Genomic DNA, 113308 nt, shown 5'->3' on the forward strand with positions numbered 1-113308 from the left:
TCCTCGCCGCCGCGTCCTCATGGCTGGGTGACCTTCTCGTCTTCCAGCTGTTCAAGCGCCGGCTCAGCCACGTGCTCGACCGCTGGAAATGGGGCCTGGGGTTCCACGCGGCGGTGCATTCGGCGATCGCGAAAGCCGGCCGGTCCTCCACCTACGGCGCGATCATCGGCCTCCGCTTCATCCCCGGCGGGCGGCTGGCCACGACGGCCGCGGCGGGCATCGCCAACGTCTCCACCCGCGGGTTCAGCCTCTGCGCGGCCCTCGGCGGCCTGCTCTGGGCAACCTGGTCCGTGGCACTGGGCTATTTCATGGGCTCCGCCACCGGGCTGCCCTTCTGGGCGAGCTCCCTGATCGGCGTCGGGGTCGGGCTGCTGGTCGGAGCGGTCGTGGGCGTGATCGTGACGCGGCGCCGGGGCAACCCCTCCCCCGTGGAGTCCGCCGTGGTCGACCCGGACGAGGAACTGGACTTTTAGACGGGCGCCCAGCGGCCGCGGCTGCGGCGCAGCACGGTCAGCGCGCCGGTGAGCGCAACGCGTTCGACGGCGTCGCGCATCATGGCTGCCGACTCCAACGCCTGGCTGTTTTCGGCGCTGTAGGCGGTGGCATCGACCAGGAAGCGCAGGTTCAGCTGCGGTACGCCGCCGGCGAGCTCAAGCTGGTGCGATTCGACGTGGTGCCGCGTCCCAAGCGCCTCGATGGCCGCGGCCATGACGGTTTCGGGAGCGGTGCCCGGCTTGAGCCCGGTGATCTTCAGTCTGGTCTGGAACGACGGCATGGAACAACCCTAGCCGCGCCGCCACGCTCCCTCACCTTCCGCACCCAAAACCCCAACGCTCCCTCACCGGGAGAGGGAGCGTCCGGGGAAGAACCGCAGGACCTGAGGGAGCATCGCGGGAAGGGCGCAGGACGTGCGGGAGCGTTTGGACCGGGGTGCAGGCTACCCGGTGTTGCGCAGCCCGGCGGCGACTCCGTTGACCGTGATCAGCATGGCCCGCTGGAGCCGTTCGTCGATCTCGGCCCCCGTCATGCCCGCCGCGGCCTCGGCCCGGACGCGGCGCAGCAGTTCCACCTGCAGGTAGCTGATGGGGTCGAGGTACTGGTCCCGGATCTCGAGGGAGCGCTTCAAGGTGGGCTGGGCATCGAGGATCACGTGCTCGCCGGTGAGGTTCTGGATCTCCTCGACCGTGAGATCATATTCGGCCCGGATGGCACGGAACAGGTGGTGCAGTTCCGCCGGCACCAGGGTGGAGACGTAGTAGCCGGCAATGTCCATGTCCGTCTTCGCCAGGGTCATCTCAACATTGGAGAGCACCGAGCGGAAGAAGTGCCAGCCCTCGATCATCTCCTTCAGCTGGGCCGAGTTACCGGCCTCGCGGGCGGCTTTGAGGCCGGAGCCCACGCCGAACCAGCCCGGCACGATCTGCCGCGACTGTGTCCAGCCGAACACCCACGGGATGGCGCGGAGCCCTTCGAGCCCGGCGCCGGAGTCGGGGCGCTTGGACGGACGGGATCCGATGTTGAGGGAACCCAGCTGCTCCACCGGGGTGGAAGCCATGAAGTAGGCGGGCAGATCCGGGTCATCAATCAGCGTGCGGTAGCGCGCAAACGCGGCGTCGGAGACGGTTTCCATGACGTGGCCGTAGCGCACGCGCTGGTCCTCCGAGGTGCGCGGGGTGCGGTGCAGGGCCGAGCCCTGCAGTACCGCGGCCAGGGAGAGTTCGAGGTTTTCGCGGGCCAGCTCCGGCAGGGAGTACTTGTCCGAGATGACCTCGCCCTGCTCGGTGAACTTGATCTCGCCCTCGAGCACGCCGTTGGGCTGGGCCATGATGGCATCGTAGGTCGGCCCGCCGCCGCGGCCCACCGAGCCGCCGCGGCCGTGGAAGAGGCGCACACGGACGCCGTGCTTGGCGGCCACGTCGCGGAGCTTGCGCTGGGTCTTGTAGATTTCCCACTGGCTCGTCATGACGCCGGATTCCTTGTTGGAGTCCGAGTAGCCGAGCATGATTTCCTGCACGTCGCCACGGAGCCGGACGAGCTCGCGGTAGGAGGCATCGGAGAGCAGCCGGTCCACGATCTCGGCCGAGGCGCGGAGTTCGTCGACTGTCTCCAGCAGCGGCGCGAAGCCGATCTTGGCGTAGGGCGCCTCGCCGAACAGGCTGACCAGGCCGGCCTCGCGGGCCAGCACGGCCGCGGCCAGGACGTCGTCCGCGCCGCGGGTCATGGAGATGATGTAGGTCTCGATCACGTCGGGGCCGTAGGTGCGCAGGGCCCGCCGGATCTCCCGGAAGACGTCGTATGTGCCGTCGGCGACGCCGTCGAGCTTGATCGGGTGGCCGGAGAGCGGACGCCGGGACGCAAGTTCGGAGCCCAGCACCTCGAGCCGCTCGGCGCGGCTGAGTTCCGCGTACCGGACACCGGGCCCGCCAAGGCGGTCCATGAGCTGCCCGACGGCGTCGTGGTGGTGGTCGGCGTGCTCGCGGATGTCGAGGGTGGCCAGGTGCAGGCCGAAGGAGGCGATGGCGCGGCGGACCCGGGACAGGGCGCCGTCGGCGGCGAGGGCCGCGTGGTGGTTCCGCAGCGACCGTTCGAGCAGGCCGAGCTCGGCGAGGAGCTCCGCGGTGGCGGTGTAGTCGCGGCCGGGCTCGTGCGCGGATCCGGCCGCGACCCGGCGGCCGGTGTTGATCAGCTTGGCCTTGATGCAGGTGAGTTTGAGCCGGTAGGGCTCCTGAGCGTTCAGCTCGAGGACGCGGCGGTCCAGGCCAGGCAGGTTCCCCAGGTCGACGTCGATCGAGTCCAGGAGCTCCTGGTCCGCCCCGGCCAGCGCGGTCGAGTTGGACAGGATGGAGATGAGCCCGTCGATCAGGCCGATGCTGATCCGCACGGCGTGCTGGTTCTGGATCTGGAGGATTTCGCGGGTGACGGCGGCGGTGACGTTGGGGTTGCCGTCGCGGTCCCCGCCGATCCAGGAGCCGAAGCGGATCGGGGCCTTCTGTGGCGGCAGCGTGACGCCGTGCTCGGCAAGCAGCTCGGAGAGGTCCGAGAGCATTTCCGGCATGGCGTCGCTAAGGATGCCGGTGAGGTAATAGATGGCGTTCCGGGCCTCGTCCACGGGGGTGGGGCGGACCTGGCGGAGCTCGTCCGTCTGCCACATCTGGTCGATCACTTCGGACAGGTGGCGGTCCTGGCGGCGGCGCGCGGAGGTGCCCTCCGCCGTGGATTCGGACAGGATGTCCGAGAGCCGGCGGATTTTGTCCAGCACGGAGCGGCGGGAGGCCTCGGTGGGGTGTGCGGTGAAGATGGGGCGGACGTCGAGTTCGTTGACGACTTCCTGCAGCACGGAGTTGCCGGCCTGGTCCGCGATCTCCTCCACGGCTTTGGCGAGCCAGCCGTCCTTCTCCTGCCGGGTGCGCAGCCCGCGGACCCGGTGGACCTGCTCGGCGGCGTTCGCCAGGTGGAAGTAGAACGCGAAGGCGCGGACCAGGTCGGTGGCCTGCTCCAGCGGCAGGGAACCGAGCAGTTCGCGGACCTGGGCGACGACGTCGTACGAGCTCCACGGCCCTGTAGCGTCGGCGCCGCCGCGGGCGGCTTCCTTGGATTCCTTGGTCAGCAGGCGCACCTGCTCCACCAGGTYCAGGAGCTCGGGGCCGTGCTGGCGGACCAGGGATTCGCCGAGGAGGGTGGAGACCCGGCGGACATCAGCCCGGAGTTCGGCGGCAAGATCGGTGTCGGAATGCATTGCAGTGTCAGCCATGGAAACTATCTTTCGAGGGGTCGACTTGGCTCGTACACTGCGCTGGATACTGTGAGCCCGATTACTTCTTCCCATGGGATGTTACCCGCAGGCACTCCCTGCTGGAATTCCGTCTCAGATAGTGTCAGGCCCCGCCGCGCCGCGCCGGCGCCCCTCCCCCGGGACCCCAACCAGTTCGCAGCCGGGGCCGTTCTGGGCGCCCAGAACGGCCCCTGCTGCGGGCTTGGCGGGTGAAGGGGTTAGCGCGCGATCTTGAAGTTGAACTCGCCGGTTCCCAGCGCGCCCCAGATCCGCAGCCAGATCGGCAGGATCATTTCCGCCCCGCGGGCACTCGTGATGTCGCCGAGATCGATCACGTCGCGGTGGCCGAAGCCCTTGAGGAGTTCCGTCACGGCCGCCTTGGCGCCGGCGTCATCCCCGGAGACGAACACCGTGTGGTCACCGCCGGCCACCCGGGCCGGATCGACCATCACGGACGCGGTCATGGTGTTCAGCGTCTTCACCACCTTGGCCTCCGGGAAGGACCGCTGGATCTCTTCGCCGAGGCTGTCCGTGTTCACCGGGTTCAGCGACGGCGGCATGCCCTGCGAGAAGTCCAGCGGGTTGGCGATGTCCATGATGATCTTGCCGGCGAGGTTCGGGGTCCCCGCTGCGGCCAGCGCGGCCAGCGAGCCGGCACCGTTGGTGGCATTGACGATCAGCTCGGCGCCGGATGCCGCGTCAGCAAAGGCGGCGACGTCGACTCCGGCGTTTGCGGCGTGCCACTCGGCGAACGGCGCGGTGCCCATCATGTCCGGCTCGGTCCGGGCGAGCGTCGCCTGCGGGTCGCGGGTGCCGATCACGACGTCGTGCCCCAGCCCTGCCAGTGCGCCGGCAATCGTGCGCCCCACCATGCCGGTTCCCAGTACTGCAATCTTCATGGCGTCCTCATTCTGAAGTCGTGTAGTAGACAGGTTCGTCTACGTGTGGGCATGACGCTATCAGACAGACCTGTCTACGGCAATAAGAGCATGCCGACGCCCCGTCCACCCCATCTCAGGCTGACAAAGATTGAAATCTGTCAGCTGATTGTTGTATGGTCATCGCATGACAACTTCCACTCTCGGCACCCCCCGCACCCTGGGCTCCACCGGCCCCAGCACCGCCGCCATCGGCCTCGGCCTGATGGGCATGTCAGATCTTTACGGCCCCGCCGACGACGCCGAGAGCGACGCCACGATCCAGGCCGCCCTCGACGCCGGAGTGACCCTGCTGGACACCGGCGACTTCTACGGCATGGGCCACAACGAAATGCTGCTGCGCGAGGCGATCCGCGGCCGCCGGCGCGAGAACGCCCAGATCAGCGTGAAGTTCGGCGTCCTGCGCGATGCCCGGGGCGGATGGAACGGCGTGGACACCCGTCCGGTGGCCATCAAGAACTTCCTGGCCTACACCCTCCGGCGCCTCGGCACCGACTACGTGGACATCTACCGGCCGGCCCGCCTGGATCCGTCCGTTCCGGTGGAAGAAACCGTGGGAGCACTGGCCGAGCTCGTGCAGCAGGGCCTGATCCGCCACATCGGCCTCTCGGAGGTCGGCGCCGACACCCTGCGCCGCGCCAACGCCGTCCACCCGGTCTCCGACCTCCAGATCGAGTACTCCCTCCTCTCCCGTGGCATCGAGCAGGACATCCTGCCGGTGGCGCGGGAGCTGGGCATCGGCATCACGGCATACGGCGTGCTGTCCCGCGGCCTGGTTTCCGGCCACTGGCCGGCCGCCGGAACTGGGAACCGGCGCGACTTCCGGGCCCACCTGCCCCGGTTCTCCGGCGAGAACCTGCAGCGGAACCTCGAGCTCGTCGAACGGCTCCGCGAAATCGCGGACCGCAAGGGCGCGACCGTCGCCCAGCTCGCCATCGCCTGGGTCCTCTCCCGCGGCGAGGACATCGTGCCCCTCGTCGGCGCGCGCCACCGCGAGCGGCTCACCGAATCGCTGGGAGCAGCCGAACTGGTCCTCTCCGGCGCGGACCTCGCGGAGATCGAGGCCGCCGTCCCGGCCGACGCCGCCGCGGGCACCCGCTACGACGCAGGCCAGATGGCCATGCTCGACAGCGAACGCCGGTGACCCCTGCCGCCGTCGTCCTGACGGAAGAGCGCATCCTCGACGCCGCGGAAGACGTGCTGCGGCGCTTTGGGCCGGCCAAGGCCACGGTGGTTGACGTCGCGAAGGCCCTGGGCGTCAGCCACGGCAGCGTGTACCGGCACTTCCCCACAAAGGTGGCGCTGCGGGACGCGGTGGCCCGGCGCTGGCTGGACCGCCTCGCGGAGCCGCTGGATCCCGCCCGCGATACGGACGGCCCTGCCGCGGAACGCCTGCTCCGCTGGCTCGAACGCCTCGCGGCCATCAAGCAGGGCATGGCGCTGAACGATCCGGAGCTGTTTGCCACGTTCGGCCAGCTGACCGCCGAGGCGCGGGAAGTGGTGGCGGCCCACGTTGACCACCTGGCCGCAGCGCTCACCGAGATCATTGCCGACGGCGTAAGCAGCGGCGAATTCGCCGTCCCGGATCCGGTGCCGGCCGGCCGCGCCGTCCTGCACGCCACGGCGCGGTTCCACCACCCGCTGCACGCTTCGGAATGGTCGGACCCCGCCATCGGGGCCGAGCTGCGCGAGGTCTGGCGGCTGCTCGTGCGGGGTCTGGCCGCCCGCCCGTAGCCGCCGGATCAGGCGGGGGCGGGCCGGCGGTACGTCATTGACGAGGTACAACGCGAATGACATTGCGGCGTAGACAGACTTGTCTGTGTACGATTGAGCCATGACCTCGCCAGCAGCCACTGCCGCCCCGGCTGCCCGCACCCCCGCCGGGCATGCCAGGGAGAAGATCCTGGCCACTGCCTTCCGGCTCTTCTACGCGCAGGGTTTCCGGGCCGCCGGCATCGACACCATCATCGCCGAGTCCGGCGTCGCGAAAGCCACGTTCTATAAGTACTTTCCGGCCAAGGACGACCTCATGCTGGCCTACCTGGAGAAGGTGGACAGCGTCTGGACCGGGCAGCTGCACGCCGCCGCCGAGGCCGCCGGCGAGGACCCGGCCGCGCAGCTCGTGGGCCTGTTCGATGCCCTGACAGCCGCCTGCCGGCGCGACGGCTACCGCGGTTGCGCTTTCATCAACGCGGCCGCCGAGTCGGCCGCCGGTACCCGGGTCCACGACCGGACCGTGGCCCACAAGCGGCAGATCCGCGCCTGGATCCGGGACCTCGCCGCGCGCGCGGGCGCCCGGGACCCGGACCAGCTCGCCCGCAGCCTGACCCTGGTACTCGACGGCGGCCTGGCAAGCGGGGTGCTCGACGGCGACCCGGCCGCGGCCGCCGCAGCCGGAACTACTGCCGCCCAGCTCGTTGCGGCCAGCCTTAAAACCCCACCTGCCACCAGCTGAAACCCCTTGGAGGTGCCCATGACCGCCCCTGAACCCGGGACTGGCTCGAAGCCCACGCCTGATGCAGTGCAGAACCCGCAGCTGGCCCGCTGGCAACGCTTCCGGAACAGCCGCAACACGGCCCTCGCCAGCGAGCACGGCTGGCTCACGCTGACCTCCTTCCAGTGGCTGGAAGGCGAGCCGGCCGCCGTCGAGCTCGCCCCCGGCCTCTGGTCCACGGACGGCACCGCGGCGTTCCTCACGGCCGCCGCGTCCGACGGCCTGACCCTCGTCGAAACCGGCGAACCCGTGGACGGGACCATCAGCGCTGTGCTCGCCGACGAGGAATCACTGATGTGGGTCCGGTACGGCGGCGACGACGGCCGCCAGGTGGTGGTGGAGCTCGCCATGCGGGCGGACAAGTACGCCATCCGCACCCGCGACTCCCAGTCGCCGGTGTTCACGGAGTTCGATGGCGTGCCCACCTTCGGCTTCCGCCCGGACCTGGTCATCGAGGCCCGGTTCATGCCCTACCCCGAGCCTGTGGATGTCCCGATCGGCACGGCCAACCCGCTCGTGGACGGGGTCCACCGCTCGGTCGGCGAGCTGGTCTTCCGGCTTCCCGGCGCGGACCACGAGATCCACCTGCAGGCCGAGGAGGAGAAGCTCGGCGCCCTGACGGTGACGTTCCACGACGAGACCAACGGGGAAAGTACGGACGAGTGGCGGAAGGTGTCCACCGCAAAACCCCGCCCGGACAATACCGTGGTCCTGGACTTCAACCGGGCCATCAACTACCCCAGCGCCTTCACCCCGTACGGCACCTGCCCCATGCCGGTGCGGAACAACAGCCTGGACGTGAAGATCGAGGCCGGCGAGAAGGAACCCGGCCTCTTCTAAACGGCTCGAAACGGTCTAAACGGTCAAAGCCGTCTTCTAGACGATCGCGGACACCCCGGTGACGGCGCGGCCCGTGATCAGGGTGTTGATCTCGAACGAGCCCTCGTAGGTGTAGATCGCCTCGGCGTCGGAGAAGATCTTGGCCATCCGGTAGTCGGTGACGATCCCGTTGCCGCCCAGCAGGGACCGGCCCATCGCGACGGTTTCGCGCATCCGGGCGCTGACATAGGACTTGGCGAGGGCCACCTGCGGCATGTCCGCGGCGCCGGCGTCCTGCAGCTGGGCGATCCGGACCATCATGCCCATGCTGGCCACGGCGTTGCCGAGCATGGTGACCAGCTGCTGCTGGACCAGTTGGAACTTTGCCAGCGGGCGGCCGAACTGCTGGCGTTCGACGGCGTACTGCCGGGCGACGTCGAACGCCGCGAGCTGCTGCCCCACACCTTGCCAGGCCACCATGATCCGGGAACCGCGCAGGAGTTCGTTGGTGTCCTCGAAGCTGCTGATCCCGGCGAAGCGGTCCGTTTCGGCCACCCGGACGTCGGTTAAGACGATGTCCGCGTTCTGCACCGTGCGCAGGGCAATCTTGTTCTCGATCCGGCTCCGGCTCACGCCCGGCAAGGTGGCGTCGACGATGAAGCCGCGGATGCCGCCGTCGGCCTCGTCCCGGGCCCAGACCAGCATGTAGTCGCAAAACGTGCCGTTGCCGATCCAGCGCTTGGCGCCGTTGAGCACCCAGATGTCGCCGCCGCCGGCCGCGCCGCCGGGGACCCGGCGGGCCCGGGTTTCCATGCCGCCGGCAACGTCCGATCCGTGGTCCGGTTCGGTGAGGGCAAAGGCACCGGTGGTGCGCAGGCTTGCCGCGTCCTCGAGCAGGCGCGCCTTCTGCTCCTCGGAGCCGAAGCCGTAGAGAGACTCCACGAAGAGGTCATGGTGGACCAGGAAGAAGGTGGCGAGCGAGGTGTCCACCCGGGTCATCTCGGCGATGACGATCCCGGCGAACAGGTTGCTGTAGCCGCGCTGGGCCGGGGCGCTGAGCTCCAAGGCGGCCAGCTTGGGCAGGATGTGGGCCGGGAATTCGGCCTTGTTCCACCAGTCCGTGGCGAACGGGGCAACCTCGACGGCCAGGAACTCGCGCAGCTGCGCCAGCTTGGCCCGCTCCGCCGTGCTGAGCAGGGCTTCGTAGTCGAAGAAGTCCGCCGTGGGCAGCCCCGCCACAGAGGGTGCGGCCACTGTCGGTGCGGCCAGGGCCGCCGTGGCGGCCGGCCCTGTCTCGGTCACTTCGGCAGCGGCCATCTCAGACCCGGTCATTTCGGGCCCATGCGGATGGCACCGTCGAGGCGGATTGTCTCGCCGTTGAGCATGGCGTTCTCCACAATGTGCGCGGCGAGGTTCGCGTATTCGGCCGGCCGGCCCAGCCGTGAGGGGTGCGGCACCTGCTGGCCCAGGGAGTCCTGCGCCTCCTGGGGCAGGCCGGCCATCATGGGAGTCTCGAAGATGCCCGGCGCGATGGTGACCACCCGGATCAGCGAGCGCGCGAGTTCGCGGGCAATCGGCAGCGTCATGGCGGCGACGGCGCCCTTGGAGGCGGCGTAGGCGGGCTGGCCGATCTGCCCGTCGAACGCGGCAACGGAGGCGGTGTTGATGATGACGCCACGTTCGGGGCCGCCGAGTTCCGTGGCGGCGGGCTCGGTGGCTGCCATGGCGGCCGCGGCGAGGCGGATCACGTTGAAGGTGCCCACGAGGTTGATCTGGATGACGCGGTTGAAGGCCTCCAGCGGGAGGACGCCGCCGCGGCCCAGGACCTTGCCGGGGGTGGCGATCCCCGCGCAGTTGACCACGATGCGCAGCGGGCCCAATGCTGAGGCGGCGTCGACGGCGGCCTGCACCTGCGCCTCGTCCGTGACGTCGGCCGGGACAAAGACGGCCCTGCGGCCGCCTCCGGCAGCAGCTTCTCCGGCGCCGGCAGCGGCGGATGCGGTCAGTTCGGCGGCAAAGGCGTCCCCGGCGGAACCCGGCAGGTCCACGAGGACCACCGACGCGCCGGCGTCGAACAGGCGCCTGGCCGTGGCCGCTCCGAGACCGGAGGCCCCGCCCGTGATCAGCGCGACAGTACCCTTGATGTCCATCCATCCTCCTTGATGTGGAACCGAACCCCGGCGGCGAAGCCCCGACGCGGCGGCGCCTGCAGAGGCGGCCCGCGGGGAACATTAGTTAGTGAATGTTAACTGGAATGCGGCCAATGCGCACCTTTGGGCCGCACACGCCGAGGGCGCAGTCACAGTCGCGGGCCGGACGGGCTCCCGCGATTACGCTTGAGCCATGACCCGAGCCGACGCCTCCGCCCCCAACTGGTCCTTCCGTGCGGACGAGGCCGCCCGCTCAGTGACCAGGCTCTTCGGGCAGCGGCTCTTTTTCCTCCCCGGGACCCACATCGCCGCGATCCTCCGGCCCTCGGGCCGGCTGAAGAACCTGTCCCGGCCCTGGCACTACTGGTGGCAGGCACACTACCTGGACTGCCTCGTGGACGCCGGCCGCCGGGAACTGGGGCCCCCCGGGCATCCGGGAGCCAAGTTCGACGGCGAGAACCGGCCCAGCGCCGGCCGGCTCGCCTCCCGGCTCGTCACAGGCATCCGGCTGCGCAATTTCCTCACGGTGGTCAACAACTACTACGACGACATGGCCTGGCTGGCCCTTGCCACGCTCCGGCTGGACAAGCTCGCCGAGGACACCCGCAAACACACCGGCCGGGAGCGCAACGCCAAGGTCCTGCAAAGCCTGACCCTGCAGTTCGACTCCGCTTCCACGGACGACCTCGGCGGCGGTACATTCTGGAGCACGAAGCGCGACTTCAAGAACACCCCCGCCACCGCACCCGTGGCCCTCTACTACGCGCGGACCGGCAACCGGACCAAGGCGCAGTCCCTGCTGGACTGGCTGGACGCCAGACTCTACGAGCCCAGACAGGGCCTGTACCGCGACGGCCTCCGGATTTCGGGAACGGGCGAGGCGGTGCTGGAAGAGACCATCTACACCTACAACCAGGGGCCCGTCCTCGGCGCCCTGCTGGAACTCGGGGGCGAGCCCAACCTCGGGCGTGCGGCCGCACTGGTGGACGCCGTGGCGGCCAACCTCACGCAGCCGGCCCCGCTGCTGGGCCGCACCGCCGCGGTGCTGCGCTGCGAGGGAACGGGCGACGGCGGGCTCTTCACGGGGATCCTCGTCCGCTACCTGGCCCTCGCCGCCGTCGACGAACGCCTCCCAGCCGAAACCCGGGCCACGGCGGCGGCGCTCGTGAACGATACGGCGGAGGCCCTCTGGGAGGGCCGCCGGATCCTCCCTCCGAACGACCGCCTCGCGCGCCGCGGCAGCCATCTGGTCTTCTCCGACCGCACCGACGCGCCGGCACGCCGCAGTTACCCGGAAGGCGCCGCCGTCGAGCTCTCCACGCAGCTGCAGGCCTGGATGGTGCTGGAGGCGGCCGCCTCGATCGCGCAGGCGCCCGCCCGATAACCCGGCGACAATTACGTCACGCAATAGTATCGTAATTGATGTGATCCTCATCACTTAAACCAGCCTCAGGTTGGTCGCTTAGGTTTGGCTAACCTACAGTCTTTCTTAGTGAGCATGCCCTAACTTCCCCGCTCACGGGGGGCAGGGCACTACGACGACTTCCTTGTAGAAAGTAGCCCCATGAAGATCCGCACCAACGCGCTGGCGGGCATCGCCCTGGCCGCCACTGCCGCCCTGGGCCTGGCCGCCTGCGGCTCTGGTTCCTCCGCCACGGCCGGCAGCAGCGCAGCCGCCAACGGCTCCGCCGCCGGCGAGATCACGGTCTATAACGCCCAGCACGAATCCCTGACCAAAGAGTGGATCGACGCCTTCACCGCCGAGACCGGCATCAAGGTGACCGTGCGCCAGGGCGACGACACCGAGATGTCCAACCAGATCGTGCAGGAAGGCCAGGCCTCACCGGCGGACGTCTTCCTCACCGAGAACTCCCCCGCCATGGCCCAGGTGGAAAACGCCGGCCTCTTCGCGGATGTGGACAAGGCCACCGTGGACCAGGTTCCCGCCGAATTCCGCCCCTCCACCAACAAGTGGACCGGCATCGCGGCCCGCTCCACCGTGCTGGTCTACGACAAGAACAAGATCAGCGCCGACAAGCTGCCCAAGTCCATGCTGGACCTGGCCAACCCCGAGTGGAAGGGCAAGTGGGCTGCCTCGCCGTCGGGCGCCGACTTCCAGGCGATCGTCTCGGCCCTGCTGGAACTCAAGGGCGAAGCCGCCACTGAGGCCTGGCTCAAGGGCATGAAGGAAAACTCCAAGCCGTACAAGGGCAACAGCACGGCCATGAAGGCCGTCAACGCCGGTGAAGTCGACGCCGCCCTGATCTACCACTACTACTACTACGGCGACCAGGCCAAGACCGGCGAGAACTCCAACAACGTCACGCCGTTCTACTTCAAGAACCAGGACCCGGGCGCCTTCGTCTCCATCTCCGGCGGCGGCGTGCTGAAGTCTGCCAAGAACGCCGCAGCGGCCCAGTCCTTCCTGAAGTTCATCACCGGCAAGAAGGGCCAGGAAGTGCTCCAGAAGGGCACCTCCTTCGAATACGCTGTCGGCTCGGACGTCCCGTCCAACGACAAGCTGGTTCCGCTCAAGGAGTTGCAGGCCCCCACCGTGGATCCCGCCAAACTCAATTCCGCCAAGGTCACCGAGCTGATGACCCAGGCAGGACTGCTGTAGCCGCAGTGACTAACAAGCTGGCGGTCCCAGGTCCCTCTGGGGATTTGACGACTGACACGACGACGGCGGGCAGGGGTAAACGCCCCCGCCCGCCTTTCGGCGTCTCTGTCGTGTCCATCATCGCGGTCCTGATCGCCCTGTTTTCCCTGGTGCCCCTGGCCTACGTGGTCTTCATGACAGCCTCCACCGGCTGGGACACCGCAATGGCCCTGATCTTCCGCCCGCGCGTGGGCGAACTCCTGCTCAACACGGTGCTGCTGACCGTGGTGACGGTGCCGCTGTGCCTCGTCCTGGGCGTCGGCGGCGCGTGGCTCGTCGAACGCACCAGCCTTGTGGGCCGCAAGTGGTGGGCCGTGCTGCTCGCCGCCCCGCTGGCCATCCCCGCCTTCGTCAACAGCTACGCGTGGGTTTCCGCGGTGCCGTCCCTTGGCGGGCTGTGGTCCGGGGTCCTGATCGCCACCCTGTCCTATTTCCCGCTCGTGTACATCCCGGCCGCCGCGACGCTCAGCCGCCTGGACCCGGCGATCGAACAGTCCGCCGCCTCGCTCGGCCTCGGCGCCTGGCGCGCGTTCTTCCGTGTGGTGCTCCCCCAGCTGCGCATCGCCATGACCGGAGGCGGGCTGCTGGTCGCGCTGCACCTGCTGGCCGAATACGGGGCCTTCGCGATGATCCGCTTCGACACCTTCACCACCGCGATCATGGTCCAGTACCAGTCCACGTTCAACGGCACCGCCGGGAACATGCTGGCCAGCGTGCTGGTGTTCCTCTGCCTGATCCTGCTGCTCGTGGAGGTCCGCAGCCGCGGCAGCGCCCGGTACGCCAGGATCGGCTCCGGGGCCCAGGCACGCGCCTTGCGGCTGCCCCTGCACGCCTACCAGCTCCCCGCCCAGCTGTCCCTGATCGCCCTCACCGGGCTGGCGTTCGGGCTGCCGCTGACGTTTGTGCTGCGCTGGATCGTCGCCGGCGGCCCGGAAATCTGGGCTGCCGAGGAATTCATGCCGGCCCTCCTGCAGACCTTGGCCTACGGCCTCGCGGCGGCCGTCGCCACCACCGTGGTCGCGTTCCCCATGGCTTACCTGGCCGTGCGGCGTCCCGGCTGGTTCAGCAAGTCCCTGGAGCTGTCCAACTACATCACCAGCTCCATGCCCGGGATCGTGGTGGGCCTGGCCTTCGTGACCGTGAGCATCCGGATGGTGCCCAGCATGTACCAGACGTCAGCGCTGCTCATCGCGGCCTACGTGCTGCTGTTCCTCCCCCGGGCCCTCGTGAACATCCGCTCGGGGCTGTCCCAGGCACCGAAGGAACTCGACGAGGCCGCCCAGGTGCTCGGCAAGCCGCCGCTGCTGGCCTTCCTGCGCGTGACGCTGCGGCTCACGGCCCCCGCCGCGGCTGGCGGCGCGGCCCTGGTGTTCCTGGGGATTGTCAACGAGCTCACCGCCACCCTCCTGCTCTCGCCCAACGGAACCCGCACCCTCGCCACCGAGTTCTGGAGCAAGAGCAGCGAGATCGACTACGCTGGCGCCGCCCCCTATGCGCTGCTGATGATCCTGATCTCGGCGCCCATGACCTATCTCCTCTTCCAGCAGTCCAAGAAAGTAGCCGGACAGTGACCGATGTTTACCCGTCGCGTGAGGCCCCCTCGCGCCTCCCCGGGCCGCGGGTCGCGGCTTCCGTGGCCACCAGCACCAACAGCCACCTGGAAATCGACGCGGTCACCAAGAACTTTGGGCCCCAGGCCGTCCTCAAGGGAGTCAACCTCTCCGTTGCCAAGGGCGGAACGACGGCGATCGTGGGACCCTCCGGCTCCGGCAAGACCACGCTCCTGCGCCTGATTGCCGGCTTCGAGCACCCGGACACCGGCAGCATCTCGCTCAACGGAAGCAAGGTGGCCGGGGAGAACGCCTGGGTCCCCGCCCACAAGCGGCACGTCGGCTACGTCGCCCAGGACGGCGCCCTGTTCCCGCACCTGACGGTCGGGCAGAACATCTCCTTCGGCCTGGACGCCACCCAACTGCCCGGCGGGCGCCGCGGCGTCAAGGCGCGGGTGGGCGAGCTGCTGGAAATGGTCTCACTGGACCCGGCCATGGCCAAGCGCCGCCCGCACCAGCTCTCCGGCGGCCAACAGCAGCGGGTTGCCCTCGCCCGGGCGCTGGCCCGCAAGCCCGCGCTCATGCTGCTGGACGAGCCCTTCTCCGCCCTGGACGCCGGCCTGCGGGTGGCCACCCGCCGCGCCGTGGCCCAGGTCCTGAAGGACGCCGGCGTCACCACGATCCTCGTCACGCATGACCAGGCCGAGGCGCTGTCCTTCGCCGACCAGGTGGCCGTGATGCGCGGCGGCAAGCTGGCCCAGATCGGCAACCCGTTCGTCGTCTACACGCGCCCGGCTGACCGCGCCACCGCCGAGTTCCTGGGCGACGCCGTGATCCTGGATGCCTGGATGGAAGGCTCCCTGGCCACGTGTTCGCTCGGCGGGATCCCCGTGCGCCGCCCGCCGGCCCAGGGCCGGGTCCAGCTGATGCTGCGGCCCGAGCAGATCCGCATTTCCGAGGACGGCCCCATCCGCGGCACGGTGGTGGACACGGACTACTTCGGCCCCGAAACCACGGTGCGGCTCCAACTCCCCGTCCCGCCGGTCCTTGCCGCCGGCGCCATCCCGGACCACCGCTACCCCGGCGGCGGGGAAATCATCACGATCCGGCACTGGAACGCCTCGATCGCCCGCCCCGGCACGGAGCTGCGGCTTCGCGTGGTGGGCGAAGCTGTCGCCTTTCCGATGGATGAGCAGCCGTAACGTCGGGATTCGGCATCCTGAAGCGTCTGTGCCCGAAGGCTCACCCGCGACGGGTGATTCCAGAGTGACTGGAGCGGTTGTCCGGGCGATGGGTTGACCGGTGATGCCCCGCGCACGAGAATGCGAACCATGAGTGATCATCGCGGCCTTTCCGAGCCGGCTCCGTTCACCGCCGGTGACTTCGCCGATCGGTTGCGGCGAGCAGCCCACGCCGCCCAGGATGCCGGGCTCGACGGCATCCTGGTCACTCCCGGACCGGACCTGCTGTACCTCACCGGGTATGCACCCGTGGCCATCACTGAACGCATCACCATGCTCGTGATCCCCGTCGACGCGGAGCCCGCCATGATCGTTCCGAGGCTCGAGAGGCCCGACGCGGAAGCGGCCGCCGGCGCCTCGAATCTGCGGATCACCGACTGGACCGACGGGAGCGACCCCTACACGGAATCTGCCACGCTGATGGCCGGCACCGGACGTTATGCCGTCTCTGACTCGGCCTGGGCCATGCACCTCCTCGGCCTGCAGCATCGACTGCCCAAGTCGTCCTACGTCTCGATGACGACCGCCCTGCCGATGCTTCGGGCGATCAAGGATGACGACGAGATCGAGCGGCTGGCGGCGGCCGGCGCGGCCGCAGACCAGGCGTATGAGGAGATCGTCACCGTGCGGTTCGCTGGGCGCAGCGAGACCGACGTCGGTTCTGATCTCGCCGACCTGCTTCGCCAGTTCGGTCATTCGCAGGTGGACTTCACCGTCGTCGGTTCGGGTCCGAATGGAGCCAACCCTCACCACGAGATCGGCCCGCGGATCATCGAGGACGGGGACATGGTGGTGCTCGACTTCGGCGGCCTCAAACACGGCTACGGATCAGACACGACGCGGACCGTGCACGTCGGCGAGCCCACCGCCGAGGAGCGCGAGGTTCACGACATCGTCAGACTCGCGCAGCAGGCCGGGTTCGAGGCCGTGCGTCCAGGCGTCGAGTGCCAGGAGATCGATCGCGTGTCCCGGGCGGTGATCACTGAAGCCGGCTACGGCGACTACTTCATTCACCGCGTCGGGCACGGAATCGGGCTGACGACTCACGAGCCGCCGTACATGGTCGAGGGCGAAACCCAGATCCTCCACCCCGGCATGTGCTTCTCGATCGAACCCGGAATCTACCTGCCGGGCAGGTTCGGCGTACGGATCGAGGACATTGTGACGGTCGTTCCCGACGGCGGACGGCGACTCAATCAGACCTCGCACGAGATGAGAATCGTCCACTAGTCAGCCGACCTGGTCCACGATCTGGCGTGGCCTCGGAACGAGACCGCTTCTGAGAGTCCTCAGGAGCGATCTCGTATTGGCCAGGCTGAGCGCCAGTCAGAACCCATGCGACCACCGATGCCGCCGTCAGGCGCGGTTCAGTGTCCATCGGGCAACCTTGATCTAAGTTCTTCTGCATGGGAAGCGATGGCCTGACGCTGGTCTCGGGTGAATCTTCTGGCCTGCATGTCGAGGACTGCCCGGCTGGGCACTTCTCCCACGCCCAACAGTTGACCCACGCGACGGATTGCTTCGTCCAAGTCCTCTGAATCCTCAATCACCTGGAAGACCTCGTCCCGCCGATCCATCGCCTGCACCAGAGCCTCGACGATCATCAACTGCTGTTCCCTCATCTGCCGGTCATGCTCATCCATGCCGCGATTCTTGCACGACCGCAGTCTTGGAGCATTTCCGTCCAGTTTGGGGATCGGCTTACGGGCGCTAGTGCGACACCGAGCGAGTTGTTGAGCTGGCCCCTCAGGTCAGGCCACGGCGGGGACTGGGGGGATGTCGTGTGTCCGGTTGGCGCGGCCCTTGACGAGGAAGATGGCAAGGAGCGCCAGGAGTATATAGGCCCAGTTGAAGAGCCCCGCGAGTGATATCAGTTCTTCCGCCCCAGCTGTGGCTGAGGTGGCGTCGATCCCACCGGTGGCGAGGAACGTTGTGGGGTCTGTGGCGGCATGCAGCAGGATGGCCCACGTGATCCGGCCCGTCGCGCGCATGGAGAGGTACATCATGGCACCGAATCCAAAGGTGTAGACGACGGTAACGGCAACAACCAGGGGGGCCATTCCGGTGAGGAGGTTTCCGCTGTGCAGCAGCGCGAAATACAGGGATGACAAGACAAAGACCAGTCGTTCGCCATAGCCGCCGTTTCGGAGCATGTTCACTACTATTCCTCGCGTGGCGAGTTCTTCAGTGAACCCCACACACAATCCGAAGAACGCCATAACCAGAACAAGCCCGATGGAGTAGGCGGACCAGTTGGTTGCCATCAGCCGTAGGAAGATTGGGATGACGACGAGGAGGACTGCGACCCACATCCAGGCCTTCCCGCGGACGGGTTGGGGACCGAAGATTTCCTTGACCCAGCCGAGAGAGCGAGCGAAGAGAAAGAGGAGTATTCCCGAGAGCAAGATAGGGAGTGCTAAACCTAGGAATGCGCTGAGCGGATCGCTCAGGGGGCTTCCCAGGTCGATGGAGCCCCCAACCAGTGCACCTATTCCCAGCCCGATCAGTTCGTACACGCCCCAATACACGGCGACGATCAGGAGCGCTTTCCACCACGTCCCCCGGTTCCAAAACCGGACCCACGTAGAACTGTTATTTTCCATGATTAGAACTTCCCTCCCCGTTCGTTCCCCCACTTAGTCGGGCCACCACGCTAAGAATAAGCGATCGAGCGGAAGCGAAAAGTTCTCTCTGATGTTCGGCAAATCATCTTTGGCCACCATGGCAACGTGACGAAGAGCGACCGCCAAGATGGTTCTGATGAACCCGATGGAAGCGTCCCGTAGGTCGGACACACGACGAAGCTAATCGGCTACGCACGCGTTTCGACGCGGCCGCAGTCCACAGCCCGGCAGCCCGGCAGCCGGCGGCCGACGCCATGACCTCCTAGGCGGTCGGCAGCGGGCTGTGGCGCATTGAGACCGCCCAGTGCCCGGCATAGGGTAGGCGGATGACTGTTCAGCCCGGCCTGCACCGCCAACTCTGCTCCGTTGCCGCCCCCACCCAGCTGTGGCTCGATCCTGACGGCCGCCTGGCCGGCGAGGTCAAACCGCCCGGAGCCGGTGACTCCGCTGATCCGGCCGGGTTCACCGGGCTGCTCCACGGCGACACCCGGATGCTCTGCCGGGCGCTCGTGCGCGTCAACGGACTGGAACCCGAACCGGCCACCGTCGAGGCCGAGCCCGGCGGCGTCCTGCGCGTCCGGGGCCTGGTCCGGGGCATCCCGGGACCCACGGAGGATCCCGCCGTCGAGCTCCTCCAGACCTGGACAGTGACGCCGGGCGTGGTGCGGCACACCCTGCAGCTGCGCACCTCGCTGGATTCCCTCGACGTCGAAATCGACGTAGCCCTCGCGGCCGACTTCACCGACATGGCCCAGATCCGCCTCAGCCGCTTCCGTGACCCGTCCGCGCCGGTCTCTGCCGATGAGTCCACGCTGCGCTGGCAGGAGGGTGGCAAGACCCTGGCGGTCGCGGCCCCCGGCGCCGTCACCCCGGAAGGCCACCTCGCCTGGCGCGGAACCCTGGGCCGGGGCCGGCCGTTCGAGGCCGAATGGCAGGCCGTCCTCACCGATGACGATGACGCCGTGGTGGCTGCCCGCCCGCCCGCGGCCCGGCATCCGCGGACCGGACCGGCCGGGGCCCTGGGCCTGCTCCTGGATAACTCCCTCGATGACGTGGCCGGGCTCCGCCTGGCCACCCGCCAGCTGCCGGACGCCCCGTTCATCGCCGCCGGGGCGCCCTGGTACTTCACGCTGTTCGGACGGGATTCGCTGTGGGCTGCGCGGCTGCTGCTGCCTCTGGACACCGGCGCGGACAACGGGCTGGCGGCGGGCACCCTGCGCGCGCTGGCTGCTTTCCAGGGCACCCGGACGGACGCGGCGGCCGCCGAGGAACCCGGCAAGATCCTGCACGAACTGCGGTCCAAAGAACTGGTTCTTGAAAGCCAGAACCTGCGCCTGCCGCCGGTGTACTTCGGGGCGGTGGATTCCACCCCGTTGTGGCTTTGCCTGCTCGGGGAACTCTGGCGCACCGGCCGGGACGAGGACGCCGTGCGGTCGCTGCTGCCGAACGCGGCACGCGCCGCGGAGTGGCTGCTCGCCGCCGGCTCCCCGGTAGACGGCGCAGCGGACGGCGCAGCCGGCAACGGCGGGTTCCTCAGCTACCGTGACTCCACGGGCCACGGCCTGAGCAACCAGGGCTGGAAGGATTCCCGGGACGCCATGCAGTTCCGCGACGGCCGGCAGGCCGAGGGGCCCATCGCCCTGTCCGAGGTGCAGGGCTACGCGTACCAGGCAGCCATGGGGACGGCGGAACTGTTCGACGCGTTCGGGGAACCGGGCGCTCAGGCGCTGCGCGACTTCGCCGCGGCCCTGCGGCTCAGGTTCCGGGAGCGCTTCTGGGTTGAGGACGACGGTGGGCCGTTCCCGGCAATGGCCCTGGACGGGCACGGGGTCCCCCTGGACATCCCGGGCTCGAACATGGGACATCTGCTGGGCACGGGCATCCTGGACGCGGCCGAAGCCCGGATCGTCGCGGACCGGCTGGTGAGCCCCGAGCTGTTCTCCGGCTACGGCGTGCACACGATTTCGCGGCGGGCCGCAGGGTTTTGGCCCTTCAGCTACCACTGCGGCTCGGTCTGGAGCCACGACACCGCCATCGCGATCCGCGGCCTCCTGGCCGACGGTTTCGTCGCAGAGGCACGCACCCTCGCCGACGGCCTGATCGCGGCGGCGGCCTCCTTCGGGCACCGGTTGCCGGAGGTGTTCGCCGGGGTGCGGGCCGAGGACTCGAGCGTCGCGGTACCGTATCCGGCGTCGTGCCACCCGCAGGCGTGGTCCTCAGCCTCGGCGGTGGTGATCGCCCAGGCGATGGGCGTCGGACTCTGACGGTCCCGCCTCCACTGGGTGTTGCCCGGACGGGGCCGCGGCGGCGCGCAGCCCGTCGGCCAGGATAACGATCCCGGTAACGGCGAGCGCCAGGCCCATGGAGGCGAGCACGTCCGTCAGCCAGTGGTACCCCAGGTACAGGCGGCTGAAGGCAACCACCAGTGTCCCGGCAGCCGCTGCCGCGAAGCCGAGCACCGACGTCGTCCGTTTGCCCGTCCGCGTGCCGCGGGCCGCCAGCAGCAGGTAGCTGAGGACGCACAGGAAGACGCCGGCCCCGAAGGTATGGCCGGAGGGAAAGGACAGGGCGTCGTCCGGTCCCAGCATGAAGCCGCTGGCGGCGGGCCGGCTCCGGCCGACGTCGTGCTTCACCAGCGTGGACACCGCGAAGGTCGCCGCCATGGCGCCGACCAGCAGGGCGGGACGCCAGACTTCACGCTTGAAGACCGCCCAGGCCAGAGCCACGGCGCAGCCGATCACCGTCATCCACAGCGGCGACGTCACCGTGGTCACGGCCGCCAGGATGGCGGTGGCCAGTGGGGTCCGGGACGCCACGATTCCGTCGTGCACGGGCCCGTCCAGGTCAGCCACGCCGCTGTTCGACTGCACGGCGGCGAGCACGGTCCAGAAGATCGTCTCGCCCGCAATTAACAGGCCCGCAGCCACGAAGAAGAGCCGCTGCTGGGACGGCAGCGGCAGGCGGGCAGGGGGTCGCGGGGCACGCTGGGCAAGGAGCATTCGCCCAATCCTGCCAGAGGCAACTCCCCGCAGCCAGCAAGGGCGCTGGGAATTCTCTGGGATGCGCGGCGGGCGAGCGCTACGGTTCCGGGGGACGCCTGGTCTGCGGGTAGGGCGTGTCGAACCTGGCCAGCATCTCCACGAACCCGGCGATCTTCCGCTCCCGGGTCGAGGCCTGCTTGACCGAGTTGGTGCGGTAGATCAGGGCATACCGGTTCACGGACGTCAGGACCTCGAACATCGCCTGCGCCCGCGGCTCCGCCGCGATGGCGGCGGCGAGGTCATCCGGGACCTCCGCCGTCGCCGCGCCCGAATAGGCGGCCTCCCAGCGCCCGTCCGCCTTGGCGGCGGCGACGGCCGCCTGCCCGGCGGGGGCCATCCGCCCCGCCGCCTCCAGGCGGTCAATCCGCTCCACGTTCCGGGCCGACCACACGCTCTTGGGTCCCCGCCGGGTCATCCGCTGGAACGAGCTTTCCTCGTCCCGGCGCCGCCCCTGCCCGTCGATCCAGCCGAAACACAGTGCCTCCTGCAGCGCTGCTTCGTAGTCCAGCTCCGTCACCGATCCGCCCTTCTTGTGCAGCACGAGCCACACCCCGGGACTCTGCGCGTGGTGCTGCTCCAGCCAGGCGCGCCACTCGGCGGCGTCCTTCACCAGCAGTTCCTCCAGTTCAACAGCCATGGCCCCATTGTGCCCTGCCGTGCTGACCGGAGGGGTGCTTTGGTGGCACCATGTCAGGAGGAGCCAAAAACCGTCCCTCGCAAGGAGATCCCATGCTGCGCGTCCGCCCGATCCACTACACCTCCCGCATGGACCAGTGGGAGGGCCTGCTGTCCGCCCTCGGCATGGTGCGCACAGTCGACGACGGCGACTGGCAGGAGTTCGACGCCGGCTCGGGCCGCCTCGCGCTGCACCGGGTCCCGGCGGGTGCAGCGCTGGACGGAACCGTGCCGGACTCAGGCCCGCTGGACGGCAGGACGGACTTCGGCGTCGAGGTCGGAGACCTGGCAGAATTCGCGCGCCGCACCAATCTGGCCGGCGCGGAGGACGGGACCACCCCGGCCGAGCTGGTCAGCGCCCGCCACGGCGATACCTGCCGCATCACGGGCGCGGACGGGTTCGCTTTCTTCGCGGACAAGGCAGCCCACGGCGCACAGTGCGCGGACGCCGACCCGGCCCTCGCCGTCGTCGAAGTCTGGTTCACGCCGGACGCGGCCGCCGCCGAGCAAACCCTGCGGAACATGGGCGCCCGGCTGCGGCCTGCCCCGGACGACGACGAAACCGCGGATTTCACGGCGAAGAACGGCGGCGTGCTGATGGTCCGGCCCGCCAGCGGCGCGGCCCGGACCGGCCTGGGGTTTGAATACACCGGCGACCTCGCCGGCCTGCGGGACCGTCTGGCGGCCGCCGGCCACCGGGTCAGCCTGACGGAAGAGGCCTTCGGGCGGACCCTGCACGTGGCCAACCCGGACGCCGCCGACCTGCCGGAGAACCCCCACGGGGCGATGCTCTGGATCTCGCAGAAGCCCGAAGGCGCCTGAGACGGTCCCCGCTGCGTCCGCGGCGGACCTGTGGAATCCAGCGCTTCGTGGCCGCGTTCTGTGATCGCTTGGTTTCGCACAACCGGGCTGTCTTGCATCGCATAGGTTATGAGGCGCTGGGGTTGCTAGACACTTCCGACGAAGCAACTGCGAATCCGGTTTGTCCGACAGAACGTCAACGTAGCGCTTGGTGCCTGAGGTGACAGTCTTTTAGATCGGGAGGTGATCCACAATGACCCCCACCAGAACTTTTCCGTTGGATACCGCGAAATAGATGCGATTGACGTCCGGTCGTAGTTTGGTGTGCCATTCGCAGCGCACTTGGCCACCGTCGAACTGAAAATCCCTACTGCGCATTGCTTTCTTATCTTTATGAGTCTTCGGACCCTCGGGCGAGCTCGTGACACCTCTTGCTCCTAAGGCTGCTTGACGGCCGTCCGTAGACAGGGTGTGCGCCCAAGTGACGGCCGCAAAGTCATTGAGCACAGCCAGGTGATCGATAATGGAGGTCGTAATTTCCTCTGGTGCCCCAACTAGTGTCCTCAATCGCTTCCAAGCATCTGAAGAGAACTCAATGGCCGGGAACATTTTTGACGCGAAGGCCTCCAGCTGCGTCGGGTCCGCTGAGTGTTCGTCTCTATATGCTTGGCGCCACACCCTTGCCAGCTCGTCTGACTTCGATTCCGACTCGACTGGGGTGTACAAGTGCGACAGCCTCGCCGCATCGCATGCTGAACAATTGCCGAGCTCATTGCCGGGCCAGCAGGCTTCGATCGTGCTCATCGCGACGCGACCATCTGGGCCAACCGCTCGCAGGTCGTCGACGAGCCTCTGCAGGTTGTCTGAGGCTCCCGACTGCGGTTCATAGTGCGCGCTCAAATGCTCCTCGCATACTTCCCGCGGTGTGGGGGAAGGGGTGAATCCTCGCGAGGTGTATTTGCTCAGAATCGTCCAGAAATCACCGGTTGGAAGGTGATCGACTTTGGGCGGGGTATGTGCAAGCTCGCTGAGCGCTTGCAGTGTGGACGGACCTACTCGAGGCCCCCTGTCACCCGCCCACTCGTGCATGCGTTGCCAAAACTGCAGCTGCACTGCACTAGCAGCCGAGGGAACCACAAGTTCGGGATCGAATAGGCGGATTGGACTACTGGGCACTTGTGGTTCCCGTAGACCGTTGAATGTTGGCTTTCAAGATGGCGCGGATATCTTCTTCCGCGGCAGATAGGAAGCCCTCAGGCCACTCGCTTAGATCCCCAAATTCGCTAATCTCGAGGATTCGAGCGCTGGATCCACCGTTGCTGGGCTCAACGAACGTGATGTCGATGTCAGCTACATTGAACTTTCCCTCGGCGGCCCGCCTGCGAATTCGGGTAATGAATGATTCGCTGTGCGTTTCGATGATCAATGTCAGATCGGGACGGGCGTTAAGCATGAAGTCTGCCAGCCTGGCTTGCACTGAGGGGTGCAAATGAAGCTCGGGTTGTTCCACGATGAAAATTGCGCCGTGCGGAGAAGTCAGCAATCCCACGAGTAGGGGAAGTGCCTGGCTCACGCCAACGCCTACAGACGTCAAATCCCTTACCTGACCGTTGACGCGAAGATCCAGTCCGACCCCGAGCTTGCCGTGGCCGCGGGCAGCTACTGCATCACCGATGTCCAAGTACGTCAGCCATTCGTTGACAGCCTGTGACAGCGGGGCGATTTTCGTTGCCGAACCCGGGGGCGCATATTGTACGAAGGACGAGTTCGATCGTGACAGGACTGCGGCGCTGTATTCGCCTCTAGTCCCCACCGGCAGGCCGCGCGCCAGCTCGTTCCAGTGGTTCCAGACAACGCGAGGTTCATCTCTGAGAGGTCCAAGGTACTGGACACGATCCGCGACCGTATCGAGCGTCGCGCTCAGAGAGTTGAGTGCTTCGTACGTGGTGCCGAGCACGTCTGCGAGTTGGCTTTCAAGCAGTCCTAGCATAGGACCGTAGGCTCGCGTCGAACGCCTTAGAGGCAGCACAACATACGGACGCTGTCGCCTGGCGTCCACGGCACGTTCGATCAAAGCCTGGCGCTCGTCTCCGTCCAATTTGTCCCACGCGATTTCGAAAGCAAAGGGGTTGCCTGAGCGCGCCTCGGAAAATTGCCCACGACGCGATCCGTTTCGCTCGTCTCGCTCTGAGATTAAATGAACGAACTCTCTAATGAAGGCTGCTCCACCGATGCGAGCGGTGGCTGCCGATGCCGCATTAGTAGAAGCATTTTCCCGCCCATGTAGGAGAGCCTCAAGGAGAGCGCGATAACGAGTCGCGACATCGTCAGGCTTTATCAATTGCACAACCGCGACTGGGCGTAGACCCTTGACCACGACGTAGGTGCGAAGCTGTCGCCGCTCGCTATGAAGGAGAGATTTCACATGAAGGACGTCTCGGGGACCCATCTCACTAGTAACCTGCATGGCGAGAGCGACATCACTTGCGCGGGAGTTCTCTCGTCCCATCTCGAACCAGGGCTTGTCGTGGCTGGGAGAACCAATCTTCACGCGCCGCGTTCGCAGCGATGAACGATCTTCGGCCGGAACTAGATCAAAAACCGCTTGGGCCGCCTCCCCATCTGCCCCCTCCTCCGAAGTGCCACTTTCCAACCCGATAGCCAGCTCGATAGCACCGCTTTCAGCGCCCTCCCTTACGAGATCTTGTGCATCACCGAGCCGCACTAATGGTCCGTTCAGCACCACCTGATTCTCACCCTGAAGACTTTGCGCAGTAAGCAGCAACGACTGGATGACGGAAGATTTCCCGCTGCTATTTATTCCAGTGAGGACTGTGGCCTTGCCCTTCCGAATATCAAGCTCAGCAGTTTTTAGGCCTTTGAAATCTCTAACTCTCCACAACATGCGTTGATCATCTCAGATATCGGCCTTTCGCCGTACTCAAACCACATGCGTAATTTGCTCGGATAGCGCTTCGGCCACTTCGAGACGTCTCGTCGGCCCGGCCATTAATGCGGCGGCAATGCCTAATTTCGCCGAATGGTGGGGGTTCATCCGCGGCCGGAGATTCCCGTAACTATGTCTCGAAACCTTCTGATGGAATCGCTGTATTCACTGTTAATTAGGAGACAAATCGGAGCAGCACCTGACGAAGCTGATCCGGCTACGCACGCGTTTCGACGCGGCAGCAGTCCACCGACCGGCAGCAGGCCGTCCTCACCGTCTCGACCAGCAAACGCAGAGAAGCCGGAAAGGACTTTGGCGGCCGACCCCGCCCGGTCACCGACAGTCAGGTTCGATGCACTGTCCGCTTGGTCGAAGGCGGTGAACCCGATGCGCAGGTTGCCCGCGATCTCGGAATGTCCCGAGGAGCGATTTATAGATGGTCGCGAGCACTCACGGACTCGCCGCGTCGCGTCCTTCCGGAAGGCGACACCCAGCGATCACAGAACACGGCCAACGAGCGATCAAACCCCCGGAGGAACCTCCGGGTCCGCGGTCAGTCCTCCAGCGCCCCGTTGCAGAGCCGGTTCACTACCTCGGTGAGCATCGCCAGGCCCGCCACGATGTCCTCGTCCGTGGTGTATTCGTGCTCGTTGTGGGAGATCCCGTCCACACTGGGCACAAACAGCATCACCGTCGGGACCAGGTCCTTCATGTTGGTCGAATCGTGCCCGGCCAGGGTCATGACCTGCTTGTTCGCAAGGCCCAGGTCCGCCGCCACCTTGGCCGCGAGTTCCACGCCTTCGGGCTGGTAGGGGGTCACGGGCCAGGTGTGGGCGTGGTTGCGCTCCACCGTGACGTTTGCCAGCCTCTCGATCCCGGCGATGCGCTCGTCCAGCAGGGCGTCGGCCTCGGCTAGGACAGCTTCATCGGCGCTGCGCAGGTCCAGCAGCAGGCTCACCCGGGACGGCACCACGACGGGCGAGTTGGGGTAGACATTCAGTTGCCCCACGGACGTGTGCAGCACGCCGGGGAAGGTGTCGGTGAGTTCCCGGGCGGCGACCACCATCATGGACGCACCCAGCAGCGCGTCCTTCCGGTCCGCGATCACGGTGGATCCGGTGTGGGCCTGCTCGCCGTGGACCACGAACTCGTACTTGTTGGCCGCCCAGTTGGAGTTCACCAGGCCGATGGTGATGCCTTCGCGTTCCATGCTCCGGCCCTGTTCAATGTGGATTTCGGCGCAGTACGCGGCTTCGGGGCCCTCGTAACTGCCCCGGCAGCCGATCGCGTCCAGGGCCTCGCGGACCGTGACTCCGGCCGCGTCCTTGGTGGCCAGCGCGGTTTCGAGTTCGAGCTTTCCGGTGTAGACGGAGGAACCCATCATGGACGGCTTGAAGCGTGAGCCCTCCTCGTTGAACCAGTTGACCACCGCGATGTTGAAACGGGGCTGCCCGGCGTCCCCGGCCGCGGCCCACTGCTCCACGAGGCGGAACGCCGCGTGGGCTGCGGCAAGCACGCCGTACGCGCCGTCGTAGCGTCCCGCCGTCGGCTGGGAATCCATGTGGGAGCCCACCACGACGAAGGGAGCGCCCGGCACGGCCTCGTACAGGCCCCACTGGTTGCCGGTCCGGTCGAACTGGACGGTGAAGCCGTTGGCCTCCAGCAGGCCGGTGAGCCACTGTCGCTGCTGGCCGTCCGGCACGCTGGCAGCTTGGCGGTCCACGCCGCCGTTCTCGGTAGCACCGAATTCGCTCATGGTGTGGAAGTCCCGCACAAACGCGGCGTCGCGGGTGCTGAAAGTGGTGTGAGTGGTCACGGTTTTCCCCTATGAACGGTTGGTAGCTGGGTTGAAGAATGGACCGGTTGCGGCCGGACGGGCCGCAACCGGGGTCATGATGCCGGCGGTCCGGAACGTAAAGTCCCCCCCGACGGCGGTGGCCAGCACCTGGAGCCCGGCGATGCTGGCCGCGGTGAGCGGGGACCCGGACAGGACGGTGAAATCGGCGAGCTTGCCTACGGTCAGCGAGCCTTTGACACCGGAGGCGCCGGTGGCTGCGGCGGCTCCGGTGGTATACGCCGCCAGGGCCTGGAGCGGGCTCAGCCGCTCGTCCGGGTTCCCGAAAACGGCCCCAGAGGCGGTGCGCCGGTCCACGAACGCCTGCATGCCGCGGAGCACGTTTCCGTCGGCCACGGGGCGGTCGGAGCTGCCGGCGAGTGTCACACCGGCGGACAGGAACGACGCCGCCCGGTAGGCCCAACCGAGCCGTTCCGGGCCGAGGGACAGCGTCATGCCGTCCCCGCCGTCGGCGAAGAAGCTCGCCTGCGGGGTGACGGCGATGTCCGCGGCGGCCAGCCGTTGCAGCTGTTCCGGCCGGGTCATCGAGGCGTGTTCGATCCTGTTGGGCACAGCCCGGGGGCCGTATTTGGTGGCGCAGCCGGTGATGATGTCGATCGCGAGGTCAACGGCGCGGTCGCCGATGGCGTGCGCCGCGATCGACCAGCCGGCCGCGTAGGCGGCCTCGATCTTTGCCCGCAGCGCGTCCGGTTCGGCCTGGAAGTAGCCGGTGTTGCCGGTGTTGTCCGTCCCGCCGTGGCTGCAGTAGTCATGGCTGACCGCGGCCGTTTCGCCGAGCAGTGACCCGTCCAGGAACACCTTCGCCGGGCCCAGGGACAGGAAATCGCCGCCGAAGCCGCTGGCGATGCCCAGATCCAGTCCGGCCGGCGTGGTGCCCGGCGGGTGCTGCCCGCCGAGCGGGTGGAGCACATCCAGAACGGGCATCAGCTGCGCCCGGGCGTGGAGCCTGCCCGCGGAGGCCGCCCGCTGGTAGGCGGCCAGCTCCACGGGGCTGTGGCCGATCCAGCCGCCGCCGATCCCGGCCTCGGTGAAGCTCGTGATGCCCTCCGCGGCGTAGTAGGTGGTGGCCCGGTCCAGTGCGGCTTCGATCGCCTCGGACGAGTACGGCAGGATCAACTGCTGGATCAGCTGCTGCGCGGTTTCCTGGACCAGCCCGGTGGGGCGGCCGTCGGCGTCGCGGACAATGACGCCGCCGTCGGGGTCCGGAAACGACGCCGGTTCGGCGCCGGCCAGCCGGAGGGCGGCCGTGTTGACGACGGCCATGTGCCCGGAGTTGTGCCGCATGAACAGCGGCCGGTTTCCCGTGATCCGGTCCAAAACGGTGATGTCCGGGAACTCGCCGCCGTGCTGCTGCTGGCTGAAGCCGGTGGCCAGCAGCCAGTCCGGCGCCGGTCCGGTCCCGGGTTCTGGCCCTGCCTCAGACTCTGGCCCTGCCTCAGGCTGCGCGCTGTCTGCCGCCATGCCGGCCTCCAGCAGGGCGTAGAGCTGGTGCAGGCCGCGCGCGGCGGAGACGTCCAGTTCGCCCAGGCCGAGCCCGAACCAGGTGGTGTGGCAGTGGGCGTCGATGAAGCCGGGGGTCACGGTGGCGCCGCCGAGGTCCAGGACTTCGGCCGCGTCCAGGCCGGCCAGGTCGTCGTCGAGGCCCACAATCCGGCCCTGCCAGATGCCCAGCGAGGTGGCATGCGGGCGGCGCTCATCCATGGTGATGATGTCCGCGTTGCGCAGCAGCAGATCGAGTTTCAAGGGTTACCTACGTGGTTCTTTAGCGGTGGGAGGTGGTGACTGACTTGATGCGGGTGTAGTCCTCCAGGCCAAAGACGGAGAGGTCCTTGCCGGTCCCGGAGTGCTTGAAACCGCCGTGCGGCGCCTCGGCGGGGATCACCTGGTGGCAGTTGATCCAGACGGCGCCGAAGTCCAGCTCGTTCGAGACCCGCGTGACCACTCCGTGGTTGTTGGACCAGACGCTGGAGGCCAGCGCGTACTTGGTCCCGTTGGCCAGCTCCAAGGCTTCGGCCTCGTCCCGGAAGGGCTGGATGGTGACGACGGGTCCGAAGATTTCCTCGCAGACCACCTCGTCGGCCTGGAACACCCCGTCGATCACGGTGGGTTCGAAGTGGAAGCCGGCGCCCGTCCGCTTGCCGCCGGCCAGGACCCTGGCGTTCGCGGGCAGCCGGGACATGAAGCCTTCCACCCGGTCCAGCTGGGCGGCGCTGTTCAGCGGGCCCAGGTCCGCGGCGTCGCCGCCCACCTGCAGCGCTGCGGCTGCCGCGGCGAGCGCGGCACCGAACTCCTGGTGGATGGAGTCCTCGACGAGCACACGGGTCACGGCGGTGCAGTCCTGCCCGGCGTTGAAGAACGCACCGAGCGCGATCTCCCTGGCCGCCACGTCAATGTCGGTGTCGGCGAAAACGATCGCCGGTGCCTTGCCGCCGAGTTCCAGATGGACGTCCTTGAGGGTCTTCGACGCCGCGGACATCACCTGAGCCCCGGCCCTGGTGGAGCCGGTGATAGACACCATTTCCGGGATCTCGTGATCCACCATGGCGGCACCGGTCCCCCGGCCACCGCAGATGACGTTGACGACGCCGGCGGGGTAGGCCTCCTGCGCCAGTTCGCCCAGCACCAGGGTGGACCAAGGCGTGGTGTCGGCCGGTTTCAGGACCAGCGTGTTGCCGGCGGCGAGCGCCGGTCCGATCTTCCAGATGGCCATCATGAACGGGTAGTTCCACGGGGTGATCTGGGCGACCACGCCGAGGGGTTCACGCCGGACGGTGGAGGAAAAGCCGCGGACGTATTCGGTCTGGGCGGTCCCGGACACAACGCGGCAGGCGCCGGCGAAGAAGCGCAGCTGGTCGGCGCCGCGGAGGATCTCGATCTCGCGGGTGATCTGGCGCGGCTTGCCGGTGCAGGCTACCTCGGCGTCCAGGAGCCTGTCGACGTTGGCCTCGATGAGGTCGGCGAGTTTGAGCATCATGGCCTGGCGTTCGGCGGGGGTGGTCCGCTTGTAGCTCTGGAAGGCGGTGTGGGCGGCCTGGAAGGCGCGGTCCACGGTGGCGGCGTCGCTGTCCGGGGCGGTGCCGAGCTGGACTCCGGTGGCGGGGTCGAAGAACGGCAGGGTGGCCGCGTCCGAACCGTCGGCGGCGCTGCCGGGGACGATCTCACCGTTGATGATGTTGTGCAGGGTGATCATGACGGGCTCCGGTCAGTTGCTGGCGGTCTTGGGTGAGCGGGTGGTGGGGTCCTGCGGGAGGTGCAGGACCGCGGGCAGCCCGGAGTCGACGGCACGGCGGAAAGCGGCGCCGAAGTCCTCTGCCTTCTCCACGCGTTCGCCGTAGCCGCCGTAGGACCGGGCCAGCGCGGCGAAGTCCGGGTTGGTCATGTGCGTGCCCGAGGGCCGGCCCGGGTAGTGGCCTTCCTGGTGCTCACGGATCGTGGCGAAGATGCCGTTGTCCACCACGAGGGCGATGAACTTCCCGCCGTGGCCCATGGCCGTGGCCATTTCCTGGCCGTTCATCATGAAGCAGCCGTCACCGGCCACGGAAATCACCTGGCGGCCGGGGTAGGCCAGGGAGGCAGCCACCGCCGCCGGGATCCCCATGCCCATGGCCCCGTTGCGGGGTGCGGCGAGCGAGTTCGCGGTGTTGTGCTTCAGGTAGCGGGCCGGCCACAGCGAGTGGTTCCCGGCCCCGTAGGTGATGACGGCGTCGTCGTCCATTTCCTGTTTGAGGATTTCCATGACGACGTCGAGGTCCACATATTCCGAGTCCATTCCGTTCCCGCTGTCCGGCTGCGCGGTGGAGAACTTCTCGTAGTCGGCGCGGGCCCCGGCCAGCCAGCCGGCCTCGGGATCCGCCGCGGAATCCGTGGCGGCGAGTGCGGTGGCGAAGGACGAGACGTGGGCCGGAATGTGCTGGTCCAGCCGGCCGAAGTGGCCCAGCAGATCGGCGCCGGGGTGGACGACGACGGTGACGGCATCCAGTCCGCGCTTGTAGCCGTCGGAGAGCACGTCGGCGCGGACGCAGCCGACGAAGACCAGCAGGTCGGCCTCGTCGAGGCGGCGGGCGTTGGCGTCGCTGCGGGCGTAGCCGAGGTAGCCGGCGTAGGCGTCGCTGTTGTGCGGGACGGCGTCGTAGGCGCGGAAGTCTGCGAGCACCGGGACGCCGTGGCGTGAGGCCCAGCCGGCCAGCGCGTCGGAGGCTCCCTGGTCCCAGCCTTCGCCGCCCACCACGATCAGGGGCTTCCTGGACGCGGCCAGGCGCGTCTCGAGGCCGGCGAGATCGGCTGCTGCAGGTTCAGTCCGGGCGACTGTCCGGGGCTCCACCGTGGCCGATTCGATGGAGTGGACCAGCACGTCTTCGGGCAGGCCGATCACCACGGGTCCCGGCCGGCCGCTGAGTGCTGTGAAGATGGCGTCGTCCACCACGCGGGCGGCGGAGGCGGCGTCGTCGAGCGTCACGACTTTCTTGGCGGTGCTGCCGAACCAGGCGTTGATGTCGAATTCCTGGAACGACTCCCGGCCGCGGTCCGCGACCGGGATGAGGCCCACGAACAGGATCATCGGGGTGGCGTCCTGGTATGCGGTGTGGATGGCGATGAAGGCGTTGGCCGCGCCCGGACCTCGGGTCACCATGGCCACGCCCGGAAGCTCCGTGAGCCGGCCTTCGGCGAGGGCCATGAATCCGGCGCCGCCCTCGTGGCGGGTCACCACCGTTTCAATGGAGGATCCGTGCAGGCCGTCCAGCACGTCCAGGAAGCTCTCCCCGGGGACGCCGTAGACGCGCTGGATACCGGCTCGTTCCAGCTGGGCAACAATCAGGTGCCCGGCGGTGGTTGTTGTGCTCAATGCTTCATTCCCTTTTCTTCGATGCTCAGTGCGGGGAGGAAAATGCCGGACAGCGCGGTCAGCGCGGAAACCACCAGCAAGATGACGGCGCCGGGCCAGAACGAGTTGCCGTTGGCGGCCACGAGGGCCGTGGCGATCAGCGGCACGAAGCCGGAGATGACGCCGGCGCTGTTGGAGGTGATGGCGACGCCGGTGTACCGGACCTTTGTGGCGAAGAGTGCGGTCAGGGCCGTTCCGGACACCGCGTAAGGGATGGACAGGGTGCACACGCCGATGATCATGGCGATGATGACCAGGGCGGGGTTGGCGGTGTCGATGGCCAGGAAGACCGGCACGGCGATGACGGCGGAGGCGATGCCGCCCCAGAGGATGACCTTGCTGGCGCCGTATTTCTCGCCCATGCGGCCGGCCCAGATCAGGGCGAAGATTTCGAAGACGGCGGCCAGCAGCGAGCCGAGCAGCAGCGTTTCGTAGGGCATCTTGAGCACCTTGGTGCCATAGAAGACCACGAAGCTGGTGATGAGGTAGAAACCGCCGATACCCAGCAGCGCGGAGCACATGCCCACCAGGATCTGGCGCCAGCTCTTCGTCAGGACTCCGCGGATGGGTGCGTGCTCGGTCTCGCCGGACTCCATGAGGGCTTCGAATTCCGGGGATTCGCTGAGCTTGCTGCGGATCCACATCGAAACGGCCAGCAGCGGGATCGCCGCGATGAACGGGATGCGCCAGCCCCACGCGTCGAAGTTGGCCTGGCCCACCAGGTAGAGCATTCCGAAGAACCCGCCGGAGGACAGGATGGTGCCGATCGGCGAGCCGAGCTGCGGGAGGGCTGCGTAGCGGGCGCGTTTGGCGACCGGGGCGTTTTCGACGGCGATAATGACGGCGCCGCTCCACTCGCCGCCGACGGCGAGGCCCTGCAGGATGCGCAGCGCGACCAGCAGGATGGGGGCCGCGACGCCGATCGTCATGTAGTTCGGCAGCAGGCCGATGAGCCCGGTCACGAGGCCGATACCCACGATGGTGACCATCAGGATCTTCTTGCGCCCCACATTGTCGCCCAGGGCACCGAAGATGAAGCCGCCGATCGGGCGGGCCACGAAGCCCACGGCCAGGGTGGCGAAGGAGCTCATGGCCGAGACGAAGGGGTCCTGGGACACGAAGTACTGGGCGTTGAACACGAGCGCCGCGGCGGTGGTGAACAGGAAGAAGTCGTACCACTCCAGCGCTGTGCCGACGAGGGCCGCGAGGGCGACTTTCTTGGCCACGCTCTCATCGACAACCCCGGGCAACTGCGGACTGGCGGTGGTAGTGGCGTTGCTTGCGCTGCTTGCCATGATTACTCCAAAGAAATGTGACGGGTCTTGACGGTGGCCCTGTGCGGTCACCCCCATCCGGGGACAGTTCCGTCCGTGACGATTCGGGCCGAGACGATTCGGGCGCCGACGCTTCCGGCGGGTGTGAGTGGGCTCACGCTTGGTGCTTCATTCCATTCTGCCAGTAGCTTTTCCCAAAATAACTAGCAGTGCGCCACGCTTTACAGACCCTAGAATGTGAGAATGCACAATTTTGAATCGCCGGGCGATGCTTTCCGCTGGAGCGAGCTGGTGGACCAGCTGGAAGGGCGGCTGGACCTCCTGGCCCAGGCGTTCACCGCCCGGATCCGGCAAATCCCGGAATACGGCGACAGCCAGGTGACTGTCCTGGAAATCCGGGACACGGCGCGGGAAACATTCCGCCGGCTCATCCATGGGCTGCGGGGCGGCCCGGCGGACACTGCACGGGACGGGCTGCTCGCCTTTGCCTCGGACCTCGGGTCCAAACGGGCGAGGGCCGGGATACCGCCGGAGTCCCTGACCTCGGCGGTGCGGCTGGACTTCAGCATCCTGTGGGCAGACCTCCTGGAGATCGCCGCACCGGAGGATGCCGGTCTGCTGGCCTCCCGGGTGGACCAGGTCTGGCGGGTCGTCGACGAGTTCGCCACCCGCACCCACATGAGCTACCTGACCGAGCGCGTGCGCATGGCCCAGGAGGAGTCCAGCATCCAGCACGAATTTATCGCCCGGCTGTTCAACCAGAGCACGCCCTCGGCCGAGACGTCCGCGCAGGTTGGCTCCGCCCTGGGCATCGGGCCGGATGCCCGCTGCGGCCTCGTGGCTGCCAGCGGCGACGCCGGCGCCCGCCTTCGTGCGGCCGCTACCCAATTCGGCGCCGCCCAGCGCCGACAGAAGATCTTCCTGCACGAATCCGGCGGAAACACGTACCTGTTTTGGCCGCTCTTGTCGTGGACACCGTCGGGGAGGTCCGGAGAAGCGCGGAGCGCGCCGCAGCCCCCGCCGCTCGTGGCGGATATTCCCTCCGGATATGTCCCGGAGGTGCACGGGCTGCGCGGCCTACCCGCCGCCGCCCGGACCGCAGAGAGCCTTGCGGCCCTGTTGCGCCCCAGCGACGCCGGTCCCCTGTCCGCGGATGCCGCATGGGCCCGGTTTGCCCAGCAAAACCTCCAGGACGCCGGGCTCGACCTCGCCGCCCAGCTGGAGGAAGCCATGGAGGAATGCCGCGGCGGGGAACGGGAACGTCTCCGGGAAACGGTGCAGCACTATCTCTCCACCGGCAACATCACGGCCACGGCGGAACAGCTGTTCTGCCACCGGAACACCATCCTGAACCGGCTCAACCGCTTCCAGGAACTGACCGGGATCGACCTGACCATTCCGGCCCAGGCCGCGCGGCTGGTGGTTGCCTGGGCCTGATAGTTGTGTGAACACACACTTCGAGGCCTTTACTGGTGGGGTTTTTGCCATTGAGCTGTGATCACCAACACAGAATAGTTGGCTACTACCTTGCACTGGACATTCGTCCCCGCACCCCCATCTGGAGATATTGATGGCTCAATCGGTAGAAACCACCTCCCACGCGGCTGCCCGTCTGGACCTCGCAAAAATGCGCAAAATCGCTCTCGCCAGCGTCATCGGCACCACCGTTGAGTGGTACGACCTCTTTGTTTTCGGCACGGCATCCGCGCTCGTGTTCAATAAGATCTTCTTCCCCAGCTTCGACCCCATCGTGGGCACCATGCTCGCCTTCGGAACCTTCGCCTCCGCCTACATTGCACGCATGGTCGGCGCCATCATCTTCGGCCACTTCGGGGACCGCCTGGGCCGCAAATCCATGCTCCTGATTTCACTGCTGACAATGGGCGCCGCCACCTTCGCCATCGGCCTGCTGCCGGATTACAACAGCATCGGGATCATGGCGCCGCTGCTGCTGCTCTTCCTGCGCGTCATCCAGGGCCTGGCCCTGGGCGGCGAATGGGGCGGAGCGGTCCTGATGACGGTGGAGCACGCTCCCGCATCCAAGCGCGGGTTCTACGGCTCATTGGTCCAGGTGGGCGTGCCCGCCGGAACCCTGATCGCCAACGTGGCGTTCCTCATTGTCGCCTCGACGGTCAGCACCGAAGAGCTTCTCGCCTGGGGCTGGCGCATCCCGTTCCTGGCCTCCGCGCTGCTCGTGGCCGTGGGCATCTACATCCGGCTGCACATCGAGGAAACCCCGTCCTTCCAGGCGGTCAAGGAAGCCGGCGCCAAGGCCAAGTTGCCGTTCGCCGCCCTCATGGCCAAGTACTGGAAGCAGGTCATCCTCGGCGGCGTTGCCACCCTGTCCACCGGCAGCACCTTCACCCTGCTTGTGGCCTCGGGCGTCTCCTACGGCAAAAAGGAACTGGGCCACTCGGAGGCCCTGATGCTATGGGTCGTGCTGGCCGCCTGCGCCCTGTGCTTTGTCCTGATCCCTTTCTTCGGCCGACTCTCTGACAAGCACGGCCGCAAGCCGATCATCTACGCCGGAGTGGCCGCCGAGGCAGCCCTCGCGTTCCCGATGTTCTGGCTGATGGACACCAAGTCCGTGCCGCTGCTCTTCGTCGCGTACCTCGCCATGATGACGGCCTTCGCCGCGAACTACGGCCCGATCGCCACGTTCCTCGCCGAACTCTTCGGTTCCAAGGTCCGCTACTCGGGACTGTCGGTGGCCTACATGCTCTCCGGACTCCTCGGCAGCGCCGCCACGCCGTTCATCACCACCTGGCTGCTCGGCATGACCCACCAGAGTTCCTCCATCGCGTGGTACATCATGGCCGCCGCCCTCGTCTCGCTCGGCGCCTTGTTCGTCCTGACCGAAACCCGGCACGGCAACATCGACGCCGTCGACTCCGCCCCGACTGACGCAGTCACTGACGCAACCACCGACGCGAGCACCGGCCCGGCCGCCGAAGCGGTGGCTGCCAAATGACAGCTCCACAGGCCGTTCTCCCCGCTGTCGATCCCGCTGTTCAGCCCGTAACAGAGTCCGTCCGACGGATCGCGCAGATCCCGGGCGGCGCGGCCGCCGTCGGCCCGTTCTCCCAGGCGGTCGCCGCCAACGGGTTCGTGTTCACCGCCGGCCAGATCCCCGCGATCAGCGGGCTGGAGGACCAGCCGGACACGTTCGAGGACCAGGTCCGCCAGACCATCATCAACCTCCGGTCCGTGCTCGAGGCGGCCGGGTCCGGCCTGGAGCATGTGGTCAAGGTCAACGGCTACCTCACGGATCCCAGCCAGCTCGAGGCTTACAACCGGGTTTACTCCGAGTTCTTCGGGGCGGCCAAGCCGGCGCGGACCACTGTCTGCGTGAGCCTGTGGGGCGTCGCGCTGGAAATCGAATGCGTTGCCGTGGTTGCCGGCGCCACGGCGCCGGACGCCCCGTGAACGTCGTGAACGCGGTGAACGCAGGGCTCGCCGAGGGGCTCCGCGAGGGGCTCGCTGCCGTCAGCTACCCCACGATCGGGCACTTCCTGGAGGACGGATTCGTGGATCCGGCCATCCGGGCGCTGCTCGACGGCGTCAAGGTGGCGGGCCCCGCGGTCACGGTGCGCATTGCGGAAAATGACGCCTACGCCATGAACCGCGCCCTGCTGGAGCTGTACCCCGGCGCGGTGCTGGTCGTGGACATGTCCGGGGACCACCGGCACGCGCCGGTGGGCGCGGTCACCGCCGCAGCGGCCACCGCGCAAGGCGCTGCCGGCGTCGTCGTCGACGGCGTGGCCACCGACATCCTGGAGCTCCGCGCGACCGGCCTGCCGGTCTTCGCCCGCGGGACCTCGTGCCTGACCACCAAGCGGGTCCGCAGCGCCGTCTCCGCCGTCAATGTCCCGGTGCAGTGCGGCGGCGTCCAGGTCAATCCGGGCGACTGGGTGCTCGGTGACGACAACGGCGTGATCGTCCTGTCCGCGGAGGCGGCAGCCGACGTCCTGGGCCTGGCCCTGGACTCGGACGCCGCCGAGCCGGCGCTGCTGGCACGGATTGCCGCCGGCGAGCCGCTGGAATCGGTGCTGGCGATCTGAGTGACGGCGCGGGGTTCGGGGACGGGATGGGGTAGAACTTAACCATGAATGTGCGCACCCCTGACCCGAATCCCGGCTGGCTCTCCGACGACGACCTGTTCGAAGCGCGGGGCAGGCTGCCGATGGTCTATGTCGAGGCTGTTCCGGTCCGGCTGGACCCCCTCGGGTTCGTGAACGAGGTCGGCACCCTCCTGCAGGCCGACGAGGACGGCACCATGGTCCGGTCCCTGGTGTCCGGCCGCGTTCTCTACCGCGAGACCATCCGCGCCGCGCTGCTCCGCCACATGGAGAAGGACCTGGGCCCGCTCGCCTTCCCGCAGCTTCCGGTCAGCCCGGTGCCGTTCACCGTGGCCGAGTACTTCCCGTCCCCGTCCCATACCGGCTTCACGGACGACCGCCAGCACGCCGTTGCCCTGGCGTACGTCATTCCTGTGACCGGCGAATGCTCCCCGCGGCAGGACGCCCTTGAGCTGACCTGGATGACCCCGCAGGAGGTCATGAGCACCGACGTGCAGCTGGAATTCAGCGGCGGCCGGGGGGCCCTGATCCGGCAGGCACTGGCGTTCGCGGGAGTCGGCAACTAGCCGCTTCGCTGGGGCCCGGCGCCGGCCGGGACTCTCGGGGGCTCCCCTGCGTCCCCGACTTCGTGCGGCCGATTTTGTAGACTGTTGGGCGGACCGCAAGAGAACTTTAAGGACTCCCGATGACCCACCCCCCAGCCTCCCGGAACTACAGTGAACAGCAGGCTGGATCTCTGCGGGCCGGCGACCACCTGATTCTGCCTGACGGAAACCGCTCCGCAGAGATCCATCGCGTGGATGTCGAAACCGACGATTTTGGTACTCCCGCCATGGTGTTGACGACCCTCAGCGGCGGCGGTGTGCTGCGGATCGCGGCGGGATCACTGGTCCGCGTCACGGACGACGCCGGGGCCGGCACACCGGCGTCCGACGGCGGCGCGACCGGCACGCCAACTCCTTCCGATGGCGGCGCCCCTGCGCCGGACGAGGCTGAGCCGGTCGCACCCGGGCCTGGCACAACTGAATCCGACACTGCCGGGCCTGGCACAACTGAATCCGACACACCCGGGGCCGACGCACCTGAATCCGACGCTGCCGGGCCCGACAATACGGCGGCCGCCGCCGTCGTCGTTCCTCCCCAGCCTGTTGCGCCGCCCGCGGTGAGCGGACCCAGCGAAGCGGACCTGGCACTCATCCCGGCCCCCGACGGCACGCCGGAGTCTGTCGTGGAGGCCGCGGCCGAGGACCATCCGGGCGCCGTCGGGGTCCTCCTGCTCAGTGAACGGCTCGCCAAGGGCATCAACACCAAGTCCGGGAGCTGCCTGAAGGATCTCAGCGACCTCGCGCACGAGCTCTTCGTCACCCTCAAGGACCCCGACAACGCCCTGGCGGTCGCGGACCTGCTCAACGTCCTGCCGTTCGACGGCAACCCCGACCGCTGGGCCTCCGTGGAGTCATCGCTGGCGCTCTCCAGCTACATCTGCCGCCAGCTGGGTCAGGACCAGCGCGCCGGGATCTACGAGAAACTGCTCCGCGCGCCGGAGGCCATGGAAACGGACCCGTTCAAGGCCAGGATCAACGCCAAGGTGCGCCAGCGCTCGCTCAACGAGCCCAACCTGTACGACAAGGAAATCTTCCGCTCGATCGACAACGCGAACCAGGATGCGGAACGCGACTGGCGCCTGCTGCGGCTCGAGGCGCTCCTGTTCCTGCGCGCGCACGGCAGCTCCGAAACAATTGGCACCGTTGAGCTGGAACGCCGGATCGCCAACGAGCTCGAATCGGTCCGCGCCTGAGGTCTAGCGTTGGGCCCTACCCGTGGCGGTCCCGGAGTTGTAGATTCACCCCATGACGAACAATCTGAGCGTTGTGATCAATTCCGACGCGCAGCAAGTTTGGACCATGCTGCGCGAACCCGCCAAGATCGCCCAATGGCACGGCTGGGTGGCCGATGACCAAGAGGCCGAAATCAACGAAATCTACTTCGGCCCCAATGTGGTCGAAGGCGCCGACCACACCTCCCTGGTGGTCGACGGCGGCGACGTTTTCACCTTGAAACCTGTCCCCACGGGCACGGAGGTCAGCGTCACCCGGGCGGCAATCGACCACAATTCCGAGTGGGCGGCCTGGGACGAGGACATCACCCAGGGCTGGCTGACATTCCTCCACCAGTTGCGCTTCACCCTGGAGCGCCACCCGCATGGTAAGCGCCGGACCTTCTTCTTCTCCGTTCCCGGCTCAGGCGGGTCCGCGATCGAAAGGCTGGGGCTGAGCGATGTCCCGGCGCCGGGGGACCCGTATTCGCTCACCCTGCCCACGGGCGAGGAAATCTCCGGCAAAGTGTGGTTCCGCAGCAACCACCAGGTGGGTCTGACCGTCCACAACTATGCCGAGCACGGGGACGGCCTGCTGATCGTGGCGGACCAGCCCGCCATCGCCGACGTCCGGCCCGACGGCGGATCCCTCGCAATCGTCTCCACCTACGACCTCGGGGCCCACCAGTTGGAGGCGGTCCGCGACTACTGGGACAAGTGGCGGGCTGAGAACTACCCCACATCGGATCCCGTCCACTGAGTCCAGAGCTGCGTTAGCTGGCACACTTGAACCGTGCCAGCCAATCCTGACTTCGAGTCTTCGTCCCCCGCGCCTGCCCGGCAGTCCGAGTTCTCCTTCCGCGTGGGCAAACGCCTGAGCGAGACGTGCCCGCCGTCGGCCGGGCAGGTTGCCGCCAACGGCGGTGAGTTCCTGGGCCGGACCGGCACCATAGCCACCCCGCACGGGGAGATCCAAACCCCGGCGTTCATCGCCGTCGGCACCAAGGCCACGGTCAAGTCCGTGCTGCCGGAATCCATTGCCGAACTCGGCGCGCAGGCGGTGCTGGCCAACGCCTACCACCTGTACCTGCAGCCGGGCGCGGACATCCTGGACGAGGCCGGTGGCCTGGGTGCGTTCATGAACTGGCGCGGTCCGACGTTCACCGATTCCGGCGGGTTCCAGGTGATGAGCCTGGGCTCCGGGTTCAAGAAGGTCATCGACATGAAATCGGTGGACCATTCGGGGCCGGACGACGCAGTCGCACCCGGCAAAGAACGCCTGGCCCACGTGGACGAGGAAGGCGTGTGGTTCAAGAGCCACCTCAACGGCGACCGGCACCGCTTCAGCCCCGAGATCTCCATGAACGTCCAGCACCAGATCGGCGCGGACATCATGTTCGCGTTCGACGAGCTCACCACGCTGCAGAACTCCCGCGGCTACCAGGAGGAGTCCCTGGAGCGGACCCGGCGCTGGGCCGAGCGGTGCATCACCGAGCACTTCCGGCTCACGGACGAGCGCGCCGGCAAGCCCTACCAGGCCCTGTTCGGGGTGATCCAGGGCGCCCAGTACGAGGACCTGCGCCGCAAGGCCTGCCGCGACCTCGGCGGCATGAACTTCGACGGCTTCGGGATCGGCGGGGCGCTGGAGAAAGAGAACCTCGGCACGATCGTGCGCTGGTGCAACGAGGAGCTGCCGGAGAACAAGCCGCGGCACCTGCTGGGCATCTCCGAACCGGACGACATCTTCACGGCCATTGAAAACGGCGCGGACACTTTCGACTGCGTCTCCCCCACCCGGGTGGCCCGCAACTCGGCGTTCTACCACCCCACCGGCCGGTACAACCTCTCCGGCGCGAAGTACAAACGCGACTTCGGCCCGCTGCAGGAGGGCTGCGACTGCTACGCCTGCCTGAACTATTCGCGGGCCTACATCCATCACCTGTTCAAGGCCAAGGAGATGGTCTCGGCCACCCTGATCTCGATCCACAACGAGCGCTTCGTGGTGAAGATGGTCGACGACGCCCGGCTCGCCATCGAGGCCGGCAACTTCTTCGAGTTCAAGGCCGAGACCCTGGCGAACTACTACTCCTAGGTCGCCCCGGCGTCGGTGCGGCCCCGGCGTCGAGGTCGCCGGAACCGTGCGAGATCGCCGGAAGTTTCCGGCGACCCCGCAGTGTTCCGGCGACTCGGCGGCAGAACTCGGGTGCCGGGCCGTCAGGTCATCAGTTGGTGAGGTGCAGCGACGCCGCGAGTGCCGAGTCGGCGTCCCGCAGGACCTTGGCCGCCACCTGGAGGCCCTCGATCCGGCCCAGGGAGACGTCCTCGTGCTCGATGTTGACCAGCATGTCCGGGTCCACCTCGTATAGCGCGCGCAGGAACTCGGTCCAGTAGGCCGTGTCGTGCCCGCGGCCCAGGGCAACGAAGTCCCAGGCGGAGGCCTTGGGCCATTCGTTGGCCCACTCGTCGCCGCCGAGGTTGGTGCGGTTTTCGTCCGGGGAGAGCCGCCGGAAGCTGTTGTCGAGGACACCGTAGAGCGCTGCGTTGGCGGTATTGATGCGGACGTCCTTCGCCGCGGCCTGGAAGACCAGCGGGCCGAGTTCGCGGACCACCGCGACCGGATCCATCTGCTGCCAGAACAGGTGCGAGGCGTCCAGCTCGACGCCGACATGGGTCGCGCCGGTAAGCTCAATGAGCTTGTGGACATCGGCGGTGTTGAACACGATGTTCTGCGGGTGCAGCTCGAGGGCCACCTTCACGCCATGGTCGGCGGCCAGGCGGTCGGTTTCCTTCCAGAAGTCGGCCGCGATGCCCCATTGGTAGTCGAGCACGTCCAGGGCCGCCGAGTTCCAGGCGTTGACCACCCAGTTGACCGTGGTGGCCCCGGGTTCGCCGCCGGGCAGGCCGGACATGGTCACCACACGGTCCTGTCCCAGCCGCTGCGCCAGCCGGATGGAGCGGCGGATGTCCTCGGCATGCTTCCCGCCGATCTCACGCTTGGGGTGCAGCGGGTTGCCATTGCAGTTCAGGCCGGCAATCGAGACGCCGGTGCCCTCGAAAATGGCGAGGTAGTCATCGCGGGCCGCATCGCTTTCCAGGATCTGGTCCATGGTGGGGACGTGAACGGCCGGCAGGAACCCGCCCGTGTTGATTTCGATGCCGGTCAGTCCGAGGTTGGCGATGACCTTGAGGGCCTCGGGAAGGGACCGGTCGTGCAGGATTGCGTTGTAGACGCCGAGTTTCATAGCGTGATTTTCTTTCCGTTGTTGAGGGCGGATTCGGTGACTGCGCCGAGCAGCTCCATGTTGCGCACGCCCTCGTCGAACGTGGCGCAGCGGGGCAGGGAGTCCGCTTCGCTGAGGCCGGCGACCTCCTCGAGGAAGGCCCGGGCCTGGTAGCCAAAGGCGTCGTTCTGGCCGAAGCCGACGCTGGGCGCGTCCATGGCCAGCCCGCCGGCGATGTAGGGGTGTCCGGGGCCGAGGATCACCTGGCGGTAGCCGTTTTCGTTGGCCGGGCCGTCGTTGAGGAACAGCTCGATCTCCGCGGGGCGCCGCTGGTCGAACCGGGCGGCGCCGTTCTCGCAGAAGACCTCGAAGATGAGGCTGTTCGCGTGCCCTGCGGCGACCCGGGAGACCTCGAAGCCGCCTGCACCGTTCTCGAATTCGGCGGAAAACACCGCGTAGTCGTCGTTCTCGACCGGCTCGAACGTGTCGCTGACCGCGGCGTGGTCGTGGCCCATGACGGCGCCCAGCGGCAGCGGGCGCTTGTCGATCACGGTGCTGAGGCGTCCGCCGCTGATGGACTTGATGTCGCCGCAGAGGAACTCAGCGACGTACGTCAGGTGGCTGCCGACGTCGGCCAGGGCCCCGGAGCCCGGGCCGCCCTTGTAGCGCCAGCTCATGGGCGCCGACGGGCTGAACCCGTAGTCGGTCCAGTAGCGGCCGCTGAAGTGCAGGACGTTCCCCAGCACGCCGGTGCGGATCAAGTCCCGGATGTAGGCGATGCCCGGCGTGCGGCGGAAGGTGAACCCGATGCGGGCAATCGAACTGGCACTGCGGGCCGCCTCGGCCATGGCGCGGGCGTCCTCGATTGAGTCGCTCAGCGGCTTCTCGCACAGCACGTGCTTGCCGGCGGCCAGCAGGCCCTCCACGACTTCGCGGTGGAGGGAGTTCGCGATCACGACGCTCACGACGTCGATGTCATCGGCCTCGGCGATCGCCTGCCACGAGGTGTCGTGGCGTTCGTAGCCGAAACGCTTCGCGGCCAGGGAACCGAACTCGGCGTTGACGTCGCCGATGGAGACCAGCCGGATAGGAGGAAGAACCGGGCTGTAGAGCGCCGACGCCGTGCGGTACGCGGCCGCATGCGCTTTTCCTGCCATTCCGGCGCCGATTACGGCAACTCCCAAACTGTCAGCCATCGATTTCTCCTTTGAAATTCGGTCAGGCCGACGGCCCGACGGTAGAAATTGGAGCGCTACAAAATCTGGCGCTGAACAAAAGCGTAGCTATGTCCATATGTCCTGTCAATGGTTGACCGGTTATCCTCGGATGAGACGTGAAAGGCCCTGCAGATGTCGTTGAATACCCCCAGAACCCGCCGCCCGACGATCTACGACGTCGCCAAGAGCGCCGGCGTCTCCCCGTCGCTGGTCTCGCTCGTGCTTCAAAACCCGTCAAAGGTCAGCGAGAAGCGTCGGGAGGCCGTCCGGGCGGCCATGTCGGAGCTCGGTTACCGCCCCAGCCGGGCGGCGACCACGCTCGCCAGCAGCCAGACGAAAAGCATCGGGCTGGTCATTGACGACTTCCGGAACCCCTGGTTCGTGGACCTCCTGCGCGGCATGGAATCCGTGTTCTCCCCCCACGGCTACCAGGTCACCCTCGCCGATTCCCGCCCCGGCGAGAACCGCATCACGGAGGCCGTGGACGGCCTGCTGTCCATGCATGTGGAGGGCCTCGTCATCGCCGCCGAGCCGAGCGAGTCCATGATGGCCGGCACTTGGGTTCCCGCCGTCGTCGCCGGCTGGCGGAACGGCGTTCCCGCCGGCGCCGGGCTCATCACCAACGACGACGACGACGGCGGCCGCATGGCGGCGGAGCACCTGATCGGGCTCGGCCACACACGCATCGGACACCTCTCGGGCTCCGGCGGCGCCGCGGCCCACCGGCGGGAGGGCTTCCGCCGCCGCATCCTGGAGGCCGGTGTCGAGGCCCGGATCGCCGGCGAATCCCGCGGCACCTCTGAGGAGGACGGCTATGCGGCCGCCTGCTGGGTCCTTGACCACCACCCCGACACGACCGCCCTGTTCGCCGCCAATGACACCATGGCCCTGGGCGCCTTCGCCGCAGCCAAGGCCCGGGGCTTGTCCATCCCGGAAGAGCTCTCCGTGATCGGCTACGACAACTCCCCGCTGGCCAAGTCGCGGTATCTGGACATGACCTCGGTGGACAACCGGAGCGACATTGTCGGGTCCGGCGTCGCAAGCGCCCTGCTGGCACGGATCCAGGACCCCACCCTCGAGCCTGAGCGCCAGCTGATCGAGCCGGACCTCATCGTCCGCGGAACCACCGCCCGCGTTCCCGGCTGACGCCCCCGCCGAATTCGCGGGAAACCACCGACTTCGCCGTAAATTGACGGCGCCTCCGCCGCGTTCCGGCGAAGTGAGCGGCGTCCAAGGCCGCCGTCTCCCAAAGTAGCCAAGGTGCGGCCGCCTCGTGTTTTCCACATAGCGACGACGGGGCCTCCTGCCCGCTCCTATATCGGCCGAAGCTGGTGGCATGACGCATAGCCCCGCGCTGGGGCTGCCGCCGACAGGTAACCTCTGGCGCACCGAACAGCTCCTGGATCTCGGCTTCAGCTCGCGCGCCATCCGCTCGCTCCTCGATTCAGGCACTCTCGTCCGGCTCCGGCACGGCTGCTGCATCCGCGCCAGCCTCTGGAACGCCCAGTCGCATACTGTCCGGAGCCGGCAGCTCATCTACGCGCACGCCCACGGAACGCGTACGACGTCGACAGGAGCCTTCCACTACAGCCACACTTCCGCGGCGCGCCTCCGCCTCCTCCACCTGTGGGAAGTGGATGACATGATCCATGTCCTCCAGAAGGTACGGCCCTCGAACGAGCGTCACGGCAGTGACGTCCGCTGCCACACGCGCCCCTTCGCCGACCACGACGTCGCCGTGGTGAACGGCCTCCGGACCACGTCCCTGGAGCGCACGACGGCCGACTGCGCCATGCTGCTGCCCTACAGGCAGGCGTTGATCCTCACGGACCACGCGCTTCGACTCGGCGCGGACCCGGGCGCCCTGCAGGCCATGGCAGATGACTTGGACGGCCGCCGGGGCATTCGGACTTTCCGCCGTGTCCTGGCCGCGGCCGATCCGCGCTCCGAATCTCCCGGCGAGACCCTGACCCGCGACCTGATCCTGCGGCTGCGGATCCGGCCACCTGAGCCGCAGCTGGAAGTGTCGAGCCGCGCCGGGCGCCATCGCCTGGACTTTGCATGGAAGGAGGAAAAGGTCGCCCTCGAGTTCGACGGCAAAATCAAGTACTTCGACTACAGTCCCACGGCCGAGGTGCTCTTCGAGGAACGGCGCCGGGAGAAGGCCCTGGTTGAAGAGGGCTGGCGGTTCGTCCGCGTGGAGTGGAAGGACCTCTTTCGCGAGCAGGAATTCAAACACCGTCTGCTTCGTGCGCTGGCCGGCCGCCGGCACCCCTGAGCGTCGAATGCGTTGCGGCGCCCGGCACCCCACACCCCGCACCCCAACGACTCGAATTCGCCGGTAGCCCGCCACGTCGTCGGAAACTTACGGCGACACCGCGGGTATCCGGCGAATTGGGCGGCTGCTGGCTCCGAACCGGCTGGCTCCCAACTGGCCGGCGGCCGGAGGATGAGGAGGAGTCCTAGGCGCCGTAGCTCGGTTCGCGCTTCTTGACCCAGCCGATGGCGAGCGAGGTCAGCGGGACGAAGGCGAACTCCACGAGGGTCTTGTAGAGGAAGCCCACGAGGACGTAGTTCATGAACATCGCGGCGTCGGTAATTCCGATCACAGATGCGGCGATGCTGCAGAATATCAGGGTGTCCACGAACTCACCCGCCACGGAGGAGCCCATGATGCGCGCCCACAGGGACCTTTCCCCGGTCCGCGCCTTCATCTTCACCAGGATCCAGGAGTTGATGGTCTGGCCGGCGAGGAAGGCCAGCAGCGATGCCAGCACAATCTGCGGGACCGGTCCCAGTGCGCCTTCCAAGGCTGCCTGCTTGGAGGAACCGTATTCGTCGTCGAACCCCGGAAGGGCGATGATGACCCAGTAGCAGACCGACGCGAAGACGGACAGCGCAAAGCTGGTGATGATGGCCTTGCGCGCCACTTTGAAGCCATAGACCTCGCTGATGACATCGCCCAGGATGTAGGCCAGCGGGAAGAGGAAGAAGCCGCCGTCGGTGATCACGGGGCCGATCGCCACGCCCTTGGACGCCCCGATGTTGGACAGGATCAGCACCACGGCCATGACAGCGAGCATGATGCCGAAATGTGGGGAGCCGATCGAGGCGAACCTTGGTGCGGCTGACGCCGGGAAGGTCTTGGCGGAAGTCATGGGTATTCCATTCGTAGTGGTTCGCTCGGCGGCCCGCACCCGCAAGGGGAACACGCTGGGCGGCCGGCTGTATTAGCACTGGACGGCCCCGGTAACACAAGCAGCCGGAACCGCCTCCATTCTCGCACCCGACGGCGCGGGAGCCTGATGCAGCCGCAGCTTCACCCTGTGAACGCTCCGCGCGTGGTGGCAGGATGGGGCCATGGAGGAGCCCCATGCCTGACTCCGCGGTTTCCACGCGCGCCCTCGTCAAGCGGTACCGCGACGTCACCGCCGTCGACTCGCTCAACCTTGACGTCCGCCGGGGCGAGATCTACGGGTTCCTCGGCAGGAACGGGGCGGGCAAAACGACCACCATCCGCATGATGCTCGGCCTGATCCGGCCGAGCAGCGGGGAGGTGACCGTCCTGGGCCAGCGCATCATCCCTGGCGAGACCGCTGTGTTCGCCCGCGTTGGCTTCCTCGTCGAGACCGCGACCGCCTACCCCAACCTCACCGTGCGCGAGAATCTGGACATCCAGCGCCGGCTCACCGGTTCGCCGCCGCGGTCGGTCGCCGACTCGATCACGCTGCTGCGCTTGGATCCTTATGCCGATCGGCGTGCCGGGCAGCTCTCGCTCGGCAACAAACAGCGTCTCGCTCTCGCCCGCGCGCTGCTGCACTCCCCCGAACTGCTCGTGCTCGACGAGCCCGCCAACGGCCTTGATCCGGCTGGCATTGTCGAGATCCGCGAGCTGCTCCGTTCGCTCGCCGACGGGCGCGGCGCCACGGTCTTCATGTCGAGCCACATCCTCGCCGAGGTCGCTCACCTGGCCGACCGCATCGGTATCGTCCACGACGGCCGTCTCATCGAGGAGTCGTCGCGCGACGAACTCGCCGCGAAGGCGCGCGCGTTCGCGACCGGCGCCTACACCCCGGAAGAGCGCGAGCAGGCGCTGCTCACACTGGATCTGGAGCGCTACTTCCTGGCGCGGACGGGCGATGCGCGCGGTGCCGATGGCCGGAGGAGCGGCGCTTCGTCCGAGGGCGGCGCGGTTTGATGTTCGGTCAGGTTCTTGGCACCGAGTTCATGAAGCTCCACCGTGCCAAGGCGACGTGGGCCACGCTGGCGGTGCTCGCGATCATGCCGCTCGGTATTGCGCTTTTCATGTGGATCGTGCGCGAACCGGGGCGGGCGGCCCAGCTGGGGCTTCTGGGTACCAAAGCGAGCCTTGCCGGGCTTGAGGCGACGTGGCTCCAATACTTCTACATGCTCACGCTGGTCTTCGGTGTCGGCGGGATGCTGCTGCTGACGTTCATCGTCGCCTACCTGTTTGGTCGGGAGTACGGTGATGCCACCGCCAAGAACATGCTCGCACTGCCCGTGGCCCGTCATTGGTTCGCCGCCGCCAAGCTGGCGGTCGCGGCCGTGTGGTGGATGGCGCTCATCGTCATAGTCCTCGTCGAGGCCATGGCGATCGGACTGGTGTTGGGGCTGCCGGGGTTCTCGGCAGAGTTGGCCGCGACGGGAATCGCACACGTGCTCCTCGCTGCGACGATCTCGTTCCTGCTCGCGCCTGTGGTCGCCTGGATCGCAGTGTGGAGCCGAGGCGAAGTGGCCCCCATCGCTTTCTCGCTCGTTATGCTGGCCCTGGGCAATCTGTTCGGCAAGACCGGCTGGGCGGAGTGGTTCCCTTATTCGATCGTCCCGCTGCTGATCGGCATGGTGGCCGATCCTGTCGGCTCGCTCCAGCCAGGCAGCTATGTTGTGCTCGCGGGAACGTTCGTGGCGGGCACCGCCGCAACGATCCTGCAGCTGCGGTTCGCAGACAACGCCCAATAGCGTGGGACCGGGCCGCCGTCGTTGTCGCCGTCCATTCGCTCCTTAGGCCGCGAGTTCGCCGGAAACGCGCCAAGTCGCCGTAAACATACGGCGACCCGGCGCGCTTCCGGCGAACTCGAGGACGGCTTGCGGCCTGCCCTAGCGGCGCGAGGCGTCGATGAGGTCCTTGTCCTCGTCCCTGCCGCCGTCGCCCGGACCACCAGCAGCCGCGCCCGGACCACCAGCAGCCGTCCCCGCAGCCGCGTCCGGACCAGCGGCCGCCCAGGCGTGGCCCTGTTCGTGGTCCAGGTGCGTGGACTTCTTGTTCTTCAGGGCGAAGATGTAGACCAGCAGGGAGATGCCGATGGCCACGGTGACGTAGGTGAAGAACAGCTCTTCCTGCCCGGTCTTCTGCAGAGCAGCGCCGATGAGCGGGACGGTGCCGCCGAAGAGAGAGTTGGCGATCGCGTAGCCCAGGCCCACCCCGAGGGCGCGGATGGACGCGGGGAAGAGCTCGGCCTTCACTAGGGCGTTGATGGAGGTGTAGCCGCCCACGATCAGCAGACCGCCCATCATCAGCAGGAACGCGGTGATCGGATCCTTGGTCCCCGCGAGCGCGGACAGGAGCGGCCAGGTGAACAGGACGCCGGTGATGCCGAACCACAGCAGCAGCGGTTTGCGGCCGACCTTGTCCGAGATGATGCCGTAAACCGGCTGGAGCAGCATGAAGATGAACAGTGCCCAGAAGTTGATGACCGACGTGTCCGTCTTGGCGATGCCGGAGGTATCGTTCATGAACTTCAGGATGAAGTTGGTGTACGTGTAGAACGCCACCGTGCCGCCAAGGGTGATTCCGATGCAGATCATGAGCGGTTTCCAGTAGCTGGTGAACAGCAGCTTCATGGTCCCGGGCTGCGCCTGGCCTCCCACGGCAGGGGCCTTTGCGGCCTCGAGCTGTTCGGCCGAGACGGTTTCCTCCATGGAGCGCCGCAGCCAGAGGACCACCAGCGCGGCCACGCCGCCCACCGCGAACGGGATGCGCCAGCCCCACTCGGTCAGCTCAGCCTTGGGCATGGCGTTCTGCAGGACCACAAGGACCAGCAGTGCCAGCATCTGTCCGCCGATCAGCGTGACGTACTGGAAGCTGGAGAAGAAGCCGCGGCGCTTGGACGTGGCAGCCTCGGACATGTACGTGGCGCTGGTGCCGTACTCACCGCCCACGGAGAAGCCCTGGATCACGCGGATGAGGACCAGCAGGATCAGGGCCCACAGGCCGATCACGTCCTGGGTGGGCAGCACCGCAATCGCGAAAGAGCCCGCGGACATCATGGTCACGCTCAGTGTCAACGCGGCTTTGCGGCCCTTGCGGTCGGCGTACCGGCCAAAGAACCAGGCACCGATCGGGCGCATCAGGAACGACGTCGAGAAGACGGCCATGGCCTCTAGGCCGGCCTGGAGCTCGTCCTTGGAGTTGAAGAAGTGCGCCTGGAAGTAGGCCGCGAACACGGTGTAGACGTAGAGGTCGTACCACTCAACAAGGTTGCCGGCCGAGCCTTTGAGGATGTTGCCGACGGCTTTCCGGGTCTGGGCCGCTTCGGTCAGTTGGGTGCTCATCAATGAACCTTCCTGGATCCGGCGCCGCCTGTAAGCAACACCGTCCGCCACCCTAGTCCGCGTGATCCGGAACACTCAGGTTTTGTTCATACTGTTCATGGAACGCTTGTTCATGAGCACAATGCGCGCGGTTTTGGCGGGATGGCAGGATGGGACCATGACTTCTACCGCATTCGATTCCACCGCCCTGGCGGATGGCGCTGCTGCTTCCGATACAGCTACCGAGCCCGCCTCCTCCCCCGCCGTCGCGCTGACCATCGCAGGCTCCGAAGCGACCGGCGGCGCCGGCGCGCAGGCTGACCTGAAGACGTTCCAGGAACTCGGCGTCTTCGGGATCGCGAACCTGACCTGCATCGTGTCCTTCGACCCCAAGGACAACTGGAACCACCGCTTTGTCCCGGTGGACCAGCAGGTCATCGCGGACCAGTTGGAAGCCACGACGGCGGCCTACGGTGCCGCGTCCGGCGCACCGGCCGTGCTGGACACCGTCAAGATCGGCATGCTGGGCAGCCCGGCGACGATTTCGACCGTGGCCGCGGCGCTGGCGGCCGGGCAGTTCGCCAACGTGGTGCTGGATCCGGTGCTGATCTGCAAGGGCCAGGAGCCGGGCCACGCCCTGGACACCGACCATGCGCTCAAGTCCCACATCCTGCCGCTGGCCACCTTCGTCACGCCCAACCATTTCGAGGCCGAGTCGCTCTCAGGGCTGGAGATCACCGACGTCGAGTCCCTCAAGGCCGCCGCGGTCCGCATCCATGAGCTCAGCGGCGCCGCGGTGCTCGCCAAGGGCGGCGTGCGGCTCGAAGGCCCCGACGCCGTCGACGTCTACTACGACGGCGAAACCCTGGAAGTCCTGTCCGCCCCGAAGGTGGGCGAGGTGGCAGTCTCCGGCGCCGGGTGCTCATTGGCCGCGGCGGTGACGGCCGAGCTCGCCAAGGGTGCGACGCCGCTGGCCGCCGCCCGGACGGCGAAGGCGTTTGTGACCGCCGGCATCCGGAACCGTGTGGCCTCGGGCGCGCCGTTCGATGCCTTGTGGCAGGGCGGCCCGCGCTAACTCGTTGCTGGGATCGTTGGAGGGAACGGCAATGGCACAGCACTTTGAGTCCGTGGAGGAATACATCGCCTCGTTTCCTGCTGACGTGCAGGAGGCGCTGCAGGAGATCCGGCGATGTTGCCATGCGGCGGTACCCGGATCAGGGGAGATGATCAGTTACGGCATCCCGACGATCACGCTCGGGGGCAGATACGTCGTATATTTCGCGGGCTGGGCGCACCACATCTCCGTCTACCCCGTGCCCGACGGCGACGAATCTCTGAGCACGGAACTCGCCCCCTACCGCGCAGCGAAGGGCACCCTGAAGTTCCAGTTGCGGAAGCCTGTCCCGTACGAGCTGATTGGAAAAGTGGCGGCGGCCCTGGCACAAGAGCGCCGGAGCGGGACGCCCTAAGCCGCCGAGTTCGCCGGAGTCCCTCCAATTCGCCGGAAGTTTGCGGCGAACTGGAGGGCTTCCGGCGATGTGGGTCCCGGTAGGCCGCCCCTCAGCGCGGGTCCGCGACCTTCCCCATGAAGATCGGGAGCCCGGTTTCGGTGTGCACGACCTGGTAGAGGAACGGCCGGTCGAAGTCGATGGTCTGGTCCGGGAGGGGCGGCACACCGGTCACGGCGCCGTTGATCTGCGTCACGGCGGCGGCCACCGTTCCCTTCTCGGCAACGGTGATGTTGGCGGCCTGGGCGGCCTGCGTGAGCGTCAGCTTCGGCTGGATGGCGTCGAAGTCTTCGGTGGTGACCAGGGTCCTGGCCAGCCCCAGCGCTTCAAATACCTTCCGCAGGTCGAAGGTGCTCTTGTGGTCCCACTTGGGCAGGGAGATCAGTGCGGAGACCTCCGGGGCCGTGTCCAGGGCCGCCGCAATTGCCGTCAGCTTGGCCGCCGTGAGGCTCTCCGGCCCAACGCCAGGACCGGGCAGCACCAGCCGCATGGCAAAACCTTCTGCGTACGGCAGCTCGACCGCCCGCCAGCCAGGGCCCTCCGCATAGGCCAGCTGCAGCGAGTTGTACATGGTCGGCACGCTGATTTCCTCGCCACCTGAGGTCGTGAAGGGGCTGTCCGAGGTGTCGTTCGGGTCGAAAGGCGACTGCCACGCCGCGGCGAAGTACAGGGCATTGAGGAGGCTGAACGTGTTGTCGCGATCGTACTCCGCAGGTGCTTTCTTGATCCGGCCGCCCGTGTTCTTGTCCACCCAGGCATCCAGGGCCGGCCCCGTGGCGGCCTCATCCCGGAAGTCCACGGGGTACACCCCGGTGCCGTAGTGCCGGGCAAGGGTTTCCAGGTAGTTCTTTCCGGTTGGTACGTCCTTGTCCACAAACAGACCGTTGGCCGCATGCATGACCGGCTTCCGGGGCGGGTCCTTTTCGTCGACCGAGCCGGGATCACCGTCGTACGCAGCCAGGGACTCGAGCAGGGCGTTCACGGCCTCATCCCGGTTGCCGTCCGGGAGCCCCAGCACCTGGTCCATTTCGACGGCGGTCTCCCCGGACGCCCCTGCCCGCAGCATGGCGAGCGCGATCAGCAGGCTGCCGGGGGACGACACCACGTTCCCTTCGGCCCCTTCACCGCCGTCGGCCAGCAGCGCGGCTCCCAACGTCAGGGCGGAGGCCCGGAATGCCTGAAATTCGGCAGCGTACGCGGCGCGGTCCACCGGCACCCGTTCGACGCCGTCGGCCTTCACAAGCCCTGGTACCGGGGGCGCACAAGCCGTGAGCACCGCGAGGGTTCCCGCCGCCACAATTTTCGCCACGCGGTGATCTTTCATGGCCACCCCCTTCGCCTCGATGGGTGCGCAGTTCGCCGGAATGTCTCCAGTTCGCCGGAAATGTCCGGCGAGCCGGGCAGCTTCCGGCGAACTCGCCGGGCCCGCCCCTAGCGCCGCGGGACGTTCCGCAGGTTGCTCCGTGCCATGCTGACGGCCTCGCCGGCGCCCCGGTTCAGGACCACTTTGGACATCGCCGTGGCGAAGCCCAGGACCTGCGCGCCCTTGATCTTCGGCGGGAGGGACAGCGCCTTGGGGTCCGTGATGAGCTCCACCAGCGACGGGCCGGGGTGGGCGAAGGCTTCCCGGTAAGCGGCCTCGATGCGGGACGGATCCGTGACGCGCTCGGCGTGGAAGCCCAGGGCCCGCGCAACGTCCGCGTAGTTGGCGTCCGGGACGTCGACGCCGAAGTCCGGGAGCCCGTCCACCAGCATTTCAAGTTTCACCATGCCCAGGGTGGAGTTGTTGAAGACCACCACGTTCACGGGCAGCCGGTGCGCGGCGACCGTAATGAGCTCGCCCAGCAGCATCGACAGGCCGCCGTCGCCGGAGACCGAAACCACCTGCCGGCCGGGGTAGGCCAGCTGGGCGCCGATCGCGTGCGGCAGCGCGTTGGCCATGGACCCGTGCAGGTACGAGCCGATCAGCCGGCGGGTGCCCAGCGGGTTGATGTACCGGGCGGTCCAGACATTGCACATGCCGGTGTCCGCCGTGAAAATCGCGTCCCTCGCCGCCACCTGGTCCAGCAGCGAGGCAGCATATTCCGGGTGGATCGGCTGTTTCGTCCCGACGTTGCGGGTATACGCCCCCACGGCCTTGTTCATGAGCCGGTCGTGCTTCTTCAGCATCGCATCCAGGAAACGGCGGCTCTTCTTGGCCGTGACCAACGGCATGAGGGCGGCAAGGGTGGGGAGGACGTCGCCGTGCACTGCGACGTCGACGTCGGTCCGCCGCCCCAGTTTGTGCGCGGCCCGGTCCACCTGCGCCGTCCGGGTTCCGGGAAGGAACTGGTCGTACGGGAAGTCCGTGCCCAGCAGGATCAGCAGGTCCGCGTCCTCGATGCCCTCGGCCGCGGCGCCGTAACCCAGCAGCCCGGTCATGCCGATGTCATAGGCGTTGTCGTACTGCATGAAGTCTTTGCCGCGGAGGCTGTGGCCGATCGGCGCCGCGATCAGCCCGGCGAGCGCAATCACCTCGTCGTGCGCGCCCTCGACGCCGGCACCGGCAAAGATGGCCACCTTGCCGGCGGCGTTGATGGCGTCGGCCAGTTCCTGCACACTCGCGGGATCCGGCATCAGCGTCGCCGGCCGGAAGGTCGCCGGGGCCGGCGTTTCGGCCGTCGCCTCCAGGCCGGCGATGTCACCGGGAAGGGTCACGACGGCGACGCCCCTGAGGCCGACGGCGTGCTGGATGGCGCTGTGCATGACGCGGGGCGCCTGCTCCGCGGTGCTGATCAGCTCGGAGTAGACCGAGCACTCATTGAAGAGCCGGTCGGGGTGGGTTTCCTGGAAGAAACTGCTGCCGATCTGCTTGCTGGGAATGTGCGAGGCGATGGCCAGCACCGGCGCCCCGGAACGGTTGGCGTCGTACAGGCCGTTGATCAGGTGCAGGTTGCCGGGCCCGCAGGAGCCGGCGCACACCGCGAGCCGGCCGGTCAGCTGGGCTTCCGCCGCCGCGGCGAAGGCGGCCGCCTCCTCATGCCGGACATGGATCCAGTCGATACCGCCCTGTTGCGAGCCGCCGGTCTTGCGGACGGCGTCGACAATCGGGTTGAGGCTGTCCCCCACAATCCCGTAGATCCGCTGCACACCGGCAGCCTGGAGTTGTTCGATGAGCTGGGTGGCAAGTTCCTTGGCCATGGGCGCACGCTCCCGCGAGATGGATCGATGAGCTGACACAGGCCAATATAGTCCGCCTTGCTGTCAGCCACGCCCAAGGCGACGCTCCCTCACCTCCTGCAGCAAACTCCCGGACGCTCCCTCACCTGATCTGCGGGAGCCACGCATCGAAAGCCGCAGGAAGTGAGGGAGCGACGAGCAGTAACGGGCAGGATCTGAGGGAGGGTCCAGGAGGAACCCGCAGGAAGTGCGGGAGGGTCAACTCCCCGAGTGCGCCTGCAGGAAGGAGTAGACCTCGGTCTCGTCCACGCCCGGGAAGGCGCCCGGCGGCATGGCCGCCAGCAGGTGGGAGTGGGCCCGGGCCGAGGGCCAGGCGTTCCCGGCCCACTCGGCGGTCAGCGACGCCGGCGGGCGGCGGCAGCAGCTTTCGTCCGGGCAGGTGGACTTGGACCGCTCGGTGGTGTCGCGGCCGCGGAACCACTTCACGTGCGCATACGGGACACCCACGGACAGGGAGAACTCCCCGTTCGCGGAGCGTTCCGTCCGGGCCGTGCACCAGTACGTCCCGGCCGGGGTGTCCGTGTACTGGTTGTAGGCGCTGAACTTGTCCGGGACGTCGAACACCACCCGGGACGTCCAGTTCCGGCACGAGAACTGACCCTCGATGGCGCCGGTGTGGTCCTGCGGGAACGTCACGCCGTCGTTCTCGTAGGCCTTGTAGATGATGCCGCTCTTGTGCGTCTTCTGGAAGTGCGTGCGGATGCCCAGGTGCTGGGTGGCCAGGTTGGTGAAGCGGTGCGCGGCGGTCTCGTAGGACACCGCGAAGGCATCCCGGATGTCCTCGACCGCGATTTCCTTGGCCTGCTTGGCCTCCTGCAGGAATGCCACGGTGGCCTGCTCGGGCAGCAGCAGCGCGGCGGCGAAGTAGTTCGTGGCCACGCGCTGCATCAGGAAATCGCCGTAGTTGTTCGGCGTCTGGTGGCCCAGGACGTAATGGCCCAGCGCCTGCAGCAGCACCGAACGGGGGTCGTGATCGCTGCGGGCGTTCTGCGTGAGATAAATTCGGCGGTTCTTAAGATCAGTCACCGAACGCGTGGAATGAGGGAGATCACCCACATGGTGGAGGCTGAATCCGAGATGCCCGGCGATGTCCGAAATGACGTGGTGGGACAGCGGACCGCTGGTGTGGCCCACCGAGGCCAGGACCTTCTGCGCCTCGGCCTCATACTCGGGGAAATAGTTGTTCCTCTCGCGCATCATCGCGCGCAGTTCACCGTTCGCGCGGCGGGCCTCCTCCGGCGTCGCGACCTGCTCATTGAGCCGGCGTTCAAGCTCATGCTGCAGGCCCACCATGGACTCCAGCACATCCATCGGAAGCCGCGAACTGATGCGGATCTTGGGCAGATTCAGGGACTCATAGATGGGGCTGCGCTGGTACCGTTCCAGCTCGATCTCCAGCGCCGCACGCCGGTTGGGCGGCTCCGCGCCGAGCAGTTCGTCGATGCTCACCCCGAGTGCCGCTGCAAGCTGCTGGAGCAGACCAAGCTTGGGCTCGCGTTTGCCGTTTTCCATCAGGCTCAGCTGGCTGGGGGCCGTCCCGACGGCGGCACTCAGGTCGTCGAGCGTGAGCCCTGCCGCTTTGCGCAGATGCCGGACGCGCCGGCCCAGGCTGATGACATCCACCTCCGGCGCTGCGGGCGCGGACGACGCAAGGGCTTGGCGGTTCCAGCTGGTTGAGTGCATTTCTTGAGAATACGCGAAGAAGTGCATTTCTTTCCATAGCTTTGGTCTAGAAACCCCTTGGAAAGTGCAGAAAAGTAGAACTCACGGAAAGATTCACTATCCGGGAACAACCAGCCAGGATCTGCAGAGACGCAGACTGACCGGCCCCGGACCCACCAAGGAGACAAAGATGACTGCAGCATTTGAGCCCACCCAGCAGACGCCCGAGCAGCAGGCCGCCGCACTGGAGCTCGAGTGGGCCGCCAACCCCCGCTGGGAAGGTGTGACCCGGGACTACAAGGCCTCCGACGTCGTCCGCCTCCGCGGCCGCGTCTCCGAAGAACACACCCTCGCCCGGCGCGGCTCCGAAAAGCTGTGGAAGCAGCTCACCGAAGAGCACAAGACCGGCGGCTACACCAACGCCCTCGGCGCCCTGACCGGCAACCAGGCCGTGCAGCAGGTCAAGGCCGGCCTCCGCGCCATCTACCTCTCCGGCTGGCAGGTCGCCGCGGACGCCAACAACTCCGGCCACACCTACCCGGACCAGTCGCTCTACCCCGCCAACTCGGTCCCCACGGTGGTCCGGCGCATCAACAACGCCCTGCTCCGCGCGGACCAGATCGAGTTCTCCGAGGGCATCCAGACCGTCGAGGACTGGATGGTCCCGATCGTGGCCGACGCCGAAGCCGGCTTCGGCGGCCCGCTCAACGCCTACGAGCTCATGAAGTCGATGATCCAGGCCGGCGCCTCGGGCGTGCACTGGGAAGACCAGCTCGCCTCGGAAAAAAAGTGCGGCCACCTCGGCGGCAAGGTCCTGATCCCCACCCAGCAGCACGTCCGGACGCTGAACGCGGCCCGGCTCGCCGCCGACGTCGCCGGTACCCCGTCGGTCATCATCGCCCGCACCGACGCCGAGGCGGCCACCCTGATCACCTCCGACGTCGACGAGCGTGACCAGGAATTCATCCTCCGCGAAGGCGGCCAGCCGGTCCGCACGCCGGAGGGCTTCTACAAGGTCCGCAACGGGATCGAACCCTGCATCGCCCGCGCCAAGGCCTACGCCCCGTACTCCGACCTCATCTGGATGGAGACGGGCACCCCGGACCTGGAACTGGCCCGCAAATTCGCGGAATCCGTCAAGGCCGAGTTCCCGGACCAGATGCTCTCCTACAACTGCTCGCCGTCGTTCAACTGGCGCAAGCACCTCGATGACGCCACGATCGCGAAGTTCCAGCGCGAACTCGGCGCCATGGGCTTCACCTTCCAGTTCATCACCCTGGCCGGCTTCCACGCCCTGAACTACTCGATGTTCGACCTCGCCCACGGCTACGCCCGGGAAGGCATGAGCGCGTACGTCGAGCTGCAGGAGAAGGAATTCGCCTCCGAGTCCCGCGGCTACACCGCCACCAAGCACCAGCGCGAAGTCGGCACCGGCTACTTCGACGACATCGCCACCGCGCTCAACCCGAACGCATCCACCCTGGCCCTGGTGGGATCCACCGAAGAAGGCCAGTTCCACTAGAACTCACGACGGCGGCAGTTCCGCCAGCGGACCGAACGCTCCTCCGCGTGCTATTCCCCATTGCCGCCTTCGCCATTGCCCACCTCGGCGGGGCGGCAATGGGGCCCCTTTTACGCACGCTTCCGGAGCATCCGGCCCGCCGTCTTCAGCGCACGTCACCACCCGCCGTCGAACTTTTGCTTCTCCAAGGAGAGATTGAGATGAACAGCTTCACTGACAACTTCACTATCAACGGGATCACGTTGACCGCGCAGCCGATTTGCCGGCAGAGCGAGGTCCTCACGCCGGACGCGCTGGCGTTTGTTGCCAAGCTGCACAAGGCCACGGCAGGGCCCCGTCGGGAGCTGCTGCAGGCACGGCAGGAACGCCGCCAGCAGATCTCCAAGGGCCAGGACCCGCGGTTCCTGCGCGAGACCGAGTCCGTCCGCAACGACCCGAACTGGCGCGTGGCTCCCCCGGCCCCGGGCCTGGAGGACCGCCGCGTGGAAATCACCGGGCCGGTCGACAAGAAGATGACGATCAATGCGCTGAATTCCGGCGCCAAGGTGTGGCTCGCGGACATGGAGGACTCCTCCACGCCGTCCTGGCGCAACGTGATCCAGGGCCAGCTGAACCTCACCGATGCGCTGGAGCGCCGGATCGACTTCACTTCCCCGGAGGGCAAGGAGTACAAGCTGCGCCCGGCCGGGGAACTGCCCACAGTCGTGGTCCGCCCCCGCGGCTGGCACCTGCCGGAAAAGCACATGCTCATCGATGGCACGCCTATTGCCGGCGGGATCGTGGATTTTGGCTTGTACTTCTTCCACAACGCCCGCCGCCTGATCGCCCAGGGCAAAGGTCCGTACTTCTACCTGCCGAAGATCGAGAGCCACCTCGAGGCCCGGCTGTGGAACGACATCTTCATCATGGCGCAGGACCTGCTGGGTATCCCGCAGGGCACCATCCGCGCGACCGTGCTGATCGAGACCATCACCGCGGCGTTCGAAATGGAGGAGATCCTCTACGAACTCCGGGACCACGCCGCGGGCCTGAACGCCGGCCGCTGGGACTACATCTTCTCCCTGATCAAGAACTTCCGCACCCGGGGACCGCGCTTCGTGCTCCCGGACCGCGGCCAGGTCACTATGACCCAGCCGTTCATGCGCGCCTACACCGAGCAGCTGGTCCGGGCCTGCCACAAGCGCGGCGCCATGGCGATCGGCGGCATGGCCGCCGCCGTCCCCAACCGCAAGGATGCGGGCGCCAACGCGATCGCCTTCGAGAAGGTCCGCGCGGACAAGACCCGTGAGGCGAACGACGGCTTCGACGGCTCCTGGGTGGCGCACCCGGACCTGGTGCCGGTCTGCCGCGAGGTGTTCGACGCCGTCCTCGGCGAGCGTCCGAACCAGCTCGAGCGCCTCCGCGAGGACGTCACCGCGGACGACCGCGCGCTCCTGGACATCTCCGCGACCACCGGAACCATCACTGAGCAGGGCATCCGGAACAACATCGAAGTGGGGATCCGCTACATCGAGTCGTGGCTGCGCGGCAACGGCGCGGTGGCCATCCACAACCTGATGGAGGACGCCGCCACCGCGGAAATCTCCCGCTCGCAGCTGTGGCAGTGGATCTTCGCCCGGGCCATCACTGACCAGGGCGACGTGATCACCCGGGAGTGGGTGGAGGACATGCTGGACGAGGAATTCGCCAAGCTGGAGCGCTTCGAAGGAGACCGTTTCGCCGACGCGCGGGACATCTTCGAGGAAGTCACCCTCAGCAGCGAGTTCCCGGCCTTCCTGACGCTGCCGGCCTACGACCGCTTCCTGCATGAAGCGCGCGACGGCGCCGACGCCGCCAGCGGGGACCCCGCACTGGTTCCGGCGTAGGACTCCGCGTCCCGGGCAACCGGGTCCGCACAGATTTCCGTTGGCTGGGCTGCCAGGCCCTTCGCAACAGGCACCCCGAAATCCGGGTGGCAGTCCAGCAACGGAAAATCCCCCCGTGCTCGACAACGGCGTCGAGACGACAGGTAAGGCCCATGTTCCCCGCGAACATGGGCCTTACCTGTCGTCTCGATTGACATCACCCCGGCGCGCGACAGCGAGTCAGTGGGGCTTCGGCACCCGCCGCAGTGACAGCGAGGTGCCCAGGATGAACGCGGCCACCGAGCCCAGGATCATCAGCAGCGGTCCGGTCCAGGCGCCGGTGGTCCCGTGGACGTAGCCCAGCAGGGTCGGCGCCACTGCCCCGAAGGAGTATCCCGTCCCCTGGACGACGGCGGACATCCGGGCCGCCGAGGTCTGGTCCCGCGCCAGCCGGATAATGGCCAGGAAGATCAGCGTGATGCCGCCGCCTTGGGCGACACCGCCGAAGGAACACCACAGCCACCACAGCTCCGGTGCCAGCAGCAGGCCCACGGGTACGGTGAGCCACAGCAGCCCCAGGGCGAGGCCCACCGCCGTCGTACTGGCGAACCGGGCCGCCAGCGGCACGCCCAGTCCGCCCACAATGGCCAGGATCTGGAAGAGCGAGGACCCTGCCCCGGCGGCTGCGGGCGCCATGTCGAGTTCGTCCGAGAGCAGGCTCGGCAGCCAGGCGGTCACTCCGTAGTAGGAGAACGCCTGCCCGGCGAACCCGAAGGTCAGCGCTGCCGTGATCCACCGGGAGGTGAGCTTCCCGGGCCGCCGCGGGTCCGCCGCAGTGACGGCGGCCGGAATAAAGGCCCGCCGGCCAACCGCGATCACCCACACGGCGGCGGCCGCCACCGCGAACAGGCCACTGGCGGCAATCGCGGGCCGCCAGCCCAGGAGTTCAGCCAGCGGCGCCGACACCATGGAGGTCAGGAACGAGCCGATGTTCAGTGCCGCGGTGTAGGTGCCCATTGCCGCGCCTTGCCGGGCGGGGGTGAAGTCACGGCGGATGATCAGCGGGACCACGATGTTGCCGATCGTAATGGCGACGCCGAGGATCACCGTGCCCAGCATGACCAGGGCACCCCCGCCGGCCGAGCGGACCACGACGCCGAAGAGCACCCCGAGCAGGGTCAGGGTGATGGCGAATTCTGGCCCCAACTTGCGCCCGGCCAGCGAGGCCAGGGGCGCGGCCAGGGCAAAGCACAGGACCGGGATGCCGGTCAGGAATCCCAATTCCACCGGGGTGAACCCGAGATCGTCCTCCAGTTGGGCGATCACCGGCGCCACCGCCACCAACGGGCCGCGCATGTTCAGCGCGATCAGCCCGATCGCGAGCATGAGGAGCCAGCCGCGCGGCGCCCGGGCCACGCTGCTCATGGGGCGGCCCGTAGCCCGGCGGCCGGGCAGAAATATGATTTCATCAGTCCCATTGCTATCACGGGCCCCGGTCGCGCCTTCGGAATGTGACGCTTTCCGGGACACCCCTGCCGGGCGCGCCGCTTTCCGGGACACCCCTAGCCCGTGGCCTGCAGGGTCGCCTCAATGACCGCGGGTGAGAGCACATGCTGCGTGACCATCTGGCTGGCGCCGAGGATCGCGGCCTGGTCACCGGCCCGGGACACGCCGATCCGCAGGTGCGCCGTGGCCAGCGGCAGCGAGCGCCGGTAGACCACCTCGCGGACGCCGGCCATCAGATGCTCCCCGGCCTGGCCGAGGCTTCCGCCGATCACAATCACCGAGGGGTTCAGCAGGTTAACGACCATGGAGAGGACGTCGCCGAGGTCCCTGCCGGCCTGCCGCAGCGCCTGGATGGCCTGCAGGTTCCCTTCGGCGACCAGGCGCAACACATCGCCGCCGTCGTGCGCCGGCAGGCCCTGCCGCGTCAGCGCCTTGGCGACGGCGGGCCCGGACGCCAGGGCTTCGAGGCACCCGTAGTTCCCGCACCGGCACAGCACGTCATCGCCACGCGGAACCCGGACGTGTCCGAGGTCGCCGGCCGTCCCGTTGGCTCCGCGCTGGAGCTGGCCGCTGCTGATGATGCCCGCCCCGATGCCGGTGGCCACCTTGATGAACAGGAAGTTTTCGACGTCAGGCCAGTGCGCCGTGCGCTCCCCCAGCGCCATGATGTTCACGTCGTTGTCCACCAGGACCGGCACCGGAAGGGACCGCTGGACGTGGCGGACGACGTCGAACCCGTCCCAGCCGGGCATGATTGGCGGCTTCACCGGCATGCCGGTGGCGTGTTCCACGGGCCCCGGGAGCCCGATGCCGGCGCCGGCCAGGTCCCCAATTCCCCGGCCGGCCCCGCCGAGCAGCTGCAGCCCTTCCTCGATCACCCGGTCCAGGACAACCACCGGGCCGTCGGCGACGTCCTGCGCCAGCCGGCGCTCCGCGAGCACCGTCCCGCCGAGGTCCGTGACGGCGATGATCACGTGGGTGGCCCCGACATCCACCGCCAGAACGACGCGGGCCGCCGGGTTGAAGGCAAAGCGCGACGGCGGGCGGCCGCCGCTGGAGCTCGCCTCCCCGGCGGGGCCGACGAGCCCGGAGACCATCAGCGCGTCGATGCGGGAAGCGACAGTGGACCGGGCGAGCCCGGTGGTCAGGGCCAGCTCCGCGCGGGTCCGGGCCTTGCCGTCGCGCAGGAGCTGGAAGAGGTCTCCGGCGCGGGACAGGCTGCCGCCGGCCTCGGGGGTTGCGGGCTCGGTGCCGGTGGGCGTACTCATGAGTAAGTGATAGCACGAAGATCTTCTGCATGTCACGCTTCACAAAGATTGACGCGTAGTTTCCAACTTTTGCTTGACGCACGGCATAAGTCTCCCTAGTTTAGAGCCATCGTGTTCCTCCGCTCCAGACAAACCATCTCGCTGCCCATGGGCGTGCAGTCCTACTTCGCGCAGAATCAAACGGAATGGACGCCCCTTCCCGCCGTCAGGGCTGACCCTCACACCTTCGAAGCCGAACTCGTGCAAAGGAATCCCGTGTCTTATTCAATCCAGCTGTACACCCTCCGCAACGCCCTCCAGGAAGACTTGCCCGGCACCATCAAAAAGGTCGCCGAACTCGGTTTCACCCAGGTTGAGCCCTACAACTTCGTCGCCACGGCCGCTGAGCTCGGCGCTGCCCTGAAGGAGAACGGCCTGACCGCCCCGTCCGGCCACGCCCCGCTGCTGAGCCAGGACCGGGACGAAATCTTCGCCGCGGCCAAGGAGTTGGGCATCACCACGGTGATCGACCCCTACCTCCCGGCCGAGCACTGGCAGTCCGCCGAGGACATCAAGGCCACCGCAGCGAAGCTCAACGCCGCCGCCAAGAAGGGCGCCGGGTACGGCATCCGCGTCGGCTACCACAACCACGCCTGGGAGCTGGAGTCCAGCATCGACGGCCAGACCGCCCTGGAGTACTTCGAGGGACTCCTGGACCCGGAGCTCGTCCTGGAAGTGGACACCTACTGGGCCGCCGTCGGCGGCCAGGACCCCGTGGCGCTTCTGCAGCGCCTCGGCGACAGGGTCAGGTTCATCCACATCAAGGACGGCCCCGTCTCCACGGACACCAAGGCGCAGCAGCCGGCCGGGCAGGGCAAGATCGCCGTGCGGGACGTCATCGCCGCGGCGCAGTCCCTCGAAGTCGGGGTCGTGGAATTCGACGACTACTCCGGCGACATCTTCGACGGCATCGCCCAGAGCCTGGGCTACCTGCAAAGCGGTTCCGCCGGCGCGCAGGGCGTGAACGCATGAGCGCCGCACCGAACCGTGTATCGGCGAACCGTGCCGCCGGCCGCGGCCCGGTGGGCGTCGCCGTCATCGGCGCCGGCAACATCAGCAAGCAGTACCTGGACAACCTGACCGTCTTCCCCGACCTTAAGGTCCACGTGATCGCCGACCTCTTCGAGGAGGCGGCCGGGGCGCGGGCCAAGGAATACGGCATCCCGGAGTGGGGCGGGGTGGACGCCGCCCTGAACCACCCCGACGTCGAAATCATCGTCAACCTGACCATCCCGGCCGCGCACGTGGAAGTGGCCACGGCCGCCGTCGATGCCGGCAAACACGTCTGGACGGAAAAGCCGTTCTCGCTGGACCGCGATTCCGGCCTGGGCCTGCTGAAAACGGCCGACGCCGCGGGGCTGCGGCTGGGCTGCGCCCCGGATACGTTCCTGGGCGCCGGCCTGCAGACTGCCCGGCGGCTGATCGAACGTGGCGACATCGGCACCCCACTGACGGCCATGACCACATTCCAGACGCCCGGGCCGGAATCGTGGCACCCCAACCCCGCGTTCCTCTTCCAGCACGGCGCCGGGCCGCTGTTCGACATGGGCCCGTACTACCTCACGGCCCTGGTGCAGACGTTCGGCTCCGTGCGCCGTGTGGCCGCGACCGGTTCCAAGGCAAAGGAGGTCCGGGTCATCGGTTCCGGGCCCAAGGCCGGCGAGGAATTCACGGTCGAGGTCCCCACCCACGTCTCCGCCATGGCCCAGTTCGAGTCCGGCGCGTCCTCCCACAGCGTGTTCAGCTTCGAGTCCCCGCGGCTGCGGATGGGCTTCGTGGAGATCACCGGGACCGAGGCCACCATCTCGCTGCCCGATCCAAACTACTTCGACGGCGACATCAGGCTCTGGCGCGCCGGCGACGAGGAATGGACCGCTATTCCGGCCACCGGCCCCAGCCAGGGCCGCGGCATGGGCGTGCTGGACATGGCACGCTCCATCCGCGCCGGCGTTCCGCACCGCGCCACCGGCAACCTCGCCTACCACGTCCTGGACACCATGGTCTCGATCTCCGAGTCGGTCGATTCGGGCACGTTCATCGATGTGGAAAGCTCCGCGCCCACCTCCGCAGCCCTCCCCGAGGACTGGGACCCCACCGCTTCCACACTCTAGGGACCAGCAATGAATTCCCACGAAACCACCCCCGGCCCCGCCGCCGGTTCACGTTTGGGTGTGGCCATGATCGGGTACGCGTTCATGGGCAAGGCCCACTCGAACGCCTGGCGGAATGTTGCCAGCTACTTCGACGTCCCGGCGTTCGAACGGCGCGTCCTGGTCGGCCGCGACCGGGACGGCGTCGCCGAGGCGGCCGCTAAGTACGGCTGGGCCGAGTCCGCCACGGACTGGCGCGCAGTGATCGCCCGGGATGACATCCACATCGTCGATATCTGCGCGCCGGGGTTCATGCACGCGGAAATCGCCATCGCCGCGCTGGCCGCCGGCAAGCGCGTCCTGGTCGAAAACCACTGGCCAACACCCTCGCCGAGGCCGAGGCCATGACCGCGGCAGCGCAGGCAGCCCGGGAGCGAGGGGTGCAGTCCATGATCGGCTTCAACTACCGCCGGGTCCCGGCCCTGGCGCTGGCCCGGGAGCTGATCGCGGAGGGCCGGCTCGGCGCCGTCCGGCATGTCCGCGCCGCCTACCTGCAGGACTGGCTCGTGGACCCGGATGCGCCCATGACGTGGCGGCTGAACAAGGACACCGCCGGGTCCGGGGCGCTGGGCGATATTGCCAGCCACGCGATCGACCAGGTGCTGTTCCTCCTGGGCGAGCCGGTCACCGAGGTCTCCGGCCGGCTGCACACTTTCACGCCGCGACGCCCGGGCGCTGCCGGGCTGGAGGAGGTGACGGTCGACGACGCCGCCTGGGCCACGCTGACCCTCGCCTCCGGGGCCATCGCCTCGGTGGAGGTCTCCCGGGTGGCCGCCGGGCGGAAGAACTCGCTCACGCTGGAGGTCTATGGCGACAAGGGAGCCCTGCTCTTCGATCTGGAGGACCTGAACGAGCTCTGCTTCCTGGACGCCACACTGCCGGTCCGCGAACAGGGCTTCCGCCGGATCCTCGTCAACGAACCCGAGCACCCGTACCTTGAAGCATGGTGGCCGCAGGGCCACGTGATCGGCTGGGAACACACGTTCACGCACGAGATCCGCGACTTCCTCACCGCGGTGGGCAACGGAACCCAGCCGTCGCCGTCGTTCGAGGACGGCCTGAGCGTCCAGCGGATCCTCGCCGCCGTGGAGGAAAGCGCCGCGGCCAAAAGTTCACTCATCCAGCTCACCCCGTCCGCACGGACCACCCAAACGATTACCGAAGGAACCTGACATGCCCCGCCCGTACACCCTGTTCACCGGCCAGTGGGCCGACCTGCCCTTCGAGGAAGTCGCCCGCCTGGCCTCCGGCTGGGGCTACGACGGCCTGGAAATCGCCGTCTCCGGCGACCACCTGGACGCCTGGCGCTGGGACGAACCCGGCTACGTCGAGTCCAAGCTGGCCGTGCTGGAGAAGTACAACCTCAAGGTCTGGGCTATCTCCAACCACCTCAAGGGCCAGGCGGTGTGCGATGACCCGATCGACTTCCGGCACGAGGCGATCGTCGGGGCCAGGGTCTGGGGCGACGGCGAGCCAGAAGGCGTCCGCCAACGCGCTGCCGAGGAAATGAAACACACCGCCCGGCTCGCCAAGGCCCTCGGCGTCGACACCGTGGTCGGGTTCACCGGATCCTCCATCTGGCAGTACGTCGCGATGTTCCCGCCCGTGCCGGAGAAGGTCATCGAGGCCGGCTACCAGGACTTCGCCGACCGCTGGAACCCCATCCTGGACGTCTTCGACGAAAACGGTGTCCGCTTCGCGCACGAGGTCCACCCCTCCGAGATCGCCTACGACTACTGGACCACCGTCCGGACCCTCGAGGCGATCGGGCACCGCGAGGCCTTCGGCCTGAACTGGGACCCCTCCCACTTCATGTGGCAGGGCATCGACCCCGTCTCCTTCATCTGGGACTTCAAGGACCGGATCTACCACGTGGACTGCAAGGACACGAAGCTGCGCCCCACCGGCCGCAACACCGTGCTGGGCTCGCACCTGCCCTGGGGCGACCCGCGCCGTGGCTGGGACTTCGTCTCCGCCGGCCGCGGCGACGTGCCCTGGGAATCGTCCTTCCGCGCCCTGGCCGCGATCGGCTACGACGGCCCCATCTCGATCGAATGGGAAGACGCGGGCATGGACCGGCTCCACGGCGCCCCGGAGGCCCTCGCCGCGCTGAAGAAGTTCGACTTTCCGGCCTCGAACACCTCCTTCGACGCCGCCTTCAAGCAGTAGCGGGGCGCCGCAGGGTCCGGATCCGCTACGTTTCCGGACAGACGCGGCGAAACCGGTCCGGCGCACCGCGGATCCGCGCTGCGCCGGACCGATTCCGTGGCCCTGGTCCGATTCCGTAGCGGAACTTATCAGTCCACAGCTGTCATCGTCGGGAGCCTCGAGTGCCGGAAATCCCGGAAAACACCATCGCACCGCGGGAACTTCAGCCCGGCCAGCGCTGCGAGGTCTGGATCGCGCCCGTCACAGGTGAGCGCGAGCTGGCGTTCCCCAACGTGGACGTGCTCCTTGAGGCGCCGAACACCTCCCGAGTGCAAGTTCCGCCGACTGTTGACATGGGACTCCGAGCGGTCCGATGCTGAGCTGATCCGGTATTGCTTCCCCCTCGGTGCGGCTTTGCGCATCGAGCAGGTGCAGGAACATTCCCCCTCCTCGTGCGACCCAGCCGAGAGATAGCAAAAAGGAGCACCCCCATGCACATCGACATGCCGACCCGGGACGACGTGGAACGGCTGGCCGCAGCGCGCGATCCACACAGCGTCACCGTGTATCTTTCGACGAGCAGCGTCCCTGCCCATTCGGAGGACAATCAGTCCAGAGCCCGGTCCTTGTTCAGTTCCGCCGTCGCACAGCTCCGCGAAGCGGGAAGCAACGACGCGGTCGTCGCGATAGAAACGTTTCTCGACGAGCTGCTGGGATCCCCGGAATTCTGGTTTGAGATGGGGCGGAGCCTGGCCATCTTCGTGACGCCGACTTCGATTCTCGAGTTCCGTTTGCCCAACGATCTCGAAGACCACGTAAGCGTGGCCGATCGTTTCGCCATCACACCGCTCCTCCGTGCCCTCACCTTCCCCAACGCGGCGCTCGTGCTCGCCATCTCCCAGAACGGGGCACGGCTCATCGAGGTCACGGCGGACCGACCGGCCGAAGAGGTCACGGTACCGGGCATGCCACAGGGTGCAGCCAGTGCCGTCGGGCTCGAATCGATCGGCGGCCGCTCCCACTTCGGGCGGCTGCATGGCGACGAGGGACGAAAGGTACGGCTAGCCCAGTACGCCCGTTCCGTCGACCACGTGCTTCGTCCATTGTTGAACGGTCAGTCCCTGCCGCTGGTGATCGCTGCGACGGAGCCGCTCGCGAGCATCTACCGCAACCTCGCAGGATACGCCCACCTCGCGTCCGAGGGCATCGAGGGGAACCCCGATGAACTGACCCCGGCCCAATTGGCGGAAGCGGCGCGTGGCGTACTTGACCGGATCTATGCGGCCGATCTTGTTGCCCTGCAAACGACGTTTGAAGAGCGTCGCCCCAGCGGCCGCGGCACCGCCGACCTCAGCGACTTGGCGCGGGCCGCCGCCTTCGGCGCCATTGCGACGCTCGCCGTGGACATGGATGCCAGTGTCAAAGGTGCTGTCGGAGACGACGGCGCACTCACCCTGGACGGCGACACCGGACAGGACGTGGTCGAGGAAATCGCCCGTCGGGCCCTCGGCTCGGGCGCCCGGGTCTTCGCCGTGCGCCGATCCGACATGCCGGAAAATGTGGAGGCCGTCGGAATCCTCCGCTACGCCATCTGATATGTAGCCCCCAACAACACCAGTTCTTATTGATGCCCGGGCCCCGCCGCGGGCTAGGGTTTAGCCATGACGCACCGGATCCGGACAGCAACCGCGGACGACGCCGGGAAGCTGGCCGCACTCGCGGCCGTCACCTTCCCGCTCGCGTGCCCGCCGGAGTCCCGGCCGGAGGACATCGCGGCCCACCTCGCCAATACCCTGAGCGAGGCCAATTTCCGGGCCTATCTGGCAGATCCGGAGGTCACGGTGCTGGTGATCGACGCCGACGGCGACCTCCGCGGTTACAGCCTGCTGGTGGCCCGCCCCGCCCGGGACCCGGACGTAGCCGCCATCCTGGGCGAGCTGCCGTGCACCGAACTGAGCAAATGCTACGTCCACCCGGACCACCACGGGCTCGGCGCCTCGGCCGAACTGATGCACGCCAGCATCGGCGCGGCTGCGGAAGCCGGCGCCCGCGGGCTCTGGCTCGGCGTGAACAGCCAGAACGCCCGGGCCATCCGGTTCTACGAAAAGTCCGGCTTCCGCAAGGTCGGCACCAAGTCCTTCCAGCTCGGCACCACCGTGGAGCACGACTTCGTGATGGAGCGCCCAGTCGCGCCGTGAGGCCGCGGGCGCCGGCCGGCCCTCAGCCGGGAGGACGCTTAGCCGTGGGGCCGTGACGAAGCCGACAGGCCGCCGGGGAATGGACCCGGCGGCGGCGCGGTTGTTGCGGGCATGAAGATTGAGATCTGGTCCGACGTCGCCTGCCCCTGGTGCTACATCGGCAAACGCCGTTTCGAAACCGCCCTCGCGGCCTTCCCGCACCGCGATTCCGTGGAGGTGAAGTGGCGCAGCTACCAGCTGGATCCCACGCTCCCGGAGCACTACGACGGCACCGAACTGGACTACCTGAGCACGCGCAAGGGCATGGCGCCGGCGCAGGTATCGCAGATGTTCGAGCACGTCGCGGCCCAGGCCAAGGGCGAGGGGCTGAACTACCGGTTCGACGCCGTCGTGGTCGCCAACAGCTTCACGGCCCACCGGCTGATCCACCTCGCCGCCGCCCACGGCCAGCAGGACGCCGCGAAGGAACGCCTGCTCAGCGACCACTTCGAGCATGGCAAGGACATCGGCAGCCAGGACTACCTGACCGCCCTGGGCCTGGACCTCGGACTCGACGCGGGCGAACTGGCGGAACTGTTCAGCACCGAGGCCTACGCCGACGCCGTCCGCAACGACATCGCCGAGGCCCGCGCCCTGGGCATCAGCGGCGTCCCGTTCTTCGTGATCGACCGGAAGTTCGGACTCTCCGGTGCCCAACCCGCCGAAACCTTCACCGCCGCCCTCGAGCAGGCGTGGCAGGACAGCCACCCGCTGGTCATGGTGGGCGCCGGCGCGGAGGCTGCGGACGCCACCACCGATTCCCCCGCGGAATCCGGCGCCTGCGGCCCGGACGGCTGCCCCGTCTGAGCCCGGCATCGTCGAAGTCGCCGGAAACTCCCGGACTCGCCCGAAGTTTCCGGCGCCTCGGGGCGTTTCCGGCGAACTCCCGGCACGGGCGGCGTCCTGCGGCTTCGGGCGGCCCGGCCTAGAGTGGATCATGGACACTTCGGCCGGACCGGACGGACCCCGGACCTCCCTGTTTACCGACCACTATGAGCTGACCATGTTCCAGGCGGCCCTCCACTCCGGGGCCGCGCACCGCCGGTCCATCTTCCAGGCCTTCGCCCGGGGACTGCCGGCCGGGCGCCGGTATGGGATCGTGGCCGGCACCGGCCGGCTCCTCGAGGGAATCGCGAACTTCCGCTTCAACGAGGACGACGTCGCCTTCCTGGCCGACACCGGCGTGGTCCATGAGGACACCCTGGAGCACCTGGCCGCCTTCCGGTTCTCCGGCGACATCTGGGGCTATCCGGAAGGTGAAGCCTACTTCCCGCATTCCCCCGTCCTGATCGTCGAATCGACGTTCGCCGAGGCCTGCGTCCTGGAGACCTACGTCCTGTCAGTGCTGAACCATGACAGCGCCATCGCCTCGGCCGCATCCCGGATGACCAGCGCCGCCGGCGGCAGGCCCTGCATTGAGATGGGCTCCCGCCGCACCCACGAGGAAGCGGCCGCCGCGGCGGCCCGCGCGGCTGTCATCGCGGGCTTTTCCGGCACGTCCAACCTGGCCGCCGGGCGGCGTTACGGCCTGCGGACCATCGGCACCGCGGCCCACTCCTTCACCCTGCTCCACGACTCCGAGCGCGACGCCTTCGCGGCGCAGCTTGCCTCGCTCGGGTCCGGCACCACGCTGCTCGTGGACACGTACGACGTCGAAGCGGCCGTCCGTACCGCCGTCGACCTCGCCGGAGACAAACTTGGGGCCATCCGGCTGGACTCCGGAGACCTCGTGGCCCAGGCACGGTGGGTCCGCGAACTCCTGGACAGCCTCGGCAACGTGCACACCAGGATCGTGGTGACCTCGGACCTGGACGAATTCGCCGTCGCCGCGCTCCGCTCCGCCCCGGCCGATTCCTATGGCATCGGCACGTCCCTGGTGACCGGATCCGGGGCGCCAACGGCCGGGATGGTCTACAAGCTGGTGAGCCGGGCCGGTGACTCCGGTGAGCTGGCTGCCGTGGCGAAGACCTCGAAGGACAAGATCAACATGGGCGGGCGCAAGTTCGCCGTGCGCCGCCTCGACGACCGCGGCACCGCCACCCACGAGGTCCTCGGCGTGGACCACCCGCCGGCCGCCGGAAGAAACGGACGCCCCCTCCTGCAGCAGTTCATGAAAGACGGCGAAATCGTGCCCGGCTGGACCGGCCCGGACGCGGTGGGGCGGGCGCGGGACCGGCACACGGCCTCCATGGCGGAGCTGCCCCGGGTGGTGGACAGGCTGCAGCCCGGCGAGCCGGCCATCCCCACGATCTACGAATAAAGCCCGCCAAGGCGGCGCAAGACGCAAATCCCGTTCCGGGAGGACCGCGACTTAGTCTGTTGTCCGGTGCAGGACAAAGATGCCGCCGTAGGCGGGCTGGTCCAAGCGCTGCCGGTCGCTGTCGGTGTATTCGCTCAGCACAGCGTGGATGCGCGTGGTGAGGTCCTCAGCATCTTCCTCGGAGAGGTGCAGAACGAAGCGTGAGAGGCTGGCGAGCGCGGCCGGTCCTGCTTCCGTCAGCTCTTCCCGGAATGCCTCGAGCGGGGCCAGCGGACCGGCGGGACCGGCTTCACTCAGTGCGGTGTCCAGCTTCCAGGACCGCCCCGTGGAACGATACGGCTTCTCCAGCGCGCCACTCTCGCCCGTGCGGACCCCGGCGGGTTCAAGGAACCCCGTTGAGAGCAACTGCCGCACGTGATAAAGCACCGTTCCCGGATCCTGGCCCAGCCGGTCGGCGAGTTGTTTGTTGGTCAGTTCGTGGAGCCCGCACAGGCGCAGGATCCTCAGGCGCAGCGGATGGGCCAACGCCTTAATTTCCCGGGCGCTCGCGACGGGTCTTTTTTGGTCCGCGCTCGGCTGCTCTGCGTCCGTCATGTCCCAATCCTACAATCCGATGTACTGGATTCAATCACCTTGAATTTTCTCAATCACTGTGGAATGGTCCACCTATGACTAGTCACGCCGCGCAGGTGAAGGAACGGCATCGTGCGCCGCTGGGTGCGTCCTACTGGAAGCTGTGGACCTCGTCCGGACTCTCGAACCTCGCGGACGGCGTCTTCAAGATCGCGCTGCCGCTGCTGGCAATTCAGTTCACCCAGTCACCCACCCTGGTTGCCGGACTGAGCGTCGCAGCGACGCTCCCCTGGCTCCTCTTCGCCCTCACTGCCGGCGCGCTGGCCGACCGGCTGGACCGGCGCAAGCTCATGTTGTGGGCCAACCTCAGCCGGGCGGTGCTGCCGGCCCTGCTGGCCGCCGTCGTGTTGCTGGATGTGGGCTCCGTTTGGGCTCTGTACGTTGTCGCATTGATGGTGGGTGTGGCTGAGACGCTCTACGACACCTCCGCGCAGTCGATCATGCCCCAGCTGGTGCACAGGGATCAGCTCTCGCGCGCCAACGGCCGGCTCTACGCCGTCGAGCTCACCACCAACCAGTTCATTGGTCCCCCGCTGGGCGGGCTGCTGGTGGCCATGGGCCTGGTTGCGGGCGTTGCCGTGCCGGCGGCCCTGTGGCTTGCGGCCGTCGGCGGCCTGCTCCTGGTCCCGGGGGCATTTCGCACAGAACGTGAGCAGAAGACGACACTGCGATTCGACATTGCTGAGGGGCTGCGGTTCCTCTGGAACCAGAAGATCCTGCGCACACTCGCGGTGATGACCGGGGTGTTCAACTTCGCATCCAGCGCGGCCTTCGCGGTCTTCGTGCTGTTTGCCGTGGGCCCGGCTTCACAGATGGGGCTGTCCGAAGTGGGGTTCGGCCTGCTCTTGACCACCTCCGCTCTCGGCGCCTTCGTTGGCTCGTTCATGTCCGAGCGGGTGGAGGCCAGGCTCGGCCGGTCGACGTCCCTGATGCTGACGATCTTCGGGGCCGCGCTGTTCGTAGGTGCGCCCGCCCTGACCGACAACCCCTATGTTCTTGGCCCAATCTTCTTTGTGGGCGGCATGCTGATCGTGCTTTGGAACGTCATCACCGTATCCCTGCGCCAGCGCATTACTCCCAACCGCTTGCTGGGCAGAGTCAACAGCGCCTACCGCCTGCTGGCGTGGGGCACCATGCCGCTTGGTGCAGCAGCCGGCGGTCTGCTGGCCCAATGGCTGGGCCTGCAGGTCATGTTCGGCATCATGGGAGTGCTGACGCTCGCGCTGCTGGGGATGATGCCCGTCCTCACGAACAAGGCAATGGCCGCGGCCGACGTCGAATCCTAAGTTGCTGCCAGGGGCGCGGATCGGGCATCCGCGCCCCTTGTTTGGTGCCGGGTTCCTGTCAGCTGTCGATCGAGGCCATGTTGGCCTCGTCGTGGCGTTCCCCCGCGGCGGGCCGGAGCGAGTTCAGCCGATCCAGCTGGTCACGGGTGAGTTCGATGCCGTCGGCCGCGGTGTTTTCCTCGACCCGGGAGACCCTGCGGGTGCCGGGGATCGGGGCGATGTCGATCCCGCGGGTCAGCAGCCACGCGAGGGCGGTCTGCGCGGGGGTCGCGCCGATCTCGGCGCCGATGGCCTTCACCTCGTCGACGATCGCGAGGTTGCGGCGGAAGTTCTCACCCGTGAACCGGGGGTTGGTCTTGCGCCAGTCGTCCTCGGCGAAGTCCTCGACGGAGCGGATCTGGCCGGTCAGCAGCCCGTGTCCGAGCGGCGAATACGGAACGAACCCAATTCCGAGGTCGCGCAGCAGCGGCAGGATCTCCGCCTCCACGTCCCGGGTCCACAGCGAGTACTCCGTCTGCAGGGCCGAGACCGGCTGCACGGCGTGTGCCCGGCGGATGGTCTCCGGGGAGGCCTCGGACAGCCCGAAGTGCAGCACCTTGCCCTCGGTGATCAGGTCCGCAACCGCGCCGGCCGTCTCCTCGATCGGGGTGTTCCGGTCGATCCGGTGCTGGTAGTACAGGTCGATGTGGTCGGTGCCGAGGCGCTTGAGGGAGCCCTCGACGGCGGCCCTCACGTTCGCCGCGCTGCTGTCGACCACGCCGGGGCCGCCGCCGGAATGGGAGACCAGGCCGAACTTCGTTGCAATCCTGACCTGATCGCGGCGTCCCTTGACGGCTTGGCCGACGATCTCCTCGCTCAGGAACGGCCCGTAGATCTCCGCGGTGTCGATGTGGGTGACCCCGAGGTCAAGGGCGCGGTGGATCGTCCGGATCGACTCCGCGTTATCCAGGGCGCCCTCGCTGGTGTAGGTGCCGGCCATGGTCATGGCGCCGAGTCCGATGCGGGAGACTTCCAGGCTTCCGAGGCGTGCGTTCTTCATGGTGTATTTCCTTTGGGTGTGGTTCCCCGGCCTGGAATGTGGGCATGGCCCACAGCGTGGCGAGGGTTTTTGGGCGGCCGGTAGCCATTGGCGTCCGGCGGGTATGTCGAGACTGGGTGGACGACGGCGGGAGGCTCCCGACGTCATCCGTTTGCCTGGGTGTCAGGCGTCGGTGTCAGGCGTCGGTGTCAGGCGTCGTCGTGGGCCAGGTTGCTGGAGAGCTCGCGGTGGGCGTCGGCCTGGGCCTGGAGTTCCTTGGCCCGGGCCTCAAAGACTCCAACGGCGTCCGCTCCGGCGGCGAAGCGCAGCGGCGGTTCATCCAGCTCCGCCAGTTGGATGAGGGCGACGGCGAGCTTGGCCGGGTCCCCGCCCTGAAGGCCGTTCATGCCTTTCCACGCGGTGACTGTCTGCTCGGTCCGCTCGGAATAGTCCCCGATAGTGGATGCCGCGTAGCTGGTGGATTCCGGGGTGAGGAGCTCGGTGCGGAAGAATCCCGGCTCAACGATCATGGTGCGGATTCCGAACGGCGCGACTTCGGGGGCCAGGGATTCGGCCCAGCCCTCCACACCGAACTTCGAGGCGGCGTAAGCAGAAAGGAACTCCCCGCCGGCGATGCCGGCGGTGGAGGAGATCGTGACCAGCAGGCCCGAGCGCTGGGCCCGCAGGACGGGCAGGGCCGCGCGGGTGACGTTTATGGGTCCGAACATGGTGGTTTCGATTTGGGCCCGGAAGTCCTCCGGGGTGATTTCCTCGAAGAACCCGGCGTAGAAGTTGCCGGCATTGTTTACGAGCACGTCGATCCGGCCGAACCGGTCCACGGCGGCGGCGATGGCGGCGGTGGCGTCGGCGGGGTTGGTGACGTCGAGTTTTACGGCCAGCAGGTTCTCGTTCTCGCCGACGGCCTGGGCGACCTTGTCGGGGTTTCGGCCGGTGGCGACGACTGCGTGGCCGGCGGCCAGGGCGGCCTTGGCGATGTCAATGCCCATACCGCGGCCTGCCCCGGTGATGAACCAGACTTTCTGTCCGGTCTTGGCGTCGTTGTGCTCAGTCATGTTCTGTCTTTCCTGGGTTGGGTGTTCCGGGCCGCGCGTGGGAGCGCAGATCCGGGATGGAAGGGTCGCTGGTTGCGGTTTTCGCCGGGGGCGATGCCGCCCAGCTGGCAAGGAACGCCAGCGCGTTTTCGGATGCGGACCCCGGCTCTGCAGTGAAGGTGTACAGGGTTTGTCCCTCATCGCCGGGAAGGTCGAGCGTCTCGAACTGCAGCGACACGTCGCCGGCGACCGGATGGTGGAAGCGCTTGGTTCCCGTGGTGTGGATCCTTACGTCATGGCCGGCCCACAAGGCGGCGAAGTGCCCGCTGCGTGTGGTCAGCTCGCCGACCAGTTCGTTCAATGCGCGGTCATGGGGATTCCGTCCCGCTTCCGATCGGAGCATCGCCACCGTGGTGGCAGCGATTGCGGACCAATCGGGGTAGAAGTCCCCTGCCCCCGGATCGAGGAAGAGGTACCGGGCCTGGTTCGGCAGCTGGCCCGGAGCCTCCGGACCAGCGGCTGCTGTGGACTCGAACACCGGCCCGTACAGCGCGCGCCCCAAGGAGTTGGCGGCCAGCACGTCCGAGCGTCCGTTCTGCACCAGGGCGACCGCACCGGTCATCCCGTCCAGCAAACGCAATACTCCGGGACGGACCCTCTGCTGCGGTGGCCGGCGCGCCGGCCTCCGGGAGGACGGCGTGTTGGCCGTCCTGGCCAAGTCCATCAGATGTGTTCGCTCTGCCTCATCCAGCTGAAGGGCGGAGGCCACAGCGTCGAGGACCGAGTCCGAGACGCCGCGGATGCTGCCGCGTTCCAGCCGCGTGTAATAGTCCGTGCTTACCCCGGCCAGCTGTGCCACTTCCTCCCGACGCAGCCCCGGAACGCGGCGCAGTTCGCCATAGTTGGGGAGCCCGGCCTGATCCGGGGTGATCTTCGCCCGGCGCGAGATCAGGAAGTCTCGGATTTCGTCTTTTCTGTCCACATCCACCACGCTACGCAGCCCGGACGGGCGGTGGCAGTGTCTATCAGACACCCCCAGTTGAGGCGGTGGATACAGGTGTGGCCCCTCAGAACCGGTCGATGTTCGTAGCCCGGCCGTGTCACAGTCCGCCGCCCGGCTGCTTTGGTGACAGATCGCGCTAAAGTGTGCGTATGCCTAGGATTTCGGCCGCGAGCAACGCCGCCCAACGTGCCGAGACCCAGCGTCGCATCCTGACCGCATTCGGGGAACTCCTCTTCACCCACGGGCTCCCCGGCCTGACCATGACGGACGTCGCGCGCCATGCCCAGATCGGCCGGACCGCCGTCTACAACTACTACGCGGATATCGAAGAGCTCCTCATCGCCTACGCCCTGGATGAAACCGAGCGGTTCCTGCTCGATCTGCGCGAATCCCTCGATGCGCTGGAGAACCCGGTGGAGCGCCTGGCCGTCTACGTCCGCGCCCAGGTGGAGGACCTGAGCCGGCGCCACCTGCCGCCGGGCCCGGCCATGGCGGCGGTGCTCTCGCCGTCGTCGTTTGCCAAACTTGCCGACCACGTGGGTGAGCTCAGCGTGCTCCTGCGGGGCATCCTGCGCGACGGCATGGCCCAGGGGTACCTGCCCGAGTCGGACATTGCCCAGCTGGCCCAGCTCATCCACGGCACGCTCTCCTCAAGCGCTGCGCGGGGCGACGGGGCGGGCCAGGACGCCGGGGCCGAGGCACGGCTCGCCCGGACGGTGCGGTTTGTCCAGCTGGGGGCCGGGGCGAGGTTTGACGACGCCGGCCGGCCGGTCCGCACCATCCGCTAGGCCGCGGCGCCGGGAAGGCTGGAAGGCTGGCAGGCCGTGCCTTAGCCCGTGCCGGGCGTCGCCGTGGGTACGGCGGGCAGCGTGGCCTCATCCACGATGCGCCGGTTCTCGCGGGGGCAGCTGAGCTGGCCCGGCGTCTGGTCCACGAGTTCCGGCTTGGCCAGTTCCTTGAAGTCGCCGGTAATGATCACGTCCACGCTCGGGTCAGCGCGGCCGTCCTGGACATAGTCCGAGCCGGGCACGTGGCGCTGGACGCTGAAGGCGGCCGACTGGCCGGCGGCACCGGAGACCACCAGCGCCACGCCGCGGTAGCTCGACGTCGTGTTCCCCACGGCACCCACCAGGAACTTCCGGGCGGCAAGCTGGTCGGCCACGCTCCGGGCCAGGCCCGGCCGGCTCGTGGAGTTGTAGATATTGACGTGGACCTTCTCCGGCGGCGCGTAGTCGTAGGTGGCCGCCGGGCACACCGACACTGCCGCCTTGCTCCGCTCCGCCCCGGGGATCTTGATCTGGCCGTTCATGATGGCGAGGGCCACCACGATCGCGGCCACGATCAGGCCGACAAGCATCACCAGCACAACGCCGTGCAGGATCCTGCGCCGCAGCCGGTGGGGGTTCTCTGCCGTATCGTCCTGCCCCACGAACGTGGCCCTCAGCTCGGAGCCACTGATGACGCGGTGCCCGTGCAGGACTCTGACGTCTGGCGGCTTCCTAGCCATTTATCACGAGGACCCGCGCGTGGATTGCGGTGCGCTGGTGCAGCGCGGTGCGGACTGCCCGGTGCAGGCCGTCTTCAAGGTAGAGGACGCCGCGGTATTCCACGACGTGCGGAAAGAGGTCGCCGAAAAACGTGGAGTCCTCGGCCAGCAGGGCTTCAAGGTCCAGTGTGCGCTTCGTGGTCACCAGCTCATCAAGCCGGACAGGACGCGGGGGCAGGGCCGCCCAGTCCTTGGGCGTGGTGTAACCATGGTCGGGGTACGGGCGTCCCTCGCCCACAGCTTTGAATATCACCATGCCAGCCTAGGGAACTTGGACGCCCGAAGGAACGAATGTCCCCCGGCGGCGTGAGGTTGTGGCCAAACGGTAACCATTTGTCACACGACGCATTGACACGACCAGCGCCTGCCGCCTGTCACATCCAGCGCCGGGCCGTCGATCTGCTGCGCGGTTCACCCAAACGCCCCGTGCGGCTGACAGAATGGCCGTATGACTTCACCCGAGACTGTCCCTGTTCCGTCGCCGTCGGCTCCCGTGCTGGCGCTGCTGCTCGACGTCGACGGTCCGGTCGCGAGCCCGGTCACCCGCGAGGTGCAGCCCGGCATCATCGCCGACCTGGTGGCCCTGGCCGCCGCCGGCGTGCCGGTCATCTTCAACACCGGCCGGTCGGACGCGTTCATCCGCGAGCAGGTCATGGAACCGATGATCGCCGCCGGGATGCCCGCCGGCACCCTCATCCACGCCATTTGCGAGAAGGGCGCCGTCTGGTTCAGCTACACCGCGGAAGGCCCCGGCCCGGTCCACGTGGACCACGAGCTCGCCATTCCGCAGGCCTTCGGCGATGACGTGCGCCGCCTGGTGGCCGAGGACTACTCCGCCCACATGTTCTACGACGAAACCAAGCGGGCCATGGTCTCCGTGGAGCAGCACATTGCCGTCCCCAACCCCGACTACCGGGCCGAGCAGGAACTCTTCGACGCCGACGCCATGGGCCTCATGGCCCGGCACGGGCTCGGCGTGGTGCGGCTGGACCACCACGTCCCCGATTCGGATGACCAGGTCGACTTCCGCGTCGATCCGACCATCATCTCCACCGATATCGAATCGGTCCGGCTGGGCAAGGACCTGGGCGCGAGCCGGGCCGTGGAGTTCCTGGCCGCGCAGGGGATCACGCCGCAGGCTTGGCGCACGGTGGGCGATTCCCGCACGGACTACGCCATGGCCGACTGGCTGCACCACAACGACCACGCCGTGAAGCACGTCGACGTCCGGCCCGCGGACGGAATCCCGGTCAAACCCTACGATGTCCTCACCGCCGCCGATCTGGGGCTCGGCGAAGACGTGATCCACGACGACGCCGGTGCCGCCTTCCTGCACCATTGGCTGGCCGTCGTCACCGGCTGAGGCCCCGCTCCGCCGTTACTCTTCACCGTTTACGGTCCGTCACATTTCGTCGTCACGCACGCCGCGCGGCGGCCGGTTTTCCGCGGCAATTTTGAGGCCCGCGTTATCATGCAAGTAGACACCAACGCACTCAAAGAAGCGGGAGCTCAGACATTACCGAAGCAGCGATCCAAGACGAGATTTACTATGGCAGCCAGGCATCTGTGGACGCCCACGCCGAGGTCACGTCGGCGGCCGCAGTCGCCAGATTCCGGACCCGCTCCGATGTTGTCCGCCACCGCGGCCGCTATGCGCTGATCAACGAAAACCGCACGCCGTACCAGGCCATGGTCGAGGACCTGATGTTCCTGCGTTCGGTCCTGGCCGGCGCCGGTATCGGCTACCTGCTGGTCCGCGGCAACAACCACCGCCCTGTGGTCGCCGTCGACTGGAAAGACCGCAAGGAACTCCGCGACGCCCTCGTGGAGGCGTGCCGCGACGAGCCGATGTATTCCATGAGCGTGGATGCAAAGAAGAAGTCGTCCGTGCTGGTGGCCGACGGCGAGCTGTCGCCGAACCGCCAGGCCCGGATCTTCCGGCTTTACCGGCCCAGGGTCGAGCCCGAAGGCGGTTTTGAATTCGGGGCTTCCGCCGGCGTCCAGCTGGAGCTGTGGAGCTTCGAAGGCGATCAGCTGATCCTGCCGATCGAGAACTCCCTGACGCGCCGCACCATGCTGGCCCAGGATGCCGTGCGCGGCACGGTGGAACGCTACGGCCACACGTGGCCCACCATCGAGAACATGTTCGCGGACCACGCCAGCGACATCAGCTTCGACGTCGACCTGGTCTTCTCATGGGTTGACGGCAGCTCCCCCGAGTACATCGCGGCCCGCCGCGCCCGCATGGCCGGCGTGGTGGTGGGCGAGGGCGATGACCACGAGGCCCGCTTCCGCCAGATCGATGAGCTCAAGTACGCCCTGCGCTCGGTGTACATGTTTGCGCCGTGGATCCGCCGGATCTTCATCGCCACGGACTCCCCCGCGCCGTCATGGCTGGCCGACCACCCGAGTGTGACGATCGTCCGGAGCGAAGAGTTTTTCGCCGACACGTCGGTTCTGCCCACGCACAATTCGCAGGCCGTGGAGTGTCAGCTGCACCACATCGAGGGGCTCTCCGAGCACTTCCTGTATTCGAACGACGACATGTTCTTCGGCCGCGCCGTGGGCCCGGACATGTTCTTCACCCCGGGCGGCATCACGAAGTTCATCGAGGCCGAGACCCGGATCGGCCTGGGCGACAACGACGCCGAACGCAGCGGCTTTGAGAACGCCGCCCGCGTGAACCGCAAGCTGCTCTGGAACCGCTTCGGCCGCATCACCACCCGGCACCTGGAGCACACGGCGGCCCCGTTGCGGCGCAGCGTGGTCGAGCAGATGGAGCAGGAGTTCCCGGCCGAGTTTGCCAAGACCGCCGCGAGTACCTTCCGGGCAGCGGACAACATCTCCGTGACCAACTCGTTCTACCACTACTACGCGCTGCTCACGGGCCGGGCCGTGACCCAGACAGCTGCCAAGGTGAGGTATGTGGACACCACGGCGCGGGCCGGCCTGAACTACCTGCCCAAGCTCCTGGCCAAGCGGAACATGGACTTCTTCTGCCTCAACGACGGCAGCTTCCCCGAGGTCCCGGCGGAAGAGCGGGCCGAACTGGTCACGGACTTCCTGGAGAAGTACTACCCCATCAAGGCGCCCTGGGAGAAGTAACGGATCGTGACCAAAACGGGCGCCGCGTCGGCCGGGGAGTGAATCAGTTCAGGGTGGTGTACCTGCGGTGCGCCGGCGTCCGGGACGGGGCCTCGAGCTTGGCCTTCCCAGGGATATGGATCCCTGCGGCCGCGAGCCGGCGCTGGACTTCCTCCGGCGAGACCAGCTCCCCCACCGCCGGGGTGTCGCCGAGCAGCACCACGGAGTGCACGATCGTGTGTTCGTAGACGTGGACCAGGTTGAACGCCTGCCCGCCGTCGCGGCCTCGGGTGCCGCCGACCGGGACGTTCAGATCCTGCGTGTAGCAGGTGGCTGAAGCCACGGACACAGGGATGCCCGCGAACGTTGCGGTGGTCGAGTAGTGCAGGTGGCCGCCCAGGATGGCGCGGACATCGGAGTTGCGCAGGACGCCGGCGAGCGCCGGCTGGCCCCGGAGCTCCACGAGCACGGCAAGGTCCAGCACGGACGGTACCGGCGGGTGGTGCAGGGCAAGGATGGTCCCGTCCGGGGCCGGGGTGGCCAGTTCAGCAGCGAGCCAGTCCAGCTGGTCGTGGCTCAATTCACCATGGTGGAAGCCGGGCACGGAGGTGTCCAGGGTGATGATGCGCAGCCCGTTGACGAAGTAGCTGTGGTCCACCGGCGCGTCATTGTCGGCCTGGTCCAGGAGCCCGGCCCGGAAATTCGCCCGGTCGTCGTGGTTGCCCATCGCCCAGATGACCTTGGCCCCCAGGGCCTCGCACGCCGGATCCACGATGGCGCGGAGCTTGGCATACGCCTCGGGTTCGCCCAGGTCAGCCAGGTCGCCCGTGAAGATTACGGCTTCGGGGCGGGCCCCGGAGGCGTGGACCTCCTCGAAGAGTTGCCTGAGCAGGGCTTCGCTGTCCACGACGCCGTGCAAGGGTTGCGGACCCCCCAGCAGGTGGGGGTCGCTCAGGTGAAGTAGGAAATGACGTGGCCGGGGGTGTTCGGCCTCGATGCGCTCCATTGCTGCCTTCTTGGTTGGGTGGAAGCGGTGCTTCCAGGGTCCCTCTCAGTAAGAACTATCCAACCAGACATTGGGCAAACAATGTAAAAACTGGGACAGGCATATTGGAAAAATAAGCGTTAACAGGTGGCGTGCCCTCACATGCCCTTTCCGGCATATACGGGGGCGGGGACGCCCGGCGGCACTCCCGAAACCCCGGGGCTTCGGGGCGGGACGGACAGTGCCGCCGGGTTCACGGTTTCCGCTAGCTCAGGTAGCCGTTCGGGTTAAGCACGAACTTCGTCGCCGCGCCGGCGTCGAATTCCGCGTAGCCCTTCGGCGCGTCCTCCAGGGTAATCGCCTTCGCGTTGACGTTCTTGGCGATATGCACCCTGTCATGCAGGATGGCCATCATCAGCTGCCGGTTGTACTTCATGACCGGACACTGTCCCGTGGTGAAGCTGAGTGACTTTGCCCAGCCCGTTCCGAGGCTGAGCGAGAGCGAACCCTTCTTCGCGGCCTCGTCCACGCCGCCCGGGTCCCCGGTGACGTAGAGCCCGGGGATGCCCAGGGCACCGCCGGCGGCCGTTACCTCCATCAGCGAGTTCAGGACGGTGGCGGGGGCCTCGTGGGCTCCGGCCCCGTGCCCCTTGGCCTCAAATCCCACGGCATCCACGCCGCAATCGACTTCCGGGACGCCCAGGAGTTGCTCGATCTGCTCGGCCGGGCCGCCCTTACTCAGGTCGATGGTCTCGCAGCCGAAGCTGCGCGCCTGCGCCAGGCGGTCCGCGTTCATGTCACCCACAATCACGACGGCGGCACCCAGGAGCTGGGCACTGGTCGCCGCGGCCAGGCCCACGGGCCCTGCGCCTGCCACGTAGACGGTGGACCCCACGCCGACGCCTGCGGTGACCGCACCATGGAATCCGGTCGGGAAGATGTCCGAGAGCATCGTCAGGTCCATCATCTTTTCGAGGGCCTGGTCTTTGTCCGGGAACTTCAACAGGTTCCAATCGGCATACGGCACCAGGACGTAGTTGGCCTGGCCGCCTACCCAGCCGCCCATGTCCACATAGCCATAGGCGCTGCCCGGGCGGTCGGGGTTGACGTTCAGGCAGATGCCCGTCTTGCGTTCCTTGCAGTTCCGGCAGCGCCCGCAGGCGATATTGAACGGGACGGAACAGATGTCCCCCACTTTGATGAATTCAACATCCGGACCCACTTCCACCACTTCTCCGGTGATCTCGTGCCCGAGCACCAGGTCGGCGGGAGCCGTGGTGCGCCCCCGGACCATGTGCTGGTCCGAACCGCAAATATTCGTGGCCACGGTTTTGAGGATTACGCCGTGGCGCACCTGCCGGCCCACGTTGGCGGGGTTGACCCCCGGGCCGTCCTTGAGTTCGAAGGTGGGGTAGTCAATGTCGATCAGTTCGACCTTGCCAGGCCCCTTGTAGGCAACGGCTTTGTTCCCTGTCATCTATTTCCTCCTGCTTTCACGGGCCCCGTGGTGGGCGCCCTGGTGTGATTCACGAAGTTCTTTGATGCGCCCTCCACAGGAACACCCGGCCATACTGCCGACGGCTGCCAGAGTTGCTTGCGCCGCGGGGAAGCCCGGAATGTTGGAGGGTCCGGCCAGTCTAGGCGCTAAGCATGCTTAGGGATAGGGCTGAGTTCCTCTGGACCCCGGGCCGGTCGGGTCAGTCGAGGGCGGACTGAACAGCCTCGATGATCTCCGGCGCGTCAGGCTCAACGGTGGGCGCAAAGCGGGCGATGACCTCGCCGTCGCGGTTCACGAGGAACTTCTCGAAGTTCCACTTCACCAGGCCGGGCAGGATTCCCGTCTTGAATTTGGTGAGCTCGGCGTAGAGCGGGTGCTGGTTCTTTCCCCGGACGTTGGCCTTGACCGTCAGCGGGAAGGTCACCCCGAAATTGCGCTCGCAGAACTCGGCGATCTCGGCCTCGCCGCCGGGCTCCTGCCCGGCGAACTGGTTGCAGGGGACGCCGAGGATCTGGAAGCCCTGGCCTCGGAACTTGTTGTGCAGCGCCTCGAGTCCAGCGTACTGGGGCGTGAAACCGCACTGGGACGCCACGTTGACCACCAGAACCACCTCGCCCTTGAATCGGCCAAAATCGGTCTCGGTCCCGTCGATGAGGGTCAGGGGAATGGAGTGCAGAGCTGTCATGGGGCGCGTCCTTGCGATGTCGATGGTCCGGAGCAGGGAATCTGAACTGGTCACTCCATTATTCGGCACCGGGGCCTGCGGGTATGGGTGTGCCTCCCGGACATGACGCCGTAACAATGCCCCGCGGCGCGGCGGGGGCTAGCCGCTGGGCGTCGCTGAGGGCGTCGCGGAGGGTTCTGTTCGCACTGCCGTGGTGGCCGACTGCGTGACCGCCCGTGGCTTCGGCGTATCGGCCGGCGCGGTGACCGGGTCCGGCTCCACAGTGAGCGGGGCCGGCACCGGGGTGGCCGTCTTGGCGGCAGCCTCCGTCGCCGTTGCGGAGACTGACGCAGGCGCGGAGGACGGCGGTGCCACCGGCGGCGGAACCGATAACGGTGCTGATGGCTTGGCTGAGGCTGTTCCCGTCTGGGTTGGCGCCGGCGTCGGGGTGGCGGTCGCCGACGGCGTCGGGGTGGCCGTTGCCGACGGGGTCGGGGTCGCGGTCGCCGACGGCGTCGGGGTCGCGGTCGCCGACGGGGTCGGGGTGGGCGCGGCAGGCGCGGTCGTCGTGGCAGTGCCGGTCGGCGACGGGGTCGCGGAAGCAGTGCCGGTGGGTGTCGGCTTAGAGGTGGCAGTGCCGGTGGGCGTCGGGGTCGCGGAAGCAGTGCCGGTGGGTGTCGGCTTAGAGGTGGCAGAAGGCGTTGGGGACGGTTTGTCGGCGGCGGCTTCAGTAGCCGCAGGCGAGGCACTCCCCGACGGCTTGGCGGCCACCGCGGCAGGCTGCTCCTGAACGCCGTCGCCCACCACATGGGTCAGGTCCTCCCGGACAGGAATCGCCCAGCCAATCCCCGCGTTGGTTGCCTTACCGGCGTCGGGTGCGTAACTGGTCATGTCGATCGGGCCGAGTTGATCCACCTGCTTGATGGGAAGAAATGTCCAATCGCGCGGATCAGTGTGGGAGCCATTGAGGATGGTTTCGAAGTGAAGATGGCAGCCGGTAGAGGATCCGGTGGTACCGACCCGGGCAATAATTTCCCCCACCCGCACGGAGTCGCCCTTCTTGACCGCGATCGCCTCCAGATGGTTGTACGTGGTGATGAGACCGTTGCCGTGGTCGATTTCCACCCGGTTTCCGCCGCCCCACGGGTGCCACCCGACGGCCCGCACCACACCGGCGTCGGCGGAGTAGACCCGGGTGCCGCAGGGGGCCGCGAAGTCCTGGCCCCAGTGGAATTCGCCCGCGAATCCCGTCAGGGGGCTGGTGCGCAGCCCGAACGGGGACGAAGGCACCAGTGATTCAAGGGGGGCCATGAGGAAACCCACCGCGGGCCGGTGCAGCGACGCCGAGGCCACATTGAGCTCGCCCCGCACCCCTGCCCGGGTGGCCGTGTCCACCGTGCTCCGGCTAAAGGCCACGAGCGCCTGGGCATCGGCGGTGACAGCGCCGGCGCCGGGAGTCCCCGCTGGCGCGGTCGCGGCGGAGTGGGCCAGCGGGTCCAGGGCCTCCGGTCCCACGTCGCCGGAGGCAGGCATGGCGGCCGTCGGGACGGCGGTGGGCGCGCCGTAGGTCGCAAAGGCGCTCAGTCCCTGAAAGCCGCCGAATGCCAGCACGGCCAGAGACAGGCACAGGCCTCCGGACACGCAGCGCACGGCAATGGTCCGTGCCCTCGCTGACTGCTCACTCGATGAGTTTCCCCAGTGTTTTCCCACGAAATGACTCCCGCAATATGTCCGCCAGACCCCAATCTTCACGGACTTACCTCCCTATGTGACCACAGACGGCCGGGTCTGTGAACCGTCAGCGTGTTCCTTTTGCGGGACCAATCGGAGATCCGCGGATGTCCCCAGTAGCTTGCCAGCGGCGCCCCAGTAGTTCTCCGCACAATTGCAGGTGCCGCACGCCGCCGGGACGGGTAAGAATGAAGGATGCGAAATGTCCTCAGGGAATGGCAGGCGGAACTCAAACAGACGTTCACGGGGACGCGCGATTCGGTGCCCGAGTGGGTGCCGGGCCTGGCCGAGGGGGACGACGCCGGTTACCACTTGCCCGGCTCGGCCGTCTGGGCTGTGCACGGGGACATGCCAACCATCGTGGCGGGAATCCGGGCACTGCTGATGCAGGCGCTCCATCCCGGCGCGTTGGCCGGAGTCCACGATCACTCCCGTTTCCGCGAAGACCCGCTGGGCCGGCTGGCTGGCACGATCCGCTGGATCTTCACCGTGACGTATGGCTCCACGGATACGGCGAAGGCGGCGTCGGACTGGGTTCTTCGGCTGCACCGGACGGTGCGGGGAGAATTTGTGGATGGCCACGGCATCAGGCGCAGTTACGCGGCCAACGATCCCGAGCTGCTCCGGTGGGTTCACATTGCCTTTACAGACGCTTTCCTCTCTGCCCACAAGCTGTGGGGGCGGCCAATTCCTGGCGGACCTGATGCCTACGTCCGTGAGTGGGCCCAGGCCGGCCGGCTGATGGGCGTCGAGGCACCGCCGCTGAGCGAAGCGGAAATGCGGCAGCAGCTGGACCGCTGGTACGACGCCGGCGAGCTCCGCTGTGACGAACGGGTCACCGAAACGGTGGCGTTCATTCGCGACCCGCCCCTGCACCCCGCGCTCAGGCCTGGCTACCGGGTGCTGTTCGCGGCCGCAGTCGTCAGTCTTGAACCTAAGTACCGCGAGCTCCTGGGCCTGCGGACCGCGCGGCTGGGCCCGATACCGCTGCCGGTAACCCTGGCCACCCGGGTCACGCTCGGCGTGGTGCATGTGGCTCTCGGCCGGATGGGCCCGAGCGAGCAAGCTGCCCGGGCCCGGCTGCGCCGGCTGGGATACCGGGCCTGAGTCTGGGCCGGCGGCGGCTTGCTGGTTCGTGGCGGGCTTGGGGGGCACGGGGCGGCTGGGGCACGGGCGGCTGGGGCACAGGGGGCTGGGGCACAGGCGGCTGGGCCTCCGAGCCGACTTGGCGGATAAAACGGTACCGGTACTGCCGGAGGACGCAGTCTTGGCCAGAACCTCACGAGAAGCTCACGAGAAGCTCACGAGGATAGAAATGCCCGAGACGCGAAAGGCCCGTAGACGCAAAAAGGCCCCGGTCCGAGGACCGGGGCCAACCGCGGAGAATGGGGGATTTGAACCCCCGAGGGCGTTAACCCAACACGCGTTCCAGGCGTGCGCCATAGGCCGCTAGGCGAATTCTCCAGTTGCTTCTGAATCAAAAGCAGATACTAGAATACCTGAACTTTCCGGCTTCGCCCAATTGAGCCTCCCCGCCCCGGCCTGCGGCTCCTCCGCGGGACATGCCCCGCGGCCCGCCCGAGGGCTGGACATAGCCCCAAATAGCCCACTCCTTCCCGCCAAGAATGGGCATGCCCCACACTGCCCACTCCCGCGACTGGACATGCCCCACAGCCCGCCCGAGGGCTGGACATAGCCCCAAATAGCTCCCTCCTTCCCGCCAAGAATGGGCATGCCCCACGCTGCCCACTCCCGCCACTTGGACATGCCCACTGCGCCCGCCCGACCGCTGGACACAGTCCCACCGCCCCCGCTCCTGCAGCCCGCCCCTGCCGCGAAAAATGGGCATGTCCCGCCGAGGATTAAGGGCCAAACCGGGCCAATTCGGGGCACACCCAATCGTCAGGTAAACTTGCTGACGGCCCCTCATGTGGCGTCATCCTGTTGAACTCCCCCAGGACCGGAAGGTAGCAAGGGTAAACGGGCTCTGGCGGGTGCATGAGGGGTCTTTTATGTCTGTGCCGATTGGTAGGGTTTATCTGTGACTGTTACTACCGCCCTCTACCGTCGATACCGCCCCGATTCGTTCGCGGACGTTATCGGGCAGGAGCACGTCACCGAGCCTCTCATGACGGCCCTGCGCAAGAACCGCGTCAACCACGCCTATCTCTTTTCGGGCCCCCGCGGCTGTGGCAAAACCACCTCCGCCCGCATCCTGGCCCGCTGCCTGAACTGCGCCGAGGGCCCCACGGACACTCCCTGCGGCAAGTGCCCCAGCTGCGTGGAACTCGCCCGCGGCGGCTCCGGCTCCCTGGACGTCATCGAGATCGACGCCGCCAGCCACGGCGGTGTGGACGACGCCCGCGACCTCCGGGAACGGGCCACCTACGCCCCCGTCCGGGACCGCTACAAGATCTTCATCATCGACGAAGCCCACATGGTCACGTCGGCCGGGTTCAACGCCCTGCTCAAGATCGTCGAAGAACCGCCGGAACACATCAAGTTCATCTTCGCCACCACGGAGCCGGACAAGGTCATCGGCACCATCCGTTCCCGCACGCACCACTACCCTTTCCGCTTGGTGCCGCCGGAGCCTCTCATGGCGTATCTGGAGCTGCTCTGCACCCAGGAGAACGTCCCCGTGGCACCCGGGGTGCTCTCGCTCGTCATCCGCGCGGGCGGCGGTTCGGTCCGCGACTCCCTCTCCGTGCTCGACCAGCTCATGGCCGGCGCCGGACCAAACGGACTGGACTACGAACTCGCGGTCGCCCTCCTGGGCTACACGCACGCCTCCCTGCTCGATGACGTCGTCGAAGCCGTCGCGGCGTCGGATGCCGCCACGGTGTTCCGCGCTGTGGACCGCGTCATCCAGACCGGGCACGATCCCCGGCGCTTCGTCGAGGACCTGCTGGAACGCTTCCGCGACCTCATCATCGTCCAGACCATGCCCGAAAGCGCCCAGTCCATCCTCCGCGGCATGCCGGCGGACCAGATCGCCCGGCTACAGAACCAGGCGCACAACCTCGGGGCGGCCGAGCTCTCCCGCGCCGCTGACGTGACCAATACCGCGCTCACGGACATGACCGGGGCCACCTCTCCGCGCCTGCACCTGGAACTGCTGTGCGCCCGCATCCTGCTGCCCAGCTCCGAGCAGACCGAGCGCGGCATTGCGGCCCGGATCGACCGCGTCGAGCGGCGGTTGAACTACGCCGGGAACGACGTCGGGGCTCCCCTCGCCAGCGCCCCCGCACCTGCCACCGTTCCCCCTGCACGCACGGAGCAGGCAGCCGCGCCACAGTTGCCGGCAGCGCACGTGCCCGCCGCACCTTCGCACGCCGCGCCGGCTGCCACGACCACCACCCCCTCCGGCCCGCGTCAGGGCGAGCAGCCGCCGGCCACAGTCTCCGCGCCCGCCCGGCAGGACGAACCCGCCCGAGAACCGCTGACGGCACCACGGGTCAGCACCAGCGACTGGCCTGTGGACGAACCCGCGGCGGCCAGCCGGCCCGCCCCTGCCGCAGGTCCCGCCGCCGCGCCTCCGTCCCTGCCCGCGTCGGCGAATGCCCCAACGGTTGCCCCATCCGCCCCCGCACCCTCCGCCCCTGCACCGTCTGCCCCGGCGGCATCTACCCCAGCATCCTCCGTCCCCGCGCGTCCCGAGCCGGCCGAGCCCGGCCGGGCGCCTGCCGCTGTTCCCAGCCCCGCTCCCGGCTCCGCCGCCGGACCCGGAGCCGACGTGGAGGTTTTGCGCCGCGCCTGGCCCGAGATCCTGCAAACGCTCACCAAGATCAAACGCAGCACTTGGGCGCTGGTGGAACCCAACGCCCAGGTCGGCCACTTCGAAGACCACGTCCTGACCCTCGCGTTCACCACCGCCGGGCTGGCGGGCGCCTTCGGCCGGGCCGACCACGCCGAGAACCTCCGGCAGGCGATCCACAAGACCATCGGCATCGATTGCCAGATCCGGGCCGTGGCCGGCAGCAGCAACAGCCCAGCGAGCTCTGAGCCAAACCCAAAAGCGCCGCCGGCTAGCCCGGAGACCCCGGCATCGTCCGCAAGCCAGGCGACGTCGGCCGACGTCGCCTGGGGCCTGAGCCCGGCTCCCCAGCAGGCCCCATCTCCGGCCAACGATGCCGCTGAAGCCGTCCCCTCGCGGGTGGCCCAGGCGCACGTTCCCGCCGCCTCAATGCCTTCGACACAACCCACTCCGGCCCCCGCGGCCCCGGCTCAGGTCCGTGCCGCCGCGCCGGCAGCGGAACCGCAGGCGCCTGCCCCCGCGATCCAAACTCAGGTCCGCGCAGCCGAGCCAGCAGCCGAATCGGACGGCCCTTCGGAGCCTTCCGGGTCCTACGCCGACGCCGATGACGACTGGGGACCGCCCCGGGACGAGGACGCCCCTCCGCTGGACGAGGAACCACCAATGGATTGGGACCCCTCGCCCGTAGCCACGCCGCGCCGCCCCGAGCCCGCGGCTGCCGCTACCGCTCCGGCCCGCAAGTCCCCTGCCGCGCCGGCATCCAAAACTGCCGGCTCCCCGGCCCGGACACCGGGCGCAGACCCGGACGCGTCGGATGACGCGTGGGCCCGCGCCGTCGAGCAGTCACCCGGCGTCTGGACGGTCGGCACAGATTCGAACCTCGGCCGGTACACGAGCCCGGATGTCGAGCCCGCTGCGCCCGAGCCCGAGCCGAAGCCTGTGCACTACGAGCCGGCGGCGGCACAGATCCCGGAGTACGCGGGTGTCGTGTCCGCGCCGTCCGGACTGACCTCGGACCACCCGGCCCGGGCCGAAGTGGCTCCGGCGCCGGCGGTCGCGGAGTCTGTTGCGCCGCGTGTGGCCGCCGCTGCCGTAGCTGCCGTCGCGGAGGCTGTTGCGGTCACTGCCGTTCCCGAGGCCGCCGCCCCGGCAGGCCGGCAAAGCCTGTACCAGCGGCTGTCGAACAGTCCCGAGGCCGAGGCCGGGCGGGCGAAGGCCCCCACCCGAGCTGCCGCCGCGACCACCGTCTACGTACAGGACATCCCCAGCGCCGACGACGAAACGATCGAGGAATCGGGCGTCTTCGGCCGGGCCGCCGTCGAGCGTATTCTGGGCGGGAAACTGGTGGAGGAGCGCTCCCTGGATGGAAGCCCCCTGCCGCCCCGCTTCTAGCAGACCCCTGCCGGCTGGCCCCGGCCCCACTCCAAACGAACGAGGACATTGTGTACGAAGGCGCAGTTCAAGAGCTGATCGACGAGCTCGGACGCCTTCCCGGAGTGGGGCCTAAGTCCGCCCAGCGGCTGGCCTTCCACATCCTCGAGGCCGATCCCCAGGACATGAAGCGGCTTGTCGATGCCATCACCACAGTGAAGGAACGGGTCAAGTTCTGCACGGTTTGCGGGAACGTGACCGAGCAGGAACTGTGCAACATCTGCCGCGACCCGCGCCGGGACCCCACGGTGATCTGCGTCGTCGAAGAATCCAAGGACGTCCTGGCGGTGGAGCGCACGCGGTCCTTCCGCGGCAGGTACCACGTCCTGGGCGGCGCGATTAATCCGATCGCCGGGATCGGTCCGGAACAGCTCCGGATCCGTGAGCTGCTGACCCGGCTCAACGACGGCGCCATTCAGGAAATCATCATCGCCACCGACCCCAACCTCGAGGGCGAGGCCACGGCAACGTATCTGGCCCGGATGCTCAAGTCGATTGGCATCGCCGTCACCCGGCTGGCGTCCGGCCTGCCCGTGGGCGGGGACCTGGAATACGCCGACGAAGTCACGCTCGGCAGGGCCTTCGAGGGCCGCCGCAACGCCCTGAGCTGAGCTGACGGATTCGTGGCAACCACCGGCAGCGGCACCCCGGCGCCGCTCCTCACCGGGCGCTTGCTGTTGCGTCCGTTGACAGCGGACGACGCCGGCGCCCTGCTCCGGTTCCGGGCCCATCCGGCGGCCACGCGGTACCTGTCCCATGGTCCGCTCACCCCCGCGCAGAACAGCGCCCGGCTTGAGCAGACACTGTCCGCGGCGGCATCCTCCACGGCCGAGTGGTTTCACTTCGGCTGGGCGATCGAGCTCCGGGCCACCGGTGAAGTCGTTGGCGACGCCCGGACCTGGAACACGCAGGAACCCCCGGCGCCCGGCCGGATTCCCGCAGACTCAGCCAGCCTGGGCTACGTTCTTCACCCGGAGCACCACGGGCTCGGTCTCGGCCGGGAGGCCGCCGGCGCCCTGGTCGACTGGCTTTTCGGCGCCCGCGGCAGCGAGACCATTTTCGCGGGAGTCTACGAGCCCAATCTCCCGTCCCGAAGGCTGCTCGAGGGCCTGGGCTTCCGGAAGGACCGCTTCTTCCCCGTCGCCGAGGACACAGCGGGAAAACAGCTCCCGTCCTGGCGCTACCGGCTGGACCGCGGCTAGCGGACATGCCCCGCGCCCACGCCCACGCCCACGCCCAGCGGACATGCCCCGCGCCCGCACCCAACAATGGACACAATGCCCTCACGCCCACTCCTGCCCGCCAAGAATGAGCATGTCCCACGGAACGGGAGAGCATGCCCGCTCCTGGCCCGAGCTCCCCCACCTTGCCCGGCGGACATGTCCAGCGCCCCTGCCCGGGAATGGACACAATGCCCTCATGCCCGCTCCAAGCCGCCAAGAATGAGCATGTCCCGCGGCAGCACTGAGCATGTCCACTCCTGGCCGGAGCTCCCCCACCCTGCCCCGGCGGACATGTCCAGCGCCCCTGCCCGGGAATGGACACAATGCCCTCATGCCCACTCCAGCCCGCCAAGAATGAGCATGTCCCGCGGCAGCAGTGAGCATGTCCACTCCTTGCCCGCAGCACTGGGCATGTCCGGTGGAGACAAAACCCGCCGTGTCTGCCATTCGGTCACAATTCAACGGCGCGGGCGGCACGGCGATAAACTGGGGTGAGAAGTTACGCCGTCGCGCCGTTTGGTTGCCTGGCCCAGAACCCCGATGATCCAGTGAGGGTGCGCGAATGAGTTTGCCCACTACCGAAGTCCAGCCCGGATCGCAGACGTTGCCCGTCTCGGCCGCCGCCACCAAGCACCTTGTCGTGAAGAAATTTGGCGGTTCCTCGGTGGCTGACGCAGAAGGCATCAAGCGCGTCGCCCGGCGGGTCGTGGATGCCCAAAACGCCGGCGACGAGGTCGTCGTGGTGGTTTCCGCCATGGGCGACACCACCGATGAGCTCCTTGACCTCGCCGGCCAGGTCACCGATTCCGCGCCCGCCCGCGAAATGGACATGCTCCTCTCCGCCGGCGAACGAATCTCCATGGCGCTGCTGGCCATGGCCATCAACAAGTTCGGCGCCTCGGCCCAGTCTTTCACCGGGTCCCAGGCCGGCATGATCACCGACGGCATCCACGGCAAGGCCCGGATCATCGACGTCGACCCGCACCGCATCCGCACCGCCCTGGACAAGGGGCACATCGCGATCGTGGCCGGGTTCCAGGGCATGAGCCACACGACGAACGAGATCACGACGCTCGGGCGCGGCGGGTCGGACACGACGGCGGTGGCCCTCGCCGCGGCGCTCGACGCCGATGTCTGCGAGATCTTCACCGACGTCGACGGCGTGTACACGGCCGATCCGCGCGTGGTCGCGTCCGCCCGGAAGATCGACCGCATCTCCAGCGAGGAAATGCTGGAACTGGCCGCGTCCGGCGCTAAGATTCTGCACCTGCGCTGTGTTGAATACGCCCGCCGCTTTGGGGTGCCACTGCACGTCCGTTCCTCATTCAGCCAGAACGAAGGCACCTGGGTTCTGCCCGGCGCCGACGACAAGATCACGACTCAAGAGGGAGTTGCCTTGGAGCAGCCAATCATCTCCGGTGTGGCACACGATCGGTCCGAAGCCAAGGTCACGGTTGTCGGCGTACCTGACATCCCCGGCAAGGCAGCGGCGATCTTCCAGGTCATCGCGGACGCCCACTCGAACATCGACATGATCGTCCAGAACGTGTCCACCCACGGCACGGGCCGGACCGATATCTCCTTCACCCTCCCGATCGTCGAAGGCGCCGAGGCCCTGGCCGCCCTGCACGCCGCGCAGGACCGGATCGGCTTTGAGAGCATCGAATATAACGAGAAGATCGGCAAGCTTTCGCTGATCGGCGCCGGCATGCGCTCGCACCCGGGTGTGTCCGCCCGCTTCTTCGCGGCCCTCTCCGAGGCCGGCATCAACATCAACATGATCTCCACCTCGGAGATCCGGATCTCCGTGGTCACCCACGCGGATCTGCTCGACGACGCCGTCCGCGCCATCCACAGGGCCTTTGACCTCGACAGCGAGGACGAGGCCACGGTCTACGGCGGCACCGGCCGCTAGCCGCACCTGCGCATCCGGGCGGACCCCGGACCGCATAAAGACGGGGAAGGGAGCGGCACCTGCCGCTCCCTTCCCCGTCTCCGCCCGTCGTCGGCCGCTTCCCCACAACTCCGGCCGAATTCCCACGTTTCCGGCCGAATTCCCACATTTCCGGCCGCGTACCACGCGGCCGCCCAGGACGCCCCCGGTACCCGGAACCGGCGAAGCGGGCCTCGTCAGACCTCTTCTTTCCCGAGATCCGTTTTCCGGACAGCGTAGTGGTGTCCGTGGTCGTCCGTCTCGACTTCGAAACCTGCCAGGTCGTCTTCCGAGGCGTGCTCGAAGTCGTCGTGCTTGTGAACTACAGGCGCCGCGGTGTCGCCTCGATTTGCGGGCCCGAACAGCAGCCTCAGCTTGTCGGTCTTTTCCATGAAAGCTCTGACAGCACGTGTCACTAGTCCCACCCCCTTTCCTCGTCCCGGATGGTTCAGGATGCTGCACAGCGGTGTGTCAGTGCCCTCATTTTACGCCCGGCAGCGGGAAATGGCCCGGGTGGGGTGGCGCTAAAAGGGACCTAGCGCAGGGATTTGTCGTCAGGGTTTCGGGGCACCACATAAGTGCTGCCGTCGGGCCGGTGCAAGGTCTCCCACTGTTCAGTTTCAGCCTGCCGCGCCGCCAGCAGCCGCCTGTTCTGGTCGGTCATCTCGTGGCCGAGTGAACTGCGGTTGGCCGGCCCGAACACCGCCCGGAACTTCCCGGTGGCCCGCATGAACCTCTCGACGGCGTTTTCCTTGGCCATGGCTATCCTTTCCTGGGAGCAAGACAATGCTCCCAGTGTACGCTAATCATTAGTGCACTAATCATTCGAAGGAGTCGGTGTGACCCAAGGAACCCCAGCAATTCAGGGCGGCCACGCCACGAACGGCCTGCCGGACGCCCAGGCAGCGCAGGACGACCTCCTGCTGGAACAGCAGCTCTGCTTCGCCCTGACGGTGGCCTCCCGCAGCGTCGTGGGCGCTTACAAGCCCGTCCTGGACAGGCTCGGCCTGACCCACCCGCAGTACCTCGTGATGTTGTGCCTGTGGGAAGCGAGCCCGCGGTCGGTCCGCGACATCAGCGACGCCCTGGCCCAGGAGCCGGCAACCATCTCGCCGCTGCTGCGCCGGCTCGAGACGGCCGGCTTCATCACCCGCCAGCGGATGGAAGGCAACGAGCGCACCCTGGATGTCCGGCTGACGCCGCGCGGCGCCGCCCTTCGGGAGCAGGCCACCGAAGTCCCGGGCATCATGATGGCCCGGCTGGGCCTGACCCGTGAACAGGTCGGCCAGCTGCACGCCACCATGATGGACCTGATCGCCGCCACACGGCCCGGCCCGGAGGACGCGCCCCGGCGGTAGACTGGGCAAAACAGAGGAGGACTGCTGATGCGCACGCAATCGGGCCGCCCGGCACTTGTCCTGGCGGCCGTCCTGGTGGCCGTGGCCGGACTGGCCGCCTGCACGCCGAACGGCGGGCCCACACCTTCTCCCTCCCCCAGCACGACGTCGGGCACCCCCTCCAGCCCGTCACCCACAGCGCCGTCGGGCTCGCCGTCGCCGGAGACGGAGACGACCTCGCCGGCACCGTCCCCCTCCGCCGTCCCGCTGCCGTCCGGACCGGGCAAGGGCAACGCCGAACTCGCCATCATGGTCAAGCCGAACGAAACCGGCACCGCGGCCAACTTCACGCTGGTGTGCCAAAACGGGGTTCCGGCGGCCGAAAGCCAGCACCCCAACGCCGCCGCCGCGTGCATCGCCATCAAGAACAACCCGGCCATCCTCAGCCCCGCCCCGCCCGCCAAGAACCAGACCTGCACCCAGCAGTACGGCGGCCCGCAGGTGGCCACAGTCACCGGCGTCGTGGATGGCAGGGCGGTTCAGGCGAGCTTCAGCCTGACAAACGGCTGTGAAATCGCCGCCTGGAACGCCGCCAAAGATGTTCTGGGCTCATCCGGCGGGGCGAGCTAAGCCCTTGCACCTCCAGCAGGAAGAATGGCTGCCGCGCCAGACCGCCCACGTCCAACATGTCCGCCGCTACGCGGACCCCTACCTCGAGCGGCGCTCCGCCGGCCGGAAGCACCCGGTGGAGGACTTCCTCTTCACCTACTACACCCAGAAGCCCGGACAGCTGCTGCGCTGGCACCCGGGCGCCGGCGTCGTGCTCTCCGGCCCCGAGGCTGAGGCGCGGACCGGGTGGAAGTATTACCGCGCGGCCGACGCCGCAGAACTCGCGGCCGCCGGGCTGCCGGCGGAGTCGCCGGCGGTGACGGTCGACGTCGACGCCTTCCTGAGGGAGCGCCGGGAGGCACTGCAGTTCGCAGGGATCATCCTGGCCGGGACTGCCGCGCGGCCGGCCCAGTTCGGCTGCTTCGGGCTGCACGAGTGGGCCATGGTCTACCGGCAGGACAAGTTCGATCTCCGGCACGAGTACCTGCAGCTGCGGCTGGGGTCCGGGCGCACCGACGAGGTGGTGGAGGAGAACCGGATCCGGTGCTCGCACTTCGACGCCTTCCGCTTCTACACCCCGGACGCCGTTCCGCTGAACAGCATGGTTCCCAGCCGGGAGAACCAGCGCACCATGGAGCAGCCGGGCTGCCTGCACGCCAACATGGACCTATACAAGTGGGCCTACAAGCTGTCCCCGTTGCTGCCCAGCGAGCTCGTCATGGACTGTTTCGAACTCTCGTGGCGGATCCGGGCCATGGACATGCGGGCGTCGCCGTACGACCTCGCCGACTGGGGGTATCCGGCGATCCGGATCGAGACACCCGAGGGCAAAGCTGCGTACGTTGAGCACCAGCGGGCTTTTTCAGCCGAATCACAAGTACTGCGGCAGCGGCTGTTGCAGGAGCTCGCTCCCCTGCTCCAGTCGATGGGTTCCGGCCCTGCCCCCGAACACACGGAAGGACAGCAATGACCGCCACCCACGAGCGTCACAGCCACCACGAGATCGATCTCACCGTCCGGCTGACGGAGGCCCCGGAAGCGCCGGAGTACACCTTCCGACTGGCGGTCGACGGCGGCAGCGTCGCCCCGGCGTCCACGCTGCCGGATTCGGCGGCCGCCCTCGCGGCGGTCACGCAGCACGGCGAGGCGATCTTCTTTCCAAAGCCGGGGCCGCCGAAGATGTGCACGCAGCAGTACGGGGGTCCGCAGGTCGCCGTGGTGACCGGCTGGTTCCTGGGCCGGGAAGTCCACAGCACGTTCAGCCGCACCGATGGCTGCGAGATCGCCCGCTGGCGGGCGATGGCGCCGCTGCTGGGCGGGGTTGCGGGATCCACCGGGGCAATCTGAGCCTTCACGGCACGGACGCCCGCGGCCCCTGGGCTCTCCCGGCTCCGCCGGCCGGCCCGGGACCGGGTCCGCCCCGACCTTTCCCGCGCGCTCGGCTCTCCCGGCTCCGCCCCCGGCGGATTAAACGGCAACGGCCGGCGGTGTGAGCCGCCGGCCGATGCCGTATTTTGGTGCTGCTTCTGCCTAAATGGCGTCGCCTAGATGGCGTAGTTCGGGGCGAAGGACTGATCGCTGTTCTGCATCTTGCCCTGCTCCTCCTTCACCTTCTTGCCCTTGTCCTTCTTGTCCTTGTGGGAGTTGTCGCCATCGGCGTCGTCACCCGGACCGTCATTGGAATCCTGGTCCTCGGAGGTCGGCGGGACCACGACGGTCCCGGCCGGGGTCACCAGGACTGAGACGAACGTGGGATCGCTGGCACCGGCGAAGGTGACCCGGCCGATGTACGAACCGACCTGAAGCCCATCCCAGCTCAGCGTGACCTTGCCGGCCTTGCCGTTGGCGAGCCGGAGCGGGTTCGGGCTCAGCGAGGCCTTGCCCTCGACCTTGCCGAGCACGGCGGCGTCGACCGAGGCCTTGGTGGCCTGGTTGTTCGGGCTGGCGTACAGGTTGGCGTAGATCGTGTACTTACCCGGGGTCGGGTTGGGGATGGACACCGATTCGCTGGCCGACGACGTCGCGACCGTCAGCGGACCGTTCGGGGTCATGACGTACATGTCGAAGTCAGCCTTCGGATCCGCGGAAATGACCGAGAACTTGGCCAGCGGGGAGCCGGCCACGACTGTGACGTCCTTGACTACGTTGGAGGCATCCGGGCCGCCGGTGAACGGACCCGGGACGAGCTCGACGGCCGTGGAGTCGGCCTTCGAAAGACCGTCGAGGGTCATGTTGGTCGGCGCGTTCGTGCCCGAGACCACCTTGATGGCACCGGAACCGCTGCCACCCTCGGAGGTGAAGGCGACGTCGGACAAGGCCACGACCGACTGCGGACGGACCGCGATCGGCGACGCCACATTCTTATTGGCGCCCTGCCAGGTCAGCGAACCGGTCGCGAACTTGCCCAGGGGCGCGCCCTGGTTCTCAAAGGAGACCTTGAACGTGCGCTTCTCGCCGGCGGCGCGGAAGTTCAGAACAGCCGGGGTCACGCTGACCTTGATGCCGGGAACGTTGAACTGGGCCTTGTAGACCCCCGGGGTCAGGGCGGTCAGCGTGCGGGTGACCTCGATCTTCCCGGCCAGGTTGCCGAGGGCGAAGGAGGGCAGGTTCATGTCCCGCGCCTTGGTGGTTCCGTGGATGAACTCCAGGTAGTCGGCCTCGCTGGCGTCGTAGACGAGGCCCGGATCCAGCACGCGGGCCGGGTCCACCTGGCCTGCACCGGTGGCAAAGACATCGGTGTTCTTGGATCCGTCGGCGTTCTTGACGTCGCTCGTGGTGGTCATCATCGCGGATTTGACCGCCGCCGGGGACCACGTGGGCTTCATGGCCAGGATCAGCGCGCCGAAGCCGGCTACGTGCGGGGAGGCCATTGACGTGCCGGAAAGGAAACCGAAGTTGTCGCCTCCGGTGCCGATCGGCGAAACGCCGGCCAGCACGGCCACGCCGGGCGCCGCGACGTCGGGCTTGAGGAGGTCTGAGCCTTCAGCGAGCAGCGGGCCACGGGAAGAGAACCCGGCGATCTGCGGCTGCGCCTCGAGGGGCAGCCCGGTGGTGTCCTTGTTGACCAGGGAAACCGTGATGGCCGGATTGGCCGTGACCTTGGCCTTGATGGCCTCGGTGGCGGGCGGGTTCACGTGGACGGTGGGGACCGAGTGCTTGTCCGTGTCCAGTGAGGAGACGGACAGGTTGACGAGGATCATGCCGACGCCGCCTCCGCGCTTGACTTCGGCGCTCTTTGCGACGCGGTCCACGACGCCGCGGTCACAGACCACAACCTTGCCGGCGATTTTGGCCGGGTCAAGCGAATCGGGGCCGCACAGATTCGGGCTGGCTTTCCCTGCGGCTCCTGCGTTAGCTGCCAGCACGACGCCGGCATTGGAAACCTGACCGTTCATGATGCTGGCGCCGCGGTATTTGCTGCCGTCGGAGAACTCGACCGTGCCCTGCAGTTCCTGCGAGAAGCTGGTGGCCGCGACCGTGGTCAGCCAGGGCGCGCCGTGGTTGACGGTGCTGGCGGTCGGGCCGGAGTTGCCGGCGGAGACCGCGACGAAGATCCCGGCCGAGGCGGCGGACAGGAATGCCAGGGAGACCGGATCGGTGGTGGTATCCGTGGCGCCTGAGATGGAGTAGTTCAGGACGTCCACGCCGTCCTCGATGGCCTTGTTGATGGCCTCGACGGACGCGGACGAGTAGCACCCACCGGAGTTGGGATCGTTGTCTTCCCAGCAGACCTTGTAAACGGAGAGCTTGGCGGCCGGCGCGATGCCGCTGGTCAGCCCGAAGCTCCGGCCGTCAACCATGGCCTCGACATTGGCGTTGCCGGCAGCCGTGCTGGCGGTGTGGGTTCCGTGGCTGGCGGCGTCGACCGGGGACAGCCGTTCGCCCGGAGCCCAGTCTTCCGGCGGGACAGTGGCCGCGAAGTCTTCGCCAAAGTAGCGGGCGCTCAGGACCTTGGAGTTGCAGGCGGTGCCGTCGAAGTCGGTGCCGACCTGGCATTCGCCCTTGAAGGTTTCGCCGTCGGCTTTGAGCATCGCGATCTTGCCGTCCGGGGTGCGGTACGGCACGCCGACGACGGGATTTCCGGTGAGGGGCTTGACCTCCTGGCCGGCAAAGTAGGCGCTGGAGGGGGTGTAGCCGGTGTCAATGACGCCGACCACGACGCCCTTGCCGGCCGCGTCCTGGCCGCCGAACTTGGTGTTCCACGTGCCGTTGGGCCCGCTGAGCTTCAGGAAGTCGGCGGTGGAGTAATCGGGTGCGTTCTCCGTGTCCGGCGCGACGACGAGGACCGACGGGTCCCGGGCCAGTTTCACGGCCTGGTCCGCGGTCAGCTTGGCGCTGAAGCCGTTGAGGGCTGCGGTGAACTGGCGCTGCATCTTGACGCCCTGCTGGCCGGCCACCTGGGCCTGCTTCTGTTCCAGGTGGGCCTTGTACTGCTTGACTTCGGCCTTGGTGGCATCCAGTTTCTTGCCGGAGGCAGGCTTGGTGGCCGGCAGGCCGGCCGTCCCGCCGTCGTAAGTCGCGGAAGGCTTCTCCGCCATGACCACTATGTAGCGGCCGTCCTTGTAGTTGTTCGGATCAATATTCTTCTGTGCGACGCCGGCTACGCCCGGGCCTTGCGCCGGGGCCGCATTGGCGGGGGCGATCGCGATGCTGGACAGAAGAACCGGCAAGCCCAGGGTCAGTGCCGCGGCCCTCCGGAGTCCCCCGCTTCGAAGGAAGCTCTTTCCTGGTGATGTCACGAGTGTTTGAACCTTTCGTAAAGGAACGGCCCGACTCCAACGCCGGGCCCAACGGACTGGCGGGAACTCACCGGGCGGTCGCCCGGCCCGCCCCCACGGATACCAGCCGATTCATACAGTACAGACCGAGAGCGAGATATGACATAGACCACAAGGAGGTATTTAAAATTTGTCACGCAATACGACACGATGCGATGGCGAGGATGCTGAACTGCGTCAATTGGACTCCGGCGGGCACAGTGCCTACGCCAGCATGCGCCGGCTCAGCGCCGGAGGCCGCGACGACTTACGATCTTCGGGCCCGCCGCCGGCCCGCTCGTGATCCGCCGGCCTATTTTCGGGGAGTCCGGACCACGTCGCTGATCCATGCGCGGGTCTTCTCATCCAGGGGGCCGGCCACCTTGGTCGCCTTCGCCGCACGGTCAGCCTTGATCTTCTGCAGAACCATCCGGCCCAGCCCGGCGAACACTGCGACGGCCACAACAGACAACACCACGGATTTCGGTTTCTCAGCCATGCGCACATCCTACTGACCCGCGGCAGCCCCGACCATAGGGCGCAGCCGCCCCCGCGACGCCATCTCCCCAGCTCAAGGACCTGCCGGGGAGGCCGCGTTCACACTCCCCGCCCGAATACGGCCGGACGCACGGTGGCCGGTAGAATGGGCATGCAAGCTCGCGGAGCGCCCTTTCACGCTGTATTCACCAGTCCAACACGCAGCGGATCGGCGTGAGACGGCACCACTCCGCTGCGCCCTTACCCAACGCTCACGCACAGGAGTTACCGGATGCCCCGGATCGTTGTCGACGTCATGCCCAAGCCCGAGATTCTGGACCCGCAGGGGAAGGCCATCGTCGGTGCTCTGCCCCGGCTGGGCTTCACCGCTTTCAGCTCTGTCCGCCAGGGCAAGCGCTTTGAACTCACGGTCGACGGCGAGGTGACCGAGGAGATCCTGGCCCAGGCCCGCGACGCCGCGGAGACCCTGCTGTCCAACCCGGTCATCGAGGACGTCGTCAACGTCGAGGTCGTTGAGGCCTGAAATGACTGAACTCCCCCTGATCGGCGAGGCCGTCGCCGTCGCCGCCAACGCTCCTGGTGCTCGCAGGCTCGCGGGTGCGAAGATCGGCGTCGTCACCTTCCCCGGCACCCTGGACGACCGCGACGCCGCCCGTGCGGTCCGTCTGGCCGGCGCCACCCCGGTGGAGCTCTGGCACGCCGGCACCACCCTGGGTGACGTTGACGCCGTCGTGATTCCCGGCGGGTTCTCGTACGGCGATTACCTCCGCGCCGGCGCGATCGCCCGCTTCGCGCCGCTGATGTCCAGGATCATCGACGCCGCCAATTCCGAGGCCAAGCTGCCCGTGCTGGGCATCTGCAACGGCTTCCAGATCCTGACCGAGTCGCACCTGCTGCCCGGTTCCATGATCAAGAACGACCACCTGAAGTTCATGTGCCGCGACCAGGTCCTGCGCGTGGAAAACAACACCACCGCCTGGACCGGGGACTACGCCGCCGGCCAGGAAATCACCGTGCCGCTGAAGAACCAGGACGGCCAGTACATCGCCGACGAGAAGACCCTGGACGCGCTCGAGGCCGAAGGCCGCGTTGTGTTCCGCTACGTCGGCTTCAACCCGAACGGCTCCCGGCGCGACATCGCCGGCATTTCCAACGCCGCGGGCAACGTGGTGGGCCTCATGCCGCACCCCGAGCACGCTGTGGAGGCCGGCTTCGGTCCCGAGCTCGGCTCCGGCACCGAGGGCCTCGGGTTCTTCACCTCTGTCCTGAACAAGATCGTGGGAGACAACAAATGACGGAGACACCCGCAGTGGCGGCACCCGCGGAGACCGGCCGGAAGTTCAACATCGACACCGTCGAGAACGCGGCCAAGACCCCGGACACCGAACTCCCCTGGGCCGAACTGGGCCTGAAGCAGAACGAGTTCGACGAGGTGGTCAAGGTCCTGGGCCGCCGCCCCACCGGCGCGGAACTGGCCATGTACTCGGTGATGTGGAGCGAACACTGCTCCTACAAGTCCTCGAAGAACCACCTGCGCCAGTTCGGCGACAAGGTGACCGAGGAAATGAAGAAGGACATGCTCGTGGGAATCGGCGAAAACGCCGGTGTCACCAACCTGGGCGACGGCTGGGCCGTGACGTTCAAGATTGAGTCCCACAACTCGCCGTCGTTCGTGGAGCCCTACCAGGGCGCCGCAACCGGCATCGGCGGCATTGTCCGCGACATCATCTCCATGGGCGCCCGCCCGGTAGCGGTGATGGATCCGCTGCGCTTCGGCGCCATTGACCACCCGGACACCGCCCGCGTCATGCACGGCGCCGTGGCAGGGATCGGCGGCTACGGCAACTCGCTGGGCCTGCCCAACATCGGCGGCGAAATGGTCTTCGACTCCGTGTACCAGGGCAACCCGCTGGTGAACGCGCTGGCCGTCGGCGTGATGCGCCACGAGGACATCCGCCTCGCGAACGCCTCCGGCAAGGGCAACAAGGTGGTGCTGTTCGGTGCCCGCACCGGCGGCGACGGCATCGGCGGCGCCTCCGTGCTGGCCTCGGAGTCCTTCGATGACACCAAGCCGTCCAAGCGCCCCGCGGTCCAGGTGGGCGACCCGTTCGCCGAGAAGGTCCTGATCGAGTGCTGCCTGGAGCTGTTCAAGGGATCCCTGGTGGAAGGCATCCAGGACCTCGGCGCCGCCGGCATTTCCTGCGCCACCTCCGAGCTCGCCTCCAACGGCGACGGCGGCATGGAAGTCGAGCTGACCTCCGTGCTGCTCCGCGACCCCACCCTGACCCCGGGCGAAATCCTGATGTCCGAGTCGCAGGAACGCATGATGGCCGTGGTCACCCCCGAGAACATCGCCGCGTTTGAAGCGGTCATGGACAAGTGGGCGGTGGAGTACTCCTGGCTGGGCGAGGTGACCGACACCGGCCGCCTCATCATCACGTGGGAAGGCGAGGTCATTGTCGACGTCGACCCGCGCACCGTGGCCCACGACGGCCCGGTCTACGACCGACCCTATGCCCGCCCCGAATGGCAGGACGCCGTCCAGGCCGACTCCTTCACCGGGTCCGTCCAGGACGCCGGCCGCCCCTCCGCCCCCGCGGACCTGGCCGCCGCCATCACCGAGCTTGTCGCCTCCCCGAACATGTGCGACAAGTCCTGGATCACCAAGCAGTACGACCGCTACGTCGGCGGCAACACCGCCATGGCGTTCCCGGACGACGCCGGCGTGGTCCGGGTGGACGAGGAAACCGGCCTCGGCGTGGCCCTGGCCACCGACGCCAACGGCCGCTACACCTACCTGGACCCGTACCACGGCGCTCAGCTGGCCCTGGCCGAGGCCTACCGCAACGTCGCCACCTCAGGTGCCGTGCCGATGGCCGTCAGCGACTGCCTGAACTTCGGCTCCCCCGAGGACCCCGACGTCATGTGGCAGCTCGCCGAAGCCATCCGCGGCCTGTCCGACGCCTGCATGGTCCTCGGCATCCCGGTCACCGGCGGCAACGTCTCGCTGTACAACCAGACCGGGACCACCCCCATCCACCCCTCCCCCGTGGTGGCAGTGCTGGGCAAGTTCGACGACGTCGCCCGCCGCACGCCGTCGGGCTGGAAGGAAGACGGCCAGGCCATCTACCTCCTCGGCACGACGGCGGCAGAGCTGGACGGTTCGGAATGGTCGAACATGCGCGGACACCTGGGCGGCCTGCCGCCGAAAGTTGACCTCGACGCCGAGCGCGAACTGGGCCAGATTCTGATCAACGCCTCCCGCGACGGCATGGTGGATTCCGCCCACGACCTCTCCGAAGGCGGCCTCGCCGCGGCCCTCGTGGAGTCGTCCCTGCGTTACGGCGTGGGCGCCCGGATCGCCCTGCAGGACGTCCTGGACCGCGACGGCGTGGACCTGTTCACGGCGCTGTTCTCCGAAACCCAGGGCCGCGCCGTCGTCGCTGTGCCCCGCTCGGAGGAAATCCGCTTCACGGACATGTGCACCGCCCGCGGCTTCGCGCACGTCCGGATCGGTGTGGTGGACGCCGAGGGCGGCACGCTGGAGATCAACGGTGTCGAGACCATGAGCCTCGACGCGCTCCGCGAAGCCCACGAGGCGACCCTGCCGAAGTACTTCGGCTAAGCCCCACCGCTCAAAGCAACGCGGGGTCACTTACCGCCCATAAATCCCCTCGGGATGGGCGCTAAGTGACCCCGCGATGTTTAATCGTCGCTGCGGAGCTCCCGTTGCCGTGCGCTGAGGAGTTCGAGTTCGGGCCGGGCCGCCACGAAGCGTTCGACGGCGGTCAGCACCTCCACGACGTGTGCCCGGTCTGCTGCCACCAGGCCGGCGCCCAACTGCGTGCGCCGGTACTGTTCGTGGTCCCCGACCTCGGCCACGGAGACATCAAAGCGGCGCTTCAGCTCCGCAAGCAGCGGACGCACCATGGAACGTTTCTCCTTCAGGCTGTGAACGTCGCCCAGAAGGATGTCGAATTCAATCCAGCCGATCCACATGCCATAAGCGTATCCGTTGCCGGTTAGATGGTGAGCTCGCCCATCCGGTCCCAGCCGTCGCCGTCGAGCTGCCGGCTGATGATCCGGGGCGTCTCGGCCAGCGCCTGAGGCATGTCCGCCATAGCCTGCTTGAAGTGGGCGCTGTTCACGTGGGCCCCGGCGGCGTCATCCTTGAAGGCCTCAACCAGGACGAATTCATTGGGGTCCTCCACACTGCGGGACCAGTCGAACCACAGGTTGCCGGGCTCCTGGCGGGTGGCCTGGGTGAAATCGTTCACGAGTCCCAGCCAGCGCTCCGACCAGTCCGGCTTGACCTTGAATTTGACGACGATGAAGATCATGGGCTAAAGCCTTTCATTGGTTTTCCGGAGGTTCCATTCTTCCAGCATGACGATGCCGGGTCACATGGCCAGTTGGCGGGTCAACAGGCCTTGATGGCCTCGCGGGCCAGTTCCTGCTGCCGCGGGGTGCCGATCCGGTCGGCCCACTGTTCGGCGAGCTGGAACTCCACCATGGCCTCGGTGCACCGGCCGGCGTCATGCAGCGTCCAGCCGAGGTTGTTGTGCAGCGAAACCACCCACCGTTTGGTCCGCTCATCGTGAACCGTGGACGCGTACTCCAGGGCGCTCCGGGTCCAGGTCTCGGCGTGGGCGGAGTCGGCAATGGCGAGCATGTGCAGCGCGTCCACGGCCAGGAATTCCTCGACCAGGTAGTCAGCCAGTTCGGCCGCCTGTTCAAACAGCGGCACGGCCATCTCGGGGTGGCCGCTGGAATTGAGCACCCGGCCGCGTTCCAGCAGCACCCGCACCGCGACTGTGGGCTCGTCGGCATCGACCGCATCCAGCAGGGCGTCGGCTTCCTCGTAGCGGCCCTGCAGCCCGATGGCCCGGCCCAGCTGGGTGGTGAGTTCGGCGCGTTCGTCGGCGTCGTAGCGTTCATCTGCGGCCGCCGCCCGGAACCGGGCTTCGGACCCGGCGGGGTCGTCGAAGTTCCACAATTGGTCAAGGGTTTTCTGTTCCAGCATCCATCTGCTCCTGATCAGCTTTCACCTGCGGCCAGTTCGTGTGCACTCCCAATGTAGCGGGAAGTGACATGCCTTTGTGCCCGTCCCGTGAGGGCGCGGCCGGCCGCGAAGAACCAGTTGGACGGCCGGCTGAAGGCCGTGATTTTCAGGAACACCCGGCCGGCGGCGTCGATCTCCACTTCGAAGGCCTCCTCGCCCCGCACGGGATGACCGGGCAGTGTGCCGTACCCGAACCCGGCTCGTTGCGGCCCGTCGCCGGGCACCGGCCGGCGCACCCACACCACCTCGCAGGGCGCGTTGATCCGGAAGGGTCCGACGCCGAATCCGCTCACCACGCGCGCGCCGGGCACGACGGCGTCGGAGTCGGTGCGGACGCGCAGCCCGGAGCGTCTCTGCAGCTGCCAGGTCAGAATCCCCTGCGCCACCCTCCGGTACAGTGCCGGGCCGTCGCCGAGGTATGCCCGGGACACCAGGCAGGGAAAGCCCTTCGGCGCCTGGCCGTGCTCAGTGGAGCCAATGCCCGGATAGTTCAGCCCGTCCCGCGCGCCGGCACCGGGATCACCGCTCATGTGTCTTCGCCCCTGGCCAGTTCCGCCCAGCCCAGCTGTTCCCGCTGCTTCCGGCTGAACGAGGCGACCACCAGGTCATAGGAATCCTCCACCATGTCCCGGATCATGCCGTCCGGCAACGATCCGTCCAGCCGGACCCCGTTCCAGTGCGTCTTGTTCATATGCCAGGCGCCGGTGATTTCCGGGTGGATGGCCCGCAGTTGTTCGGCCAGGGCCGGCTCGCATTTGAGGCTCACGGACCAGTCGGCCGGGTCCATGGCCGACGCCGCGAACATCTTGGCGTCCTGCCTCGTGCCGCCGGCGATCCCCGCCCGCACCTTGAAAACCGATGTCTCCGGGCCGAAGGGAAAGTCCTCAAACGCACCGGGGAAGCTCAGGCAGATCTCGCGGAGGGTGGCAACGTCCATGGCACGAGCCTATCCGGCTGCGGCCTGCCCGGCTGCGCGGGCTATCCGGCTGCGGCCCGCCTCACCCTGCCTGCGCGGCGGTGCGGGCGTCGCCGATGCTGTGCAGCCCTTCGGGAGTGGTGCCGTTGACTTCGTAGTCGCCCACGGTGCGGGCCTTGAACACGGCGGGGTTGTGGGTGGAAACGGTCCTGGCGTTGCGCCAGTGCCGGTCCAGCGATTTCGACTTCGACGTGGCGGACGCCCCGGTGACGTCGAAGAGCTGCTGGGCCGCGGACTGGACGAGTTCGGGCACCAGAAGCTGCGCCTTTTCCACCGCGATCTCGCCGCGGACGTAGCGTTGTTCCGGGGTGAGATCCAGGTTCTGGTCCGCGCCGGCGTCGAGCTCCCGGGCGGCGGCCAGCACCACGGATTCCGCCGCGAAGACCTTGGCCGAGAGCTGGCCGATGAGCTGCAGGATCAGCGGGTCGTGGCGGAACAGTTCGCCGGAGCCGGTGTTGAAGGTGCGCTTGCGGTCGCGGACCAGCGCCCTCGCGTCGGCCAGCGCCGCCCGGCCGATGCCCGCCAGGACGGCGAGCAGGACCAGCTGGAAGAAGGCCGGCTCGTGCGTGGTGGATTCCGAGCGCCGGATGATGTTGGTGTCCGGCACCACGGCGTCACGGAAAATCGTGGTGCCGGTGCCGGTCAGCTGCTGGCCGAACCCGTCCCAGTCGTCGAGGATTTCCACTCCGGGCTGGGTGGTGCTGACCACGGCGTACTGCCGGCCCTCCACGCCCGCGGTGCTGGCCATGACGGCAATCCACTCGGCGAAGATGGTGCCGGTGGTGTAGTACTTCCTGCCGTTCAAGAGCCAGTCCCCGCCGTGGCGGGTCAGCTTGGTTCCGGTGGTGCCGAGGACATTGCCGGATTTCTCCGTGGCGGCGTTTCCAAAGATCTCGCCGGCCACCACTTTCGGGTACCAGCGGTTCCGGAAGTCCGCGGATTCCAGACCGACGGTTTCCACGAACGCGAAGTGCGAGCGGTAGAGGTGGGCCACGGAGGAATCCGCCTCGGCGAGTTCGATGAGCAGCCGGAAGAAGGGCTCAAAGCCGATGCCGTCGCCCCCGTGTTCCGTGGGCACCCGCAGCCGGCCGAAGCCTTCCTCGTTCAGCCAGCGGACCTGTTCGAAGGGCAGGACCCTGTCCTGCTCGCGGGCCAGCGCGCCCTCCGCGATCCGGGCAAACACGGGCCGGAAACGCTGCGCCAGCCTCTCGTAGGCGGCTTCGGCCGACGGCAGCCTCTCGTAGGCGGCTTCGGCCGACGGCGCTGATGGTGCTGAATGTGCTGCGGGGGCTGTGGTCTCTGGTGCGTAGGACATGCGTTCCCTTGGTTGCTGGTGGCCGGGCTAGAGCTTGGCGGCGTCGGCGGCGGGGTCCTGGTCCCAGGGGGTGGGCAGGATGCCCTTCTGGTAGCTGGCAAACCAGGCCTTGACCTCCGGGGACTGGAAGGCGGCCTTGAGGGCCGCGGCCTTCTCCGACCCGGCAAAATCCTTCCGCCCGGCAACCACGATCCGGAACGGGACCTGGTCCGCATCCGTTTCGAAGGCCAGCGCGTCGTCCTTGCTGTGCCCGGCATCCGCGGCCATCCGGGCGACCAGGAAGCCGGCGTCGACATCGGGAAGGGTCTTGGCGAGGGACTGCTGGTCCACTTCCACGAACTGCAGCTTCTTCGGGTTGGCCGTGATGTTCTTTTGCGAGGTGTGGATCACGGTGGCGTCAGACAGCTCCAGCAGGCCGGCGTCGCGCAGCATGAACAGGGCACGGCCGTTGTTCGCCGGGTCCACGGGAATGCCGATCTTGGCGCCGTCCGGGAGCTCGTTCAGGGACTTGTACTTGTCAGACCAGATGCCGCCCGGGGCGCTGTAGACGTAGAACAGTCCCACGTTCTCCAGGCCCTTGTCCTCGTTGAACTGCTTCAGGTAGGCGTTGTGCTGGAAGAAGTTGGCGTCGAATTCGCCGTTGGCCACGGCCAGGTTGGGCTGGATGATGTCCGTGACGTACGTGGGCTCCAGGGTCCAGCCCTGGGCCGCGAGCAGCTTCTGGGCCAGCTTGGTCGGTTCCTGGTACGGGGCGGACTCGGTGACGATAATCTTGATCGTCTTGCCGCCGCTGGCGCCGGCACCGCCGGGGTTGGTGAGGCCGCAGCCGGTCAGTGCCGCGGCGGAGACAGCACCGGCGCCGGCGAGGGCATATTTGAGGAAATTTCTACGCTGCATGGTCTTGGTCCTTTGTGGTGGTTCGCGCTGGGCTATGACTGGGCGGTAACGCTGGCGGGCTGGTTTTCGGCCGCCGCGGAGAAATCGGTGAAGGCTCCCCGGAAGGCCGCCGCGGGATGGCGTCCGTTGAGCCGCGGCCCGGCGCCGAAGAGCTTCTCGCGCAGGGTTCCCGGCGCGTAGCCGGTCTGGGCGAGGCCGCGGCTGCGCAGTTCCGGCAGCACACCGTCGATGAAGTCGGTGTAGGAGCCGGGGATGGTCTGGTTGATGATGTTGATGCCGTCGATTCCGGCGTCCTGCCACTGCTCGAGACGGTCGGCAATCTGGTCCGGCGTTCCCACCACCCGGTTGGCCCGGCTGCGGTAGAGCGCAATGTCGCGGAGGGTGGGGTTGCCGCCGCGGACGGAGGCGCGGATAGCCGTGAGATGTCCCTGGCTGCCTTCCGTTTCAAGGTCCCCGAGCGGGGTGTCCAGCGGCAGGCCGCCGAGGTCGACGCCGAACCCGCCGCCCACGTGGGCCAGCAGGGCCTCAATGTCCAGGCTGTCCTCGAGCTCGTCGGCTTTGCGGTTCGCCTCGGCTTCGGTGCCGCCCACCACGAAGTGCATGCCCTGGAGGAACTTCACGTCATCCGGATGGCGGCCGGCGGCAACGGCCTGTTCCCGGACGGCCGCGGTGTACTTCGCGGCCACCTCGGTGCTCGGCGCGAGGGTGAAGGTGGCCTCGGCGTTGGCGGCGCAGAACTGCTGGCCGCGGCCGGAGCTCCCGGCCTGGAAAAGCACCGGGGTGCGTTGCGGCGAAGGGGCCGCGAGGTGGGGTCCGTCGATCGAGTACCGGGGCCCGCGGTGGTAGATCTTGCTGACTTTCTCCGGGTCCGCGTGGACCCCGGTCGCCTTGTCCCGGAGCAGCGCGTCGTCTTCCCAGGATCCTTCCCACAATTTGTAGGCGGCCTCGACGTATTCGTCCGCCCAGTCGTAGCGTTCGTCATGCTTGGTCAGCTCGGTGGCGTTGAAGTTCCGGTGCGCGTTTTCCAGCACGCTGGTGACGATGTTCCAGGCCACGCGGCCGCCGCTGATGTGGTCCAGCGTGGACATTTGCCGGGCGAACTGGAACGGATGGCTTTGAATCACCGACGACGTCGCGGCCAGCCCGATCTCCCGCGTTCCCGTGGCGAGCGCGGACAGCAGGATGAGGGGGTCGTTGGACGGCACCTGCAGGCCCTTTTTCAGCAGCGATGCCCACCCGCCGTCGTAGTCGCCGTAGAGACCGACGACGTCGGCGAAGAAGATCGCGTCAAACTTGGCGCCTTCGAGCTGGCGGGCCAGGTCGATCCAGAGCTGGAGTTCGTTGAACCGGTGCTGCTGGGCTTCCGGGCGCCGCCACTGGCCGCCCATGATGTGGCTGGACGTGTTCATCACGAAGGCGCTGATCAGCAGGCGCGGGCGGGGTCCGTCGAAACGGGTACTGGGCGTTGAAGTCATGGGGTGCTTTCCGCTGTGGGAGGTGGGACGAGGGTGCTGCCGGCGCTCAGAGGCGCTTGTCCAGGCGCCGGGCAACATAGGATCCGCCCAGCTGAACGATGGTGACCAGCAGGATCATCAGGACAATGGCGGTGATCATGAGCGGCGTTTCGTAGCGGTAATAGCCGTACCGGATGGCGAAGTCGCCGATTCCGCCGCCGCCCACCAGTCCGGCCATCGCCGAGTAGGAGATGAAGCTGACGGTCATGATGGTGATGGAGCTGACGAGTCCGGGCTTCGCCTCCACAATCAGGACGTCCCGGACGATCTGGGACCGGCTGGCGCCCATGGACCGTGCCGCTTCGACCACTCCGCCGCCGAGCTGGCTCAGGTTCTGTTCCACGAAGCGGGCGAAATACGGAATGGCGTTGAGGGTCAGCGGGACAATGACGGCGGCCGTGCCGATGGTCGTGCCGACAATGAACCTGGTCACGGGAATGATCGCGATCAGCAGGATCAGGAACGGGAACGAGCGGAGCAGGTTGACCAGCCCGTCCAGGACCCGGTGCAGCTTTGGCCTGTGCTTGAGCCCGTTGGGACCGATGGTGTAGAGCTGGACACCCAGCGGTGTCCCGAGCAGCACCGCCAGCGGGATGGCCACCAGCAGCATGGTGAGGGTCTGTCCCATGGCGACGCCGATTTCGGGCAGGACTTCCAGGATGCGGTCAAACATTGATCAGGCCCTCCGACGCGGCTGTGGTGTGGGTGCCCCTCCCGGAGCGGTCCAGCTGGATCTCATCGGAGACCAGGTAGCGGCCGATCGACGTCGCCGGGTGGAAACCGGGGCGCTGGAGTTCGGCGAGGTCGAACTGCTCCACCACCCGGCCTTCTTCCATGACCGCGACGCTGTCCGCGATGGCCTTGATGACATTCATCTCGTGGGTGACCACCACGATTGTGATGCCGAATTCGGCGTTGACGTCGGCCAGGTATTGCAGGACCGATGACGTCGTCCGGGGATCCACGGCCGACGTCGGCTCGTCGCAGAGCAGCACTTTGGGCCCGGTGGCGAGGGCGCGGGCGATCGCCACCCGCTGTTTCTGGCCCCCGGAGAGTTTGGCCGGATACGTTCCCGCTTTGTCGGCGAGGTCCACGATTTCCAGGGTTTCGGCGGCCCGCCGCCGGCGTTCCGCCTTCCCGACGCCGGCGAACTTCAGGGACAGCTCCACATTTTCCTGGGCCGTGAGGTTGTTGAGGAGATTGAAGTGCTGGAAAATCATGCCGATGTCATGCCGCTTGGTCCGGAGCTCGGCGTCGGACAGGGTCACCAGGTCCACGCCGTCCACCAGGACGCGGCCCGACGTCGGGCGCTCGAGGAGGTTGATGTTGCGCAGCAGCGTGGATTTGCCGGCGCCGGAGAACCCGATGATGCCCTGGATGGTGCCCCGCCTGATGTGCAGGCTGACGTCATCGACGGCCGTGAAAGGTCCCGCGGCCGAAGCGAATGACGTGCTGACGTTCTGGATCTCGATCACAGGCCCCCACCTGCTCGGGGCCGCGGCGCTGCCGCTGTCTGCGTGTTCATGATT

100 protein-coding genes, 1 tRNA gene, 1 other RNA gene and 1 pseudogene (1 of these 103 cut by a window edge) are annotated in these 113308 nt (G+C 67.6%); 53 read left to right on the forward strand and 50 right to left on the reverse strand.

Annotated features, from left to right (window positions below; genetic code table 11):
• On the forward strand, positions 1-473 hold the 3' portion of the coding sequence (locus tag AC1DBX_RS06800; protein WP_476931385.1) for a DedA family protein. The gene continues 163 nt to the left of window position 1, outside the view; 473 of the gene's 636 nt are visible here — the last part of the coding sequence; its start codon lies beyond the left edge, outside the window; the stop codon is at positions 471-473.
• Here AC1DBX_RS06800 and AC1DBX_RS06805 read toward each other — a convergent pair.
• The 3 genes from AC1DBX_RS06805 to AC1DBX_RS06815 all read right to left on the reverse strand — a co-directional run bounded on the left by AC1DBX_RS06805 (position 470) and on the right by AC1DBX_RS06815 (position 4671).
• Positions 470-775 carry a hypothetical protein gene (locus AC1DBX_RS06805; RefSeq protein ID WP_364748338.1) on the reverse strand — a complete coding sequence of 102 codons (306 nt, stop codon included), beginning with the start codon at positions 773-775 and terminating at the stop codon, positions 470-472. The genes AC1DBX_RS06800 and AC1DBX_RS06805 overlap by 4 nt on opposite strands.
• 162 nt (positions 776-937) lie before the next feature.
• A complete protein-coding gene (gene ppc / locus AC1DBX_RS06810; protein WP_476931386.1) occupies positions 938-3751 on the reverse strand; it encodes a phosphoenolpyruvate carboxylase in 2814 nt (937 codons plus the stop codon).
• A 239-nt stretch (positions 3752-3990) separates the two neighbouring features.
• The gene (locus AC1DBX_RS06815; protein ID WP_028278076.1) at positions 3991-4671 is read right to left on the reverse strand and encodes an NADPH-dependent F420 reductase; all 681 of its coding nucleotides are present in this window, start codon (positions 4669-4671) and stop codon (positions 3991-3993) included.
• Positions 4672-4837: 166 nt separating this feature from the next.
• On the opposite strand from AC1DBX_RS06815, the gene AC1DBX_RS06820 reads away from it, so the two are divergent.
• From AC1DBX_RS06820 to AC1DBX_RS06835, 4 genes are all read left to right on the forward strand, one after another.
• Entirely contained in the window at positions 4838-5854 is a 1017-nt protein-coding gene (locus AC1DBX_RS06820) for an aldo/keto reductase (protein WP_476931387.1), read from the forward strand.
• Complete coding sequence (locus tag AC1DBX_RS06825; RefSeq protein WP_476850574.1) at positions 5851-6444, forward strand: TetR/AcrR family transcriptional regulator; 594 nt, start codon at positions 5851-5853, stop codon at positions 6442-6444. The genes AC1DBX_RS06820 and AC1DBX_RS06825 overlap by 4 nt, the downstream gene beginning before the upstream one ends.
• A 100-nt stretch (positions 6445-6544) precedes the next feature.
• Positions 6545-7165 (forward strand): TetR/AcrR family transcriptional regulator, encoded by a 621-nt coding sequence (locus tag AC1DBX_RS06830; protein WP_223914457.1) that lies wholly within the window; start codon positions 6545-6547, stop codon positions 7163-7165.
• An 18-nt stretch (positions 7166-7183) separates the two neighbouring features.
• Positions 7184-8044 carry a DUF1684 domain-containing protein gene (locus AC1DBX_RS06835; RefSeq protein WP_476931388.1) on the forward strand — a complete coding sequence of 287 codons (861 nt, stop codon included), beginning with the start codon at positions 7184-7186 and terminating at the stop codon, positions 8042-8044.
• Positions 8045-8080: 36 nt separating this feature from the next.
• On the opposite strand, the gene AC1DBX_RS06840 is transcribed toward AC1DBX_RS06835, so the two are convergent.
• Both AC1DBX_RS06840 and AC1DBX_RS06845 read right to left on the reverse strand, forming a co-directional pair.
• Positions 8081-9262 carry an acyl-CoA dehydrogenase family protein gene (locus AC1DBX_RS06840; protein WP_476931446.1) on the reverse strand — a complete coding sequence of 394 codons (1182 nt, stop codon included), beginning with the start codon at positions 9260-9262 and terminating at the stop codon, positions 8081-8083.
• Positions 9263-9351: 89 nt separating this feature from the next.
• Positions 9352-10173 carry an SDR family NAD(P)-dependent oxidoreductase gene (locus AC1DBX_RS06845; protein ID WP_476860089.1) on the reverse strand — a complete coding sequence of 274 codons (822 nt, stop codon included), beginning with the start codon at positions 10171-10173 and terminating at the stop codon, positions 9352-9354.
• A 193-nt stretch (positions 10174-10366) separates the two neighbouring features.
• On the opposite strand from AC1DBX_RS06845, the gene AC1DBX_RS06850 reads away from it, so the two are divergent.
• The 5 genes from AC1DBX_RS06850 (at position 10367) to AC1DBX_RS06870 (ending at position 16853) form a co-directional block, all read left to right on the forward strand.
• Positions 10367-11557, forward strand: coding sequence for a glycoside hydrolase family 76 protein (locus tag AC1DBX_RS06850; RefSeq protein WP_476931389.1), 1191 nt, complete (start codon positions 10367-10369; stop codon positions 11555-11557).
• Between the two features lie 180 nt (positions 11558-11737).
• Positions 11738-12793, forward strand: coding sequence for an iron ABC transporter substrate-binding protein (locus AC1DBX_RS06855; protein ID WP_476931390.1), 1056 nt, complete (start codon positions 11738-11740; stop codon positions 12791-12793).
• A 110-nt stretch (positions 12794-12903) separates the two neighbouring features.
• Positions 12904-14403, forward strand: a complete 1500-nt coding sequence (locus AC1DBX_RS06860) for an ABC transporter permease (RefSeq protein ID WP_043436715.1) — start codon at positions 12904-12906, stop codon at positions 14401-14403.
• On the forward strand, positions 14400-15584 hold the full coding sequence (locus AC1DBX_RS06865) for an ABC transporter ATP-binding protein (RefSeq protein ID WP_476931391.1): 1185 nt from the start codon (positions 14400-14402) through the stop codon (positions 15582-15584). The genes AC1DBX_RS06860 and AC1DBX_RS06865 overlap by 4 nt, the downstream gene beginning before the upstream one ends.
• A 129-nt stretch (positions 15585-15713) precedes the next feature.
• Positions 15714-16853, forward strand: coding sequence for an aminopeptidase P family protein (locus AC1DBX_RS06870; RefSeq protein ID WP_476931392.1), 1140 nt, complete (start codon positions 15714-15716; stop codon positions 16851-16853).
• A gap of 137 nt (positions 16854-16990) precedes the next feature.
• Here AC1DBX_RS06870 and AC1DBX_RS06875 read toward each other — a convergent pair whose 3' ends face one another.
• A complete protein-coding gene (locus AC1DBX_RS06875) occupies positions 16991-17266 on the reverse strand; it encodes a DNA gyrase subunit A (protein WP_476850567.1) in 276 nt (91 codons plus the stop codon).
• Between the two features lie 108 nt (positions 17267-17374).
• The gene (locus AC1DBX_RS06880; protein ID WP_476860086.1) at positions 17375-18226 is read right to left on the reverse strand and encodes a lysostaphin resistance A-like protein; all 852 of its coding nucleotides are present in this window, start codon (positions 18224-18226) and stop codon (positions 17375-17377) included.
• 347 nt (positions 18227-18573) lie between these two features.
• On the opposite strand from AC1DBX_RS06880, the gene AC1DBX_RS06885 reads away from it, so the two are divergent.
• Entirely contained in the window at positions 18574-20511 is a 1938-nt protein-coding gene (locus AC1DBX_RS06885) for a glycogen debranching N-terminal domain-containing protein (RefSeq protein WP_476931393.1), read from the forward strand.
• On the opposite strand, the gene AC1DBX_RS06890 is transcribed toward AC1DBX_RS06885, so the two are convergent.
• On the reverse strand, positions 20464-21246 hold the full coding sequence (locus AC1DBX_RS06890) for a phosphatase PAP2 family protein (protein ID WP_476874246.1): 783 nt from the start codon (positions 21244-21246) through the stop codon (positions 20464-20466). The two genes, AC1DBX_RS06885 and AC1DBX_RS06890, sit on opposite strands and share 48 nt — an antisense overlap.
• Before the next feature lie 79 nt (positions 21247-21325).
• Entirely contained in the window at positions 21326-21925 is a 600-nt protein-coding gene (locus AC1DBX_RS06895; protein ID WP_476850563.1) for a YdeI/OmpD-associated family protein, read from the reverse strand.
• Positions 21926-22017: 92 nt separating this feature from the next.
• On the opposite strand from AC1DBX_RS06895, the gene AC1DBX_RS06900 reads away from it, so the two are divergent.
• Complete coding sequence (locus AC1DBX_RS06900; RefSeq protein WP_476931394.1) at positions 22018-22785, forward strand: VOC family protein; 768 nt, start codon at positions 22018-22020, stop codon at positions 22783-22785.
• 210 nt (positions 22786-22995) lie between these two features.
• Here AC1DBX_RS06900 and AC1DBX_RS06905 read toward each other — a convergent pair whose 3' ends face one another.
• The 7 genes from AC1DBX_RS06905 to AC1DBX_RS06935 form a co-directional block, all read right to left on the reverse strand.
• On the reverse strand, positions 22996-23568 hold the full coding sequence (locus tag AC1DBX_RS06905; protein WP_476931395.1) for a hypothetical protein: 573 nt from the start codon (positions 23566-23568) through the stop codon (positions 22996-22998).
• A 361-nt stretch (positions 23569-23929) separates the two neighbouring features.
• Positions 23930-25669: an AAA family ATPase gene (locus AC1DBX_RS06910; protein ID WP_476931396.1), complete on the reverse strand. Its 1740-nt coding sequence runs from the start codon at positions 25667-25669 to the stop codon at positions 23930-23932.
• 595 nt (positions 25670-26264) lie between these two features.
• Positions 26265-27527, reverse strand: a complete 1263-nt coding sequence (locus tag AC1DBX_RS06915; RefSeq protein ID WP_476931397.1) for a M20 family metallo-hydrolase — start codon at positions 27525-27527, stop codon at positions 26265-26267.
• Positions 27528-27536: 9 nt separating this feature from the next.
• Positions 27537-29309, reverse strand: coding sequence for an amidohydrolase (locus AC1DBX_RS06920; protein ID WP_476931398.1), 1773 nt, complete (start codon positions 29307-29309; stop codon positions 27537-27539).
• A gap of 19 nt (positions 29310-29328) precedes the next feature.
• The gene (locus tag AC1DBX_RS06925; RefSeq protein WP_476857848.1) at positions 29329-30756 is read right to left on the reverse strand and encodes a gamma-aminobutyraldehyde dehydrogenase; all 1428 of its coding nucleotides are present in this window, start codon (positions 30754-30756) and stop codon (positions 29329-29331) included.
• Positions 30757-30768: 12 nt separating this feature from the next.
• Positions 30769-32409 carry a thiamine pyrophosphate-dependent enzyme gene (locus AC1DBX_RS06930; RefSeq protein WP_476931399.1) on the reverse strand — a complete coding sequence of 547 codons (1641 nt, stop codon included), beginning with the start codon at positions 32407-32409 and terminating at the stop codon, positions 30769-30771.
• The gene (locus tag AC1DBX_RS06935) at positions 32406-33743 is read right to left on the reverse strand and encodes an MFS transporter (RefSeq protein ID WP_476931400.1); all 1338 of its coding nucleotides are present in this window, start codon (positions 33741-33743) and stop codon (positions 32406-32408) included. The genes AC1DBX_RS06930 and AC1DBX_RS06935 overlap by 4 nt, the downstream gene beginning before the upstream one ends.
• Positions 33744-33965: 222 nt before the next feature.
• Here AC1DBX_RS06935 and AC1DBX_RS06940 point away from each other — a divergent pair, with 222 nt between their 5' ends.
• The 8 genes from AC1DBX_RS06940 (at position 33966) to tgt (ending at position 41709) form a co-directional block, all read left to right on the forward strand.
• Complete coding sequence (locus tag AC1DBX_RS06940; protein WP_476931401.1) at positions 33966-35159, forward strand: PucR family transcriptional regulator; 1194 nt, start codon at positions 33966-33968, stop codon at positions 35157-35159.
• 133 nt (positions 35160-35292) lie between these two features.
• Positions 35293-36693: an MFS transporter gene (locus AC1DBX_RS06945; RefSeq protein ID WP_476871012.1), complete on the forward strand. Its 1401-nt coding sequence runs from the start codon at positions 35293-35295 to the stop codon at positions 36691-36693.
• Entirely contained in the window at positions 36690-37148 is a 459-nt protein-coding gene (locus tag AC1DBX_RS06950) for a RidA family protein (protein ID WP_476871013.1), read from the forward strand. The genes AC1DBX_RS06945 and AC1DBX_RS06950 overlap by 4 nt, the downstream gene beginning before the upstream one ends.
• Positions 37145-37783 carry an RraA family protein gene (locus AC1DBX_RS06955; RefSeq protein WP_476871014.1) on the forward strand — a complete coding sequence of 213 codons (639 nt, stop codon included), beginning with the start codon at positions 37145-37147 and terminating at the stop codon, positions 37781-37783. The genes AC1DBX_RS06950 and AC1DBX_RS06955 overlap by 4 nt, the downstream gene beginning before the upstream one ends.
• 44 nt (positions 37784-37827) lie before the next feature.
• The gene (locus AC1DBX_RS06960; RefSeq protein ID WP_223914477.1) at positions 37828-38367 is read left to right on the forward strand and encodes an NUDIX hydrolase family protein; all 540 of its coding nucleotides are present in this window, start codon (positions 37828-37830) and stop codon (positions 38365-38367) included.
• 119 nt (positions 38368-38486) lie between these two features.
• Positions 38487-39599, forward strand: a complete 1113-nt coding sequence (locus tag AC1DBX_RS06965; RefSeq protein ID WP_476871015.1) for a DUF6707 family protein — start codon at positions 38487-38489, stop codon at positions 39597-39599.
• A 52-nt stretch (positions 39600-39651) separates the two neighbouring features.
• A complete protein-coding gene (locus tag AC1DBX_RS06970) occupies positions 39652-40377 on the forward strand; it encodes an SRPBCC family protein (protein WP_476871016.1) in 726 nt (241 codons plus the stop codon).
• Between the two features lie 33 nt (positions 40378-40410).
• On the forward strand, positions 40411-41709 hold the full coding sequence (gene tgt / locus AC1DBX_RS06975; RefSeq protein ID WP_476871017.1) for a tRNA guanosine(34) transglycosylase Tgt: 1299 nt from the start codon (positions 40411-40413) through the stop codon (positions 41707-41709).
• Positions 41710-41839: 130 nt separating this feature from the next.
• Here the strand turns inward: tgt and AC1DBX_RS06980 are convergent, their stop codons facing one another.
• Positions 41840-42859, reverse strand: a complete 1020-nt coding sequence (locus AC1DBX_RS06980) for a sugar phosphate isomerase/epimerase family protein (protein ID WP_476931402.1) — start codon at positions 42857-42859, stop codon at positions 41840-41842.
• Positions 42856-44034 carry a Gfo/Idh/MocA family protein gene (locus AC1DBX_RS06985; protein WP_476874237.1) on the reverse strand — a complete coding sequence of 393 codons (1179 nt, stop codon included), beginning with the start codon at positions 44032-44034 and terminating at the stop codon, positions 42856-42858. Before AC1DBX_RS06985 ends, AC1DBX_RS06980 begins: the two co-directional genes overlap by 4 nt.
• Positions 44035-44187: 153 nt before the next feature.
• Here AC1DBX_RS06985 and AC1DBX_RS06990 point away from each other — a divergent pair, with 153 nt between their 5' ends.
• Both AC1DBX_RS06990 and AC1DBX_RS06995 read left to right on the forward strand, forming a co-directional pair.
• A complete protein-coding gene (locus AC1DBX_RS06990; RefSeq protein WP_476931403.1) occupies positions 44188-45201 on the forward strand; it encodes a LacI family DNA-binding transcriptional regulator in 1014 nt (337 codons plus the stop codon).
• Positions 45202-45391: 190 nt separating this feature from the next.
• Positions 45392-46333: a type IV toxin-antitoxin system AbiEi family antitoxin domain-containing protein gene (locus tag AC1DBX_RS06995; RefSeq protein ID WP_476931404.1), complete on the forward strand. Its 942-nt coding sequence runs from the start codon at positions 45392-45394 to the stop codon at positions 46331-46333.
• Positions 46334-46517: 184 nt separating this feature from the next.
• On the opposite strand, the gene AC1DBX_RS07000 is transcribed toward AC1DBX_RS06995, so the two are convergent.
• Entirely contained in the window at positions 46518-47213 is a 696-nt protein-coding gene (locus tag AC1DBX_RS07000) for a queuosine precursor transporter (RefSeq protein ID WP_476860065.1), read from the reverse strand.
• Between the two features lie 215 nt (positions 47214-47428).
• Here AC1DBX_RS07000 and AC1DBX_RS07005 point away from each other — a divergent pair, with 215 nt between their 5' ends.
• Both AC1DBX_RS07005 and AC1DBX_RS07010 read left to right on the forward strand, forming a co-directional pair.
• Positions 47429-48253: an ABC transporter ATP-binding protein gene (locus AC1DBX_RS07005; RefSeq protein ID WP_476931405.1), complete on the forward strand. Its 825-nt coding sequence runs from the start codon at positions 47429-47431 to the stop codon at positions 48251-48253.
• On the forward strand, positions 48253-49035 hold the full coding sequence (locus AC1DBX_RS07010; RefSeq protein ID WP_476850543.1) for an ABC transporter permease: 783 nt from the start codon (positions 48253-48255) through the stop codon (positions 49033-49035). Before AC1DBX_RS07005 ends, AC1DBX_RS07010 begins: the two co-directional genes overlap by 1 nt.
• A 138-nt stretch (positions 49036-49173) precedes the next feature.
• Here AC1DBX_RS07010 and AC1DBX_RS07015 read toward each other — a convergent pair whose 3' ends face one another.
• Positions 49174-50628: an MFS transporter gene (locus AC1DBX_RS07015; RefSeq protein WP_476931406.1), complete on the reverse strand. Its 1455-nt coding sequence runs from the start codon at positions 50626-50628 to the stop codon at positions 49174-49176.
• A 157-nt stretch (positions 50629-50785) separates the two neighbouring features.
• Between AC1DBX_RS07015 and AC1DBX_RS07020 the strand changes: the two genes are divergently transcribed.
• Positions 50786-51682, forward strand: coding sequence for a hydroxymethylpyrimidine/phosphomethylpyrimidine kinase (locus AC1DBX_RS07020; RefSeq protein WP_476931407.1), 897 nt, complete (start codon positions 50786-50788; stop codon positions 51680-51682).
• 31 nt (positions 51683-51713) lie between these two features.
• Positions 51714-52076 carry an iron chaperone gene (locus tag AC1DBX_RS07025; protein ID WP_230008503.1) on the forward strand — a complete coding sequence of 121 codons (363 nt, stop codon included), beginning with the start codon at positions 51714-51716 and terminating at the stop codon, positions 52074-52076.
• 91 nt (positions 52077-52167) lie between these two features.
• On the opposite strand, the gene AC1DBX_RS07030 is transcribed toward AC1DBX_RS07025, so the two are convergent.
• From AC1DBX_RS07030 to AC1DBX_RS07040, 3 genes are all read right to left on the reverse strand, one after another.
• A complete protein-coding gene (locus AC1DBX_RS07030) occupies positions 52168-53439 on the reverse strand; it encodes a serpin family protein (RefSeq protein ID WP_476931408.1) in 1272 nt (423 codons plus the stop codon).
• 107 nt (positions 53440-53546) lie between these two features.
• Positions 53547-55295, reverse strand: a complete 1749-nt coding sequence (locus AC1DBX_RS07035) for a pyruvate dehydrogenase (RefSeq protein ID WP_223914492.1) — start codon at positions 55293-55295, stop codon at positions 53547-53549.
• 237 nt (positions 55296-55532) lie between these two features.
• Positions 55533-57044, reverse strand: a complete 1512-nt coding sequence (locus AC1DBX_RS07040; protein ID WP_028278044.1) for a helix-turn-helix transcriptional regulator — start codon at positions 57042-57044, stop codon at positions 55533-55535.
• Positions 57045-57186: 142 nt separating this feature from the next.
• Here AC1DBX_RS07040 and aceA point away from each other — a divergent pair, with 142 nt between their 5' ends.
• Both aceA and aceB read left to right on the forward strand, forming a co-directional pair.
• Positions 57187-58518, forward strand: coding sequence for an isocitrate lyase (aceA, locus tag AC1DBX_RS07045; RefSeq protein ID WP_476850538.1), 1332 nt, complete (start codon positions 57187-57189; stop codon positions 58516-58518).
• 200 nt (positions 58519-58718) lie between these two features.
• On the forward strand, positions 58719-60383 hold the full coding sequence (gene aceB, locus AC1DBX_RS07050; protein WP_476931409.1) for a malate synthase A: 1665 nt from the start codon (positions 58719-58721) through the stop codon (positions 60381-60383).
• 219 nt (positions 60384-60602) lie between these two features.
• Here aceB and AC1DBX_RS07055 read toward each other — a convergent pair whose 3' ends face one another.
• Positions 60603-61787, reverse strand: coding sequence for an MFS transporter (locus tag AC1DBX_RS07055; protein WP_476931410.1), 1185 nt, complete (start codon positions 61785-61787; stop codon positions 60603-60605).
• Between the two features lie 137 nt (positions 61788-61924).
• Entirely contained in the window at positions 61925-63136 is a 1212-nt protein-coding gene (locus AC1DBX_RS07060) for an ROK family transcriptional regulator (RefSeq protein WP_476871025.1), read from the reverse strand.
• Positions 63137-63391: 255 nt separating this feature from the next.
• On the opposite strand from AC1DBX_RS07060, the gene AC1DBX_RS07065 reads away from it, so the two are divergent.
• The 8 genes and pseudogenes from AC1DBX_RS07065 (at position 63392) to AC1DBX_RS07100 (ending at position 71970) form a co-directional block, all read left to right on the forward strand.
• Positions 63392-64147: a sugar phosphate isomerase/epimerase family protein gene (locus AC1DBX_RS07065; protein ID WP_476931411.1), complete on the forward strand. Its 756-nt coding sequence runs from the start codon at positions 63392-63394 to the stop codon at positions 64145-64147.
• Complete coding sequence (locus AC1DBX_RS07070; protein WP_476931412.1) at positions 64144-65286, forward strand: Gfo/Idh/MocA family protein; 1143 nt, start codon at positions 64144-64146, stop codon at positions 65284-65286. The genes AC1DBX_RS07065 and AC1DBX_RS07070 overlap by 4 nt, the downstream gene beginning before the upstream one ends.
• A 9-nt stretch (positions 65287-65295) precedes the next feature.
• Positions 65296-66497: pseudogene (locus AC1DBX_RS07075) on the forward strand (Gfo/Idh/MocA family protein).
• Position 66498: 1 nt separating this feature from the next.
• Entirely contained in the window at positions 66499-67494 is a 996-nt protein-coding gene (locus AC1DBX_RS07080; protein ID WP_476850531.1) for a sugar phosphate isomerase/epimerase family protein, read from the forward strand.
• Between the two features lie 470 nt (positions 67495-67964).
• Positions 67965-69068, forward strand: a complete 1104-nt coding sequence (locus AC1DBX_RS07085) for a baeRF11 domain-containing protein (RefSeq protein ID WP_476850530.1) — start codon at positions 67965-67967, stop codon at positions 69066-69068.
• A 66-nt stretch (positions 69069-69134) separates the two neighbouring features.
• Positions 69135-69671 (forward strand): GNAT family N-acetyltransferase, encoded by a 537-nt coding sequence (locus tag AC1DBX_RS07090; protein WP_230007785.1) that lies wholly within the window; start codon positions 69135-69137, stop codon positions 69669-69671.
• A gap of 111 nt (positions 69672-69782) precedes the next feature.
• Entirely contained in the window at positions 69783-70517 is a 735-nt protein-coding gene (locus AC1DBX_RS07095) for a DsbA family oxidoreductase (protein ID WP_476931413.1), read from the forward strand.
• A 130-nt stretch (positions 70518-70647) separates the two neighbouring features.
• Positions 70648-71970, forward strand: a complete 1323-nt coding sequence (locus AC1DBX_RS07100; RefSeq protein WP_476931414.1) for a nicotinate phosphoribosyltransferase — start codon at positions 70648-70650, stop codon at positions 71968-71970.
• A 51-nt stretch (positions 71971-72021) separates the two neighbouring features.
• Here AC1DBX_RS07100 and AC1DBX_RS07105 read toward each other — a convergent pair whose 3' ends face one another.
• Entirely contained in the window at positions 72022-72564 is a 543-nt protein-coding gene (locus tag AC1DBX_RS07105) for an ArsR/SmtB family transcription factor (protein ID WP_476931415.1), read from the reverse strand.
• Between the two features lie 74 nt (positions 72565-72638).
• Here AC1DBX_RS07105 and AC1DBX_RS07110 point away from each other — a divergent pair, with 74 nt between their 5' ends.
• Positions 72639-73889 (forward strand): MFS transporter, encoded by a 1251-nt coding sequence (locus tag AC1DBX_RS07110; RefSeq protein WP_476931416.1) that lies wholly within the window; start codon positions 72639-72641, stop codon positions 73887-73889.
• Between the two features lie 58 nt (positions 73890-73947).
• On the opposite strand, the gene AC1DBX_RS07115 is transcribed toward AC1DBX_RS07110, so the two are convergent.
• The 3 genes from AC1DBX_RS07115 to AC1DBX_RS07125 form a co-directional block, all read right to left on the reverse strand.
• On the reverse strand, positions 73948-74928 hold the full coding sequence (locus tag AC1DBX_RS07115; protein ID WP_476931417.1) for an aldo/keto reductase: 981 nt from the start codon (positions 74926-74928) through the stop codon (positions 73948-73950).
• Positions 74929-75116: 188 nt separating this feature from the next.
• Entirely contained in the window at positions 75117-75980 is an 864-nt protein-coding gene (locus AC1DBX_RS07120; RefSeq protein ID WP_476931418.1) for an SDR family oxidoreductase, read from the reverse strand.
• Complete coding sequence (locus tag AC1DBX_RS07125; RefSeq protein ID WP_476857672.1) at positions 75973-76941, reverse strand: helix-turn-helix transcriptional regulator; 969 nt, start codon at positions 76939-76941, stop codon at positions 75973-75975. Before AC1DBX_RS07125 ends, AC1DBX_RS07120 begins: the two co-directional genes overlap by 8 nt.
• A gap of 170 nt (positions 76942-77111) precedes the next feature.
• On the opposite strand from AC1DBX_RS07125, the gene AC1DBX_RS07130 reads away from it, so the two are divergent.
• Positions 77112-77750: a TetR/AcrR family transcriptional regulator gene (locus AC1DBX_RS07130; protein ID WP_476860048.1), complete on the forward strand. Its 639-nt coding sequence runs from the start codon at positions 77112-77114 to the stop codon at positions 77748-77750.
• Between the two features lie 41 nt (positions 77751-77791).
• On the opposite strand, the gene AC1DBX_RS07135 is transcribed toward AC1DBX_RS07130, so the two are convergent.
• On the reverse strand, positions 77792-78469 hold the full coding sequence (locus tag AC1DBX_RS07135) for a LytR C-terminal domain-containing protein (protein WP_476850521.1): 678 nt from the start codon (positions 78467-78469) through the stop codon (positions 77792-77794).
• Complete coding sequence (locus AC1DBX_RS07140) at positions 78462-78761, reverse strand: type II toxin-antitoxin system VapB family antitoxin (RefSeq protein ID WP_026266597.1); 300 nt, start codon at positions 78759-78761, stop codon at positions 78462-78464. The genes AC1DBX_RS07135 and AC1DBX_RS07140 overlap by 8 nt, the downstream gene beginning before the upstream one ends.
• Before the next feature lie 195 nt (positions 78762-78956).
• Here AC1DBX_RS07140 and AC1DBX_RS07145 point away from each other — a divergent pair, with 195 nt between their 5' ends.
• Together AC1DBX_RS07145 and AC1DBX_RS07150 are read left to right on the forward strand one after the other, a co-directional pair.
• Positions 78957-79871 (forward strand): Cof-type HAD-IIB family hydrolase, encoded by a 915-nt coding sequence (locus AC1DBX_RS07145; RefSeq protein ID WP_476850520.1) that lies wholly within the window; start codon positions 78957-78959, stop codon positions 79869-79871.
• Between the two features lie 203 nt (positions 79872-80074).
• On the forward strand, positions 80075-81613 hold the full coding sequence (locus tag AC1DBX_RS07150; RefSeq protein WP_230007875.1) for a stealth family protein: 1539 nt from the start codon (positions 80075-80077) through the stop codon (positions 81611-81613).
• 43 nt (positions 81614-81656) lie between these two features.
• Here the strand turns inward: AC1DBX_RS07150 and AC1DBX_RS07155 are convergent, their stop codons facing one another.
• The 4 genes from AC1DBX_RS07155 to AC1DBX_RS07170 all read right to left on the reverse strand — a co-directional run bounded on the left by AC1DBX_RS07155 (position 81657) and on the right by AC1DBX_RS07170 (position 86380).
• Positions 81657-82598, reverse strand: coding sequence for a phosphodiesterase (locus AC1DBX_RS07155; protein WP_476931419.1), 942 nt, complete (start codon positions 82596-82598; stop codon positions 81657-81659).
• Positions 82599-82842: 244 nt separating this feature from the next.
• Complete coding sequence (gene fdhA / locus AC1DBX_RS07160; protein ID WP_028278013.1) at positions 82843-84054, reverse strand: formaldehyde dehydrogenase, glutathione-independent; 1212 nt, start codon at positions 84052-84054, stop codon at positions 82843-82845.
• 220 nt (positions 84055-84274) lie between these two features.
• The gene (locus AC1DBX_RS07165; RefSeq protein ID WP_476931420.1) at positions 84275-84760 is read right to left on the reverse strand and encodes a glutathione peroxidase; all 486 of its coding nucleotides are present in this window, start codon (positions 84758-84760) and stop codon (positions 84275-84277) included.
• A gap of 138 nt (positions 84761-84898) precedes the next feature.
• On the reverse strand, positions 84899-86380 hold the full coding sequence (locus AC1DBX_RS07170; RefSeq protein ID WP_476931421.1) for a M23 family metallopeptidase: 1482 nt from the start codon (positions 86378-86380) through the stop codon (positions 84899-84901).
• A gap of 285 nt (positions 86381-86665) precedes the next feature.
• Here AC1DBX_RS07170 and AC1DBX_RS07175 point away from each other — a divergent pair, with 285 nt between their 5' ends.
• Positions 86666-87577 (forward strand): oxygenase MpaB family protein, encoded by a 912-nt coding sequence (locus AC1DBX_RS07175; RefSeq protein ID WP_476850517.1) that lies wholly within the window; start codon positions 86666-86668, stop codon positions 87575-87577.
• A gap of 272 nt (positions 87578-87849) precedes the next feature.
• Here the strand turns inward: AC1DBX_RS07175 and AC1DBX_RS07180 are convergent.
• A tRNA-Ser gene (locus AC1DBX_RS07180) sits at positions 87850-87934 on the reverse strand.
• 453 nt (positions 87935-88387) lie between these two features.
• Here AC1DBX_RS07180 and ffs point away from each other — a divergent pair.
• From ffs to AC1DBX_RS07205, 5 genes are all read left to right on the forward strand, one after another.
• Positions 88388-88484: signal recognition particle sRNA small type (gene ffs, locus AC1DBX_RS07185), an RNA gene on the forward strand.
• Positions 88485-88511: 27 nt separating this feature from the next.
• Positions 88512-91619, forward strand: coding sequence for a DNA polymerase III subunit gamma and tau (locus AC1DBX_RS07190; RefSeq protein WP_476931422.1), 3108 nt, complete (start codon positions 88512-88514; stop codon positions 91617-91619).
• Positions 91620-91669: 50 nt separating this feature from the next.
• Complete coding sequence (gene recR / locus AC1DBX_RS07195; protein ID WP_018774392.1) at positions 91670-92269, forward strand: recombination mediator RecR; 600 nt, start codon at positions 91670-91672, stop codon at positions 92267-92269.
• A 12-nt stretch (positions 92270-92281) separates the two neighbouring features.
• Entirely contained in the window at positions 92282-92860 is a 579-nt protein-coding gene (locus AC1DBX_RS07200) for a GNAT family N-acetyltransferase (RefSeq protein ID WP_476850515.1), read from the forward strand.
• Positions 92861-93443: 583 nt separating this feature from the next.
• Positions 93444-94796, forward strand: coding sequence for an aspartate kinase (locus AC1DBX_RS07205; protein WP_018774393.1), 1353 nt, complete (start codon positions 93444-93446; stop codon positions 94794-94796).
• A 215-nt stretch (positions 94797-95011) separates the two neighbouring features.
• Here the strand turns inward: AC1DBX_RS07205 and AC1DBX_RS07210 are convergent, their stop codons facing one another.
• Entirely contained in the window at positions 95012-95206 is a 195-nt protein-coding gene (locus tag AC1DBX_RS07210; RefSeq protein ID WP_043436631.1) for a hypothetical protein, read from the reverse strand.
• Between the two features lie 143 nt (positions 95207-95349).
• Positions 95350-95574 carry a hypothetical protein gene (locus tag AC1DBX_RS07215; RefSeq protein ID WP_028278007.1) on the reverse strand — a complete coding sequence of 75 codons (225 nt, stop codon included), beginning with the start codon at positions 95572-95574 and terminating at the stop codon, positions 95350-95352.
• 127 nt (positions 95575-95701) lie between these two features.
• Between AC1DBX_RS07215 and AC1DBX_RS07220 the strand changes: the two genes are divergently transcribed.
• Genes AC1DBX_RS07220 through AC1DBX_RS07235 form a run of 4 tightly spaced genes read left to right on the forward strand, consistent with a single transcriptional unit; the run spans position 95702 to position 98107 of the window.
• Positions 95702-96172, forward strand: a complete 471-nt coding sequence (locus AC1DBX_RS07220; RefSeq protein ID WP_476850579.1) for a MarR family winged helix-turn-helix transcriptional regulator — start codon at positions 95702-95704, stop codon at positions 96170-96172.
• A 27-nt stretch (positions 96173-96199) separates the two neighbouring features.
• Complete coding sequence (locus AC1DBX_RS07225) at positions 96200-96781, forward strand: SSI family serine proteinase inhibitor (protein WP_476871035.1); 582 nt, start codon at positions 96200-96202, stop codon at positions 96779-96781.
• Positions 96750-97730, forward strand: coding sequence for a 3-methyladenine DNA glycosylase (locus tag AC1DBX_RS07230; RefSeq protein ID WP_476871036.1), 981 nt, complete (start codon positions 96750-96752; stop codon positions 97728-97730). Before AC1DBX_RS07225 ends, AC1DBX_RS07230 begins: the two co-directional genes overlap by 32 nt.
• Positions 97727-98107, forward strand: coding sequence for a serine protease inhibitor (locus AC1DBX_RS07235; RefSeq protein WP_476871037.1), 381 nt, complete (start codon positions 97727-97729; stop codon positions 98105-98107). The genes AC1DBX_RS07230 and AC1DBX_RS07235 overlap by 4 nt, the downstream gene beginning before the upstream one ends.
• A 197-nt stretch (positions 98108-98304) precedes the next feature.
• Here the strand turns inward: AC1DBX_RS07235 and AC1DBX_RS07240 are convergent, their stop codons facing one another.
• Positions 98305-101499, reverse strand: coding sequence for a S8 family serine peptidase (locus AC1DBX_RS07240; RefSeq protein ID WP_476931423.1), 3195 nt, complete (start codon positions 101497-101499; stop codon positions 98305-98307).
• 331 nt (positions 101500-101830) lie between these two features.
• Positions 101831-102016: a hypothetical protein gene (locus AC1DBX_RS07245; protein ID WP_028278002.1), complete on the reverse strand. Its 186-nt coding sequence runs from the start codon at positions 102014-102016 to the stop codon at positions 101831-101833.
• A gap of 270 nt (positions 102017-102286) precedes the next feature.
• On the opposite strand from AC1DBX_RS07245, the gene purS reads away from it, so the two are divergent.
• Genes purS through purL form a run of 3 tightly spaced genes read left to right on the forward strand, consistent with a single transcriptional unit; the run spans position 102287 to position 105640 of the window.
• Positions 102287-102538: a phosphoribosylformylglycinamidine synthase subunit PurS gene (gene purS / locus AC1DBX_RS07250; RefSeq protein ID WP_018776110.1), complete on the forward strand. Its 252-nt coding sequence runs from the start codon at positions 102287-102289 to the stop codon at positions 102536-102538.
• Between the two features lies 1 nt (position 102539).
• Positions 102540-103310, forward strand: a complete 771-nt coding sequence (purQ, locus tag AC1DBX_RS07255) for a phosphoribosylformylglycinamidine synthase subunit PurQ (protein WP_476857663.1) — start codon at positions 102540-102542, stop codon at positions 103308-103310.
• Complete coding sequence (gene purL / locus AC1DBX_RS07260; RefSeq protein WP_476931424.1) at positions 103307-105640, forward strand: phosphoribosylformylglycinamidine synthase subunit PurL; 2334 nt, start codon at positions 103307-103309, stop codon at positions 105638-105640. Before purQ ends, purL begins: the two co-directional genes overlap by 4 nt.
• Before the next feature lie 80 nt (positions 105641-105720).
• Here purL and AC1DBX_RS07265 read toward each other — a convergent pair whose 3' ends face one another.
• The 10 genes from AC1DBX_RS07265 to AC1DBX_RS07310 all read right to left on the reverse strand — a co-directional run bounded on the left by AC1DBX_RS07265 (position 105721) and on the right by AC1DBX_RS07310 (position 113254).
• Positions 105721-106014, reverse strand: coding sequence for a DUF503 domain-containing protein (locus AC1DBX_RS07265; protein ID WP_223914525.1), 294 nt, complete (start codon positions 106012-106014; stop codon positions 105721-105723).
• A gap of 23 nt (positions 106015-106037) precedes the next feature.
• A complete protein-coding gene (locus AC1DBX_RS07270) occupies positions 106038-106355 on the reverse strand; it encodes a putative quinol monooxygenase (protein ID WP_079555298.1) in 318 nt (105 codons plus the stop codon).
• 80 nt (positions 106356-106435) lie between these two features.
• Positions 106436-107038, reverse strand: a complete 603-nt coding sequence (locus AC1DBX_RS07275; protein WP_243181450.1) for a tetratricopeptide repeat protein — start codon at positions 107036-107038, stop codon at positions 106436-106438.
• Positions 107039-107052: 14 nt separating this feature from the next.
• Positions 107053-107607, reverse strand: coding sequence for a DUF1990 family protein (locus AC1DBX_RS07280; RefSeq protein ID WP_476931425.1), 555 nt, complete (start codon positions 107605-107607; stop codon positions 107053-107055).
• Complete coding sequence (locus tag AC1DBX_RS07285) at positions 107604-108014, reverse strand: MmcQ/YjbR family DNA-binding protein (protein ID WP_476931426.1); 411 nt, start codon at positions 108012-108014, stop codon at positions 107604-107606. Before AC1DBX_RS07285 ends, AC1DBX_RS07280 begins: the two co-directional genes overlap by 4 nt.
• Positions 108015-108075: 61 nt before the next feature.
• A complete protein-coding gene (locus AC1DBX_RS07290) occupies positions 108076-109368 on the reverse strand; it encodes an acyl-CoA dehydrogenase family protein (RefSeq protein ID WP_476931427.1) in 1293 nt (430 codons plus the stop codon).
• Positions 109369-109395: 27 nt separating this feature from the next.
• Complete coding sequence (locus tag AC1DBX_RS07295; protein ID WP_476931428.1) at positions 109396-110265, reverse strand: MetQ/NlpA family ABC transporter substrate-binding protein; 870 nt, start codon at positions 110263-110265, stop codon at positions 109396-109398.
• Between the two features lie 32 nt (positions 110266-110297).
• A complete protein-coding gene (locus AC1DBX_RS07300) occupies positions 110298-111740 on the reverse strand; it encodes an LLM class flavin-dependent oxidoreductase (RefSeq protein WP_476931429.1) in 1443 nt (480 codons plus the stop codon).
• A gap of 46 nt (positions 111741-111786) precedes the next feature.
• Entirely contained in the window at positions 111787-112452 is a 666-nt protein-coding gene (locus AC1DBX_RS07305) for a methionine ABC transporter permease (RefSeq protein ID WP_476931430.1), read from the reverse strand.
• The gene (locus AC1DBX_RS07310; RefSeq protein ID WP_476931431.1) at positions 112445-113254 is read right to left on the reverse strand and encodes a methionine ABC transporter ATP-binding protein; all 810 of its coding nucleotides are present in this window, start codon (positions 113252-113254) and stop codon (positions 112445-112447) included. Before AC1DBX_RS07310 ends, AC1DBX_RS07305 begins: the two co-directional genes overlap by 8 nt.
• Positions 113255-113308: the final 54 nt, after the last annotated feature.

This window comes from Arthrobacter sp. 10N44_2, from assembly GCF_056394385.1.

Excerpts from the sequence above, each read along its gene's own strand:
- AC1DBX_RS06805 (WP_364748338.1), bottom strand. The coding sequence starts at position 775 with ATGCCGTCGTTCCAGACCAGACTGAAGATCACCGGGCTCAAGCCGGGC.
- AC1DBX_RS06815 (WP_028278076.1), bottom strand. The coding sequence starts at position 4,671 with ATGAAGATTGCAGTACTGGGAACCGGCATGGTGGGGCGCACGATTGCC.
- AC1DBX_RS06820 (WP_476931387.1), top strand. The coding sequence starts at position 4,838 with ATGACAACTTCCACTCTCGGCACCCCCCGCACCCTGGGCTCCACCGGC.
- AC1DBX_RS06830 (WP_223914457.1), top strand. The coding sequence starts at position 6,545 with ATGACCTCGCCAGCAGCCACTGCCGCCCCGGCTGCCCGCACCCCCGCC.
- AC1DBX_RS06835 (WP_476931388.1), top strand. The coding sequence starts at position 7,184 with ATGACCGCCCCTGAACCCGGGACTGGCTCGAAGCCCACGCCTGATGCA.
- AC1DBX_RS06845 (WP_476860089.1), bottom strand. The coding sequence starts at position 10,173 with ATGGACATCAAGGGTACTGTCGCGCTGATCACGGGCGGGGCCTCCGGT.
- AC1DBX_RS06850 (WP_476931389.1), top strand. The coding sequence starts at position 10,367 with ATGACCCGAGCCGACGCCTCCGCCCCCAACTGGTCCTTCCGTGCGGAC.
- AC1DBX_RS06855 (WP_476931390.1), top strand. The coding sequence starts at position 11,738 with ATGAAGATCCGCACCAACGCGCTGGCGGGCATCGCCCTGGCCGCCACT.
- AC1DBX_RS06870 (WP_476931392.1), top strand. The coding sequence starts at position 15,714 with ATGAGTGATCATCGCGGCCTTTCCGAGCCGGCTCCGTTCACCGCCGGT.
- AC1DBX_RS06875 (WP_476850567.1), bottom strand. The coding sequence starts at position 17,266 with ATGGATGAGCATGACCGGCAGATGAGGGAACAGCAGTTGATGATCGTC.
- AC1DBX_RS06880 (WP_476860086.1), bottom strand. The coding sequence starts at position 18,226 with ATGGAAAATAACAGTTCTACGTGGGTCCGGTTTTGGAACCGGGGGACG.
- AC1DBX_RS06885 (WP_476931393.1), top strand. The coding sequence starts at position 18,574 with ATGACTGTTCAGCCCGGCCTGCACCGCCAACTCTGCTCCGTTGCCGCC.
- AC1DBX_RS06890 (WP_476874246.1), bottom strand. The coding sequence starts at position 21,246 with ATGCTCCTTGCCCAGCGTGCCCCGCGACCCCCTGCCCGCCTGCCGCTG.
- AC1DBX_RS06895 (WP_476850563.1), bottom strand. The coding sequence starts at position 21,925 with ATGGCTGTTGAACTGGAGGAACTGCTGGTGAAGGACGCCGCCGAGTGG.
- AC1DBX_RS06900 (WP_476931394.1), top strand. The coding sequence starts at position 22,018 with ATGCTGCGCGTCCGCCCGATCCACTACACCTCCCGCATGGACCAGTGG.
- AC1DBX_RS06905 (WP_476931395.1), bottom strand. The coding sequence starts at position 23,568 with ATGAGCACGATCGAAGCCTGCTGGCCCGGCAATGAGCTCGGCAATTGT.
- AC1DBX_RS06910 (WP_476931396.1), bottom strand. The coding sequence starts at position 25,669 with ATGTTGTGGAGAGTTAGAGATTTCAAAGGCCTAAAAACTGCTGAGCTT.
- AC1DBX_RS06925 (WP_476857848.1), bottom strand. The coding sequence starts at position 30,756 with ATGATCACCCTGCACAACATCATCAACGGTGAGATCGTCCCCGGCAGC.
- AC1DBX_RS06935 (WP_476931400.1), bottom strand. The coding sequence starts at position 33,743 with ATGGCAAGCAGCGCAAGCAACGCCACTACCACCGCCAGTCCGCAGTTG.
- AC1DBX_RS06940 (WP_476931401.1), top strand. The coding sequence starts at position 33,966 with ATGCACAATTTTGAATCGCCGGGCGATGCTTTCCGCTGGAGCGAGCTG.
- AC1DBX_RS06945 (WP_476871012.1), top strand. The coding sequence starts at position 35,293 with ATGGCTCAATCGGTAGAAACCACCTCCCACGCGGCTGCCCGTCTGGAC.
- AC1DBX_RS06950 (WP_476871013.1), top strand. The coding sequence starts at position 36,690 with ATGACAGCTCCACAGGCCGTTCTCCCCGCTGTCGATCCCGCTGTTCAG.
- AC1DBX_RS06960 (WP_223914477.1), top strand. The coding sequence starts at position 37,828 with ATGAATGTGCGCACCCCTGACCCGAATCCCGGCTGGCTCTCCGACGAC.
- AC1DBX_RS06965 (WP_476871015.1), top strand. The coding sequence starts at position 38,487 with ATGACCCACCCCCCAGCCTCCCGGAACTACAGTGAACAGCAGGCTGGA.
- AC1DBX_RS06970 (WP_476871016.1), top strand. The coding sequence starts at position 39,652 with ATGACGAACAATCTGAGCGTTGTGATCAATTCCGACGCGCAGCAAGTT.
- AC1DBX_RS06980 (WP_476931402.1), bottom strand. The coding sequence starts at position 42,859 with ATGAAACTCGGCGTCTACAACGCAATCCTGCACGACCGGTCCCTTCCC.
- AC1DBX_RS06985 (WP_476874237.1), bottom strand. The coding sequence starts at position 44,034 with ATGGCTGACAGTTTGGGAGTTGCCGTAATCGGCGCCGGAATGGCAGGA.
- AC1DBX_RS06990 (WP_476931403.1), top strand. The coding sequence starts at position 44,188 with ATGTCGTTGAATACCCCCAGAACCCGCCGCCCGACGATCTACGACGTC.
- AC1DBX_RS06995 (WP_476931404.1), top strand. The coding sequence starts at position 45,392 with ATGACGCATAGCCCCGCGCTGGGGCTGCCGCCGACAGGTAACCTCTGG.
- AC1DBX_RS07000 (WP_476860065.1), bottom strand. The coding sequence starts at position 47,213 with ATGACTTCCGCCAAGACCTTCCCGGCGTCAGCCGCACCAAGGTTCGCC.
- AC1DBX_RS07005 (WP_476931405.1), top strand. The coding sequence starts at position 47,429 with ATGCCTGACTCCGCGGTTTCCACGCGCGCCCTCGTCAAGCGGTACCGC.
- AC1DBX_RS07010 (WP_476850543.1), top strand. The coding sequence starts at position 48,253 with ATGTTCGGTCAGGTTCTTGGCACCGAGTTCATGAAGCTCCACCGTGCC.
- AC1DBX_RS07015 (WP_476931406.1), bottom strand. The coding sequence starts at position 50,628 with ATGAGCACCCAACTGACCGAAGCGGCCCAGACCCGGAAAGCCGTCGGC.
- AC1DBX_RS07020 (WP_476931407.1), top strand. The coding sequence starts at position 50,786 with ATGACTTCTACCGCATTCGATTCCACCGCCCTGGCGGATGGCGCTGCT.
- AC1DBX_RS07025 (WP_230008503.1), top strand. The coding sequence starts at position 51,714 with ATGGCACAGCACTTTGAGTCCGTGGAGGAATACATCGCCTCGTTTCCT.
- AC1DBX_RS07030 (WP_476931408.1), bottom strand. The coding sequence starts at position 53,439 with ATGAAAGATCACCGCGTGGCGAAAATTGTGGCGGCGGGAACCCTCGCG.
- AC1DBX_RS07035 (WP_223914492.1), bottom strand. The coding sequence starts at position 55,295 with ATGGCCAAGGAACTTGCCACCCAGCTCATCGAACAACTCCAGGCTGCC.
- AC1DBX_RS07040 (WP_028278044.1), bottom strand. The coding sequence starts at position 57,044 with ATGCACTTCTTCGCGTATTCTCAAGAAATGCACTCAACCAGCTGGAAC.
- aceA (WP_476850538.1), top strand. The coding sequence starts at position 57,187 with ATGACTGCAGCATTTGAGCCCACCCAGCAGACGCCCGAGCAGCAGGCC.
- aceB (WP_476931409.1), top strand. The coding sequence starts at position 58,719 with ATGAACAGCTTCACTGACAACTTCACTATCAACGGGATCACGTTGACC.
- AC1DBX_RS07055 (WP_476931410.1), bottom strand. The coding sequence starts at position 61,787 with ATGAGCAGCGTGGCCCGGGCGCCGCGCGGCTGGCTCCTCATGCTCGCG.
- AC1DBX_RS07060 (WP_476871025.1), bottom strand. The coding sequence starts at position 63,136 with ATGAGTACGCCCACCGGCACCGAGCCCGCAACCCCCGAGGCCGGCGGC.
- AC1DBX_RS07070 (WP_476931412.1), top strand. The coding sequence starts at position 64,144 with ATGAGCGCCGCACCGAACCGTGTATCGGCGAACCGTGCCGCCGGCCGC.
- AC1DBX_RS07080 (WP_476850531.1), top strand. The coding sequence starts at position 66,499 with ATGCCCCGCCCGTACACCCTGTTCACCGGCCAGTGGGCCGACCTGCCC.
- AC1DBX_RS07085 (WP_476850530.1), top strand. The coding sequence starts at position 67,965 with ATGCACATCGACATGCCGACCCGGGACGACGTGGAACGGCTGGCCGCA.
- AC1DBX_RS07090 (WP_230007785.1), top strand. The coding sequence starts at position 69,135 with ATGACGCACCGGATCCGGACAGCAACCGCGGACGACGCCGGGAAGCTG.
- AC1DBX_RS07095 (WP_476931413.1), top strand. The coding sequence starts at position 69,783 with ATGAAGATTGAGATCTGGTCCGACGTCGCCTGCCCCTGGTGCTACATC.
- AC1DBX_RS07100 (WP_476931414.1), top strand. The coding sequence starts at position 70,648 with ATGGACACTTCGGCCGGACCGGACGGACCCCGGACCTCCCTGTTTACC.
- AC1DBX_RS07105 (WP_476931415.1), bottom strand. The coding sequence starts at position 72,564 with ATGACGGACGCAGAGCAGCCGAGCGCGGACCAAAAAAGACCCGTCGCG.
- AC1DBX_RS07110 (WP_476931416.1), top strand. The coding sequence starts at position 72,639 with ATGACTAGTCACGCCGCGCAGGTGAAGGAACGGCATCGTGCGCCGCTG.
- AC1DBX_RS07115 (WP_476931417.1), bottom strand. The coding sequence starts at position 74,928 with ATGAAGAACGCACGCCTCGGAAGCCTGGAAGTCTCCCGCATCGGACTC.
- AC1DBX_RS07120 (WP_476931418.1), bottom strand. The coding sequence starts at position 75,980 with ATGACTGAGCACAACGACGCCAAGACCGGACAGAAAGTCTGGTTCATC.
- AC1DBX_RS07130 (WP_476860048.1), top strand. The coding sequence starts at position 77,112 with ATGCCTAGGATTTCGGCCGCGAGCAACGCCGCCCAACGTGCCGAGACC.
- AC1DBX_RS07135 (WP_476850521.1), bottom strand. The coding sequence starts at position 78,469 with ATGGCTAGGAAGCCGCCAGACGTCAGAGTCCTGCACGGGCACCGCGTC.
- AC1DBX_RS07145 (WP_476850520.1), top strand. The coding sequence starts at position 78,957 with ATGACTTCACCCGAGACTGTCCCTGTTCCGTCGCCGTCGGCTCCCGTG.
- AC1DBX_RS07155 (WP_476931419.1), bottom strand. The coding sequence starts at position 82,598 with ATGGAGCGCATCGAGGCCGAACACCCCCGGCCACGTCATTTCCTACTT.
- fdhA (WP_028278013.1), bottom strand. The coding sequence starts at position 84,054 with ATGACAGGGAACAAAGCCGTTGCCTACAAGGGGCCTGGCAAGGTCGAA.
- AC1DBX_RS07165 (WP_476931420.1), bottom strand. The coding sequence starts at position 84,760 with ATGACAGCTCTGCACTCCATTCCCCTGACCCTCATCGACGGGACCGAG.
- AC1DBX_RS07175 (WP_476850517.1), top strand. The coding sequence starts at position 86,666 with ATGCGAAATGTCCTCAGGGAATGGCAGGCGGAACTCAAACAGACGTTC.
- AC1DBX_RS07205 (WP_018774393.1), top strand. The coding sequence starts at position 93,444 with ATGAGTTTGCCCACTACCGAAGTCCAGCCCGGATCGCAGACGTTGCCC.
- AC1DBX_RS07210 (WP_043436631.1), bottom strand. The coding sequence starts at position 95,206 with ATGGAAAAGACCGACAAGCTGAGGCTGCTGTTCGGGCCCGCAAATCGA.
- AC1DBX_RS07215 (WP_028278007.1), bottom strand. The coding sequence starts at position 95,574 with ATGGCCAAGGAAAACGCCGTCGAGAGGTTCATGCGGGCCACCGGGAAG.
- AC1DBX_RS07225 (WP_476871035.1), top strand. The coding sequence starts at position 96,200 with ATGCGCACGCAATCGGGCCGCCCGGCACTTGTCCTGGCGGCCGTCCTG.
- AC1DBX_RS07230 (WP_476871036.1), top strand. The coding sequence starts at position 96,750 with ATGTTCTGGGCTCATCCGGCGGGGCGAGCTAAGCCCTTGCACCTCCAG.
- AC1DBX_RS07235 (WP_476871037.1), top strand. The coding sequence starts at position 97,727 with ATGACCGCCACCCACGAGCGTCACAGCCACCACGAGATCGATCTCACC.
- AC1DBX_RS07245 (WP_028278002.1), bottom strand. The coding sequence starts at position 102,016 with ATGGCTGAGAAACCGAAATCCGTGGTGTTGTCTGTTGTGGCCGTCGCA.
- purS (WP_018776110.1), top strand. The coding sequence starts at position 102,287 with ATGCCCCGGATCGTTGTCGACGTCATGCCCAAGCCCGAGATTCTGGAC.
- purQ (WP_476857663.1), top strand. The coding sequence starts at position 102,540 with ATGACTGAACTCCCCCTGATCGGCGAGGCCGTCGCCGTCGCCGCCAAC.
- purL (WP_476931424.1), top strand. The coding sequence starts at position 103,307 with ATGACGGAGACACCCGCAGTGGCGGCACCCGCGGAGACCGGCCGGAAG.
- AC1DBX_RS07265 (WP_223914525.1), bottom strand. The coding sequence starts at position 106,014 with ATGTGGATCGGCTGGATTGAATTCGACATCCTTCTGGGCGACGTTCAC.
- AC1DBX_RS07270 (WP_079555298.1), bottom strand. The coding sequence starts at position 106,355 with ATGATCTTCATCGTCGTCAAATTCAAGGTCAAGCCGGACTGGTCGGAG.
- AC1DBX_RS07275 (WP_243181450.1), bottom strand. The coding sequence starts at position 107,038 with ATGCTGGAACAGAAAACCCTTGACCAATTGTGGAACTTCGACGACCCC.
- AC1DBX_RS07280 (WP_476931425.1), bottom strand. The coding sequence starts at position 107,607 with ATGAGCGGTGATCCCGGTGCCGGCGCGCGGGACGGGCTGAACTATCCG.
- AC1DBX_RS07285 (WP_476931426.1), bottom strand. The coding sequence starts at position 108,014 with ATGGACGTTGCCACCCTCCGCGAGATCTGCCTGAGCTTCCCCGGTGCG.
- AC1DBX_RS07290 (WP_476931427.1), bottom strand. The coding sequence starts at position 109,368 with ATGTCCTACGCACCAGAGACCACAGCCCCCGCAGCACATTCAGCACCA.
- AC1DBX_RS07295 (WP_476931428.1), bottom strand. The coding sequence starts at position 110,265 with ATGCAGCGTAGAAATTTCCTCAAATATGCCCTCGCCGGCGCCGGTGCT.
- AC1DBX_RS07300 (WP_476931429.1), bottom strand. The coding sequence starts at position 111,740 with ATGACTTCAACGCCCAGTACCCGTTTCGACGGACCCCGCCCGCGCCTG.
- AC1DBX_RS07305 (WP_476931430.1), bottom strand. The coding sequence starts at position 112,452 with ATGTTTGACCGCATCCTGGAAGTCCTGCCCGAAATCGGCGTCGCCATG.